The 109,111-nt window shown below is 66.3% G+C and carries 115 protein-coding genes, 1 other RNA gene and 7 pseudogenes (2 of these 123 only partly in view); 69 read left to right on the forward strand and 54 right to left on the reverse strand.

All coding sequences use genetic code 11. The features are described from left to right. The 3 genes in view from J2X45_RS00735 to J2X45_RS00745 are tightly spaced (at most 31 nt apart) and all read left to right on the forward strand, a layout consistent with a single transcriptional unit that may run on beyond the window. Positions 1-444: the 3' portion of a hypothetical protein gene (locus J2X45_RS00735; RefSeq protein ID WP_310209926.1), read on the forward strand. 195 nt of this gene lie to the left of the window's left edge; 444 of the gene's 639 nt are visible here — the last part of the coding sequence; the start codon falls outside the window, past its left edge; the stop codon is at positions 442-444. Next, on the forward strand, positions 438-593 hold the full coding sequence (locus tag J2X45_RS00740) for a hypothetical protein (RefSeq protein WP_310209929.1): 156 nt from the start codon (positions 438-440) through the stop codon (positions 591-593). The genes J2X45_RS00735 and J2X45_RS00740 overlap by 7 nt, the downstream gene beginning before the upstream one ends. A gap of 31 nt (positions 594-624) precedes the next feature. Next, on the forward strand, positions 625-1,062 hold the full coding sequence (locus J2X45_RS00745; protein WP_310209930.1) for a DUF4440 domain-containing protein: 438 nt from the start codon (positions 625-627) through the stop codon (positions 1,060-1,062). Between the two features lie 3 nt (positions 1,063-1,065). Here J2X45_RS00745 and J2X45_RS00750 read toward each other — a convergent pair whose 3' ends face one another. Further along, positions 1,066-2,652, reverse strand: a complete 1,587-nt coding sequence (locus J2X45_RS00750; protein ID WP_310209933.1) for an amidase — start codon at positions 2,650-2,652, stop codon at positions 1,066-1,068. A 12-nt stretch (positions 2,653-2,664) separates the two neighbouring features. Next, a complete protein-coding gene (locus tag J2X45_RS00755; RefSeq protein WP_310209936.1) occupies positions 2,665-3,453 on the reverse strand; it encodes a thioesterase family protein in 789 nt (262 codons plus the stop codon). A gap of 884 nt (positions 3,454-4,337) precedes the next feature. Here J2X45_RS00755 and J2X45_RS00765 point away from each other — a divergent pair. The 3 genes from J2X45_RS00765 to J2X45_RS00775 all read left to right on the forward strand — a co-directional run bounded on the left by J2X45_RS00765 (position 4,338) and on the right by J2X45_RS00775 (position 6,106). Further along, positions 4,338-5,327: a hypothetical protein gene (locus J2X45_RS00765; protein WP_310209939.1), complete on the forward strand. Its 990-nt coding sequence runs from the start codon at positions 4,338-4,340 to the stop codon at positions 5,325-5,327. Positions 5,328-5,544: 217 nt separating this feature from the next. Beyond that, positions 5,545-5,943, forward strand: coding sequence for a DUF1489 family protein (locus J2X45_RS00770; RefSeq protein WP_310209943.1), 399 nt, complete (start codon positions 5,545-5,547; stop codon positions 5,941-5,943). Positions 5,944-6,016: 73 nt separating this feature from the next. Beyond that, a complete protein-coding gene (locus tag J2X45_RS00775) occupies positions 6,017-6,106 on the forward strand; it encodes a hypothetical protein (protein ID WP_310209945.1) in 90 nt (29 codons plus the stop codon). A gap of 250 nt (positions 6,107-6,356) precedes the next feature. Here the strand turns inward: J2X45_RS00775 and panC are convergent, their stop codons facing one another. Then, positions 6,357-7,214, reverse strand: a complete 858-nt coding sequence (panC, locus tag J2X45_RS00780; RefSeq protein ID WP_310209947.1) for a pantoate--beta-alanine ligase — start codon at positions 7,212-7,214, stop codon at positions 6,357-6,359. Positions 7,215-7,411: 197 nt separating this feature from the next. Between panC and mipZ the strand changes: the two genes are divergently transcribed. The 4 genes from mipZ (at position 7,412) to J2X45_RS00800 (ending at position 10,155) form a co-directional block, all read left to right on the forward strand. Further along, positions 7,412-8,248: a division plane-positioning ATPase MipZ gene (gene mipZ / locus J2X45_RS00785; RefSeq protein WP_310209952.1), complete on the forward strand. Its 837-nt coding sequence runs from the start codon at positions 7,412-7,414 to the stop codon at positions 8,246-8,248. Positions 8,249-8,321: 73 nt separating this feature from the next. Further along, positions 8,322-8,756 (forward strand): DnaJ domain-containing protein, encoded by a 435-nt coding sequence (locus J2X45_RS00790; protein WP_310209955.1) that lies wholly within the window; start codon positions 8,322-8,324, stop codon positions 8,754-8,756. A 14-nt stretch (positions 8,757-8,770) separates the two neighbouring features. Then, positions 8,771-8,830, forward strand: coding sequence for a hypothetical protein (locus J2X45_RS00795; protein ID WP_310212050.1), 60 nt, complete (start codon positions 8,771-8,773; stop codon positions 8,828-8,830). 44 nt (positions 8,831-8,874) lie between these two features. Then, positions 8,875-10,155 carry a PLP-dependent aminotransferase family protein gene (locus J2X45_RS00800; RefSeq protein ID WP_310209958.1) on the forward strand — a complete coding sequence of 427 codons (1,281 nt, stop codon included), beginning with the start codon at positions 8,875-8,877 and terminating at the stop codon, positions 10,153-10,155. Positions 10,156-10,241: 86 nt separating this feature from the next. On the opposite strand, the gene J2X45_RS00805 is transcribed toward J2X45_RS00800, so the two are convergent. Then, positions 10,242-11,549: a D-alanyl-D-alanine carboxypeptidase gene (locus J2X45_RS00805; protein WP_310209961.1), complete on the reverse strand. Its 1,308-nt coding sequence runs from the start codon at positions 11,547-11,549 to the stop codon at positions 10,242-10,244. Between the two features lie 294 nt (positions 11,550-11,843). Here J2X45_RS00805 and J2X45_RS00810 point away from each other — a divergent pair, with 294 nt between their 5' ends. From J2X45_RS00810 to J2X45_RS00830, 5 genes and pseudogenes are all read left to right on the forward strand, one after another. Further along, the gene (locus tag J2X45_RS00810; protein WP_062095172.1) at positions 11,844-12,278 is read left to right on the forward strand and encodes a phasin family protein; all 435 of its coding nucleotides are present in this window, start codon (positions 11,844-11,846) and stop codon (positions 12,276-12,278) included. A gap of 179 nt (positions 12,279-12,457) precedes the next feature. After that, positions 12,458-12,919: a RidA family protein gene (locus J2X45_RS00815; RefSeq protein ID WP_310209966.1), complete on the forward strand. Its 462-nt coding sequence runs from the start codon at positions 12,458-12,460 to the stop codon at positions 12,917-12,919. Next, the gene (locus tag J2X45_RS00820; RefSeq protein WP_310209968.1) at positions 12,919-13,692 is read left to right on the forward strand and encodes a glycerophosphodiester phosphodiesterase; all 774 of its coding nucleotides are present in this window, start codon (positions 12,919-12,921) and stop codon (positions 13,690-13,692) included. Before J2X45_RS00815 ends, J2X45_RS00820 begins: the two co-directional genes overlap by 1 nt. Further along, positions 13,689-14,861, forward strand: coding sequence for a GNAT family N-acetyltransferase (locus J2X45_RS00825; protein WP_310209971.1), 1,173 nt, complete (start codon positions 13,689-13,691; stop codon positions 14,859-14,861). Before J2X45_RS00820 ends, J2X45_RS00825 begins: the two co-directional genes overlap by 4 nt. 94 nt (positions 14,862-14,955) lie before the next feature. Then, positions 14,956-15,060, forward strand: a pseudogene (locus J2X45_RS00830) (hypothetical protein); the annotation flags it as partial. A 43-nt stretch (positions 15,061-15,103) separates the two neighbouring features. Here the strand turns inward: J2X45_RS00830 and J2X45_RS00835 are convergent. The 4 genes and pseudogenes from J2X45_RS00835 to J2X45_RS00850 all read right to left on the reverse strand — a co-directional run bounded on the left by J2X45_RS00835 (position 15,104) and on the right by J2X45_RS00850 (position 20,010). Continuing rightward, positions 15,104-15,310: a hypothetical protein gene (locus J2X45_RS00835; RefSeq protein WP_310209974.1), complete on the reverse strand. Its 207-nt coding sequence runs from the start codon at positions 15,308-15,310 to the stop codon at positions 15,104-15,106. 141 nt (positions 15,311-15,451) lie between these two features. Then, entirely contained in the window at positions 15,452-17,668 is a 2,217-nt protein-coding gene (locus J2X45_RS00840) for a S9 family peptidase (RefSeq protein WP_310209977.1), read from the reverse strand. 74 nt (positions 17,669-17,742) lie between these two features. Further along, positions 17,743-18,648 carry a polysaccharide deacetylase family protein gene (locus tag J2X45_RS00845; RefSeq protein ID WP_310209979.1) on the reverse strand — a complete coding sequence of 302 codons (906 nt, stop codon included), beginning with the start codon at positions 18,646-18,648 and terminating at the stop codon, positions 17,743-17,745. Between the two features lie 3 nt (positions 18,649-18,651). Continuing rightward, positions 18,652-20,010, reverse strand: a pseudogene (locus J2X45_RS00850) (SGNH/GDSL hydrolase family protein). 181 nt (positions 20,011-20,191) lie between these two features. Here J2X45_RS00850 and J2X45_RS00855 point away from each other — a divergent pair. Next, positions 20,192-20,527, forward strand: coding sequence for an EF-hand domain-containing protein (locus tag J2X45_RS00855; RefSeq protein WP_310209982.1), 336 nt, complete (start codon positions 20,192-20,194; stop codon positions 20,525-20,527). 6 nt (positions 20,528-20,533) lie between these two features. On the opposite strand, the gene lepB is transcribed toward J2X45_RS00855, so the two are convergent. From lepB to J2X45_RS00870, 3 genes and pseudogenes are all read right to left on the reverse strand, one after another. Then, entirely contained in the window at positions 20,534-21,295 is a 762-nt protein-coding gene (lepB, locus tag J2X45_RS00860) for a signal peptidase I (RefSeq protein WP_310209984.1), read from the reverse strand. Between the two features lie 148 nt (positions 21,296-21,443). Then, positions 21,444-21,584: pseudogene (locus J2X45_RS20285) on the reverse strand (hypothetical protein); the annotation flags it as partial. Between the two features lie 85 nt (positions 21,585-21,669). Then, positions 21,670-23,982, reverse strand: coding sequence for a TonB-dependent receptor (locus tag J2X45_RS00870; RefSeq protein WP_310209987.1), 2,313 nt, complete (start codon positions 23,980-23,982; stop codon positions 21,670-21,672). 236 nt (positions 23,983-24,218) lie between these two features. On the opposite strand from J2X45_RS00870, the gene ettA reads away from it, so the two are divergent. From ettA to J2X45_RS00945, 15 genes and pseudogenes are all read left to right on the forward strand, one after another. Further along, positions 24,219-25,886, forward strand: a complete 1,668-nt coding sequence (ettA, locus tag J2X45_RS00875) for an energy-dependent translational throttle protein EttA (protein ID WP_062095192.1) — start codon at positions 24,219-24,221, stop codon at positions 25,884-25,886. Between the two features lie 145 nt (positions 25,887-26,031). Beyond that, positions 26,032-30,516, forward strand: a complete 4,485-nt coding sequence (locus tag J2X45_RS00880) for a hypothetical protein (protein ID WP_310209989.1) — start codon at positions 26,032-26,034, stop codon at positions 30,514-30,516. 129 nt (positions 30,517-30,645) lie between these two features. Beyond that, positions 30,646-31,197: a type 1 glutamine amidotransferase domain-containing protein gene (locus J2X45_RS00885; RefSeq protein WP_310209992.1), complete on the forward strand. Its 552-nt coding sequence runs from the start codon at positions 30,646-30,648 to the stop codon at positions 31,195-31,197. A gap of 145 nt (positions 31,198-31,342) precedes the next feature. Beyond that, positions 31,343-32,302 carry a 2-hydroxyacid dehydrogenase gene (locus tag J2X45_RS00890; RefSeq protein ID WP_310209996.1) on the forward strand — a complete coding sequence of 320 codons (960 nt, stop codon included), beginning with the start codon at positions 31,343-31,345 and terminating at the stop codon, positions 32,300-32,302. A gap of 96 nt (positions 32,303-32,398) precedes the next feature. Then, positions 32,399-32,773 (forward strand): annotated as a pseudogene (locus J2X45_RS00895) (VOC family protein); the annotation flags it as partial. A gap of 46 nt (positions 32,774-32,819) precedes the next feature. Further along, positions 32,820-33,797 (forward strand): metalloregulator ArsR/SmtB family transcription factor, encoded by a 978-nt coding sequence (locus J2X45_RS00900; RefSeq protein ID WP_310210000.1) that lies wholly within the window; start codon positions 32,820-32,822, stop codon positions 33,795-33,797. Beyond that, positions 33,794-34,738, forward strand: coding sequence for a methylenetetrahydrofolate reductase [NAD(P)H] (gene metF / locus J2X45_RS00905; protein WP_310210003.1), 945 nt, complete (start codon positions 33,794-33,796; stop codon positions 34,736-34,738). The genes J2X45_RS00900 and metF overlap by 4 nt, the downstream gene beginning before the upstream one ends. After that, positions 34,735-35,604 carry a CAU/MBL1b family subclass B3 metallo-beta-lactamase gene (blaCAU, locus tag J2X45_RS00910; protein WP_310210006.1) on the forward strand — a complete coding sequence of 290 codons (870 nt, stop codon included), beginning with the start codon at positions 34,735-34,737 and terminating at the stop codon, positions 35,602-35,604. The genes metF and blaCAU overlap by 4 nt, the downstream gene beginning before the upstream one ends. Beyond that, entirely contained in the window at positions 35,601-36,677 is a 1,077-nt protein-coding gene (locus J2X45_RS00915) for a homocysteine S-methyltransferase family protein (RefSeq protein ID WP_310210009.1), read from the forward strand. The genes blaCAU and J2X45_RS00915 overlap by 4 nt, the downstream gene beginning before the upstream one ends. Continuing rightward, complete coding sequence (locus J2X45_RS00920) at positions 36,677-36,865, forward strand: hypothetical protein (protein ID WP_096033527.1); 189 nt, start codon at positions 36,677-36,679, stop codon at positions 36,863-36,865. The genes J2X45_RS00915 and J2X45_RS00920 overlap by 1 nt, the downstream gene beginning before the upstream one ends. Continuing rightward, complete coding sequence (gene metH, locus J2X45_RS00925; protein WP_310210016.1) at positions 36,855-39,554, forward strand: methionine synthase; 2,700 nt, start codon at positions 36,855-36,857, stop codon at positions 39,552-39,554. Before J2X45_RS00920 ends, metH begins: the two co-directional genes overlap by 11 nt. Positions 39,555-39,666: 112 nt before the next feature. Further along, the gene (locus J2X45_RS00930) at positions 39,667-40,740 is read left to right on the forward strand and encodes a DUF898 family protein (protein WP_310210019.1); all 1,074 of its coding nucleotides are present in this window, start codon (positions 39,667-39,669) and stop codon (positions 40,738-40,740) included. Positions 40,741-40,748: 8 nt separating this feature from the next. Further along, the gene (locus J2X45_RS00935) at positions 40,749-41,807 is read left to right on the forward strand and encodes a M48 family metallopeptidase (protein ID WP_310210023.1); all 1,059 of its coding nucleotides are present in this window, start codon (positions 40,749-40,751) and stop codon (positions 41,805-41,807) included. Positions 41,808-41,916: 109 nt separating this feature from the next. After that, on the forward strand, positions 41,917-44,082 hold the full coding sequence (locus J2X45_RS00940; RefSeq protein WP_310210028.1) for an EAL domain-containing protein: 2,166 nt from the start codon (positions 41,917-41,919) through the stop codon (positions 44,080-44,082). Between the two features lie 87 nt (positions 44,083-44,169). Then, positions 44,170-45,618, forward strand: coding sequence for a GH1 family beta-glucosidase (locus J2X45_RS00945; protein WP_310210031.1), 1,449 nt, complete (start codon positions 44,170-44,172; stop codon positions 45,616-45,618). A gap of 8 nt (positions 45,619-45,626) precedes the next feature. Here the strand turns inward: J2X45_RS00945 and J2X45_RS00950 are convergent, their stop codons facing one another. Beyond that, positions 45,627-46,427, reverse strand: coding sequence for a hypothetical protein (locus tag J2X45_RS00950; protein ID WP_310210034.1), 801 nt, complete (start codon positions 46,425-46,427; stop codon positions 45,627-45,629). A gap of 275 nt (positions 46,428-46,702) precedes the next feature. Between J2X45_RS00950 and J2X45_RS00955 the strand changes: the two genes are divergently transcribed. From J2X45_RS00955 to J2X45_RS00970, 4 genes are all read left to right on the forward strand, one after another. After that, the gene (locus tag J2X45_RS00955; RefSeq protein WP_310210036.1) at positions 46,703-47,398 is read left to right on the forward strand and encodes a DnaJ family molecular chaperone; all 696 of its coding nucleotides are present in this window, start codon (positions 46,703-46,705) and stop codon (positions 47,396-47,398) included. A 96-nt stretch (positions 47,399-47,494) separates the two neighbouring features. Further along, on the forward strand, positions 47,495-47,797 hold the full coding sequence (locus tag J2X45_RS00960) for a hypothetical protein (RefSeq protein ID WP_310210038.1): 303 nt from the start codon (positions 47,495-47,497) through the stop codon (positions 47,795-47,797). Positions 47,798-47,918: 121 nt separating this feature from the next. Further along, on the forward strand, positions 47,919-48,209 hold the full coding sequence (locus J2X45_RS00965) for a putative quinol monooxygenase (protein WP_010919993.1): 291 nt from the start codon (positions 47,919-47,921) through the stop codon (positions 48,207-48,209). A gap of 6 nt (positions 48,210-48,215) precedes the next feature. Further along, positions 48,216-49,427 (forward strand): acyl-CoA dehydrogenase family protein, encoded by a 1,212-nt coding sequence (locus tag J2X45_RS00970; protein WP_310210043.1) that lies wholly within the window; start codon positions 48,216-48,218, stop codon positions 49,425-49,427. A 15-nt stretch (positions 49,428-49,442) separates the two neighbouring features. On the opposite strand, the gene J2X45_RS00975 is transcribed toward J2X45_RS00970, so the two are convergent. Further along, on the reverse strand, positions 49,443-49,883 hold the full coding sequence (locus J2X45_RS00975) for a hypothetical protein (protein ID WP_310212052.1): 441 nt from the start codon (positions 49,881-49,883) through the stop codon (positions 49,443-49,445). Between the two features lie 146 nt (positions 49,884-50,029). Here J2X45_RS00975 and J2X45_RS00980 point away from each other — a divergent pair, with 146 nt between their 5' ends. Further along, the gene (locus J2X45_RS00980; protein WP_310210047.1) at positions 50,030-51,121 is read left to right on the forward strand and encodes an NADH:flavin oxidoreductase; all 1,092 of its coding nucleotides are present in this window, start codon (positions 50,030-50,032) and stop codon (positions 51,119-51,121) included. A 164-nt stretch (positions 51,122-51,285) separates the two neighbouring features. On the opposite strand, the gene J2X45_RS00985 is transcribed toward J2X45_RS00980, so the two are convergent. After that, entirely contained in the window at positions 51,286-52,197 is a 912-nt protein-coding gene (locus J2X45_RS00985) for an SMP-30/gluconolactonase/LRE family protein (protein ID WP_310210050.1), read from the reverse strand. Positions 52,198-52,332: 135 nt separating this feature from the next. Here J2X45_RS00985 and J2X45_RS00990 point away from each other — a divergent pair, with 135 nt between their 5' ends. Then, entirely contained in the window at positions 52,333-52,806 is a 474-nt protein-coding gene (locus J2X45_RS00990) for a hypothetical protein (RefSeq protein WP_310210053.1), read from the forward strand. 41 nt (positions 52,807-52,847) lie between these two features. Here the strand turns inward: J2X45_RS00990 and J2X45_RS00995 are convergent, their stop codons facing one another. Continuing rightward, entirely contained in the window at positions 52,848-53,363 is a 516-nt protein-coding gene (locus J2X45_RS00995) for a dihydrofolate reductase (RefSeq protein WP_310210056.1), read from the reverse strand. A 102-nt stretch (positions 53,364-53,465) separates the two neighbouring features. Between J2X45_RS00995 and J2X45_RS01000 the strand changes: the two genes are divergently transcribed. Then, positions 53,466-54,488, forward strand: coding sequence for a medium chain dehydrogenase/reductase family protein (locus J2X45_RS01000; protein ID WP_310210059.1), 1,023 nt, complete (start codon positions 53,466-53,468; stop codon positions 54,486-54,488). Positions 54,489-54,490: 2 nt separating this feature from the next. On the opposite strand, the gene J2X45_RS01005 is transcribed toward J2X45_RS01000, so the two are convergent. The 4 genes from J2X45_RS01005 to J2X45_RS01020 form a co-directional block, all read right to left on the reverse strand. Continuing rightward, the gene (locus J2X45_RS01005; protein WP_310210062.1) at positions 54,491-55,105 is read right to left on the reverse strand and encodes a hypothetical protein; all 615 of its coding nucleotides are present in this window, start codon (positions 55,103-55,105) and stop codon (positions 54,491-54,493) included. Between the two features lie 8 nt (positions 55,106-55,113). Continuing rightward, positions 55,114-55,338 (reverse strand): DUF2188 domain-containing protein, encoded by a 225-nt coding sequence (locus J2X45_RS01010; RefSeq protein WP_310210065.1) that lies wholly within the window; start codon positions 55,336-55,338, stop codon positions 55,114-55,116. Positions 55,339-55,377: 39 nt separating this feature from the next. Continuing rightward, complete coding sequence (locus J2X45_RS01015; RefSeq protein WP_310210068.1) at positions 55,378-56,220, reverse strand: thymidylate synthase; 843 nt, start codon at positions 56,218-56,220, stop codon at positions 55,378-55,380. 142 nt (positions 56,221-56,362) lie between these two features. Next, positions 56,363-56,923 (reverse strand): DUF924 family protein, encoded by a 561-nt coding sequence (locus tag J2X45_RS01020; RefSeq protein WP_310210071.1) that lies wholly within the window; start codon positions 56,921-56,923, stop codon positions 56,363-56,365. 94 nt (positions 56,924-57,017) lie between these two features. Here J2X45_RS01020 and J2X45_RS01025 point away from each other — a divergent pair, with 94 nt between their 5' ends. The 5 genes from J2X45_RS01025 (at position 57,018) to J2X45_RS01045 (ending at position 60,885) form a co-directional block, all read left to right on the forward strand. Beyond that, positions 57,018-57,983, forward strand: a complete 966-nt coding sequence (locus J2X45_RS01025) for an RcnB family protein (RefSeq protein WP_310210074.1) — start codon at positions 57,018-57,020, stop codon at positions 57,981-57,983. Between the two features lie 239 nt (positions 57,984-58,222). Further along, positions 58,223-59,284, forward strand: coding sequence for a ketol-acid reductoisomerase (gene ilvC / locus J2X45_RS01030; RefSeq protein WP_310210077.1), 1,062 nt, complete (start codon positions 58,223-58,225; stop codon positions 59,282-59,284). A gap of 101 nt (positions 59,285-59,385) precedes the next feature. Then, a complete protein-coding gene (locus tag J2X45_RS01035; RefSeq protein ID WP_310210080.1) occupies positions 59,386-59,745 on the forward strand; it encodes a metalloregulator ArsR/SmtB family transcription factor in 360 nt (119 codons plus the stop codon). Continuing rightward, positions 59,729-60,205 carry an SRPBCC family protein gene (locus J2X45_RS01040; protein WP_310210083.1) on the forward strand — a complete coding sequence of 159 codons (477 nt, stop codon included), beginning with the start codon at positions 59,729-59,731 and terminating at the stop codon, positions 60,203-60,205. The genes J2X45_RS01035 and J2X45_RS01040 overlap by 17 nt, the downstream gene beginning before the upstream one ends. 101 nt (positions 60,206-60,306) lie before the next feature. Next, complete coding sequence (locus tag J2X45_RS01045) at positions 60,307-60,885, forward strand: YceI family protein (protein WP_310210086.1); 579 nt, start codon at positions 60,307-60,309, stop codon at positions 60,883-60,885. Between the two features lie 2 nt (positions 60,886-60,887). Here J2X45_RS01045 and J2X45_RS01050 read toward each other — a convergent pair whose 3' ends face one another. Next, on the reverse strand, positions 60,888-61,685 hold the full coding sequence (locus J2X45_RS01050) for a CAP domain-containing protein (protein ID WP_310210089.1): 798 nt from the start codon (positions 61,683-61,685) through the stop codon (positions 60,888-60,890). Positions 61,686-61,753: 68 nt separating this feature from the next. On the opposite strand from J2X45_RS01050, the gene J2X45_RS01055 reads away from it, so the two are divergent. Beyond that, positions 61,754-62,314 (forward strand): nucleoside 2-deoxyribosyltransferase, encoded by a 561-nt coding sequence (locus J2X45_RS01055; RefSeq protein ID WP_310210093.1) that lies wholly within the window; start codon positions 61,754-61,756, stop codon positions 62,312-62,314. 76 nt (positions 62,315-62,390) lie between these two features. After that, positions 62,391-62,768: a cytochrome c gene (locus J2X45_RS01060; RefSeq protein WP_310210096.1), complete on the forward strand. Its 378-nt coding sequence runs from the start codon at positions 62,391-62,393 to the stop codon at positions 62,766-62,768. Here the strand turns inward: J2X45_RS01060 and J2X45_RS01065 are convergent, their stop codons facing one another. Then, the gene (locus tag J2X45_RS01065; RefSeq protein WP_310210100.1) at positions 62,769-63,512 is read right to left on the reverse strand and encodes a tRNA1(Val) (adenine(37)-N6)-methyltransferase; all 744 of its coding nucleotides are present in this window, start codon (positions 63,510-63,512) and stop codon (positions 62,769-62,771) included. Positions 63,513-63,610: 98 nt separating this feature from the next. Between J2X45_RS01065 and J2X45_RS01070 the strand changes: the two genes are divergently transcribed. The 3 genes from J2X45_RS01070 to J2X45_RS01080 all read left to right on the forward strand — a co-directional run bounded on the left by J2X45_RS01070 (position 63,611) and on the right by J2X45_RS01080 (position 65,699). Then, positions 63,611-64,621 carry a polyprenyl synthetase family protein gene (locus J2X45_RS01070; protein ID WP_310212055.1) on the forward strand — a complete coding sequence of 337 codons (1,011 nt, stop codon included), beginning with the start codon at positions 63,611-63,613 and terminating at the stop codon, positions 64,619-64,621. Next, the gene (locus tag J2X45_RS01075) at positions 64,622-65,212 is read left to right on the forward strand and encodes a hypothetical protein (RefSeq protein ID WP_310210104.1); all 591 of its coding nucleotides are present in this window, start codon (positions 64,622-64,624) and stop codon (positions 65,210-65,212) included. Positions 65,213-65,300: 88 nt separating this feature from the next. Then, positions 65,301-65,699 carry a YccF domain-containing protein gene (locus J2X45_RS01080; protein WP_310210108.1) on the forward strand — a complete coding sequence of 133 codons (399 nt, stop codon included), beginning with the start codon at positions 65,301-65,303 and terminating at the stop codon, positions 65,697-65,699. On the opposite strand, the gene J2X45_RS01085 is transcribed toward J2X45_RS01080, so the two are convergent. The 4 genes from J2X45_RS01085 to fumC form a co-directional block, all read right to left on the reverse strand. Next, on the reverse strand, positions 65,700-66,008 hold the full coding sequence (locus J2X45_RS01085; RefSeq protein WP_310210111.1) for a CcdB family protein: 309 nt from the start codon (positions 66,006-66,008) through the stop codon (positions 65,700-65,702). Beyond that, entirely contained in the window at positions 66,009-66,251 is a 243-nt protein-coding gene (locus J2X45_RS01090) for a type II toxin-antitoxin system CcdA family antitoxin (RefSeq protein WP_310210114.1), read from the reverse strand. A gap of 93 nt (positions 66,252-66,344) precedes the next feature. After that, positions 66,345-66,782, reverse strand: coding sequence for a GNAT family N-acetyltransferase (locus J2X45_RS01095; RefSeq protein WP_310210117.1), 438 nt, complete (start codon positions 66,780-66,782; stop codon positions 66,345-66,347). A gap of 7 nt (positions 66,783-66,789) precedes the next feature. Further along, complete coding sequence (fumC, locus tag J2X45_RS01100; protein ID WP_062095259.1) at positions 66,790-68,181, reverse strand: class II fumarate hydratase; 1,392 nt, start codon at positions 68,179-68,181, stop codon at positions 66,790-66,792. Positions 68,182-68,305: 124 nt separating this feature from the next. Between fumC and J2X45_RS01105 the strand changes: the two genes are divergently transcribed. Beyond that, on the forward strand, positions 68,306-68,839 hold the full coding sequence (locus J2X45_RS01105) for a DUF1697 domain-containing protein (RefSeq protein WP_310210123.1): 534 nt from the start codon (positions 68,306-68,308) through the stop codon (positions 68,837-68,839). Then, on the forward strand, positions 68,797-69,237 hold the full coding sequence (locus tag J2X45_RS01110) for a RusA family crossover junction endodeoxyribonuclease (RefSeq protein ID WP_310212058.1): 441 nt from the start codon (positions 68,797-68,799) through the stop codon (positions 69,235-69,237). The genes J2X45_RS01105 and J2X45_RS01110 overlap by 43 nt, the downstream gene beginning before the upstream one ends. Here the strand turns inward: J2X45_RS01110 and J2X45_RS01115 are convergent. The 8 genes from J2X45_RS01115 to J2X45_RS01150 form a co-directional block, all read right to left on the reverse strand. Further along, positions 69,205-69,591: a hypothetical protein gene (locus J2X45_RS01115; RefSeq protein WP_310210126.1), complete on the reverse strand. Its 387-nt coding sequence runs from the start codon at positions 69,589-69,591 to the stop codon at positions 69,205-69,207. The genes J2X45_RS01110 and J2X45_RS01115 overlap by 33 nt on opposite strands. Before the next feature lie 76 nt (positions 69,592-69,667). Beyond that, on the reverse strand, positions 69,668-71,824 hold the full coding sequence (locus J2X45_RS01120; protein ID WP_310210129.1) for a serine hydrolase domain-containing protein: 2,157 nt from the start codon (positions 71,822-71,824) through the stop codon (positions 69,668-69,670). Between the two features lie 79 nt (positions 71,825-71,903). Continuing rightward, a complete protein-coding gene (locus J2X45_RS01125; RefSeq protein ID WP_310210132.1) occupies positions 71,904-72,677 on the reverse strand; it encodes a C13 family peptidase in 774 nt (257 codons plus the stop codon). Positions 72,678-72,684: 7 nt separating this feature from the next. Further along, positions 72,685-73,158: a PaaI family thioesterase gene (locus tag J2X45_RS01130; RefSeq protein ID WP_310210135.1), complete on the reverse strand. Its 474-nt coding sequence runs from the start codon at positions 73,156-73,158 to the stop codon at positions 72,685-72,687. Then, positions 73,155-73,640 (reverse strand): ClpXP protease specificity-enhancing factor SspB, encoded by a 486-nt coding sequence (locus J2X45_RS01135; RefSeq protein WP_310210138.1) that lies wholly within the window; start codon positions 73,638-73,640, stop codon positions 73,155-73,157. Before J2X45_RS01135 ends, J2X45_RS01130 begins: the two co-directional genes overlap by 4 nt. 255 nt (positions 73,641-73,895) lie before the next feature. Continuing rightward, positions 73,896-74,260: a transfer-messenger RNA gene (gene ssrA, locus J2X45_RS01140) on the reverse strand. Positions 74,261-74,265: 5 nt separating this feature from the next. After that, a complete protein-coding gene (locus J2X45_RS01145; RefSeq protein ID WP_310210141.1) occupies positions 74,266-74,505 on the reverse strand; it encodes an Atu4866 domain-containing protein in 240 nt (79 codons plus the stop codon). Beyond that, positions 74,502-74,654, reverse strand: a complete 153-nt coding sequence (locus J2X45_RS01150; protein ID WP_310210144.1) for a hypothetical protein — start codon at positions 74,652-74,654, stop codon at positions 74,502-74,504. The genes J2X45_RS01145 and J2X45_RS01150 overlap by 4 nt, the downstream gene beginning before the upstream one ends. Positions 74,655-74,838: 184 nt before the next feature. Here J2X45_RS01150 and J2X45_RS01155 point away from each other — a divergent pair, with 184 nt between their 5' ends. Continuing rightward, a complete protein-coding gene (locus tag J2X45_RS01155; RefSeq protein ID WP_310210147.1) occupies positions 74,839-75,750 on the forward strand; it encodes an AraC family transcriptional regulator in 912 nt (303 codons plus the stop codon). 127 nt (positions 75,751-75,877) lie between these two features. On the opposite strand, the gene ilvN is transcribed toward J2X45_RS01155, so the two are convergent. The 6 genes from ilvN to miaA all read right to left on the reverse strand — a co-directional run bounded on the left by ilvN (position 75,878) and on the right by miaA (position 80,439). Further along, positions 75,878-76,435, reverse strand: a complete 558-nt coding sequence (gene ilvN, locus J2X45_RS01160) for an acetolactate synthase small subunit (RefSeq protein WP_010919962.1) — start codon at positions 76,433-76,435, stop codon at positions 75,878-75,880. Then, positions 76,432-76,776, reverse strand: coding sequence for a GIY-YIG nuclease family protein (locus J2X45_RS01165; RefSeq protein WP_310210155.1), 345 nt, complete (start codon positions 76,774-76,776; stop codon positions 76,432-76,434). Before J2X45_RS01165 ends, ilvN begins: the two co-directional genes overlap by 4 nt. A 145-nt stretch (positions 76,777-76,921) precedes the next feature. Then, positions 76,922-78,727 carry an acetolactate synthase 3 large subunit gene (locus tag J2X45_RS01170; RefSeq protein ID WP_310210157.1) on the reverse strand — a complete coding sequence of 602 codons (1,806 nt, stop codon included), beginning with the start codon at positions 78,725-78,727 and terminating at the stop codon, positions 76,922-76,924. 100 nt (positions 78,728-78,827) lie between these two features. Next, the gene (locus J2X45_RS01175; protein WP_024265762.1) at positions 78,828-78,875 is read right to left on the reverse strand and encodes a hypothetical protein; all 48 of its coding nucleotides are present in this window, start codon (positions 78,873-78,875) and stop codon (positions 78,828-78,830) included. A gap of 197 nt (positions 78,876-79,072) precedes the next feature. Then, positions 79,073-79,552, reverse strand: a complete 480-nt coding sequence (locus J2X45_RS01180) for a CinA family protein (protein WP_310210160.1) — start codon at positions 79,550-79,552, stop codon at positions 79,073-79,075. Next, positions 79,549-80,439 (reverse strand): tRNA (adenosine(37)-N6)-dimethylallyltransferase MiaA, encoded by an 891-nt coding sequence (miaA, locus tag J2X45_RS01185; protein ID WP_310210163.1) that lies wholly within the window; start codon positions 80,437-80,439, stop codon positions 79,549-79,551. The genes J2X45_RS01180 and miaA overlap by 4 nt, the downstream gene beginning before the upstream one ends. On the opposite strand from miaA, the gene serB reads away from it, so the two are divergent. Together serB and J2X45_RS01195 are read left to right on the forward strand one after the other, a co-directional pair. Further along, positions 80,420-81,298: a phosphoserine phosphatase SerB gene (gene serB, locus J2X45_RS01190; protein ID WP_310210166.1), complete on the forward strand. Its 879-nt coding sequence runs from the start codon at positions 80,420-80,422 to the stop codon at positions 81,296-81,298. The genes miaA and serB overlap by 20 nt on opposite strands. Continuing rightward, on the forward strand, positions 81,295-81,960 hold the full coding sequence (locus J2X45_RS01195) for an HAD family phosphatase (protein WP_310210169.1): 666 nt from the start codon (positions 81,295-81,297) through the stop codon (positions 81,958-81,960). Before serB ends, J2X45_RS01195 begins: the two co-directional genes overlap by 4 nt. Before the next feature lie 6 nt (positions 81,961-81,966). On the opposite strand, the gene J2X45_RS01200 is transcribed toward J2X45_RS01195, so the two are convergent. Continuing rightward, complete coding sequence (locus tag J2X45_RS01200) at positions 81,967-84,303, reverse strand: EAL domain-containing protein (RefSeq protein WP_310210173.1); 2,337 nt, start codon at positions 84,301-84,303, stop codon at positions 81,967-81,969. Between the two features lie 7 nt (positions 84,304-84,310). Further along, entirely contained in the window at positions 84,311-84,931 is a 621-nt protein-coding gene (locus J2X45_RS01205) for a methylamine utilization protein (RefSeq protein ID WP_310210176.1), read from the reverse strand. A gap of 184 nt (positions 84,932-85,115) precedes the next feature. Between J2X45_RS01205 and J2X45_RS01210 the strand changes: the two genes are divergently transcribed. The 3 genes from J2X45_RS01210 (at position 85,116) to J2X45_RS01220 (ending at position 87,668) form a co-directional block, all read left to right on the forward strand. Further along, positions 85,116-85,982, forward strand: coding sequence for a DUF3034 family protein (locus tag J2X45_RS01210; RefSeq protein ID WP_310210179.1), 867 nt, complete (start codon positions 85,116-85,118; stop codon positions 85,980-85,982). Between the two features lie 12 nt (positions 85,983-85,994). Then, positions 85,995-86,501, forward strand: a complete 507-nt coding sequence (locus J2X45_RS01215) for a group 1 truncated hemoglobin (protein WP_310210183.1) — start codon at positions 85,995-85,997, stop codon at positions 86,499-86,501. A 69-nt stretch (positions 86,502-86,570) separates the two neighbouring features. Further along, entirely contained in the window at positions 86,571-87,668 is a 1,098-nt protein-coding gene (locus tag J2X45_RS01220) for an Mrp/NBP35 family ATP-binding protein (protein WP_310210186.1), read from the forward strand. Between the two features lie 58 nt (positions 87,669-87,726). On the opposite strand, the gene J2X45_RS01225 is transcribed toward J2X45_RS01220, so the two are convergent. From J2X45_RS01225 to J2X45_RS01235, 3 genes and pseudogenes are all read right to left on the reverse strand, one after another. Continuing rightward, the gene (locus J2X45_RS01225) at positions 87,727-89,025 is read right to left on the reverse strand and encodes an outer membrane protein transport protein (RefSeq protein WP_310210190.1); all 1,299 of its coding nucleotides are present in this window, start codon (positions 89,023-89,025) and stop codon (positions 87,727-87,729) included. Between the two features lie 229 nt (positions 89,026-89,254). Then, positions 89,255-90,160, reverse strand: a complete 906-nt coding sequence (locus tag J2X45_RS01230) for an SDR family NAD(P)-dependent oxidoreductase (protein ID WP_310210193.1) — start codon at positions 90,158-90,160, stop codon at positions 89,255-89,257. A gap of 133 nt (positions 90,161-90,293) precedes the next feature. Beyond that, positions 90,294-90,409, reverse strand: a pseudogene (locus tag J2X45_RS01235) (peptidase); the annotation flags it as partial. 66 nt (positions 90,410-90,475) lie between these two features. Between J2X45_RS01235 and J2X45_RS01240 the strand changes: the two are divergent. After that, a pseudogene (locus J2X45_RS01240) lies at positions 90,476-90,592 on the forward strand (hypothetical protein); the annotation flags it as partial. A gap of 115 nt (positions 90,593-90,707) precedes the next feature. Here the strand turns inward: J2X45_RS01240 and J2X45_RS01245 are convergent. The 3 genes from J2X45_RS01245 to J2X45_RS01255 are packed head-to-tail and all read right to left on the reverse strand — an operon-like array spanning position 90,708 to position 93,684. Next, entirely contained in the window at positions 90,708-91,712 is a 1,005-nt protein-coding gene (locus J2X45_RS01245; RefSeq protein ID WP_310210196.1) for an HlyD family efflux transporter periplasmic adaptor subunit, read from the reverse strand. A 20-nt stretch (positions 91,713-91,732) separates the two neighbouring features. Next, a complete protein-coding gene (locus tag J2X45_RS01250; protein ID WP_310210198.1) occupies positions 91,733-92,482 on the reverse strand; it encodes an ABC transporter ATP-binding protein in 750 nt (249 codons plus the stop codon). Then, a complete protein-coding gene (locus tag J2X45_RS01255; RefSeq protein ID WP_310210201.1) occupies positions 92,479-93,684 on the reverse strand; it encodes an ABC transporter permease in 1,206 nt (401 codons plus the stop codon). The genes J2X45_RS01250 and J2X45_RS01255 overlap by 4 nt, the downstream gene beginning before the upstream one ends. Positions 93,685-93,992: 308 nt before the next feature. Between J2X45_RS01255 and J2X45_RS01260 the strand changes: the two genes are divergently transcribed. Together J2X45_RS01260 and J2X45_RS01265 are read left to right on the forward strand one after the other, a co-directional pair. After that, positions 93,993-95,273 (forward strand): NupC/NupG family nucleoside CNT transporter, encoded by a 1,281-nt coding sequence (locus J2X45_RS01260; RefSeq protein WP_310210204.1) that lies wholly within the window; start codon positions 93,993-93,995, stop codon positions 95,271-95,273. A 62-nt stretch (positions 95,274-95,335) separates the two neighbouring features. Then, entirely contained in the window at positions 95,336-95,959 is a 624-nt protein-coding gene (locus J2X45_RS01265) for a glutathione S-transferase (RefSeq protein ID WP_310210207.1), read from the forward strand. Positions 95,960-96,076: 117 nt separating this feature from the next. Here the strand turns inward: J2X45_RS01265 and J2X45_RS01270 are convergent, their stop codons facing one another. Beyond that, positions 96,077-96,529, reverse strand: a complete 453-nt coding sequence (locus J2X45_RS01270) for a PaaI family thioesterase (protein ID WP_310210210.1) — start codon at positions 96,527-96,529, stop codon at positions 96,077-96,079. Between the two features lie 101 nt (positions 96,530-96,630). On the opposite strand from J2X45_RS01270, the gene J2X45_RS01275 reads away from it, so the two are divergent. The 5 genes from J2X45_RS01275 to J2X45_RS01295 all read left to right on the forward strand — a co-directional run bounded on the left by J2X45_RS01275 (position 96,631) and on the right by J2X45_RS01295 (position 100,431). Further along, positions 96,631-96,918: a DUF3253 domain-containing protein gene (locus J2X45_RS01275; protein WP_310210213.1), complete on the forward strand. Its 288-nt coding sequence runs from the start codon at positions 96,631-96,633 to the stop codon at positions 96,916-96,918. A 73-nt stretch (positions 96,919-96,991) separates the two neighbouring features. Then, positions 96,992-97,624, forward strand: a complete 633-nt coding sequence (locus tag J2X45_RS01280) for a glutathione S-transferase family protein (RefSeq protein ID WP_310210216.1) — start codon at positions 96,992-96,994, stop codon at positions 97,622-97,624. 43 nt (positions 97,625-97,667) lie between these two features. After that, positions 97,668-98,252 (forward strand): uracil-DNA glycosylase family protein, encoded by a 585-nt coding sequence (locus J2X45_RS01285; protein WP_310210220.1) that lies wholly within the window; start codon positions 97,668-97,670, stop codon positions 98,250-98,252. Continuing rightward, complete coding sequence (locus J2X45_RS01290; protein WP_310210223.1) at positions 98,249-99,307, forward strand: alpha/beta hydrolase; 1,059 nt, start codon at positions 98,249-98,251, stop codon at positions 99,305-99,307. The genes J2X45_RS01285 and J2X45_RS01290 overlap by 4 nt, the downstream gene beginning before the upstream one ends. Before the next feature lie 62 nt (positions 99,308-99,369). Beyond that, the gene (locus J2X45_RS01295; RefSeq protein WP_310210226.1) at positions 99,370-100,431 is read left to right on the forward strand and encodes a Glu/Leu/Phe/Val dehydrogenase; all 1,062 of its coding nucleotides are present in this window, start codon (positions 99,370-99,372) and stop codon (positions 100,429-100,431) included. A 116-nt stretch (positions 100,432-100,547) separates the two neighbouring features. On the opposite strand, the gene J2X45_RS01300 is transcribed toward J2X45_RS01295, so the two are convergent. From J2X45_RS01300 to J2X45_RS01310, 3 genes are all read right to left on the reverse strand, one after another. Then, positions 100,548-101,393, reverse strand: coding sequence for a hypothetical protein (locus tag J2X45_RS01300; RefSeq protein ID WP_310210229.1), 846 nt, complete (start codon positions 101,391-101,393; stop codon positions 100,548-100,550). Positions 101,394-101,685: 292 nt separating this feature from the next. Then, positions 101,686-102,564, reverse strand: a complete 879-nt coding sequence (locus J2X45_RS01305; RefSeq protein ID WP_310210232.1) for a transglutaminase family protein — start codon at positions 102,562-102,564, stop codon at positions 101,686-101,688. 49 nt (positions 102,565-102,613) lie between these two features. Next, positions 102,614-103,282, reverse strand: a complete 669-nt coding sequence (locus J2X45_RS01310) for a TetR/AcrR family transcriptional regulator (protein ID WP_310210235.1) — start codon at positions 103,280-103,282, stop codon at positions 102,614-102,616. A 131-nt stretch (positions 103,283-103,413) separates the two neighbouring features. Between J2X45_RS01310 and J2X45_RS01315 the strand changes: the two genes are divergently transcribed. Then, a complete protein-coding gene (locus tag J2X45_RS01315) occupies positions 103,414-103,923 on the forward strand; it encodes a surface-adhesin E family protein (RefSeq protein WP_310210237.1) in 510 nt (169 codons plus the stop codon). Here the strand turns inward: J2X45_RS01315 and J2X45_RS01320 are convergent. Together J2X45_RS01320 and J2X45_RS01325 are read right to left on the reverse strand one after the other, a co-directional pair. Continuing rightward, a pseudogene (locus tag J2X45_RS01320) lies at positions 103,920-104,372 on the reverse strand (hypothetical protein); the annotation flags it as partial. The gene J2X45_RS01315 and the pseudogene J2X45_RS01320 sit on opposite strands and share 4 nt — an antisense overlap. A 115-nt stretch (positions 104,373-104,487) precedes the next feature. After that, complete coding sequence (locus J2X45_RS01325) at positions 104,488-105,444, reverse strand: glycosyltransferase family 2 protein (protein WP_310210241.1); 957 nt, start codon at positions 105,442-105,444, stop codon at positions 104,488-104,490. Between the two features lie 156 nt (positions 105,445-105,600). On the opposite strand from J2X45_RS01325, the gene J2X45_RS01330 reads away from it, so the two are divergent. From J2X45_RS01330 to J2X45_RS01345, 4 genes are all read left to right on the forward strand, one after another. Then, positions 105,601-105,966: a helix-turn-helix transcriptional regulator gene (locus J2X45_RS01330; RefSeq protein ID WP_310210244.1), complete on the forward strand. Its 366-nt coding sequence runs from the start codon at positions 105,601-105,603 to the stop codon at positions 105,964-105,966. Between the two features lie 11 nt (positions 105,967-105,977). Next, complete coding sequence (locus J2X45_RS01335; RefSeq protein ID WP_310210247.1) at positions 105,978-107,390, forward strand: calcium-binding protein; 1,413 nt, start codon at positions 105,978-105,980, stop codon at positions 107,388-107,390. Between the two features lie 468 nt (positions 107,391-107,858). After that, positions 107,859-108,023: a hypothetical protein gene (locus J2X45_RS01340; RefSeq protein WP_310210249.1), complete on the forward strand. Its 165-nt coding sequence runs from the start codon at positions 107,859-107,861 to the stop codon at positions 108,021-108,023. Between the two features lie 51 nt (positions 108,024-108,074). After that, complete coding sequence (locus J2X45_RS01345) at positions 108,075-108,479, forward strand: hypothetical protein (protein ID WP_310210253.1); 405 nt, start codon at positions 108,075-108,077, stop codon at positions 108,477-108,479. 152 nt (positions 108,480-108,631) lie between these two features. On the opposite strand, the gene J2X45_RS01350 is transcribed toward J2X45_RS01345, so the two are convergent. Beyond that, positions 108,632-109,111, reverse strand: partial view of a VWA domain-containing protein gene (locus J2X45_RS01350; RefSeq protein WP_310210256.1) — the 3' end only. Its footprint extends 699 nt past the window's final position; the window shows 480 of its 1,179 coding nt (coding positions 700-1,179); its start codon lies off the right edge, out of view; its stop codon occupies positions 108,632-108,634.

The following is a 109,111-nucleotide window of genomic DNA, read 5'->3' on the forward strand; positions in this document are numbered from 1 at the left end:
ACCCAGGTCTTCGTCAACAGCGGCCGGGGAACCGGGACCGACGTCTCGGCCTACAACGCCCAGAGTGGATCGGCCGCCCAGTTCGCCGGCGATCTGAGCCGTCCGGGCTTGGTGTCTTCTTGCTCGGTCGACGGTTTCAGCCGCCAGGCCTACGGCGTCGACGCTACGCGTCCCGGGCAGCTGGTCGTGTCGGGCCGTGACGAGCGCGGCGAGCGCTGGGCGTTCACGCGCGCCGATGGCAAGGTCGAGGTCTGGGACCCGCGCGGCGACAACCGCTGCTTCAAGTCGGGTCTGGGCATCTTCACGCCGGCCGGTGGCTATGGGGTGGCCCTGGCAACCCCGCCGGGCGCGATCGGCGTTGGCATCGCGGCCGGTCAGCACTTCGGCGGCGTCGGTGTGGGCGCCAACCGCAACTTCGTCGGCGCGGGCCTCGTCGGATGCTGAGGATGATGCTGGTCGGCGGTGTTCTGGCGATGGGCCTGACGGCCTGCGCGTCGCCGCGACCGCATGGCCCGCCCGCGCCATCGCCTCCCAACCGCGCCAAGGTGACGCCGCCGCCGCCGCCGATCGAAGCGATCCGCCCGCGTTACTGAGGGCGGCGCCTGGATCCTTGCCGAGGTCCCGATGCTGAAATTTCTGTCGATCCTGGCGCTGCTTCTCGCGCCGTCTCTCGCATTGGCCGAGGTCTCGCCGCAACAGCGGGCGGTCGAGGCGGTGATCGCCGACAGCGCCGCCGGCTGGAACGCCGGCGATGTCGCGCGCTTCATGGCCAGCTATTCCGACGCGCCGGAAACCAGCTTCGTCACCGAGGAAGGTCTCGTGCGCGGCAAGGCCGCCATGCTGGCCCGCTATAAGGCCAAGTACGATTTCGGCGACCCGGCCAAGCGCGGCGTCCTGACCTTCGAGTCGGTCGACTTCCGCCTGCTGGATCCGACCCACGCGCTGTACGTGGGCCGGTGGGCGCTGGCCTATCCCAACGGGACCTCGGCCAAGGGGTACACCAGCCTGATCATGGCCCTGGAACCCGGCGGCTGGCGGATCATCGCCGATCACAGCAGCTGACGATCAGGGCGCGATCGTCGTCTTGAAGGTCGGCGGCTTGCGATGCTTGGTCGCCTGCTCGTAGGCGTAGCCCAGGTTCAGCAGCAGTTTCTCGCTCCACGCCGGTCCGATGAACGACAGGCCGACCGGCAGGCCTGACACGTCGCCCATCGGCACGGTCAGGTGCGGATAGCCGGCCACGGCGGGCAGGGTGGTCGAGGAGCCGCCGTAGTTGTCGCCGTTCAGCGGATCGATGGTCCAGGCCGGACCGGTGGTGGGGGCGATGATGGCCACCGCGCCGGTGTCCTTCAGGATCTTGTCGATGCCTTCGGGACCGGCCATGCGCTTGGAGTCGGCCAGCGCCTTCAGATAGTCCGGATCCTCGAGGCCCTTGGTTTTTTCGGCGCGCTCAAAGCTCTCCTGGCCGAACCATTCGAACTCCTTCGGGGTCGCCTTGTTGAAGGCGATCACGTCGGCCAGGGTGCGGGTCGGCACCTTCTTCGGATCGGTCGAGGCGAGGTAGGCGGCGAGGTCGGCCTTCAGCTCGGTGTAGAGCACCACGCCCTCGGCCCGGCCGATCGGGCCTTCGTCGAAGTCCTTGACGTCGACCAGGGTCGCGCCCTGGGCTTCCAGGTCCTTCAGCGCCCGTTCGAACACCGCGTCGGTCTTGGGCGAGTAGCCGGTGTAGAAGCGGGCCACGGCCAGTTTGACGCCCTTCAGGGCCGTCTTGGAAAGGCCGGCGGCATAGTCGGTCTTGCGGGCGTCGGCTTCCTTGGTCGCCGGGTCGGCCGGGTCAGAGCCGGCGATGATGGTCAGCACCTTGGCGGCGTCCTCGACCGTCAAGGTCATGGGGCCGGCGGTGTCCTGACTGTGGCTGATCGGCACGATGTGGGTGCGCGGGACCAGACCCACCGTCGGCTTCAGGCCCACCAGCCCATTGATCGCCGAAGGGCAGGTGATCGAGCCGTCGGTCTCGGTGCCGATGGCCAGCGGCGCCAGGCCCGCCGCCACCGCCGCGCCGGAACCGCTGGACGAGCCGCAGGCGCTGCGGTCCAGGGCGTAGGGATTGCGCACCGTGCCGCCCACCGCGCTCCAGCCGCTGATCGAGTGGTTGGAGCGGATATTGGCCCATTCCGACAGGTTGGCCTTGCCCAGGATGACGAGACCCGCGTCGCGCAGGCGCTTGGCGACCGGCGCGTCACGGCCGGTGATGTTGTCCTTCAGCGCCAGCGAGCCGGCGGTGGTGGGCAGGGGATCGGCGCTCTCGATATTGTCCTTCAGGAGGATCGGAACGCCGTGCAGGGCCGAGCGGATCTTGCCGGCCTTGCGTTCGGCGTCGAGGGCCTTGGCGTCGGTCAGGGCGTTCGGGTTGGTGGCGATCACCGCGCGCAGAACCGGGTTACGCTGCTGGATCGTGGCCAGGGCCGCCTTGGTGGCGTCTTGGGCGGTCTGGGCCGTGGCGTTTCCAGCGAGCAAGGCGATGGCGGCCGCGCCGGCCAGAATGGCGATCTTGGTCATGAAGCGTTTCCCCGAACGCGGCCGCGACTCCGGCGACCGAATGGCGCGGAGCATGGGGTCAAAAATCGCGGCTCGCCAAGCGCCAACCGCCACAGTCGTGCGTGATCAGACGAAGATCGCCACATTCTGTCTTGCCAGGACCAGAGGGCGGCCCTTGGCGTCCCACAGGTGCATTTCCTGGGTCGAGTAACCGTCGCCGATGGTTTCAGCGCGCGTGCGCAGCAGGCGCCAGCCGTCGTCGTCGGCTTCAGGCAGCCCAACGATATCCAGCGACCAGGTCATGGTCGAGATCGGTCCAAACTGCGGGAACAGGGCCATGGCTGGGGGCGGCGGCATGTCGGCCAGCGCCACCAGGGCGGAGATCGAGGTCGCAGCCGCGTCGCGATGCCGGATCCACAGCAGGTATTCAGGTTCCCCGCCCGCCAGGGGGCGCGTGCCGCCGGCCTTGCGCACCTCGAACTGCGCCGAGAAGTGCGGCGCGCCCTGACGGCTTTCCGGGAAGAACAGTTCGCAGGCGTTGGCCGGCGCCACAGGCGGGCAGAGCACTTCCTCATAGGACAGGGCCGAGGTCCGCGCCGCGCCGAACGTCAGCACGCCATGGGTGGCCACGCCCTGTTCGCCGATCAGGTCGACGGCGACGAACAGGGTCGACTTGCCCTGACGCAGCGGTCGCACCGAAATCGCCAGTTCACCCGAGGCGGGCCCGACGAACGCGAACTGCGCCGAGCGAATGGGAGGGGTCTCGGGAAAGGCCCGCAAGGCGGCCTCGACGCACAGGGCGCCGCTCAAGCCGCCATAGGTGGTGCGACCCTGCTTCCAGTCGTCTGAGACGTGAGCGGTAAAGCCGGTTTCGGTAGGGGCGATGGCCGCGACGAGGTCGGTGTAGAGCGTCATGGGGACAGTGTTCGTTTTCTTTCGCTACGGAAGTCAAGGGAGGGGCGGGGGGAATCCTTCCCCGCGATGGGGAAGGGCCGCTGAAAAATCCTCCCCCCAGCGGGGGAGGTGTCCGCGCAGCGGACGGAGGGGGAAGTGCTGCTGAACCGGCCTCTTCCCCTTCCGTCGTCCCTTCGGGCCGACACTTCCCCCGCTGGGGGGGAGGATTTAGAAGGCGTGCGTCCGCCGCTTCACGCGGCGTGACCGCTGAAGACTCATGGGGAGGCGACGGAGCGGCCGGGCGAACCCGGAGACCGTGAGTTTGTGTTTGCGTTTCGGCTCGACTGTCCGCTCCGCCAGGTTGTTCTTGCCCGTGAGGATGGGGGGCGTGAGCGTCTTTCAGCTCGGGACCCCAGGAGCCCCCGGACGGGCGCGGACCAACTGGAGCGGCGACATCCGTGTCCAGCCCGACGATCCACGATAGGCGGCTTGTACGATCACCGCCCTGTCGCTCCGCGCTCGCCTCTCTGCGGCCTCTTCCGGAATCCCGGATCTATCCAACGAACAGACCCCGGTCGAAACCGCTTCGAGACCACGCGGCCCCGCTCAACCTAGCCCCGCCGCCGTATTGGGCCGGATCCATACGCCCTCCCCCGCAACGGGGATGCATTGAGTATGGAGCGGGTTTTGACGCCGGGGATAAGTTGGCGCGTAAAAGTGAGAAGGCGTTGATTTCGTTGGGGTCGTCTTCGCTAATTCCGAGCGTTTACGCCCGCCGATCCCCTTAAACCATGGGAGATGGCGCCGGGCCGATCCCCCATCTTGCTGAGGGGGCATCCGCAACGGGGGGGGCTGACCGCGAGTTCATTTGCATCGTAAGGGCGGGCGGATCATCAATCACCGCCATGATCGCCCTGCTCTCAGCACTGCTGCTCACTGCATCGGTTCCGCCCAAATGCGCCTTTGAAGGCGAGCCTCGGCGGTGGACGCAACAGGCGCTGCAGGCATGGGATCGGCTTGATCACGACCGCATCCGCATGCGGGCGCCGACGACGCCGGCCTTGATCCTGTTCGACGAAGTCTGCGTCTACAGGTTCACGCCCGCGACGGCCGGCCCGTTTCAGGTTGGTCAGCGAACCTATTCTGTGCGGGCGGAAAGTCATTCGGGTGCGGTCGATCTGCCGGGAGGCGGTCAGGTTCCCGCCCGCAAGCTCTCCTTCGCCGCGCCCCTGGATGGCGGAGGGATGTTCTTCGTCATGAGCCTGCCGGCCGTGTGGAGGGCGGACAAGGCCGAGGCGCGCGATCCTGAGCGACTGGCCATGGTCGTGTTCATGCACGAGTTCGCGCACACCCAGCAGGGCGCGGGTCTTGGGCGTCGGATCGACGATCTGATCCGGCGAGGCCTGCCTGAAGACGCCGACGACGACAGCCTCCAGAAGACCTGGAGCGCTGTTCCGGACTACGTGAAGGCTTACGAGCATGAGCGTGATCTTCTGTACGCGTCGGCTGGCGCCGAAACGTACGAGGCCCGGCGCGTGAAGCTGGATGAAGCCGCCGTCGCCATGGAAGGCCGGCGCGCCACCTATCTCGCGGACAAGCCGCTCTGGCGCGAGGCCGACGACGTGTTCCTGACCTTCGAAGGAACCGGGAACTGGGCGGCTTGGGCCTGGCTCACCGATCCGGCCGGCGGGGCCATGGCGCGCGAGGATGCAACGGTGTTCATCCGCGGCGGACGGCGCTGGTGGAGCCAGGACGCCGGACTTGGCGCCATGTTGGCCTTGGACGGCCTGATGCCCGAGTGGCCAAGCCTGGCTTTCGGCGACCAAGGCGCAACCGTCCAAGACCTCATCGCCCTGTCTCGACAGGCCAAGGGTCAGGCCGGGGACCAGGATTGAGGCTTTAGCGCCGCGCCGCCCAAAAACGAGACCGCCGCTGCGAACGTCTCCCACAAGACGTCCGTAACGGCGGCATGGGGTCTCTTGGACCCTCCCGCGCCCCCACATGAACGCGATTGAGTATAAGGGATAACGCTGTCATGCGGGCGTCGACACGTTTCTCCCGTGGGGCGAACCGAAATGTTGCCTTGCCCCGATCGCGCGCTATCTACGCCCCATGGCGCTGCACATCATCAAGCTGGTTGTCGGGTGCGACACGATCGACGACCTTCTGGCCTGGCACAAGACCGGCGAACCCTGGGTCATGCATACGCGCATGACCCCCAAGCGCATCGATGAGGTGCTGGACGGCGGCTCGCTCTATCGGGTGTTCAAGGGACAGGTGCTGTGCCGACAGAAGATCCTGGCCATCGACACGATCGGCTCGGGCGCCGCTTCGCGTTGCGAGGTGACGGTGGACCCGCCGATCATCCGCGTGGCGCCTCAGCCTCGGCGGGCGTTTCAGGGCTGGCGCTATCTGAAACCTGAGGACGCGCCGCCTGATCTGACCGAGACTGAATCTGCGGATTTGCCCACTGACTTGGCGCGCCAGTTGCGAGAGCTCGGCGCCTGGTAACTTGAGCGGGCGCGTTAGGGGAATGGCAACCGCTGCGAGTGTTTTCTCATTGGCGGGGACTGGAGGGACGACGATGAAGTCCGGTTATGCCGCCTTGGGCGTGGGGATGCTGTTCTTAGGCTTGGTCGGCGGGCTTCTGCTGGCGCTGCGCCCGATCGGCTAGAGCATTTTTCGAGCGAAGTGGTTCCGGTTCGCGTGAAGAAAAATGCGCCAAAACAAAAGATTAGAGCTCACGGCCTGACGCAGTCAGGTCGTGAAATGCTCTAGAGCCTCGCGCGTCAAAACGTAATCGTTTTGACGCGATAACGAGGCTCTAAATCAAACACTTAGAGCGTGACTGAGGCCCAAACCGGTTCCCACTTTCGGCGTCACGCTCTAGCGAGTCTGGTTCTGCGTTCGCGGCGGACTCCAGGTCAGCCGACCGCCATGTTGTCGATCAGTCGAGTCTTGCCCAGCCAGGCGGCCACCAGGATGCGGCCGGACGCGTCGCCGATCGGGCCCGGGCCTAGCCGCGAGAGATCGCCAGCCTCGCGGACTTCGACATAGTCGACCTGACCAAAACCGGCCGATTTCAACGCCGCGACCGCCGCCTGCTCGGCGTCCTCGATACGGCCTCCTTGGGCGACCGCTGCGGCCGCCGCCTTCATGGCTGTGGGCAAGGCCACCGCCGCCATACGCTCTTCCGGCGACAGGTAGGCGTTGCGCGAGGAGAGGGCGAGGCCGTCGTCGGCCCGCGCCGTCGGCGCGCCTATGATCTCGACGGGGATGTCGAGATCACGCGCCATCCGTCGCACGACCTGTAACTGCTGGTAGTCCTTCTCGCCGAACACCGCGATGTCGGCCTGCGACTGGATGAACAGCTTGGCGACGACGGTGGCCACGCCGCCGAAGAACTGCGGGCGGGCTGCGCCTTCCAGTGGTTCGGAGACTCCTGACACGCTGACCAGGGTCGAGAAGCCGGGCGCATACATCTCGGTCGCGTTTGGCGCGAACAGCAGGTCACAACCGACCAGGGCCAGTTTCTCGGCGTCGGCGGCCTCGCCACGCGGATAGGCGTCGAAGTCCTCGTGCGGGGCGAACTGCTTGGGATTGACGAAGACTGTGGCGATCACGCGCTCTGCGCGCTGTTGGGCCAGGCGCACCAGGGACAGGTGGCCCTCGTGCAAGGCGCCCATGGTCGGAACGACCGCCACGCGCTGCCCGGCCGCCTTCCAGTCGCGGACATGCTGACGCATCTCGGCGACGGTGCGGACGATGATCGGGCGGGTCATGAGGGCCTCCACGCAAACTGGCGAGCGCTTATGGCCTTAGAGATGGGGAAGGTCCACCATCCCCCAACGGGAACACGTCCACAGGCCTGCGACAATAAGGTCTGTGGATTGAGGCCCTTAGCCCCCTCGGGGGTGGGAAACATCGTGTTAACCTTCGATTAAGAGTCGCTGAGTCGCGACGCAGAAGGACCCAAGCCATGGCCGAAACGCGCGTTATCGTCGTCGGCAACGAGAAGGGCGGCGCTGGCAAGTCGACCATCGCCGTGCACCTCGTCACCGCGTTGCTGTATGGCGGGGCCAAGGTCGCCGTCATCGACCTGGACCTGCGCCAGCGCACCTCCGCCCGGTTCTTCGAGAACCGCCGCGCGTGGCTGGACAACAAGAAGATCGAGCTGCCCGAGCCGCTGGCCCTGAACCTGAGCGACAACGACGTCGCCTTGGCCGAAAGGCCGGAGGAGGAGCAGGTGGCCGGGTTTGAGGCCGCCTTCGCCAAGGCCCAGGCCGAATGCGACTTCATCCTGATCGACACCCCTGGCGGCGACAGCGCCATCACCCGCATGGCCCACGGCCGCGCGGACCTGGTGGTGACGCCTATGAACGACAGCTTCGTCGACTTCGACATGCTGGGCACGGTGGACCCGGTGAGCCTGGAGCTGACCAAGCCGAGCCTCTATTCGCTGACCGTCTGGGAGGGGCGCAAGCAGCGCGCTTTGTCGGGCCAGCGCCAGGCCATGGACTGGGTGGTGCTGCGCAACCGTCTGGCCACCACCGAGGCGCGGAACCGCAAGCGTCTGGAAGACCGCCTCAACGCGCTGGCCAAGCGCGTCGGCTTCCGGATCGGACCGGGCCTGCGCGACCGGGTCATCTATCGCGAGCTGTTCCCATTCGGTCTGACCATCGCTGACCTGTCGCCGCAGGTGCGTCCGGTGCCGGTGTCGCTGCAACACCTGGCCGCGCGGCAGGAACTGCGCGCCTTGATGCACAGCCTGGGCCTGTCGGCCTATTCCGGCGAGACGATGCTGGCGGCGCAGTAGCCCGCCGGTTAAGTATCTAGGGGAGCGGGCGGCCGGGGCGACCTCGCCGCCCGTTTTCGTGTTTGGAGCGCCGATGATCTATCTGCTGCTGGGCGCGGTGATTATTACCTTCCTGCTCTGGCCGCGTGGCCGGACGCTGCTGAAGGGCGATGGCTGGCGGGTCGGCGCCGGTGCGGCGGCGATGGTCGCCTTCGCGGTGGCGGCCTACGCCACGATCCGCGGCGCGTGGGGCACGGGCATCGTTCTGGGCGTTGTCGGTCTGTGGAGCGTGACCGAGGCGCGACGTCGCCCCATTGTGCGCCGCGAGGTGGTCCACCCGCCCAGGCCCGAACTCAGCCTTGCCGAGGCGCGCGCGATCCTGGGGGTGGGGCCTGACGCCAGCCTAGCGGAGGTCAAGGCGGCCTACACCCGCCTCATCCAGATGGCGCATCCGGACAAGGGCGGCACCGAGGGTCTGGCGGCGCAGCTAAACGCGGCGCGGGATCGTTTGATCAAGCCGCGCGGCTAAGCTAGGGTCCGAACATGATCAACCGCGAACGCTTCTGGCGCCGCCGCTCGTCGGGCCAAACCTGCTCGATATGACGCCCTGAACCCGGTTCAGGACGAGCCATGACCCATGGCTCCCGATGTCATCTTCAGTTCGGACTTTGATCACTCCCATGACGACCCAGACCCCGGAGCGCGCCCAAGACTGGGCCGGCCGCTTCAGCGAGCGCATGAGCCGCGTCCGCGCCAGCGAGATCCGCGAACTTCTCAAGCTGCTTGACCAGCCCGATATCCTGTCGTTCGCCGGCGGCATTCCGGATCCGGGACTGTTCCCGGCGCAGGAGATCCAGAGAGGCTATGACGCCGTTTTGGCGGATCCCGTGCTGTCGCGCCAAGCGTTGCAGTACTCGGTGAGCGAGGGCTACCTGCCGCTGCGCCAGTGGATCGCCGAGCGCATGACCCGCGACGGCATGCCCTGCGGTCCGGATAACATCATGCTCACGGCCGGCTCGCAGCAGGCGCTGGACCTGATTGGCAAGCTGTTCCTGACCAAGGGCGATACGGTGATGGTCGCCCGTCCGACCTATCTGGGCGCGCTACAGGCCTTCAACGGCTATGAGCCCGCCTATCTGGACCTGCCGGAAACCGCGCTGAGCCAGGGCGTCGACGAGGTTGCCCTGATGGCGGACCGTGCGCCGCAGCCTCTGGGCTACTTCGTGCCCGACTTCGCCAATCCCACCGGCGTCAGCCTCACCCTCGCAGAGCGCGAGGCGCTGCTGGTCCTGGCGGACAAGTTGGATATGACGCTGGTCGAAGACGCGGCCTATCGCGAGCTTCGCTTCGCCGGCGAGGCGACGCCGACGGTTCTGGCGCTGGACATTGCTCGCTCGGGCGGGATCGACAACGCGCGGACGCTGTTCCTGGGCACCCTGTCCAAGACCCTGTCGCCGGCCCTGCGGATCGGCTGGGTCTGCGGGCCCAAGCCCGTGATAGAGAAGCTGGTGCTGCTCAAGCAGGGCGCGGACCTGCACGTCTCGACCATCAACCAGATGGTCGCCCACCGTGCGGTGTCCGAGGGCTACGATCAACACCTGCACCACCTGCGCGGCGCCTATGGCGCCAAGGCCCGGGTGATGCTGGCGGCGCTGGAGCGCACCATGCCCAAGGGCGTGACTTGGTCGCACCCGGAAGGCGGCATGTTCGTCTGGATCGATCTGCCCGAGGGGATCGACGGCGCGGCTCTTTTGGCGCGGGCCATCGCGGAAGAACGCGTCGCCTTTGTGCCCGGCGCGCCGTTCTTCGCCGAGAAGCAGACCCCCAACGCCATCCGCCTCAGCTACTCGTTGCCGACAGACGAGCAGATCGAGGAGGGCGTCCAGCGCCTGGCGCGGCTGATCGGCAAGGTGATCGCGGGCGACTGAGGCTGGTTTGACGAGCCTAAGAAAAGGGCGCTGAGCTTGACCGCTCAGCGCCCTTCTTTGGTTTCGGAAGCCCGATCAGGGTCGGGTTAAGGCTTCAGCACGATGCAAGGCATGCGCTTGGCTTTCAGGGCCGAGCAGGCCTCGCGGGCGGCCTCGCTGGTCATGCCCTGGAACTGCGCCCGGAACATGCCGCCAGCGCCTTCCACGGCGCCCTCGGCGTCGCTGACGATCTTGCTGATCCGCCCACGGACGAGCTTGAGCTGTTCGTTGGCGAGCGACTTGGAGCGGAAGGCGCCGACCTGCACGCCCCATTCGCCCTTGGGCTTCTTGACGGCCTTAGCCGGAGCCGCCGCCTGGGCGCCGCGCAAGGTGGGGGAGACCTTCACGGGCGCGGAACGGGGGGTCTCGGTCAGGACGATGCGGAGGCCGGCCTGGTCGCCGTCGCCTTGCTCTGCCGACGGACGCTCGATCGGACCCGACGGCTCGTCCTCATAGATGTTGGCGGCGATCGTGGTGCGCTCGCCGCGCGAGCGGCGCTTGATCACGTCGAAGCCCGTCAGCAGCAGGTCTTCCATGTTGTTGTCGCGCCAGGCGGTCGAGGGGCCGCCAAGGACCACCGCGATCAGGCGGCGGCCGTCGCGCACAGCCGAGCCGGCGAGGTTGAAGCCCGAGGCGTTGGTGTAGCCGGTCTTGAGGCCGTCGAACCCTTCCATGCTGTCCAGCAGGCGGTTGTGGCCCTTGATGTAGTTGCCCCGGAAGTAGAAGCCCTTCACCGAGAAGTAGCTGTAGTACTGCGGGAAGTCGCGCATCGTGGCGCGCGACAGAATGGCCAGGTCGCGGGCGGTCGAGATCTGGCGGCTGTCAGGCAGGCCGGACGCGTTGACGAAGCGCGTGTTGCGCATCCCCAACTCCTGGCCGCGCAGGGTCATCAGCGCGGCGAAGCGCGACTCGCTGCCGGCCAGGCGTTCGGCGACGGCGGTGGCGACGTCGTTCGCCGACTTGACCGTCATGGCCTTGATGGCTTCGTCCACGGTCATGCTGTCGCCGGCGGGCAGGCCGATCTTGGTCGGCGCCTGGGCCGCTGCTCGGGGCGACATGGTGATCCGGTCGGTCAGCTTCAGGCGACCTTCACTCAGGGCCTCGAAGGTGAGGTACAGCGTCATGACCTTGGTGACCGACGCCGGATAGCGCGGGCTGTCGCCGCGCTTGTCGTAGAGCACTTCGCCCGAATTGGCGTCGATGACGATGGCCGCGTACTTGGGCTCCGACGCGTTCAACTGCAGATAGGGGACCGCGGCCGAGGCGGTCGTGGGCGCCAGCGCGCCGGCGAGGCACGTCAAGGCCAGACCGGCGACGGCGATCAGGGAGCGGGCGGAGGTAAGCCTGGCGAACATGAAGCGACGTCCGTCATTTGAACTGGAAGCGGTTCCGCACCGCCACACGCGTAGAGCCTACCATGATGGATGCGGTGTTTCGCCAAAGTAAACAACTGGTGAGCGATCTTGCCGCAGCGGCCTAAAAATGCGGCGCACATATTCCAGCGACAGCTTGACCCTAGGTTATGGTGCGCTGCACAAAATTGTTGACTGCTGCACTGCAGCATGGCAAACCAGCGTTGTTCCAAGCGCAGAGGGGCGAGTTGCAGCTCGACCTTCCGCCCCGCCTCCTTTCCTCCCCAGGAGACTCCCATGGCCGCCGCCGAAACCATGAAGACCACCGTCGAGCAGTTCACCACCGCCTCGAACCAAGCGTTCAAGGACGGCGTCGAGAAGTCGCTGGCCGCGCTGGCCGAAGCCAACACCCATTCGAAGAAGAACCTGGAAGCCGTGGTCGCCTCGGTGACCGCAGCCACCAAGGGCGCGGAAGCCCTGGGCGCCCAGACCTTCGCCTACTCGAAGAAGGCCGCCGAAGACCAAGTCGCCGCCGCCAAGTCGCTGGCCGCCGCCAAGAGCGTCCAGGAAGCCGTCGAACTGCAAACTGCCTGGGCCAAGTCGGCCCTGGAAGCCTACATCGCCCAGGTCAGCAAGGCCTCGGAGATCGTTTCGGCTTCGATCAAGGACTCGGTGAAGCCGCTGAACGAACGCGTCAGCGCCGCGGTCGAGAAGTTCCAGGCCGCCCGTTAAGGCCTGTTTGGAAGGCGTCCCCCGACACCTTCCTGCGTTGAAGAAGAAGGCTCGGATCGCAAGATCCGGGCCTTTTTTCTTGGGCGCGCCCATGCTGCGAGACCCTTCGCGCCTTAGCTCTTTTGCGCCGACGATCGCCGCGTTAAGCATGCCTCCCAAAACCTGAGTGGAGCGCGTGCATGTCGACCGTCGAGGAACGCCTGAAGGCCATGGGCGTGGAGCTGCCGCAGCCGGTGGCGCCGGTGGCCAACTATGTGCCGTTCGTGCGTTCCGGAAACCTGGTCCACATCTCGGGCCAGATCTCGATCGCCGCCGACGGCGGCATCAAGGGGACGGTCGGCGTCGACGTCGATCTGGAGACGGCCCAGAAGGCGGCGCGACTGTGCGGGATCAATCTGTTGGCCCAGATGAAGGCCGCCTGCGACGGCGACCTCGAGCGCGTCGTCCGGGTGGTCAAGCTGGGCGGCTTTGTCCAGGCCGGTCCTGATTTCATCGATATCCCCAAGGTCATCAACGGCTGCTCTGACCTGATGGTCGAGGCTCTGGGCGACAAGGGCCGTCACGCACGCTCGGCGGTGGGCGTCTACAAGCTGCCTCTCGGCTTCGCGGTTGAGGTCGACGCTGTGGTGGAGATCGCCTGATGCCCCGGCGCGGACGTCCTCCGATCGAGACCTTCGGAGCGGCGTGGGACGCGCTGTTTGAGCGTCCGATCGCGCATCGCGGCCTTTGGACCCGCGATGGCGCGCCGGAGAACTCGCTGGGCGCCTTCCAGGCCGCCTGCGCGCACGACTACGGGATCGAGTTGGACGTCCAACTGACGGCGGATGGCGACGCCGTTGTTTTCCATGATGAGCGACTGGAGCGGATGACCGGCGTCGAAGGACGCGTACGCGACCATACTGCGGCCGAGCTTGGCGCGCTCGCCCTCAGGGGGACGGACGAGACGATCCCGACCCTGGCCGAGGCCCTGACCGTGATTGGCCATCGCGCCATGGTCCATATCGAACTCAAGACACCGTTTGGCGAAGTTGGCGCGCTGGAAAAGCGGGTGTCCGAAATCCTGATCGACCACAATGGGCCGACCGCCATCATCGGGTTCAATCCCTATTCGCACGCGTGGTTCGCTGACCACCATCCGCAAATCCTGCGGGGCCTGGACAGCTACAGCTGGAACGACGAAGGCGCGCGCCACGTCGCGCCGGAGATCCGCAAGGCGATGGCCGCCCTTGAGCATGTCGAGATCGCGCGGCCCGACTTTCTCGCCTTGGGTCTGGACATGCTGCCCAGTCCAAAGGCCGACCTCTATCGCGCCAAGGGCATGCCCGTGATCGCCTGGACGGTGCGAACGCCTGCTCAGTGGGACGCGGTGAAGGACCACTGCGATAACCTGATCTTCGAGGGCTTCCACGCGTGACATCGTGTCCCGTGGGGGTTCAGGCGTCGGTTCGCGTCCATCGGACGATCAGCGAGATCGGCCGGGACGCCTGGGACGCTTGCGCCGCGCCCACCGGTGACCCGTTTGTCTCCTACGATTTTCTGTCGATCCTGGAGGAGGCCGGCTGCGTCGCCGCGCGCACCGGCTGGGCGCCGCAGCATCTTTCGGTGCTGGATGAGGCCGATCAGGTCGCCGGCGTCATGCCGCTGTACCTGAAATCTCATAGCCAGGGCGAGTACGTCTTCGATCATTCCTGGGCCGACGCCTATGAGCGGGCGGGCGGGCGCTATTATCCCAAGCTCCAGTGCTCGTCGCCGTTCTCGCCGGTGACCGGCTCGCGGCTGATCGTTCGGCCGGACATCGACACCGATGATGGACGCTCGGCGCTGCTGGGCGGCGCGTTGACCCTGTGTGAACGCATGGACGCCTCGTCGCTGCACGTCACTTTCCCGGTCGAGGATCAGTGGCGCTGGATGGGCGAGCGGGGAATGCTGCTACGCCAGGACCAGCAGTATCACTGGGAGAACCGGGGCTACGGCGACTTCGACGACTTCTTGGCCGCGCTATCGGCCAATCGGCGCAAGACCATCCGCCGCGAGCGGCGTGACGCCCAGGACGGGCTGGAGATCGTTGCGCTGACGGGGGCGGAACTGACCGAGGAGCACTGGGACGCGTTCTTCGCCTTCTACATGGACACCGGCGGGCGCAAGTGGGGGCGGCCCTACCTGAACCGGCCGTTCTTTACGTTGCTGGGTCAGCGCATGGCCGACAAGGTGCTGCTGATCCTGGCGCGCCGACCGGGCGGTCCCTGGATTGCGGGGGCGCTGAACCTCATCGGGCGTGACTGCCTGTACGGCCGTCACTGGGGCTGTGTCGAGGACGTGCCGTTCCTGCATTTCGAGCTTTGCTACTACCAGGCGATCGAGCATGCGATCCGCCTTGGCCTGCCGCGCGTCGAGGCCGGCGCGCAAGGGCAGCACAAGATCGCTCGGGGCTATCTGCCAAGCCCTGTCTATTCCGCGCACTGGATCGCCGATCCGATGCTGCGTGAGCCTGTGGCGCGCTATCTGGAACGTGAACGCGCGGCGGTGGAGAGCGATATGGAAATGCTGGCGGAGGAATACTCGCCCTTCCGCGAGGAGCGTTAAAGCGCAGAGACGCGGCGCATCATGCGCGGGAGCGTGATTTGCGAACGCTTGGCTCGATCAACCAAGGCTGTCCTTGCGTTGCGAGAGGGCGCCCATGCGGAGGGAAATCCTCGTCCTTCGACAAGCTCAGGATGAGGATTTTGTGCAAGCTTCAGCTAACAGTCGTCCTCACCCTGGGCTTGTCGAAGGACGAGGGCGAGGGCGACCGCCACGACGCGTCCATATCCCAAGTGAATTCGATCCTAGTGAAGCGTCGTGGATCCGCTCAGCCAGGTGTCGAACGCGCGAGATTCTTGGCGATCCTGCTCCTCGTCCAAGGTCATCTCTTCCAGCAGGATGGCCGCCAGCAGCCACTCTTCGAGGTCTTCGACCGTAGCGCGGCCGTCCTCGATCGCTTCTTTGACGGTGTCGAGCAGCCATTCAACGGCGGCGTCGGGAGACTTGGTCATGGCGCGGTTCCCTGCGTAAGCGCCCTTAACCATACGCCCCGCGCCGGAGCCTTGCCCTGCGACATAAGGTCGAGCCGTGAGGGCGCGATGTCGCAGGGAAGGAGACCCGCGCCCTGAGAGTCGCGCGGGTCAGTCTGGGGTCTACTGGCCCTTCAGCTTGCGATCAAAGAAGTCCAGGTGGGTCTTCAGGACGCTGAGGCCCTTGGTCTTGCTGCCCGGGGCGCTGTGACGCTCGCCGGGATACATGGCCATCTCGAACAGGATCGCCTTGCGCTGCAGCGCCGCCATCAGGCGCGTGCTGTTCTCGAAAATGACGTTGTCGTCGGCCATGCCGTGCAGCAGCAGCAGGCTGCCCGGCGCCAGTTTGTCGAGCCGGTTGTTGATGTCCGAATAGGCGTAGCCGGCCTTGTTCTCGTCAGGCTTGCCCATGTAGCGCTCGGTATAGGCCGTATCGTACAGGCTCCATTCGGTCGGCGGAGCGCCCGCAGCGCCGGCCTTGAACGGGGTGTTCTCGGCGGTCAGCAGCATCAGGGTCATGAAGCCGCCGTAGGACCAGCCCATGACGCCCAGCTTGTCGGCGTCGACATAGGGCTGGCTGGCCAGGAACTTGGCGCCCAGCAGCTGGTCATCGACCTCGACGGTGCCAAGCTTGCGGTCCAAGGCGCGCATGAACTTGGCCGAGCGGTTGCCGCTGCCGCGGTTGTCCAGCTTGAAGATCACATAGCCGGCCTCGAGATAGGTGCGCTCCGAGGGGCTGTGCCAGCTCTTCATGACGCGCTGGGCGTGCGGCCCGCCATAGACCGAGACGATCGCCGGGTACTTCTTGGCTGGGTCAAAGCCGATCGGCTTGAGAATCTCGTAGTGCAGCGTTTCGCCGTCCGCCGCCTTCAGCGAGCCGAACTCCGGCTGCGGCAGGCTGGCGGCGTAGGGCCAGTAGGGGTGACCCTCGGCCAGCTTGTTCTCCTCGATCCAGCGCACGCGTTTGCCGTCGGCCGAGTAGAGCGCGGTCTGCGGCGGGGTCTTCGGGTCGCTGTAGGTGCCGGTGAAGGCGCCGCCGTTGTCGGCCACTTTCGCGGCCCACCAGCCGCCGGCTGAGGTCAGGGCCTTGGGCTTGCCGGGCTTGGCGTAGCTCACCTCGTAGAGACGACGCTCGATCGGCGTATCGATCGAGGCCGAGAAGATCGCGACCTTGCGCGCCTCGTCCACGCCTTCCAGGCCGATCACCGGCCAGTCGCCCTTGGTGACCTGGGCGATCAGCTTGCCGTCGGCGGCGTAGCGATAGAGATGCTGGTTGCCGTCCTTCTCCGAGCCCCAAAGGAAGGTGCCGTCCTGGAGGGGGCGGAAGTCGTTGCTGACTTCAATGAAGTGCGGATCGGTATCGGTGAGGATCGTCTTGCCCGCGCCCGTGGCCGCGTCGAAGGCCAGCAGGTCCAGCGTCTTCTGGTCGCGCGACAGGCGTTGGACATAGACCGTCTTGCCGTCGGCCGACCAGGCGACGCGCGCGACATAGATGTCCTTGTTGGCGCCGAGGTCGAGCGCCGTGATCTTGCCCGAAGCGAGGTCGCGGACGAACAGATCAACGACGGCGTTCGGGCGACCCGCGCGCGGATAGCGCTGGTTGACGACGGTGGCCCCGCCCGGACCGATGTCGGCGCGCGGCACGATGTCGACGCCGCTCTCGTCGACGCGGGTGTAGACGATGCGGCTTTCGTCCGGGCTCCACCAGTAGCCGGTGAAACGGTCGAGCTCCTCCTGGACGATGAATTCGGCCACGCCGAACGACAGGGCGTCCTTGCCCTCGGTGGTCAGCGCCGTCTCTGCGCCGCCGGCGACCGGCTTGATATAAAGGTTCTGGTCGCGGACGTACGAGACGTAGCCGCCCTTGGGCGAAACCTTGGCGTCGACCTCGTCGCCAGGCGTCTGCGTCAGGCGGGTGATCTTTCCATCGGCGACGGTGTCCAGATAGAGGTCGCCGTCCAGGGGCACCAGGATGAAGCGACCCTGGCGGTCCCAGCTGTACTCGACAATGCCGCGGGCCGAGACGCGGGCGCGTTCGCGGCGGGCCTTTTCGGCTTCCGAGAGTTCCTTGTCGCCGGAAGACAGCGCGGCGCTGTCGATCAGGCGATAGGGCTCGCCGCCCTTCACGTCGGCCGCCCAGAGGTCCTGGATGTTCGCGGCCTCGGGCTTGCTCTTCAGATAGGTGACGCGCTTGCCGTCGGGCGACAGCGCGACGCCCTTCGCCGTTGGCCCGCTGAGGCTGGGATCGGCGAAGATGCGTTCCGGGGTCAGCTTCTCCGCGAAGGCGGGCGTGGAGAGGGCGAGAACGGCCGCGAGCGCGGTCAAACAGGGCTTTTTCATGGCGCGGGACGCTAAGCGGGCGCGCCGTGCTTGTCAGCTATGAAGTTGTTTCCGACTTGCAACGCAGGTCGCGCTCAGCGGCACATCGCGTCGAGCGGCGAGAGATCCACAGGATTGGCCGGAACCGGCAGGCCCTTGGCGCGCAAAGCGGCGTCCAGCGTGGTCGGTTCGGGTGGCAGGCCAGGGTCGGTGTCCGTCCGGTAGAACGGGTGCTTCTGGGCTTCTGTCAGGGGCGTGAATTCAAAGCCCTTGTCCTGGTAGAGCTTGAACAGGCGACGGGCCATGCGCGCGTCGAAGGCTCCGCCATGCATCAGCAGCACATAGGGTATGTCCTGACCGTAGAGCGCCTGGCTCATGGCCCGCGCACGGTCAGCGTCAGCGGCTGCGCCGTCTAGAAAACGTCGCTCAAGTTCGGCGATCGCGGCCTGGTCGCCCTTGGCCACGCAGCGGGCGTAGGGCTCGTTATAGGCGTAGTCGCCAAAGCCCAAGGTGACGCTGGCGATCTTGTAGTGATTGGCGGCCAGCCAGGACCGGACGGCCAATCGCTTTTCCGCCGTGTCGCCTTCGGACAGGAAGGGATAGCGCAGCCAGCGCCAGTCTTCCTCGCCCATCAGGGCTTTCAACGCCGGCTCGTTACGTTCGATCTCGGCGATGAACGCCTCGGGCGTCAGGCTGGCGAGGTTCTGGTGCGACCAGGTATGGTTGCCCAGCGGCTGGCCCGCGTCGCGCCACATCTTGAGGACTGGCGCGGAGTCGGGCTCGCGTTCGTTCTGCACCGCGTTGATGAAGCCGAAGGCTGGCGCCTTGGCTTCCGCCGAGGCTTTCAGAAGATCGGCGGCGACTTGCACGCGGGTGACGCCCGGCGGCAGGGCGCTGTGGGCGGGAAGGTCGTCCCACGTGACGGCGATGACCGGCTTGTCCGCCGCTTGTGCTGCGCCCCCCAGCGTCAGGGCCAGGACGGCGGAGATCACGATGCGCATGGGTTAGCGGCTTTCGAACAGGCTCAGCGGAATGGCCTCGGCCATCGCCTTGTAGCCGGCCATGTTGGGATGGAGCCCGTCATTGTCATAGGCCGCAAGCAGATAGGTCGGGCGCGCAGGGTCGCGCAGCACGGCGTCCCAGTCGATCACCGCGTCGAAATTGCCGGGCGCGCGGATCCAGGCGTTGATCGTCTGACGCGCAGCCTCGGCCTCGGCCGGCGGGTGGTAGTAGGCCGATCCTGAGTAGGGGAGGATCGTCGCGCCGATGGCCTTGATCCCCTTGGCGCGAGCCTTGGCGACCATGCCGGCGTAGGCGTTGATCAGGTCCTGCGCCATGCGGGCGTTGGCGGCGGCGTCCTGGCTTTGATCTCGGTTCAGCACGCCCAGATCGTTGACGCCCTCCAGGATGACGAAGTGGGTGACACCCGACTGCGAGAGGACGTCCCGATCAAAGCGCGACACGCCGCTGGGGCCCAGGCCGTCAGCAAGCACGCGATTGCCGCCGATGCCGAGGTTGAGGACGGCGATGTTCCTGCCCTTGAGGCGTTCGATCAGCCCGTCCGTCCAGCGCAGGTTGGTGTTCGGCTGAACGCCGTAGCCGTCGGTGATGCTGTCGCCGAACGCGACGATGGCGGAGGCCTTCTCGGAGCCGACATCGACGCCGGCGATCTGGAACCAGCGGTCAGCGGTCTTGGCGCCGGGGAGGTCGGTCGCCGCAGTATGATCGCCGGTTAGGACATAGGACGTCGCTCGTGAGCCCGGATGCCCCGTCTGGACAGTGGGGGCGGCGGGGTAGTGCAGGCTGATGGCGAGGTGAGCCAGGGCCTCCACCTTCAGCTTGACCGGATCCGACCAGGTCTCGCCGCCGGCGGGGATGATCACGCGGGCGCTCGCCGAGAAAGTGAGCGGGCGGTCGGTCGCAGGGTCGATGCGGGCGGTGGCCGGCGCCGCCGACACCGCGATGCGCGCGGCGTCGATGGTCAGCGGCTGGGTTCCAAAGAGGTTGGAAAGCTTGACCCGCAGCGTGTCGCCGCCGATCGACACGCGCACGACCTGCCGCAGGGTGGCGTTGGGATAGTCCTCAGGCGCGAGGCTGTTCTTGGCGTCGGGCGCCAGTTGCGCGCTGGACCAGGCGCCGACCCAGCGTTGGCTTTCGGCCTGCGCGGGCAGGGCCAGCGCCAAGGCGAGGCCAGCGGCGACCCAGGCTGATCGCTTGAACATCTTCATGACCGTCTTCTCCCGCCCCGAGGCATCCTTCGTCGGTAGCGGTAACATTCGTAAGTCGTCCGTTCTGGCCCGTAAAGCGCCGATCCGAGGGGGCTGAGGCGACGAGCGACTGCGGCCGCTGGTCGCATTTCTCAAGAATCGCTTGCAACTGGGAGGATGTTAGCGCTATCAGTTGCGTGTGAGGCGCCGAGCGCCTCTGCCCTTCCTGGGCGTTTCCTCCCTATGACTTTTCAGCCCGGTCTCCATGGCCGGGCTTTCTTTTTGCGTATCGGGCGATCCGGGGCTTAAAGTGGGCGGACACGTCTGGAGTCCCGCCATGCCCGCCGGCAAGCCGTCCAAGAAGACCGAAACCCTGGAAATCCGCCTGTCGCCGGAGACCAAGGCCGCCTTCATGGCCCGTTGCCAGCGTTCGCGCCGGACCGCCAGCGAGGCGCTTCGCGGCTTCATTGAGCAAGACCTCGCGGCGCCGAAGTCCGCGCCGCGCCGCCGCAGTCTGGCGTGGCACGCTTTGGCGGCGGCCGTCGCGGGCCTGGCGGTGGGCGCGGTCGCCGCGCCGTCGCTGGCGCGCACGGCGACCTCGGATGCGGCCTTCGAACGTCTGGACGTCAATCACGATGGCGTTCTGAGCGTCGAGGAGTTCCGCGCGCGCTGAGGCGGGTCAGCGGATCGGCCGGGCGAACCGGTCCCACTGAAGATTGAGCCACGTCCAGGGCTTGTAGAGCGCCGCGCCGGGCTTCCATGACGCCAACACAAATCCGGCCTTGCCCAGGATGTTGTCGGCCGGCAGGAAGCCCACGCCGACTTCGCCCGGCCAGCGGCTGTCGAGCGAATTGTCGCGATTGTCGCCCATCATGAAGTACTGACCGGCTGGCACGACATAGGTCTCGGTGTCGTCGCCCGGCTGACCCGCGCCGCCGTCATAGGTCACATAGTGGCGGCCGTCGGCCTGCCGCTCGCCGACCTGCAGCACGGTGCGCTCAGGGGCGTCATGATCCTGTGTCACGCCCAGAGGCGTCTGGGGCAGCGGAACCTCATTGATAAACACCCGCCCGCCGGAGACGCGGACCCGGTCGCCCGGCAGGCCGATCACCCGCTTGATCCAGACCTGGCTGGGATCGCGGGGAAGTCGAAACACGACGACGTCGCCGCGCTTGGGACCCTTGCCCAGCAGCCGGCCAGCGGGAAGCGGCGGATGGAGCGGAACGGACGCCCGGCTCCAGCCGTAGGCGAACTTGGAGACGATGATGTAGTCGCCCGTCACCAGTCCCGGCTCCATCGAGGAGGAAGGGATGGTGAAGGGCTGAAAGACCACGACGCGCAGGGCCAGGGCGATGGCGAGGCCGGCTCCCACGATGCGGAGTATTTCGAGGATTTCCCGGCGGAGCGTGGTCGGCGCGGAGGGGGGGACGATGTTGGTCATGCGCTGAGCTGAGCCGCAACGGCCGGGCATTCGCCAGCAAGACCGTGTCGGGACGGTCTGGTTTCGTGTCCGGACAAGCGTCCGCGTTGCTCGCGAACCGCAAGAACGGGCCAGGTTCACGCTGAAAAAGAGGGCGCTGACGCGGATGGAAATCCTCGTCCTTCGACAAGCTCAGGATGAGGATTTTGTGCGAGCCGAGGTCAGCAGTCGTCCTCACCCTGAGCCTGTCCCCCGGGACCGACCAAAGGTCGGCCCGAGGATAAACTCCGGGCGAGGGCGGCCGCCAAGACCTCATCAACACTCAACGCCAAACAGCTAAAAAGAAAGGGCCGGACCACGCGCGTCCGGCCCAAGGTCGAGGGGAAAAGAAAGGGTTAGAAGGACTTCTTGATCGACAGGTAGACCTGACGCGGCGGGGCGGTCAGGACGGTCTGGGCCGTACCGGTCGGATCGCTGTTGACGAAGCCGCCCGAACCGATGGTCGAGATGTAGTCCTCGTCCGTCACGTTGGTGACGTTCAGCTGGATCTGCGTGCCCTTGGTCCAGCCCTCGCCTTCGAAGCGGTAACCCACGGTCAGATCGGCCACCGTCGTGGACGGCGCCTGGCCGCCGATGTTCTCGTAGGTGTAGTAGCGCTTGTCCGTATAGGCGACGCCCAGCTTGGCGAAGAAGCCGGCCTGGTCGAACGCGATCTCGCCCTTGAAGATGTTCTTGGGCGTGTTGACCACGGTCTTGCCCTTGGTGCGGGCGCGGACCGTGCCGTCTTGGGCGACGACGTCGTTCTCGTACTTGGAGTCGTTGTAGGTATAGGCGCCGTAGAGGCTCCAGGCGTCCGACAGACGGTACGTGCCGGCCAGTTCCACGCCCTTGGTCTCCACCGAGCCCACGTTCGAGAGCACCGGGGCGTTGCCTTGGATCGCCGAGCCCTGCGCCACCGCCAGCAGGCGGTTGTCGAAGGTCACGTGATACAGCGCCGCCACGCCCTGGAAGCGCTCGGTGCGATAGCGACCGCCCAGCTCAAAAGTCTTGGAGCTTTCCGGCTCAAGCGTCTGGGCGATGTAGTCGACGCGCGCCTGGTTCTGCGAGGCGAACGGGCCCGAGGTGGCCGCCGAGACATAGGCGCCCATGTTCTCGGTGTAGCCGCCGAACACTTCAAAGTCGGGCGAGGCTTTGAAGACGAAGCCGACTTGCGGCAGGAAGTTGTCCTTGCTCTCGATCGTGCCGGCCAGGGCGTTACCGACCACCGTCTTGACGGTGTTCTCGACCTTGATCGCCTTGAAGCCGAAGTTGACCTTCAGCGCGTCGCTGATCGTCCACTCGTCTTCGACGTGGCCCGTCGTCGTCTTGGTTTCGAACGCATACTGCCACTGGGTGAAGAACGGGTTCGACTGGAAGTCCAGCGGGTCGCGCGACGGCGCAGCGGCCGTCTCGGCGTAGAAGCGGCGGGCTTGGTTGAAGTTGTTCACTTCGTGCCAGAAACCACCGCCCAGGCGGTGCGCGCCGATATCGACGGTCAGACCAGCGGTCAGGCCGCCGCGGTCGATGTCATACTCGGTGGTGCGGATCGACAGCGGGGCGGCCGTCGAACCGGCCGTGCCGAAGCCCGGGCTGGCGAGATAGGGCGTGTACCAAAGGCCCTGGCCCTTGTTCTTGTGCTGGTAGGCGGTGGCGTCCAGCGTCACACGGTCAGTGAGTTCGTAGTTCAGCTTCGCGCCATAGAGGTCGTCGTCACGCACGCCAGCGCCGGCGTAGTAGGCGTCGTCGACGGTGGCGAACGGCGCAGGGAGGGTTGTTCCGGTCTGGTAGGCGCGGGCGGCGGCGACCGCGAGACCCCAGTTGGGCTGGGTGTTGTCCCAGTCGCGGCCAAGGCGCTTGATCATGTCAAACGACAGGTCCTGGTAGTCCTGCTCGCGGCGCTCCGAGCGGTGGTAGAAGCCCGACAGCTCGCCGCGGTCGGCCAGCGGCAGCACCAGCTTGGCGTCGTACTGGCGCTGCTTCTGTTCGCCGCCGCCCTTCCACTTGTCGCTCTTCTGGTCGGCGACGGAAACGTAGGCGCGCAGGCCGCCGATCTGCTCGATGGCGCCGGTCTCGAACCGGCCGTAGAGGCGCTGCATGTTGTCCGAACCGCCGGTCAGCGCGATTTCGCCGCCCATCGCTTCGGAGGGATCGCGCGAGAAAAACTGCAGCGTGCCGCCCAGGTTCGAGGTCGAGGCCGTGCCAAGGGCGCCGGCGCCTTGGGCCAGCTCAACGCGGCCGATGTTTTCAGACGCGATGGCGCGGCTGATGTGCAGGCCGTTGTGGTTGCCGTAGCTCATGTCGCCCAGCGGCACGCCGTCGAGCGTGAAGCCCAGCTGGTTCTGGTTGAAGCCGCGGATCGAGATGCGGGTCGACCACTCGTAGGCGCCGAAGGCGTCGGCGGATTGGAACGTGACGCCCGGCAGCTTGTCGATCGCCTTCAGGGCGCTCGTGCCGGCGGCCTGAAGGCCGATGGCTTCGCTGTTCAGGGTCTGGACCTGGCGGCTCTGGCCCTGGCCGATGACGATGACAGCGTCGACTTCCGACGTCTCGGGCGGCGTGGCGTTGGTCGCGATGGGCGCGGTGTCGGCGGGTGTGTCGGCGGCGAAAGCCGGGGCGGCGACGATTAGGAGCGCGCCCGCGGCGGCGCTCAGCAACAGGTGGTTCTTCATGAAGGCATCCCCTTTGTTCCAGCGCTGGCGGCGCTGGCTGGGGGTCCGGCTAGCAGCGCTTGGCGACGCCAAGGCGAAGCTTCCGTGTCGGGTTTCCGACGGTATCGCGAATGAACGATGACAGCTGGGGGCGAGCCGATGCTTCGCGCCGCTGCGGCGACGATTGCGCGAAGGGCTCCGGACCGCTATTTCAGCGCCCAATCCCCGAAACATCGTCCAGCGAGATCGCGAGCCTCATGGCGCAGCAATACATTTTCCAGATGCAGGGCCTGACCAAGGCCTATCCCGGCGGCAAGAAGGTCTTCGAGAACATCTGGCTGTCGTTCTATTCCGACGCCAAGATCGGCGTCGTCGGCGTCAACGGCTCGGGTAAGTCTACCCTGCTGAAGGTCATGGCCGGTCTCGACAAGGAATTCTCGGGCGAGGCCAAGGCCGCCGACGGCATCAAGCGCGGCTATCTCCCGCAGGAGCCGGTGCTGGATCCGACTCTGGACGTCTGGGGCAACGTCATCGCCGACTGCGAAGACAAGAAGATCTTCGACAAGTACAACGAACTGGCGGCCAAGCTCGGCGAGGACTACTCCGACGAGCTGATGGAGGAGATGACCAAGCTCCAGGAGATCATTGACGCCAAGGATCTTTGGGACATCGACTCCAAGGTCGAGATGGCGATTGACGCCCTGCGCTGCCCGCCGAACGACGCCAATATCGAGACGCTGTCGGGCGGTGAGAAGCGCCGCATCGCGCTGGCTCGCCTGCTGCTCAGCAAGCCCGACATGCTGCTGCTCGACGAACCGACCAACCACCTGGACGCCGAGTCGGTGGCCTGGCTGCAGCATCACCTAGAAGAGTTCCCGGGCTGCGTCATCCTGGTGACCCACGACCGCTACTTCCTGGATCAGGTCACCAAGTGGACGCTGGAGCTGGATCGCGGCAAGGGCATCCCCTACGAGGGCAACTATTCGGGCTGGCTGGAGCAGAAGCAAAAGCGCGTCGTCCAGGAGCAGTCGGAATCGGAAGCCCGTCAGCGCGCGCTCACCCGCGAACTGGAATGGGTCCGCAGCTCGCCCAAGGCCCGTCAGTCCAAGTCGAAGGCGCGTCTGGCCTCGTACGAGGAAATGGTCGCCGCGCAGGAGAACGCCCGCGCCGCCCAGACCCAGGCTCACATCCAGATCCCGCCCGGCCCGCGCCTCGGCAACGTCGTGCTCGAGGTCAACGGCCTGGAGAAGGAGTACGGCGACAAGGTGCTGTTCAAGGACCTGTCGTTCCGCCTGCCGCCGAACGGCATCGTCGGCGTCATCGGCCCGAACGGCGCCGGTAAGTCCACCCTGTTCAAGCTGATCACCGGCCGCGAGCAGCCGGACCAGGGCACGATCAAGGTCGGCGAGACCGTCAAGCTGGCCTATGTCGACCAGTCGCGCGACGCGCTCGACCCGAACAAGACCATCTGGGAAGAGATCAGCGGCGGCACCGACGTGATGATCGTCGGCAAGCGCGAGATCAATTCCCGCGCCTACGTCGGCAGCTTCAACTTCAAGGGCGGCGACCAGCAGAAGAAGGTCGGCCTGCTGTCGGGCGGTGAGCGCAACCGCGTACACCTGGCCAAGACCCTGGCCACCGGCGGCAACCTGATCCTGCTCGACGAACCGACCAACGACCTGGACATCGAAACCCTGCAGGCCCTGGAAGAGGCGCTGGAAGAGTTCGCCGGCTGCGCCGTGGTCATCAGCCACGACCGCTGGTTCCTGGACCGTCTGGCGACCCACATCCTGGCCTTCGAGGGCGACAGCCACGTCGAATGGTTCGAGGGCAACTTCGAGATGTACGAGGAAGACAAGAAGCGCCGCCTGGGCGCCGACAGCCTCATTCCGAAGCGGATCAAGTTCCAGAAGTTCGCGCGGTAGGGCGCGGCGGATCGCGTGAACTTGAAAGGCGATGGCTTTGGCCGTCGCCTTTTTCGTATCGGGCGCCTGAGATAGAGGGTTGTACAGCTCAACTTGAAATAGTGTACTGACGCGTGCGTTGCAGTTCGAAGTTGGGCGGGGTTTCGTGAGTACTTTTCAGACGATCGCTTCGGGCGATCTGAAGGGCGTCGTCATCAGCGGTGACGGCAAGACCGCCTACGTTTCGAACGGGGAGGGTGTGGTAAACGCCTTCACCATCGCGACTGGCGACTTCGTCGGGCGATGGACTGTCGGCAAGACCCTTGGTGGCATGGATGTGTCGCAAGATGGCCGTTTCTTGGTTGCGACCGAGCGCACCTACACGACTACTGAAACGGGCTACGTCAATGCGACCATTCACGTCCTGGACCTGCTGACCGGGCAGGTTCGCGACTACACCACCGTGGTTCAGAGAAACGGCGACGGCCCCTTCTACGACGCGGTGTTTACGGCCGACGGCAACATCGTGTTGTCCCAGAGCTATCAGGGGTCGGGTTGGGAGCCGCTGACGATCCTGAATCCAGTCTCCGGGACGTTCACCTTCGGCTCGCAAGGTTACTACCAGGACGGCATCCTCACCGCCTCGGGCGACGGGACCCTGGTCGTCCATGCCCAGAATGGCATCTCGTCCCTGCCGCTCCAGATCTACAAATCCGGGGTTGGGGTCACCGCGTCACGCGACGCTTCCGATGATGGTCTTAGCGGTTATGGCGCACAAGCCGTCTCGCAGAATGGCAATCTGATCTACCGGAGCGGCGCTCTTTATGACGGCGACCTGAACCTCAAGGGCTCCTTGTCCACGCTCCAGAAGGAGCCCATCACGGCAGTCGGAGCCGTCTTCAGCGCCGATGGCGCTAGCCTATACCTCCTGAACAACGACGATGGCCTGATCCTGCAGGTTTCAACCACGGACTGGTCGATCCTGCGGGCCTTTGCTTCAGGCCTGACCAAGAGCGACCGCTACAGCCAGTTGTTCTCGGGGTACGCCTATGGCGATCGCCTCAGCCTGTCGTCCGACGGCAAGTACTTGCTCGTCCTCACCGACAAGCTGCTGAACGCCATCAACCTGTCGACCGCGAGCCCCATGGGCGGTTCGGACGGCGCGAACACCCTGATCGGCGACGCTTCGGTCAACCTGCTGAAGGGCTATGGCGGCGCCGACGTGCTAGACGGTGGCGCGGGCGATGACAGCCTGTACGGCGGCAATGGCGACGATCGGCTGATCGGCGGCGCGGGCGATGATGTCCTGGACGGCGGGCCTGGCGTCGACACCGCCGACTACAGTACGGCGGCGGGCGCGATCACGGTCGCTCTGACCACGACCTACATGCAGGATACCGGCGGCGCGGGGCGCGACACCCTGACCGGAATCGAGAATGTTGTCGGCGGCAGCTTCGCCGACACCCTAGGCGGCGACGCCAACGCCAACCGCCTGGATGGTGGCGCGGGCGACGATCTCCTCAAAGGGCAGGCTGGCGGCGACACGCTCAACGGCGGGGTGGGCAATGATGTCCTCAACGGCGGGATCGGCGACGACGCCCTCAACGGCGACGCCGGTATCGACATCGCCTCCTACGACGACGCTGCCGCCGGTGTCCGGATCGACCTGACCAAGGCCGGCGTCCTACAGAACACGCGCGGCGCCGGCTTTGATCGCCTCACCGGGATCGAGGGCTTGAAGGGGTCGGCCTTCGCCGATGTCTTCCAGGGCTCGGCGGACGACGAGCGCTTCGAAGGGCGCGGCGGCGACGACGTTATCGACGGTGGCGGCGGCGAGGACACGGCGATCTACGGCGCTGCGTCGACCAACTATAGCTGGACGCGCAACGTCAACGGGACCTGGACGGTGCGAGACTTGCGGCTCTCGGGGCCGGAGGGCGGCGACATGCTGCTCAACGTCGAGAAGCTGCAGTTCTCCGACAAGACCGTGGCCCTGACCTCGGGGGACGCAGGGGTCACGCTCAAGGACGTTCTGCCGGCGATCTCGGCCGAGACCGTCGTCACCGGCCAGCTCGTCGACGCGCTGCTGTCGTCCGACGGACGTACGGCCTATGTCTCGAACAGCGAAGGCTATATCTCGGCGCTGAACACGGCGACCGGCGAGGTCTCGGCGCGGTGGAAGGTCGGCGTTCAGCTGGGCGGCATGGATCTGTCGACGGACGGCCGCTACATCGTGGTGGCCGAGCGTGCGCTGGAAAACGGCAAGGGCAGCCAGTGGAGCTATACCGCGACGGCCAAGATCCATGTCCTGGATACGCTCACCGGCCAGGTGAAGGACTACGCCACCCAGGTCAACGGTTACGAGGGTAGCTTCTACGACGTCGCCTTCACCAGCGACAACAAGGTGATCTTCACGCAGTCCGGCTATGGTTCGGGGGCGCCGCTGGCGTCGCTCGACCTGGCGACTGGCGTTTTCACACGGTCGAGCCAGTCATACTCGCAGACCGACACGATCACGACGACCGTCGATCGCAGCAAGGCGCTGTTCACCGATACGGGGGTTTCTGACGCCCCCCTCTATCTCTACACGGCGGGCGTCGGCCAGACCGCCTATCACGGCATGTATGCCGATGGGGTCTCTGGCTACAACGGCGCCACCGCCATCTCGGCCAACGGAGCCTTGATCGCGCAGGCTTCCGGCGGGGGCCTCTACATTTATGACAGTGCGCTCAAGTTCATCGGCGACGTGTCCAAGACCCACCCTGAACTGGTGGGCGCCAGCATCTTCGGCATGAGCTTCAGCCCCGACGCCTCGCGTCTCTATGTGGTCGATGCGACGACGGACCGTGTCTTCCAGTACATCACCGGTTTCACCATGGGGCCCTGGACCCTGGAGAAGGTCTATTCGCTGGGCGTCGACGTGGGGCTGAGTCCGTCGGGGTACTACTCGGGGAATTTCGGAAACCGTGTGCTGGTCAGCGCTGACGGAACCCGAATGCTGATCAGCGGCGACGCCAATGCCGTCTCGGTCAACCTGTCCACGCTGAAGGCCGACGGCGGCACGGACTCTGCCGACACCATCGTGGGGACCAGCGGGGCTGATCGTCTCCAGGGCTTCACCGGCGACGACGTGCTGTCGGGCGGAGCGGGCGACGACACCCTTATCGGTGACGGTGAGAACGATGTCCTTTCAGGCGGCGCCGGCAATGACCGTCTGGACGGCGGGACCGGAAACGACTGGGCCGACTATCGCGACGGCTTCACCGGAGTCACTGTCAATCTGAGCCTGACCTACGCGCAGGACACCAAGGGCGCGGGCGTAGACACGCTGACAACCATCGAGAACCTGTTTGGCTCGGCGTTCAGCGACACGCTGACGGGCGACGCCAACGCCAACCTGATCTTTGCCGGCGCGGGCAACGACCTCGTCCGCGGCGGCGGCGGCGCGGACACCCTGATGGGCGAGGGCGGCAACGATATTCTGCATGGGGACGACGGCGACGACAGACTCTACGGCAATCAGGGCGTCGACATCGCGTCCTATGAATTCGCCAGCAGCGGCGTCACCGTCGACCTGACCAAGGCTGGCGCCCTGCAGAACACGCGTGGGGCGGGCGTCGACTTCTTGGACGGGATCGAAGGCCTGAGGGGCTCGGCCCACGCCGACACGCTGACGGGCGACGCCATCGCCAACAGCCTCGACGGCGGCGCCGGCGACGACATCCTGTACGGCGGCGACGGCGCCGATGATCTGATCGGCGGCGCGGGCAACGACCAGATCGACGGCGGCGTCGGCGACGACACGGTCTTCTACACCAGCTGGAAGTCTAACTATTCGGTGGTGAAGGCGGCCGACGGCACGATCACGGTCACCGATTTGCGCGCCGGGTCGCCGGACGGCGTCGACCGCCTGATGAATGTCGAGAACATCGTCTTCGCCCAGGAGCCGTCGGCGGCCGAGGTCGCGCGCGAGATGGACTTGATCCTGCGGCAGGTCTTCACTGGCAATTCGGCGCTGACCGCGATGCTGGAAGATCTGTTCAAGCGTTGGGGGGCTGGCCAGCTGACGTCTAGCCAGGTGACCGCCGAGATCGTCAAGGCGGCCGGCGCCACGACCTCGGTTGCGACCCTCGCCTACGAGTTCTTCACGGGGAAGATTCCTGGGGAGGCGGGCCTGAACTATCTGGTTGCGCCCACGGGCCCGAACCCAAACAACCTGAACAGCGCCTACTACCAGACCTTCAATCTCGAGAACCGCTACATCAATTTCGCGGTCAACCTGGGCAAGCTGGGCGAGGGCAAGGAGGCGTTCGCGGCCAAGTACGGGGCGCTGTCGATGGTCGACGCCACGCGCGAGGCCTACAAGACCATCTTCGGCGCGGCGCCGACGGACGCCAAGATCCACGCGATGATCGACACCCGCGTCGACTATTTCGCGGCCTACGGCGGCGATGGGCCCAACGGGGTCGGAACCAAGGCGGCGATGGTGGGCTGGCTTCTTGCGGAGGCGCAGAAGGCCGACCTTGGCGTCATGGTGAGATCCAACGACGCTTGGCTCACCGATCTCGCCGACGGCTCGGCCCCCTTCGCCGTCAGCCTGCTGGACCCCTCGAACGGCTACTACAAGGCCGACTTTGTCTTCGGCGGATGATAGCGATCTGAGCGCGTCCGCCGGCTCAGAGGCGGGCGCCGCGGCTGGCGAAGGCGATCGGTCAAAGGGAACTCGTCGGTGCGGCGCGGGGTTGTTGGCGGGCCACGCTCGGCCCGACAGGAGACCCCCATGACCGATCAAACCCTCGCTGGCCGCAAGGTCGCCGTGCTCGCCACCGACGGCTTCGAGCAGTCCGAACTGGAAAAGCCCGTCGAGGCGCTGAAGGCCGCCGGGGCCATCGTGGAGGTGGTCTCGCCGAAATCGGGCGAGATTCAGGGCTGGGAGCATCACGACAAGGGACGCGCCGTGCCGGTCGACCGCGAACTCTCGGCGGCCCGTCCGGAAGACTACCAGGCGATCATGCTTCCAGGCGGTGTGATCAATCCGGACGCCCTGCGGCTTGAGCCCAAGGCGATCGATTTCATCCGCCACTTCGTGACCGCAAAGAAGCCAATCGCGGCCATCTGCCATGGTCCCTGGACCCTGATCAACGCAGGCGCGGTGGAGGGACGCGAAGTGACCTCGTGGCCGTCGTTGGAGGCTGATCTGACGAACGCCGGCGCCCGCTGGGTGGATCGCGAGGTCGTCGTGGACGATGGCCTCGTCACGTCGCGCAAGCCCGATGACCTGCCGGCTTTCTGCGCCAAGATGATCGAGGAGTTCGCCGAAGGGCGGCGCTAACGGTCGTAGAGCCTTCGGGCGCGGCGGCGCGGATGGCGACAAGCCGCCACGCCGCTTTGGTCTGTGCAAACGCCGCAGGTGGAGTAGCTTGAACGAAAGACGCGTTTGACGCTGGCGCTTTCGACCGGCGCTTCGGAGGAAACGGATGCCGCACACCGCCGCCGACAAGCCCCACGTCCTGCTTTCGCACGAAATGCTGATGCCGTTGCAGCCGCTCCTCGAGAGCGCCTACGTCGTGCATCGGCTGTGGGACTTTCCGGACCGGATGGCCTTCCTTGAGGGGCCGGGGCAGAGCATCCGAGCGGTCGTCCATGCGGGCGAAATGGCCCTGAGCCGCGACATGCTGGCCGAGATGCCTCGCCTGGGCCTGATCGCCTGCGTCAGTGTCGGCTACGATGGCGTCGACGTGCCGTGGTGCAAATCGCACGGGATCGCGGTGACGCATTCCACCGGCCTTAACGCCGGGGATGTCGCCGACCACGCGGTGGGCTTGGTGTTGGCCGCTTGGCGCGGGATCGTCGAAGGCGACCAGCGCCTGCGCGACGGGCGCTGGTCGCACGCCGAGCGGATGGCGCCGCGCCACGGGCTTCGGGGTCGGAAGGCGGGGATTGTTGGTTTGGGGCACATCGGCGAAGCAGTGGCCCATCGCCTGAGCGCCTTCGACATGAAGGTCGCCTGGTGGGCGCCGCGCGCCAAGGAGTCGGCCTATCCGCGCGCCGAGAGCCTGATGGCCCTGGCGCGCGAGAGTGACGTGCTCATCGTCTGCGCCCGTCCCGACGCATCCAATCGGCATTTGATCAACAAGGCGGTGATCGAGGCCCTCGGACCGCAGGGGCTGATCGTCAATGTCGCGCGCGGGTCGCTGATCGACGAGGACGCATTGATCGAGGCCCTGAAGTCCGGGACCCTTGGCATGGCCGCCCTCGATGTGTTCGAGACCGAGCCGACGCCGGCGGCGCGGTGGGCGGATGTGCCCCGCACCGTACTGACGCCGCACACGGCCGGCGCGACCCTGGACAGCATTCCGGCCATGGTCAGCCTGACGCTGGAGAACCTGCGCCGGTACTTCCATGGAGAGCCGCTGGCGACGCCTGTCGCGGCCTAACCTGAGAAGGGAACGTGCGCGGCGCGGACTTGATCGTCGCGCTGTGGCCCCTGCTAAGGTGGTCCGAGGATTGGGCGAGCGCGCTGGAGACCTGACATGGCCAAGGTGCTGGGACTGGGCGGGGTCTTCTACAAGGCCGAGGACCCCAAGGCTGTGCGCGATTGGTACGCGCGGGTTCTGGGTTTTGAGATCCATGACTGGGGCGGGGCAGTGTTCGAGCATCCCCGGTCGACCTCGACGACCTGGTCCCCGTTCGCGGCGGACACCCAGTACTTCGCGCCGTCGACCGCGCCGTTCATGATCAATTTCATTGTCGATGATATGGATGGGGTGCTGGCCAAGGCGGCCGCCGAGGGCGTCGAGCCTGTGGGCCGCCAGGACGAGGACGGCATGGGGCGCTTCGCCTGGCTCATAGACCCCGCCGGGGTGAAGATTGAGCTCTGGGAGCCCGTCAAAGGCGACTCCGAGGCACAAGTTTCTCTTGCCAAATCGGATATAAAGATATCTTTATATCCCTATGAAGCTTACCGCCGAACAGGTTGTCGAGGTGCTGCGCGCCGCCGGCGAGTCCACGCGCCTGCGGCTGTTGGCCTTGCTGGCGGCCGAGGAGTTGTCGGTTCTGGAGCTGTGCCGGATCCTCGATCAAAGCCAGCCGCGCGTGTCGCGTCACCTGAAGCTCCTGGCCGAGGCGGGCCTTGTGGAGCGGTTCCCGGACGGCGCCTGGGTGTTCTATCGCTTGGCCGCCAAGTCGCCAGGCCGGTTGCTGGTCGAGCAGGCTCTGGACCTGATCGATGAGGGCGACGAGACCATCCAAGCGGACGCTGACAAGCTGGCCGCCGTTCGGGCCGAGCGCTCGACCGACGCCCAGGCCTATTTCGCTCGCAACGCCGCGCGCTGGAACGAGATCCGATCGCTTTATGTCGACGAGGCCGAGGTCGAGGCTGCGATCCTGCGCGCCACCGGCGAAGGCCCGTTCGACGAGATGGTCGACCTGGGCGCCGGCGCGGGACGCATGCTGACCCTGTTGGGCAAGCGAGCCAGCAATGCGCTGGGCCTGGATCTCTCGCAACAGATGCTGAACATCGCCCGCGACCAGGTTTCCAAGGCGGGTCTGACCGCCTGTGAACTGCGCCACGGCGACATCTTCCGCACCGGCCTGCCGGGGGGCTGCGCTGATCTCGTCACCGTCCACCAGGTGCTGCACTACCTGACCGATCCCGCGACCGCCGTCGCCGAGGCCGCCCGCCTCGTGACGCCTGGCGGCCTGCTGCTGATCGCCGATTTCGCCCCGCACGATCACGAATTCCTTCGCGAGGTTCACCAGCACCGCCGCCTCGGTTTCGACGACGCCGAGATCGTCGCCTGGATCGAGGCTGCTGGGCTTGCCCTGGAAAGCAATATCGCCCTGCCGCCCGCTACGGCTGAGGGGCTGACCGTCAAGATCTGGACGGCGCGCCGTCCCAGCAAGGCATCCCTCGAAAGGAGCGCCGCATGACCCTTCCGCCCACCCGCCGCGTCATCGGCCCCGTGGCTCGCGCCGGCGAGCGGACCGGCCGTCCGCGCGTGTCGTTCGAGTTCTTTCCGCCCAAGACCCCGCAGATGGAAGAGAGCCTGTGGGCGGCGATCACGCGCCTGGCTCCGCTGGACCCGGCGTTCGTGTCCGTGACCTATGGAGCGGGCGGTTCCACGCGCGAGCGCACGCACCGCACGGTCAAGCGCATCCTGGACGAGACCAGCCTGAAGCCCGCCGCGCACCTGACCTGTGTCGGCGCGTCTCGCGAGGAAGTCGATGAGGTCATCCGCGAGTATTGGGAGACGGGCGTTCGCCACATCGTCTCGCTGCGCGGCGATCCGCCTCCGGGCGAGGGCGGCATCGGCGGTGTCTATGTGCCGCGCGCTGACGGTTACGCCAACGCCACAGAGCTGACCAAGGCCGTGCGCGGGATCGCGCCGTTCGAGGTGCTGGTCGGAGTCTATCCGGAGAAGCACCCCGAGAGCCCCTCGCTGGATCACGATGTCGACGTCCTGAAGCTGAAGGTCGACGCCGGCGCGACGCTGGGTATCAGCCAGTTCTTCTTCGATCTGGATGCGTTCCTGCGCTTCGTTGACAAGGTGCGCGCCGCCGGGATCACCATCCCGATCGTGCCGGGGATCATGCCGGTCACCAATTTCGTGGGCCTGAAGAAGATGGCCGCCGCCTGCCAGACGGCGATCCCCGCCTGGCTGGGCAATCTGTTCGACGGTCTGGAGCACGACGCCGAGACCCGTCGCCTGATCGCCTGCTCGGTCGCCGCCGAAATGTGCGCCAAGCTGCAGGAACAGGGCTTCGAGGACTTCCATTTCTACACCCTGAACCGGGCGGATCTGGTGTACGCCATCTGCCGGGTGCTGGGCGTGCGCGAGGTGTCGCCGGCCGCGTCGGAGGTCGCCGCATGAAGCGCCTGATCCTGATCGCCGCCGCCTCGCTGCTGGCCCTCGCTCCCGCAGCCCAAGCCGACGACATGCCGGCCAACTGGACCAAGCCGACCAAGCCCTACCGGGTGGTCGGCAACATCTACTATGTCGGCGCCGAGGGCATCTCGTCCTGGCTGATCACCTCGTCCGAGGGGCACGTCGTGCTGGACGGCGGCCCCAACGCCGAGACGGGCAAGCTGGTCGAGCGCAACATCACGGCGCTGGGCTTCCAGCTCACCGACGTGAAGATCCTGATCAACAGCCACGCCCACTACGACCATGCGGGCGGTCTGGCGCAGCTGAAGGCCGATACGGGCGCCAAGCTGTGGATCTCACGTGGCGACGCGCCGGCCATGACGGCGGGCCATCATATAGGCGACAACATCTACGGCGCGACGCCGATGCCCGCCGCCAGGCCTGACCGGACCTTCGGCGACCAGACCAAGTTGAAGCTGGGTGAGATCGCCATGGTGGCCCACCTGACGCCCGGCCACACCATCGGCTGCACGAGCTGGACGACGGCGGTGGTCGAGAAGGGGCGGCCGCTGAACGTGACCTTCCCGTGCTCGCTGTCGGTCGCCGGCAACGTGCTGGTCGGCAACAAGACCCACCGAACCATCGTCGCCGACTATCGCGCCAGCTTCGCCAAGCTGCGCGCCATTCCCACCGACGTCATGCTGCCCGCCCACGAGGAGCAGGGGAACCTGCTGGCCAAGCGCCAGAAGCAGCTGCGCGGCGACGCCAACGCCTTCGTCGACCCGACCGAGCTCGCCCGGTTCGTCGACGCCTCCGAAGCCGCTTTCAACAAGGAGCTCGCGCGCCAGCAGGCGGCGGGGCCCAGCCGATGACCGATCTGTCCATCCGCGCCAACCGCGTGGCCGCGCTCAAGGCCGCCGCGAAAGAGAAGATCCTGATCCTCGACGGCTCCTGGGGCGTGATGTTCCAGAAGAAGGGGCTGACCGAGGCCGATTACCGCGCCGAGCGGTTCGCCGCCTACAACGGCCAGATGAAGGGCAACAACGACATCCTGTGTCTGACCCGGCCCGATCTCGTGGCCGAGCTGCACGACGCCTATTTCTCGGCCGGCGCCGACATCTCCGAGACCAACACCTTCTCGGGGACCACGATCGCCCAGGCCGACTATCACCTGTCGGAACAGGACGTCTGGGACATCAATATCGAAGGCGCGAAGATCGGCCGTTCGGTCGCCGACCGGTGGAACGCTGAGAACCCGGCAAGTCCGAAGTTCATCGCTGGCTCCATGGGGCCGCTGAACGTCATGCTGTCGATGTCTTCGGACGTGAACGATCCGGGCGCGCGCAAGGTCACCTTCGACCAGGTCTATGAGGCCTATCGCCAGCAGGTGGACGCGCTCTACCAGGGCGGGGTCGACCTCTTCCTGATCGAGACGATCACCGACACGCTGAACTGCAAGGCCGCGATCAAGGCGATCCTGGACTGGCGCGACGAGGGTCACGAGGAGCTGCCGATCTGGATCAGCGGCACCATCACCGACCGCTCAGGCCGCACCCTGTCGGGCCAAACGGCCGAAGCCTTCTGGAACAGCGTTAAGCACGCCAAGCCGTTCGCGGTGGGCTTCAACTGCGCCCTAGGCGCGGATCTGATGCGCCCGCACATCGCCGAGATGGCCCGCATCGCCGACACCCTGGTCGCCGCCTACCCGAACGCCGGCCTGCCCAACGCCATGGGCCAGTACGACGAGGAGCCGCACGAGACCGGCCACGCCCTGCACGAATGGGCCAAGGACGGTCTGGTCAACATCCTGGGCGGCTGCTGCGGCACGACGCCGGACCACATCCGCCACGTCGCCGACGAAGTGCGCGGCGTGAAGCCCCGCCAGATCCCCGAGCGCCCCAAGGCCATGCGTCTGGCGGGGCTCGAACCGTTCGAGTTGGCTTAGTGGCTATGGCTGCAAATTCCCTTCTCCCCTTGCGGGAGAAGGTGTCGCCGAAGGCGACGGATGAGGGGTCTCGCCGGCCCTTCAACCGCTGTCTCGCGGCAGCGACGTTTTTCAACCCCTCATCCGACCCGCTTCGCGGGCCACCTTCTCCCGCAAGGGGAGAAGGGATGACTGCTATTGGATCCTGAAATGCGCCCCGTCTTCGTCAACATCGGTGAGCGCACCAACGTCACCGGCTCGGCCAAGTTCAAGAAGCTGATCGTCGAGGGGAACTATCCCGAGGCGCTGTCGGTCGCGCGCCAGCAGGTCGAGGCCGGCGCCCAGGTCATCGACGTCAACATGGACGAGGGTCTGCTGGACAGCCAGCAGGCCATGGTCACCTTCCTGAACCTGATGGCGGCCGAGCCCGACATCGCCCGGGTGCCGGTGATGATCGACAGCTCCAAGTGGGAGGTGATCGAGGCCGGTCTCAAGTGCGTGCAGGGCAAGGCGATCGTCAACTCGATCAGCCTGAAGGAAGGCGAGGCGAAGTTCCTCGAACAGGCCAAGCTGTGCCTGCGCTACGGCGCGGCGGTGGTGGTCATGGCCTTCGACGAGGTCGGCCAGGCCGACACCGAGGCGCGCAAGGTCGAGATCTGCGAGCGGGCCTACAACACGCTGGTCGACAAGGTTGGCTTTCCGCCCGAGGACATCATCTTCGACCCCAACATCTTCGCCGTGGCGACCGGGATCGAGGAGCACGACAACTACGCCGTCGACTTCATCGAGGCCACGCGCCGCATCAAGCAGATGCTGCCCAATGCGCGGGTGTCGGGCGGGGTGTCGAACGTCTCGTTCAGCTTCCGCGGCAACGAGCCGGTGCGCCGGGCGATCCACTCGGTGTTCCTGTACCACGCCATCAACGCCGGCATGGACATGGGCATCGTCAACGCCGGCGATCTGCCGGTCTATGACGACATCGACCCGGTCCTGCGCGAGGCCGTCGAGGACGTGATCCTCAACCGCCCGCAACGCGATCCGAACCAGACCAACACCGAGCGCCTGGTCGAGATGGCGCCCCGCTACAAGGGCGAGAAGGGTCAGCAGCAGGTCGCCAACCTGGAATGGCGCAAGGGCACGGTGAACGAGCGCCTGACCCACGCCCTGGTCCACGGCATCACCGAGTTCATCGAAGCCGACACCGAAGAGGCGCGTCTGGCCGCCGAGCGTCCGCTGCACGTGATCGAAGGCCCGCTGATGGACGGCATGAACGTCGTCGGCGACCTGTTCGGCGCGGGTAAGATGTTCCTGCCCCAGGTCGTGAAGTCCGCCCGCGTCATGAAGCAGGCTGTTGCCTGGCTGATGCCGTTCATGGAGGCCGAGAAGGAAGGCCAGGAGCGCCAGGCCGCTGGCAAGGTGCTGATGGCGACCGTCAAGGGCGACGTCCACGACATCGGTAAGAACATCGTCGGCGTCGTGCTGCAGTGTAACAACTACGAGGTCGTGGACCTGGGCGTCATGGTGCCGGCCGATCGCATCCTCGACGAGGCGAAGAAGCACAAGGTCGACATGATCGGCCTGTCGGGCCTGATTACGCCGTCGCTGGACGAGATGGTGTTCGTGGCCGCCGAGATGGAGCGCCAGGGCTTCGACATCCCGCTGCTGATCGGCGGCGCCACCACCAGCCGCACCCACACGGCGGTCAAGATCGAGCCGGCCTATCGCCGGGGCCCCACGACCTATGTCGTCGACGCCAGCCGCGCCGTCGGCGTGGTCTCGGGCCTGCTATCGCCGGGCGAGCGCGATCGGATTATCGCCGAGACCCGCGCCGAGTATGTGAAGGTCCGCGAGCAGTACGCGCGCGGCCAGACCACCAAGGCCCGCACCTCGATCCAGGAAGCCCGCAAGCGCGCCTTCGCCATCGACTGGAAGGGCTACACGCCGCCCAAGCCGGCCTTCATCGGCACGCGGGTGTTCGAGCCGTCGCTGGCCGAACTGGTCCCCTTCATCGACTGGTCGCCGTTCTTCGCCAGCTGGGAGCTGATCGGCCGCTTCCCGCAGATCCTGGAGGACGACGTGGTCGGCCAGGCCGCCACGGACCTCTATCGCGACGCCCGCGCCATGCTGGACAAGGTGGTCGCCGAGAAATGGTTCGGGGCCAAGGGCGTGATCGGCTTCTGGCCGGCCCAGGCCCAGGGCGACGACATCGTGCTCTACACCGATGAGACCCGCGTGGCCGAGTTCTCGCGCCTGCACACCCTGCGCCAGCAGATGGACAAGGGCGCCGACAAGAGCGGCGAGGCCAAGGCCAATGTCGCCCTGTCGGACTTCGTCGCGCCGATCGGGCAGGGGGCCGACTATGTCGGCGGCTTCGCCGTCACCGCCGGCCACGGCGAGGACGAGATCGTCAAGCGCTTCAAGGACGCCGGCGACGACTACAGCGCCATCATGGCCTCGGCCCTGGCCGACCGCCTGGCCGAAGCCTTCGCCGAGTGGCTGCACCACAAGGCCCGCGTCGAGCTGTGGGGCTATGCGCCTGACGAGGACGCCGACGTCGAGCGCCTGATCGCCGAGAAGTACCAGGGCATCCGCCCCGCGCCCGGCTATCCGGCCCAGCCCGACCACACCGAGAAGGGCACGCTGTTCAGGCTGCTCGACGCCGAGGCGGCCACCGGTCTGCAACTGACCGAGAGCTACGCGATGACCCCGGGCGCGGCGGTCTCAGGCCTGTTCTTCAGCCACCCCAAGGCGCACTATTTCGGCGTCGGCAAGATCGACGCCGACCAGGTCGAGGACTACGCCCGCCGGAAGGGCTGGGATGTCGCCACGGCCGAGCGCTGGCTCTCGCCGATCCTCAACTACGATCCGGCGGCGCGCGCCCAGGGCGCTGCGGCGTGATCGCCTTTTGGGCGTGATCGGGCCTCGTGTGATCTGGAGTTGACCGCGTAGGAAAATCCCTCGAGGGTCCCTCGGGCGCTATGCGCGCTGACGGGGGCATTCGGGGGACTTCATGGACAACGGTGGGACGCCGGCGTCGGGCGAGACGCTGACTTTTGGCCATACGATCAGGCCAGCGGCTTTCGTCGGCCTGAGCTTGAAGAACGGCCTCCTCAACATCATCACGCTCACGCTCTACCGCTTCTGGGGCAAGACAGAGGTTCGGCGACGGGTCTGGTCCCACGTCACGCTCAACGAGGAGCCGTTCGAGTACACCGGCCGCGGCAAGGAGCTTTTCCTGGGCTTTCTGCTGGCGATGTTGGCGGTCGGGGCGCCGTACCTCGCCTTGATCCTGGCCATCCAGTTCGTCAGCCCGCTGTTCACGCTGCTGCTGATCCCGGTGTACATCGGGCTCATCGTGCTGATCGGCATGGCGATCTTCATGACGTATCGCTACCAGGCCAGCCGGACCCGTTGGCGGGGCGTTCGGTTCCACCTGAGCGGCGAGCCCAGCCGGTATGGCTGGAGTTATCTGGGCTACGCTCTGCTAAGCGGGATCACGTTCGGCTGGTACTCGCCGGCCATGACCATGAAGCTGGCGGAAAAGATCTGGAGCGGCATGCAGTACGGCGACCAGCGCTTGAGCTGGGCGCGCGCCTACAAGCACAATCTCTACGGCCCGTTCGCCATCGCGTGGATCGCCGGGATCTTCGGCTACGGCGCGCTCATCGCCGCGATTATCCCCAGTGCGGCCGCCAGCGCGAGCGCCGGAACCGAGCCCAGCGTTCTGCTGTTCTTGCGCTTCTATGCCTACGGGTTCGCCTATGTCCTGTTCCTGATCATCGCTACGGCCGCCTACCATGCCGCGGTGATGCGAGAGATCGCCGCGTCCATCCGCATGGCCGACGCGCGCTTCACGCTGGACGTCAAGGCCGGGGCGCTCATGGGTCTTACGCTCAGCAACATCGCCCTCATCGTCCTGAGCTTGGGGTTCCTGCAGCCGGTGGCGATGGCGCGGACCGTCAAGTTTCTGATCGACCGACTCTCATCGGCGGGAACGGCGCCGCTGATGTCGGCGCACCAGGCGCCGCGCGGGCCCAAGACGGGTGAGGGGCTTGCCGACGCGTTCGACGTCTCCCCGTTCTGACCGCGCGCATGAAGGGTCTGCTGCACGACGGTCTGGTCGCCCGTCCCTGGGCCGTCGAGGTCTCCATTGAGGCGGTGCGTCTGCGCGCGCGTGCGCCTGACGACGCCTCGATCGACCTGGACTGGCCGTTACCCGACGTGCAGGAAACGTTGCGCAGCGACGGTCGCTACAGCCTTTCTCGAAACGAAGAGGATGCGCGGATCATCGTTGAGGCCGACGATTGGCGCGCTCTGTCAGGACGCTCCGGAGCCGCCATCAGGCGGAGCGGCCGCCGGCGGGAGGCGAGGCTGATCAGCAGTCTCACCGTCGCCGGTCTAGGCGTCGCGGCCCTGGTTTTCGTCGGCATCCCCATGGCGGCGCGTCCGCTCGCGCTGAACACGCCCCCGGCGCTTGAGTCGAGGTTCGGCGCCAATATGGAGCGCCAGCTGAGCGTGCCGTTCCGGGCCTGCTCGTCCTCGCCGCGCGGCGCCGCCCTATTGAGCGGTCTCGGCGCGCGGTTGGGGGCGGCGTCGGATACGCCGTTCCCCATCAGGGTGCGCGCGGTCCAGGCCCCCTTCGTCAACGCCTTCGCCTTGCCCGGGGGCACGATCCTGGTCACCGGAGAGCTGATCGCGCGCGCCGAAGGGCCGGACGAGTTGGCGGCGGTGCTGGCCCACGAGATCGCGCATATCGAACGGCGTCACGCAATGCAGGCGGCGTGGCGGGCCATGGGGGCTGGCCTGCTGCTGGACGCGGTCGTCGGCGGCGGCAGCGGAGCAGGGCAGCAACTGATCGTTCTCGCGGGCGGGTTCGCTGATCACCGTTTCAGCCGGGCGCTCGAGGCCGAGGCGGACCAACGCGCGATTGAGCTGCTCCGTGCGGAAGAGATCTCAACCCGCGGCATGGCCGACTTTTTTGGCCGCCTGGCCAATCGTGAAGACACGCTGAAGCTGCGTGCGGCCGCCGAGTGGTTCCAGACCCATCCCGATACGGCGAACAGGGCCGAAGCGGCCCGCCGCGCCATTCGGCCTGGTCGCCCCGCCCTCTCGCAGCAGGAGTGGATCGTGCTGCGTAAGGTCTGTCGGTAGCTGCGAACCCATTTTGTGTAACGGCGTGCGATAAAATGTCTCGCGTCGGGACAGGGTAAGGATTTCCGCAACCGTTGGTATGAACCATGCGCCATCTCGGGGGAGAGAGATGGATCGCAGAAACATCGAGTTGAAGATCTTTGGCCTGATCGCCGGCATGGCGGCGGGCATGATCTTGCTCGCCGGTTTCGCCCTGACCGTCGCGACGCGCCAAGCTGATGTTCGTGAGCGTCAGTATGAGCAAAAGCTCGTGGAAAACGGGCTGAGGCAGCGTGGCCAGGAAATCCAGACGGCCATCAACCCCTATGTCATCTGGGACGAAGCGGTCATCAAGCTCGACAACGCGTTCGATCGGGCTTGGGCGGTCCAGAATGTCGGTGTTTCGGTCGGCGACGTGCTGGGCAACGACGTTGTCTTCGTGCTCGACGCTGGCGACCAGCCGATCTACGGCCGCATCGCGGGTAAGGATGTGCCTCTGAAGCAGTATGCGGCCTACCAGGCTCAGCTTGAGGACCTCGTGGGTCGGGTCCGTGCGATCGAAGCAGACCCCAAAAAGCTCGCCAAGCTGCGCACGGTCCATAAGAGCCGTGTCATCCTGGTCGGAGAGACGCCGATCCTGGCGACTGTTTCGCTTGTCCGCCCGGACCTCAAGGCCAAGACCAGGGGGCCGAGAGCGCCGCTGCTGGTGTCGGGGATTTCCGTCGCCGACAGCGTGGTTCAGGCCTTTTCAGATCGCTTTCTCCTGCACGACGCCCATATCCAGATCATCGCCGCAGGGCGCCCCGACACGGGCCAGGCCCAGCGGGTGATCGGCAAGGCGAGGGACGGGCGCCGGATCGTCATGCGATGGACGCCGCGTCGACCGGGGCAGGATCTCCTGAAATCCGCGACGCCGATCCTCGGCGGCGCGGTGCTGGCGGCGGCCTTCGGCTCGTTCCTGCTGTTCCGCGTAACCCGTCGCGCCGCCAAGAAGCTTCTGCTCTCTGAGGCTGAGGCCAAGCATCTGGCTCTGCACGATCCGCTCACGGGCTTGGCCAACCGCACCTTGTTCACCGACCGGCTGATCCACGCCCACAGCTTGTTGCGCCGCAAGCCAGGACACCTGGGGGTTTTGTGCATCGACCTCGACCGGTTCAAGGAAGTGAACGACAGCTATGGCCATGACGCAGGCGATCAGCTGATCCGCGAGGTCGCTCGACGCCTGAAGACGATCTGCCGCGAGACCGACACCATCTGCCGCCTGGGGGGCGACGAGTTCGCGATCATCCAGCCTGACACCGATCCCGCTGGCGCTGCGGCGTTGGCGCAGCGCGTGGTCGAGGGTCTTTCGGGCGAGGTCGACCTGTCGATCGGTCGTGCGGAGCTGTCTTGCTCCGTCGGCGTCGCGGTGGTGTCAGACGCTGAGCAAGGTCAGGCCGAACTGCTAAGGCAGGCCGACGTCGCGCTCTATCGCGCCAAGGAGGCCGGTCGCGGCCGTTTCGCCTTCTTCGAGCCTGAGATGGACGCAGCCCTGCGCCTTCGGAAGGGACTCGAGCGCGATCTGCGTGCGGCGCTGGAGCGTGAAGCGCTTACCGTCGCCTACCAGCCGCTCACCGACGCCAAGGGCGTCGTGGTCGGGGTCGAGGCTCTGGCGCGCTGGCGTCATGCCGACCGGGGCGAGATTTCGCCCGCGATCTTCATACCGCTCGCAGAGTCCTGCGGCTTGATCTGCCAGGTTGGAGCGGCCGTGTTCCGCCGCGCCTGCTACGACAGCCTGCGCTGGTCCGACCTTGAAGTCTCGGTCAATGTCTCGGCGATCCAGCTTTCCAATCCAGGCTTCGTCGACGAGATCGAGGCGACCCTTGCCGAGACGGGAGCGCGCGCTGATTCCTTCATGCTCGAGATCACCGAGACGGCCCTGCTGAAGGACAGCGACGGCGTCCACGGCGCCTTGCGCCGCCTGAAGCGAATGGGTTTCCGTCTGGCGCTGGACGATTTTGGCACCGGTTACGCCAGCTTGGCCTATCTGCGCCGACACCCGATCGACAAGCTGAAGATCGATCGCTCATTTGTGTCCAGCCTGCCGAACAACGAGGAGTCGATGGCCGTCGCCAGCGCGATCGTCAGCCTGGCCAGATCGCTCGGCTTGAAGACGACCGCCGAAGGCGTGGAGACCAAAGGGCAGTTGGACGCTCTGGTGAAGCTCGGGTGTTCGGAGTTCCAGGGATACCTGCTGGGACGCCCCATGCCGGCCGAAGCAATCTCCGAGGCGCGCGCGTCGTTCAAGGTGCGATAAGCCTCCACGCCCCGCTGCCCATGCGGAAGCTGGTCAAAGGCCCGCATCATCCGCATCCTGTCGCTCACGAAGCACCGGGAGGGGACCATGACAGGATCGGGCTTGAACCGCCGCGCCTTGGGCGCGCTGGCCCTGGGTGGCGCGGCGGCTGGATTGTCGGGTTGCGCGCCGCGTCATGAAACCGACCTCACGCCCAAGGTGCGGCAGTTTCCAAAGGACTTCGTGTGGGGCGTGGCTACGGCGGCATTCCAGACCGAAGGCTCGCAAACGGCCGACGGACGCGGACCCAGCATCTGGGACGTGTTCGAGAGGATACCGGGCCGTATCAAGAACGGCGACACCGCTGCGGACGCCACCGATAGCTATCGGCGCTACCAGGACGATGTCGACCTGATCGCCGGCGCTAGCCTCAACGCCTATCGTTTCTCGATGAGCTGGTCGCGGATTCTGCCGAGCGGGCAGGGACAGGTGAACGCGGCTGGGCTGGATCACTATTCCAGACTGGTCGACGCCCTGCTGGCCAAGGGGATCACCCCCTACGCAACCCTGTTCCACTGGGATCTTCCGCAAGGTTTGCAGGACAAAGGCGGCTGGGCCAACCGCGACACCGCCTTGCGTCTGGCGGACTACGCCCGCGCCGTGGTCGACAAGATCGGCGACCGGCTGAAGAACTACATCATCCTGAACGAGGCGGCGGTGCACACCGTGTTCGGCCATGTGCTGGGCGAGCATGCGCCAGGCCTCAAGGATGCCGCCCTGCTTGGGCCCGTCACGCACCACATGAACCTGGGTCAAGGTCTGGCGATCCAGGCCCTGCGCGCGACGCGGAGCGACCTCGCGGTCGGCACCACCATGGCGCTGCAGCCGTGCCGTCCTGCGGGCGGGCCGCTGGCGTTCTGGAACCGTCTGGCGTCCGACGGCCTCGATGAGATCTGGAATCTCGCCTGGCTGGATCCGCTGTTCAAGGGAACCTATCCGAAAGCGATGGACGAGCCGCTCAAGGGCGTCGTCCGGGACGGCGACATGAAGATCACGCGTCAGCTCGTCGATTTTCTGGGCGTGAACTACTACGCACCAGCCTACGTGCGGCTGGACCTGGCGGCGCCGAGCAAGATCGCCGCCGCCCCCGCGCCCTCTGACGCGGAGCAGGACGCGTTCGGCAGGCACATCGATCCATCCGGCCTGTTTGAGGTGCTGAACCGCGTCCGGCGGGAGTACGGTGCGCCCAAGATGTTGGTCACCGAGAACGGGTGCTCGGACCCGTTCAGCAGCGGGCCCGCGCTCCTGGATGACACCTTCCGCATCAAGTATCTGCGGCGGCATCTTGAGGCGGTGCTGGCCGCGCGCGAGGCAGGCTGCGACATCCGCGGCTATTTCGAGTGGACCCTGATCGACAACTTCGAATGGGACCTCGGCTACACCTCGAAGTTTGGCCTGACCACGATGGAGGCCGCCAGCGGACGCAGGATCCCGAAGGCCTCCTACGGCTGGTACAAGGCCCTGGCGCAGAGCGGGATCTTGCCGTCCTCCCCGTGAGGAGAGGCCTAATCCGCCTTACAGATCAGGACGTCCTTGCCCCCGCGCTTGGCCGGCAGCAGGCTGCCTGCGCAGGGGGCCGGGTTGGCGGGGTCGACGATGATCTCTTTGGACGTTGCGGCCGCAGGCTTCGCGGGGGCGGGCTTGGTCTTCGCCTTCGCCGGCGTGACCGTCGACGCCTCTGCGACGGCAGGCGTTGAGGCCGGCGTGGCGACCGGAGCCTCGGCCGGTGGGGCAGCTGGGGTCGGACGTTCAGGCGGCGCAGCGACGGGATCCGGCGTCGCAGGCGTCGGCGCCGGGGTCGTCGCAGAGGCCGCGTTGAAGTTCAGGGCGCGACCCAGGATCGAGGACTTCATCTCCAGCGTCTTGGCGCGTTTCTCACAATCGCCTGGAGGGCTCCAGCTCATCCACATCTGGGCCAGACGCGCCTTGTCCACCGAACTGGCGCCTTGCCAGATCGCCGCTCCGCGCTTCACCTGAGCGCCGCCATACTCAGAGATCGGACGCGGGCTCGCCTTCTCAGCGGCCGTAATCGCCGAGGCGAAGATCTTGAGGTCCTTCTGGGCTTGCGCGCGCAGTTCCGGATAGGTCTTCAGCGACGCCTCCACGCCATCAGGACCTGGGAAGGCCTTCTCGATGCGGGTCACCTCCGGCATCACCTGGTCATAGAGCGAGGCGTAGCCGCCCAGGGCGCCGTAGCACCAGGCGACATAACCGTACTCGTCGGCCGGCGGCGCATTCGGGCTTTGAGCGCCTGTCTGGCCGTCTTGGGCCAGCAGGGCCAGGGCGAGGAGGAGGGCGTTCGCCATGCGGGCGGAGGTCCTTTCAATCTAAGGGGTCTTGTCACTAAAGCATTTCGGTCCGGATTGGGACCGTAGCGTGGCGATGCGGCTTCATCGTCAAGCGGAGCCTCAACGGGCAAGGCGGCGTTCGGCTCCCGGGGCGCCGACCAGGCGCGCTTTCGCCGCATTGCACTAAAGTCATGTGAACGATCATTCTCATTGTGCTAGAAGCACCAAATGAGGTGATCCGGTCGCTTCGTCGTGCGTATCTCTCTTATCCGTTGCTGGTTTCGAGGCGACCCATGTCCTTCTGGCGCAATATCGCGAGCATCGCCGCCCGGCGCCTGGACCTGGCCGACTGCACCGAATGTCCCGGCGGCCTTCCGGGCGAGGATCCCGCGTTCTCGACGGCCGTGACGGCGCTCGGCGCCAAGCTGGCCAAGGTGGACGGCCGCGCCGACGGTGGTGAGTTCGCCGCTTTCACCGAGGTTTTCCAGCCGGATCCGGCGTCCGAACCCAATATTCATCGCCTGTACGACCTGGCGCGCCAGACGACGCACGGCTTCGAAAGCTACGCCAAGCGGCTGGCCAAACGCTACTCAAGCTGCCCGCAACTGCTGGAAGACGTCGTCGACGGCCTGTTCCATATCGCCAAGTCCGACGGAATGGTCTCTCAGGACGAGCTCGACTACCTCGAGCGCGTGTCAAATCTGTTTGGCATGTCGCCGCTGGCGTTCCGGCGATTGCGCGCGACTCACCTGGGCGTCGACGCCAACGACCCTTACGCCATCTTGGAAGTGCCCCCCGACGCCGACGACGCCACGGTGCGTTCGGCCTGGAAAACAGCCTTGTCCAGCGCGCACCCGGATCGCGCGCGCGCACGCGGGCTTCCGAGCGAGTTCATCGAAGTGGCCGAAGCCAAGGCGGCCGCGATCAATGCGGCGTTTTCCACCGTCATGCGCGAGCGGCGTGAGCTTGGTCTCGCCGTAGCGGGCTAGCCGAGACAATCCGTCTCGCAGCGGGCGTCGAAAAAGGCTTTTCATCCCTCGCGTGGGGGTGTTCAGTTGACGTTCAGCGCTTGTGAACCAACCTGATTGACCATGAGCGTCGATGAAAGGACCCCGATGAGCACTATCGCCTCGCCCTTGCGAAACCTGGCTTGGCTGGCCGGCGCCCTGGCGACGTCGGTCGCGGTGGTCGTGGGCGCGGTGCTGGCGGTCATCTTCGCGGCCACGGTTGTGGTTGTTGGTTTCATCGGCAGCGCCTTGTTCGGCCTCGCCGCTTTTGCGTTCCGGGGCCGCAAGGTCGCCAAGGCTCCCGCCGACGATGGTCTGATCGAAGCGCGTAATGTGGGCGGCCACTCCTGGGTCGCTTACGGCTGGAACGAGCGCTCCTAAGGCTGAGCGCGCCTGATCGGCTCGCCACTGAGCCGAGATCCGTCAACTTACCTCACGTCGCCCTTGCCGCCCGCCGCCGGCTCGCTCATCCTGCCATTCAAACAATTGTTGGGAGGAAGACATGATCGGCGTTGTCGCGACCTTGAAGGTGCAGCCGGCCAAGGCTGCGGAATTCGAAAAGGTGTTCCTGGATCTTGCGGCCAAGGTGAAGGCGAATGAGCCGGGCTGCCTCGTATACCAACTCACGCGCTCCAAGACCGAAGAGGGCGTCTACAAGGTGCTTGAGCTCTATGCCTCGATGGATGCGCTGAAGCATCACGGTGGCACGGACTACTTCAAGGCCGCTGGCGCGGCCATGGGGCCGACCATGGCGGGCGCGCCGGTCATCGAATATCTCGACGCGGTGGAGTAGGGCGCGATGGATCTGGCGTTCTCGGCCGAGGATCTGGCTTTCCAGCAGGAGGTGCGCGACTGGATCGCCACCGCCTATGACGATGATCTTCGTCGTCAGATGAGCCAGTCCAAGAACGGCTATCTGGACAAGGCTGGCCAGGTGAAGTGGCAGAAGAAGCTGGCCGAGCGCGGCTGGGCGGCGCCGGACTGGCCGGTGGAGCTGGGTGGCGCGGGCTTTACGCCCTCGCAGCGCTACATCTTCAACATGGAGATGAGCCTGGCCGGCGTGCCGACCTCCTCGCCGATGGGCCTGAAGATGGTCGCCCCGGTGATTATGGCCTTCGGCTCCGACGCGCAGAAGGCTCAGCATCTGCCGCCGATCCTCAACTCCGACATCTGGTGGTGCCAGGGCTACTCGGAGCCGGGTTCCGGCTCGGATCTGGCCAGCCTGCAGATGCGGGCGGTGCGCGACGGCGACGACTATGTCCTCAACGGCTCGAAAATCTGGACCACCCACGCTCAGTGGGCTGACTGGATGTTCTGCCTTGTCCGCACCTCGACCGAGGGCAAGCCGCAGGAGGGCATCTCTTTCCTGCTGCTGCGGATGGATACGCCCGGCATCCAGATCAAGCCGCTGCCCACGCTGGACGGTCCGCCGGACAACGAGCAGGAGATCAATCAGGTCTTCTTCGACAATGTCCGCGTGCCGGTCGCCAACCGCATCGGCGAGGAGAACAAGGGCTGGACCTACGCCAAGTACCTGCTCGAGTTCGAGCGCGGCAACGCCTATGCGCCCGGCCTGATGAACATGCTCAAGAAGGTCAAGCGCATCGCCGCTCTGGAGCGGGCTGACGATGGCGGCCGTCTGATCGACGACCCGGATTTCCGCAACAAGATCGCCAATCTTGAGATCCAGGTAGAGGCGCTCAACGCCACTGAGCTGCGCATCTTCTCCGGGCGCGGCGCGGGCAAGAACATCGGCCCCGCCTCGTCGATGCTGAAGTGCGTCGGTTCGGAACATCAGCAGGCGATCACCGAACTCACTCTGGAAGCGGTCGGCAATTACGCTGCGCCGTTCGTGCGGGACACTTGGTCGGCTGCAAATGACGGTCGCGCAGGCCCGGACTACGCCGGTCCCGCCGCTCCAGCCTATTTCAACTATCGTAAGGCCTCGATCTACGCCGGCTCGAATGAGATCCAGCGCAACATCATGGCCAAGATGGTGCTGGGTCTTTAGTGGCTCCCGAGGGGCTCAGGCTTGCGCCTGGGCCCCCTTGGATTTGCCAAGCCAACGGATCAGCAGGGGCGGCGCAGCGACTCCGACGACCACGAGCAGCGCGAACCAGATCTTGTTGAAGTCCGTGGCCGGCTGTCCGCTGCCGAACCACGCCAGGGCGTTCAGCGCCGCGCCGACCAGCATCAAGGGGTACGAAGCCTTGAGGTTCGCGACCAGGCGCTCGGCGGGCCAGATTGTCCGCATCAGGGCGGTCATGAACAGGATCACCCCGATCAGCGCCTCGCCAACCTTGTGGTGAATGGTGGGGGAGGTCAGCAGCCCCTTGTAACCCGCGTGCGCCAGGATCGCATGGCCGTGGTCCATGAAGTCCTTCAGCAGGAATACGGCGGCGAAGATCCCCGCCGCCAGCATGATCCACCAGTTCGCCGGCTTGCGAGCCATGGCCGTCCCTCCCATTTCCACCGCGCCGGTTCTCGCGTCGCCGACGCGCCGGCGCAAGACTTCTCACGCGGAACCGTAGCCGTTGCAGTTTTTCTGCCTTGGCTTAGCTCTCGAACGCGTGTTTGAATTTTGGTTAAAGTTTTCTCGCTTCTGGAGCCCCCATGTCGCTCGACGCTCTTTTCCAGCCCTTCGAGTTCAAGTCGCTGAAGCTGCCCAACCGGGTGGTGATGGCGCCGATGACCCGATCCTTCTCGCCGGGCGGCGTGCCGACCGACGAGGTCGCCGCCTACTACCGTCGCCGCGCCGAGAACCAGGTTGGCCTGATCGTGACCGAGGGAACGGGCGTCGCGCGTCCGGCCTCGCTGAACGACGCCAACGTGCCGCGCTTCCACGGCGAGAAGGAGCTGGCGGCCTGGAAGAAGGTGGTCGACGAGGTTCACGCCGCCGGCGGCAAGATCGCGCCGCAGCTTTGGCACGTGGGCGCCGCCAAGGGTAAGGACGTGCTGGGCAAGGTCGACAGCCCCTCGGGCCTGTCCAAGGCCGGCGGCAACCCCTTCACCGAGCCGATGACCGACGCCGAGATCGCCGACACCATCCAGGCCTTCGCCACGGCTGCGGCGGACGCCAAGCGCCTGGGTTTTGACGCCATCGAACTGCACGGCGCCCACGGCTATCTGATCGACCAGTTCTTCTGGTCGGGCACCAACGTGCGTAGCGACGCCTGGGGTGGTCCGACGATCGGCGAGCGGGGCCGCTTCGCCGCCGAAATCCTCAAGGCTGTGCGCGCGGCGGTCGGGCCGGACTATCCGGTCATCATCCGCCTGTCGCAGTGGAAGCAGCAGGAATACACCGCCCGTCTGGCGCAGACGCCGCAGGAGATGGAGGCCTGGCTGCAGCCGCTGGCTGACGCCGGCGCCGATATCTTCCACTGCAGCCAGCGTCGCTTCTGGGAGCCGGAGTTCGAGGGCAGCGACCTGAACTTCGCCGGCTGGGCCAAGAAGCTGACCGGCGCCCCGACCATCACGGTCGGTTCGGTCGGCCTGTCGGGCGAGTTCATCGCCGCGTTCGGCGGGGAGGGCAGCCAGCCGACCTCGATCGACAACGTCATCGGCGGCCTGGAGCGCGGCGAGTACGACATGGTCGGTGTCGGCCGCGCCCTGTTGCAGGACCCGGAGTGGGTCACGAAGATCCGCGAAGGCCGCTCGAACGAGTTGAAAGCGTTCGAACGCGCCGCGCTCGGCACGCTGTACTAACCCCCTTGTTCCGGGGCTGTCCGCAGGGACAGCCCCGGCGCATCGTCACCGCCGCTCTTGGGAGGTGAACGATGTCCTGGCTGCCCTATATCGCAGGCCTTCTGGCCGTGCTGGCCGTGGCCCTGCTGATCGCCGGATCATTCCTGCGCGAAGAATAGCCAGCTTCAGGCGTTGAAGTTCAGCTTCAGGCCTGGGCGCGGCCACCGCGCCTTATAGAGTTTGCCGGTGCCTGACGCGGTGATCCACGCATCGCGCATGTCGGCCCCGCCAAAGCAGATGTTTGTCACGATCACATCCGGGAACGCGTAGTGCTCGGTTGAGCCGTCCGGGCTGAAGGCGGTGATCCCGCCGTTGATGATCGTCGCCACGCAGACCTTGCCGTCCGCCTCGACGGCCAGACTGTCCAGCAGCTGATAGCCCGGCAGGTTGCAAACCACATTGCCCGGAAGCAGCGGGACAGCGTCGGCCAGAACGCCCGGCGAGGCGACATCGAACGACCACAGCCGTCCCAGCATAGTGTCAGCCATATAGACGGTCTTCTCGTCGGGCGAGAGGCCCACACCGTTGGGCGAGACGAAGTGATCGCGCCAGCGGGTGATCTTGGAGCCGTCGGGCAGGGCGTAGTACAGCGCGCCATACTTGCGGCCGTCGGGCGTCGAACAGCCATGGTCGGTGAACCAGAAGCCGCCCTGCTTGTCGAAAACCAGGTCATTGGGGCCGACCAGCGGCTTGCCGTCGCATTCAGCGTAGAGCGTCGTGACCGCGCCCGTCTTCAGGTCCACGCGCTGGATGGAGCCGCCGACGTGGGTTGGCGGCGTGGGGCCGGGAATGTTCAGCCCGTTGGCCTCGAAGAACTGGAAGCTGCCACCATTGTTGGTCACGTAGATCGCGCCGTCCGGCCCGATCGCCGCCCCGTTGGGGCCGCCGCCGGTCTCGGCCACGGTCTCCTTGCGGCCGTCCGGCCAGACGCGGGTCAGGCGCTGTTCCTGGATCTCCGTCAGGATCACCGAGCCGTCGGCCATGGCGATCGGGCCCTCGGGGAACTGCAGGCCTTCGGCCACCAGCTGGATATCCATGTCACATCTCCCTGCGCGCCTCTGACGGGCGATGGCTGAGACTATAAACGCGCGTTTGAATCTGGCCAGGGTGACTTGCGCCGCGTGCTTATTCGCGGTGAGTCGGGGTCAGACTTGCGTGTAAGGGATTCTGGGATGCGCTCTTCCGTTTTGGCCGCGGCGGCGATGGGTCTTGTGGTGGCCGGGTGTGGAATGAAGGTTCCGTTCCTGCCGCACAAGCCCGCCATGATCTCGGCTCCCAAGCCGCCGAAGCCGGCCCGGAAGGCGGTGGCGATGCCGACGCGCCCCAGTTGCCCGGCCATGAAGGACGCCGAGTGGAAGCCAGTGCTCGACGCGGCCATCCACAAGGCGTTCGATCGCACCCTGCGCAAGCGCTACCGGGACACCGCCGTTCAGTTCCGCACCGGATGGAGCCGGGATGACCGCGACAATGTGGTCGTCACCGCGCACCGCATCGGGCCGGCCGGCTACACCTTGCCTGAGCCTGGTAAGGGCGGCGAGGTCGAGGTTGTCTTCCGTCCGTGCACCGGCGAGGTTCTCAAGAGCCGCAAACTGGCCAACCTCGAGCGCAAGCCGCGCCCGCTCGCGTTGGCTCCCGCGTCGAACTAGAGCGTGACGCCGAAACGGGGACGGTTTCGGCGCGCGAGGCTCTAGCGCCGCTCCAGCACCCTGAAGACGAAGGCGTAGTCATCGCCTTCGCCGGCGGGATGCTCCTCGCGCCGGACTTCGGTCCAGTGGCTCTCGTCAAACGCGGGGAAGCGTACGTCGCCCTCGACCTCGGCGGCCACCTCGGTGAGGTAGAGGCGCTTGGCCTTGGGCAGCGCCAGTTCGAACAGGGCGCTGCCGCCGATCACGCAGACCTCGTCAGCGCCGTCGTCGGCGGCCTGTTCGCGCGCGATCTCGACCGCCTCCATCCAGGTCTCGCAGGCCACCGCGCCCGCGGGCTCGAAGCTCTGGTCGCGGGAGAGAACGATGTTGGTGCGACCGGGCAGCGGCTTGCGGGGCAGGCTGTCCCAGGTCTTGCGGCCCATGATGATGGGCTTGAACAGGGTGTTGGCCTTGAACAGGGCCAGGTCCGACTTCAGGCGCCAGGGCAGGTCGCCGTCGCGACCGATCACCCCATTGGCGGCGCGGGCGACGACAATGGCGAGGGTGGGCATGCTCATGCCTCCTGATTAGCGAGCGTTGCTTCTGTACGCCATGCCTTGATCCCAAACTGAACGTCGATAACTCTGCGCGTCTAAGAGCAAGGATCGGGGAGAGGCGCGATGTCTGGAACGGCGTTCGAGATGCACATGGCCCGGACGGGCGGCGTCGAGGTGCTGAAGGGGCGCGAGGTCGCCCTGCCGCCACCCGGTCCCGGCGAAGCGCGGGTAGCGATCGAGGCCGCCGGGGTCGCCTTCGCCGATATCGTCATGCGCACGGGTCTCTATCCGGGCGTGAAGGCCCCGGTTACGCCGGGCTATGACTTCGTCGGCCGGATTGAGGCGCTGGGCCCCGATGTTCAGGGCTTCGAGGTTGGCCAGCGCGTCGCCGCCTTGACGGTGACGGGCTCCTACGCCACGCGCCGCAATATCGAGGCGCGCTACCTGGTGGCCGCGCCCGAGGCGGCGCCGGCTGAGGCCTTGGTCGCGGGCGTGCTGAACGGGCTGACGGCCTGGCAGATGTTTCACCGCGTCGCTCCCCCCGCGCCTGGCGAGTGGGTCCTGGTCCACGGCGCGGCCGGGGGCGTGGGTGGCCTCCTTCTGGAACTCGCCCGCCTGTCAGGCGTCCGGGCTATCGGAACGGCCTCAGCGGGCAAGAAGGCCGAGGTCGAGGCCAAGGGGGGCGTCCACGTCGACTACCGCACCGAAGCCGTCGCTGAGCGAACGCTGGCCATCTCGGGCGGCGGCGTGGTCGCGGCGTTTGACCATGTGGGCGGTCCGCACCTGAAGGCCGCCTCGATGGCCGCGTTGCGCGATGGCGGCACGGCGGTCCTCTACGGCGGCTATGACGCCACCAAGGGCGGCAAGGCGCGTCCCGCAGCCATGATCAAGATGCTGCTGGCCGATCGGCTCTCGGCGCTGAAGCTGTTCAGCGGCAGCCGGGGCGTTGTCGGCTACAACGTCACGTCGTGGCGCAATGCGCGGCCCGGGCCCTATCGCGAGGATCTGGCCAAGGTGTTGGGCTTGATCGCCGACGGCGCGATCCAGCCAAAGATCGCCAAGGTCTTTCCGCTCAGCGAGACCGGCGAGGCTCAGGCCCTGCTGCAGTCGGCCAAGCTGGCGGGGAAGATCGTGTTGAAGCCTTAGGGCTATTTCCCCATGCCATCCCAAACGGACATCCGCGTCATCCACTCGACCATTGGTAGCCGGTCGATATCGCGCCTTGAGTAGCCGCGAGCTACAAGCACGTCGTCAGTTTCGGCAATGAAATCGGTGAAACGCCCCCATATGTATGAGGGGCCCTCAGCATCCAGCTTACACTCTGTGTTTAGCCAGTTTCGAACGACGGTTAGAGCTTCCGCTGGGTCGTCGGCGTGGGCCTCGATGTCCGAATTAGATAGGTCCGAAATCGCCGCCTGATAGCGGTAGCGTTCCGTCTCCAAGATCAAGCAGCGCTTATCTGACCACGGCGGCCCCCTGAACCGCTTGCAGCCGATATCCAGGCCCAGCTCAAGGGGCATGTTCAGTCTGAATAGTTCTCCAGCACGTTCGGCGCGAATTCGCGACAAGTCGTGGATGGCGAACTTCGAAGCTTCGATCAGCTCTATGATTTTTTCGATGCGTGGCTCGGACCCATCCAGCCGCTCGACGGCGATGCGAGGCTCGAGGCCCAGATAATAAATGCAGAACAGAATGGCCCTGAGCAGCGGCTTGTAGGCGTCATCAAAAGGGCAATTTATGAAGACGCTACGCTCAAAGGCCATAGAGCGGCTCAACCCTTTGGCGGAAAGGGATCGTTGCCGTAACTGTTTCGTGACCGAATAGTACCGTCAGTCCGATGGATATAAAGCTCCGCGCCTTCCTTCTGGGCGAGCGCCTTCCCATGCTTAATTGCCGCCTCTTGGGTGGGAAAGGTCTTGGAGGCGCGCGCCGCCCCGGTGGCTCTTACGCTCCAGCCACCCCGGATCGCCGGTACAACATGCTGCCCTTTGGACATTGGCCTCTCCTTGGACAACCTAATATAGCGCTACCCAAGTCAAACCGAAACCTCGGCCTTGATGTGCGGGTGGGCCTGGTAGCCCTCCAGCGTGAAGTCCTCGTACGCGAAGCCGAAGAGATCGCGCTTGTCGGCGATCTTCATCGTGGGGAAGTCGAACGGCTCGCGGGTGAGCTGCTCGCGGGCCTGGTCGAGGTGGTTCAGATAGAGGTGGGCGTCGCCGAAGGTATGGACGAACTCACCGGGCTGCAGACCCACCACCTTGGCGACCATCAGGGTCAGCAGAGCGTAGCTGGCGATGTTGAACGGCACGCCCAGGAAGACATCGGCGCTGCGCTGATAGAGCTGGCAGCTCAGTTTTCCATCCGCGACGAAGAACTGGAACAGACAGTGGCAGGGCGGCAGGGCCATGTCGTCGACATCGGCCGGATTCCAGGCGGTCACGATATGGCGGCGGCTGTTCGGATTGGTCTTGAGGTTCTCGACCAGGGCCGAGATCTGGTCGATCACCCGGCCGTCGGGCGTGGCCCAGGAGCGCCACTGCTTTCCGTAGACGGGCCCGAGGTCGCCGTTCTCGTCGGCCCACTCGTCCCAGATGCGCACGCCGTTGTCCTTGAGATAGGCGATGTTGGTGTCGCCCTTCAGGAACCACAGCAGCTCGATGATGATCGAGCGCAGATGCAGCTTCTTGGTCGTCAGGACCGGAAAGCCCTTGGCCAGATCAAAGCGGATCTGGCGGCCGAACACGCCCAGCGTTCCCGTGCCCGTGCGATCGCCGCGCTGGACGCCGTTGTCCAGGATGTCGGCTAGCAGGTTCAGGTACTGCCGCTCAGGGTGGTCAGCGTCAGCTTTGGGGGCTTGGATCGGGAGGATGGCGTTCATCGAGACACCAGTAGAAGGGGGTGTCTCGGTTTGCCCTGAAAGCGTCGCGCGCGCGATCTGCGCCTCGGCATCATACATTGCTGACCCCCACGCTGCCGCGATCGTTCCACAGTGATTGTTGATTCGTTAACAGCTGGTGTGGCTAACCCGCGAAGCCGCCTTCGTCGAGGAATGCCTGCTCGGCCTCGGTGGTCTCGCGGCCCAGGCTGGGGTTCCGGTGTGGGAAGCGACCGAAGCGGGCGATGATGTCGCGATGGATAAGCGCATACTTCATCGACTCTTCGTCGCCTGTGTCTGCCTGTAACGTGGCGAACAGCTGGACGCTGAACTCCTGGTCGACCAGCGACTCCGAGTGCTCAAACGGCAGGTAGAAGAATCGCCGGAGCTCCAGGGGCAGGACGGGATCCTGGTCATGGCCGGCGGCGATGGCCTCGCGAGCGAACATCCGCGCCAGCGGGTCGGTGGCGAAGGCGTGCGGCGTGCCGCGGTACATGTTGCGCGGGAACTGATCGAGGAGGATCAGCAAGGCCAGGGCGCCTTCCGGCGTCTGGTTCCAAGCGTCGTACTTGCGCATCGAGGCGCGATAGTGGGTCTGCTCGAATTTCAGAGCGATCGCGGCGTCGAACGCCGGGTCCTTGGCGAACCACTTGTTGGGGCCGGCGTTGCGCCAGAAGCCGACGATATCGTTGGGGTGCGCGCTCATCCTGGCTCCGTTCAAGCTCGGTTCATCCGGCGAGTCCGATGCTGCTATCAAGGGACAAGCCCGGGCCGCGCTTCAAGGCCCTTCGGAGCAGGAAATGAAACGTCTGATCACGACCGCGATGATGCTCTCGCTGATCGGAGGTGCGGCCGCCGAGGCCGGCGCCGCCGGGGCGGTGGTCGCCCAACAGCAGCAAGCCCAGCGCGAGCAGCGCGACGGCGGTCCGCGCGGCGATCGAGGTGATCGCGGCGGTCGGCCCGGTGGAGAGCGTGGGGGCGAACGCGGGGGGCAGGGCGGCTGGAACCGGGGTGGCGACCGCCCGCAGCCGCAAGTCCAGCAGCAGGACCAGGGCGGCGGCGGTTGGAATCGTGGTGATCGCGTTGATCGTGGAGAGCGCGGCGATCGCGGCGGTCGGCCGGACGGAAGCGGCGGCTGGAACCGTGGCGGTGATCGTCCTCAACCCCAACCTCAACCCCAACCTCAACCCCAACCTCAACCCCAACCGCAGGCGCCCGTCGGCAATGGCGGGAGCAGCGGCTGGAACCGTGGCGACGACAACACTCGCGGCGGCAGCGGCTGGAACCGCGACAACAATGGTCGCGGAGAGTATCGCGGAGACCGGAACGAAAACCGCGGTCAGGATCGCGGCCGTGACCGTGACGACCATCGGGGGCGTGACAACAACCGCTGGGACAATCGCGGCGGGTGGGATCGCGGCGGTTGGGACCGCGACGACCGTCGCCCAGGCTATGGCCAGTATCGTGACCGCGATCGGGGGCGTCAGCACTATGATCGTGGCTACTATCGTCCGAGCTTCCGGTCGGTTCAGCGCTACCGCGCCCCGGCCTATCGCTATCCCAGCGGCTGGTACGCCCGAGCCTGGTCGTTTGGCGACTACCTGCCGTACGGCTGGTACACGCCGTCCTACTATCTGGACTCCTGGCGTTACGACCTGCCGCGGCCGCCGATCGGGTGCGAATGGATCCGGGTCGGCGACAACGCTCTGCTGGTCGACGTTTGGAGCGGTCAGATCCTCAGCGTCTACTACGACCTGTTCTGGTGATAGCGGATCACTGGTGACTTGGGGCGGAGGCGAGAGCTTCCGCCCCTTTTCATTTGGCCGGTCTCGCGGCCGCAATTTTCGCGTTTGCGAAAGAGCGCTGCGTGCGGCGCCGCATAGCGCGGGTCTTCGGGAGCGCGTAAAAGGGGTCTCGAAGGCTCTCGCATTTCTGCGTTATGTCGGCTTCGCCTTGACGAAACGGCAAAAAAACGCTCAAACGCCCGGCCTTTGTCGCTTTGCTGTTGCGCCGAGCGGCCTCGATTGACCAGTCTTGGAGAAAAAACATGCGCGTCTACTACGACCGCGACGCTGATCTGGCCCGCATCCTGGACCGGAAGATCGCCATCGTAGGCTATGGCAGCCAGGGCCATGCCCACGCGCTCAACCTTCGGGACTCGGGCATCAAGAACGTAGCCGTCGCGCTGCGCGCCGGTTCGCCGACCGCCAAGAAGGCCGAAGGCGAAGGCCTGAAGGTCATGACCGTGGCCGAAGCCGCCGCCTGGGCCGACCTGATCATGATCCTGGCGCCCGACGAGCATCAGGCCGCGATCTACAAGAACGAGATCGCCCCCAACATCCGTGACGGCGCGGCCCTGCTGTTCGCCCACGGCCTGAACGTCCACTTCGGCCTGATCGAGCCCAAGGACACCATCGACGTGCTGATGGTCGCGCCGAAGGGCCCGGGGCACACCGTGCGCGGCGAGTACCAGAAGGGCGGCGGCGTGCCCTGCCTGATCGCGGTGCACCACAACGCCACGGGCAACGCCCTGGATCTGGGCCTGGCCTACGCCTCGGCCATCGGTGGCGGCCGCTCGGGCATCATCGAGACCAACTTCCGCGAAGAGTGCGAAACCGACCTGTTCGGCGAGCAGGCCGTCCTCTGCGGCGGCACGGTCGAACTGGTGCGCGCCGGCTTCGAAACCCTGGTTGAAGCCGGCTACGCGCCGGAAATGGCCTATTTCGAGTGCCTGCACGAGCTGAAGCTGATCGTGGACCTCATGTACGAAGGCGGCATCGCCAACATGAACTACTCGATCTCAAACACGGCCGAGTACGGCGAGTACGTGACGGGTCCGCGCATCATCACGCCGGAAACCAAGGCCGAGATGAAGCGCGTGCTGGAAGACATCCAGTCGGGCAAGTTCGTCCGCGACTTCATGCTGGAGAACGCCGTGGGCCAGCCCAGCTTCAAGGCCACGCGTCGTCGCTCGGCCGAGCACCAGATCGAAGAGGTCGGCGCTCGCCTGCGCGGCATGATGCCCTGGATCGCCAAGAACAAGCTGGTCGACCAGGCCAAGAACTAAGCTTCTTTCCCAGAAGATCCCACGAAGCCCCCGGTCCTCCCAGGCCGGGGGCTTTTTGTTTGTGGGTTGCACAGGATCCGTCCGCGTGCATACTGAACTAAATGGTTCAGCAATTTACCGCCCGTCTCGATGTTTCCTTCGCCGCCCTGTCGGATCCGACGCGGCGGGGCGTGCTGGAGCATCTGGGGCGCGGAGAGGCCTCGATCACGGATCTGGCCGAGCGGTTCGGCATGACCCTCACGGGCATGAAGAAGCACGTCACGCTCCTCGAGGAAGCGGGCTTGGTGACCACCCGAAAGGTTGGGCGCGTCAGGCTCTGCCGTCTGCAGGACGGCGGGCTGGAAGCAGAAGCGGCGTGGATCGAACGATATCGCCAGCGCTGGGCGCTGCGGTTCGACGCGCTGGACGAGATCGTCGAGGATTTGAAGCAGAAGGGCGACTTGAATGGCCGGCAAGAATAAAACCGTGGTCGAGCGCAGGTCGGAATGCGAACTGGTGGTGACCCGCCTGTTCGAGGCCCCGGTTGAGATCGTCTTCGAGGCCTGGTCCAAGGCCGAGCTCTTTCAGCGTTGGTGGGTTCCCAAGGCGTTGGGCGTGCCTCTGCGAGCCTGCGAGATGGATGTCCGCACCGGTGGCGGCTATCGCCTGGAGTTTGGGCTCGACGCGGCCAACGCCATGGCGTTCTACGGCAAGTACACGGACGTGACGCCGCCCTCGCGGATCGTCTGGACCAATGAAGAGAGCGGCGAGATCACCGTGACGACGGTGACGTTCGAGGATCGGGCCGGCAAGACGTTGCTGACGCTCAGCGAACTCTATCCCAGCAAGGAGGCCTGCGATGAGGCCCTCCAGGGTTCCGCCGCAGGTCTGCCGGTCCAGTTCGAGCAACTGGATGAGCTTCTGCCGGAACTGGTGGCCTGAGATCGACAGGGGAGAGGGCGGGCGTTTGTGGGTTGCGCGGTTCCGCGTCGCACGGGAAGGTCCCGGCCTGTCCCGCTCGGGAATGACGAAGGAGACGCTCCATGAAACGCCTGCTCGCCGCCATGATCGCCGGCGCCGTCCTGTCGGTCGCCGCCGTCCCGGCCTTCGCCGAAGAAGTCGCCTACAAGCTGGACTCGTCGCACACCGAGACCTTCTTCTCGATCGACCGGATGGGCTTCACGTCTATCCTGGGCCTGTTCGCCCAGTCAGAAGGGACGATCTGGCTGGACGAGGCCGCGCCCGAGAAGTCGCGTGTCGAGGCGACCGTTGCGGTCGGCAGCATTCTCACCGCCAACACCGCGCGTGATGAACATCTGAAGGCCGAGCGCTGGCTGAACGCCGCCAAGAACCCGACCATGACCTTCAAGTCGACCAAGGTTGAGAAGACGGGCGACACGACCGCCAAGGTCACCGGCGACATGACCGTGATGGGCGTGACCCAGCCCGTCACCCTGGACGTAAAGCTGAACAAGATGGGCGTCGGCAACAATCAGAAGAAGCAGGCCGGCTTCACCATCACCGGCCAGATCAGCCGAAAGGCCTTTGGCCACACGATCGGCGCCGGCGCGATCGGCGATGCGGTGAATATCCGTATCGAGGCCTTGGCGGTGGCCCAGTAGGGCTAGCCCAGGACAAACACAGGGCCCCAGGCGACCTGGTAGCGGCGCTCGCCGGTCGACAGATGCGGGCGCAGCTGCCAGGCCCCAGGTTTGAGGGCTGCGGCCGCGCGGTCTTCCAGATAGGTCGCGGTCAGCACTTCGCCGCCGGGCTCCGATACCGAGAACTGGCGGATCGCCGGCGTCGCAAAGGACAAAGCGCGGGCGATCTCGTCGGTTGACCGCACGCGCAGCGGCGCGGGGCCGGCCAGGCGCGCGCTGACCTCTGCGTAAGCGCCGACGGCGATGACGCGGGGGCCCTGGCGAAAGACGCCATAGCCGACATGGGTGAAGCCCGGCGCCAGGAGATTGGCGCGGTGGCCGGGGCTGGTCTTCCACTGGTTCATGATCTGATCGTAGGTGACGGCGCTGGCGGCGTTGCGGCGCATGGCGATGTTCTCGCCCGGCGCGCCGACCAGATCGCGCGCGAACAGGCCGACGCGACCTGCCGGCGAGAATCCTTCGCGGGTGACGTGCTCGAACACGCCCGTCATCGCGATGTCGGCCGCGTGCGCGCGGGCGGCCAGACGCAGCCCCTCGTCCCAGGCCAAGGCCGCAGGGCCCTGGCGGCGGCGATAGAGGTTGTTGAGGTCGAGCAGGGTCTCTTCAAACGCGGGATCGAAGTCACCGCCGGGGGGATCCGACAACAATGTGCGCAAGCGGCGCTCGTAGGCTATCCAGGGCGCGGCCGGCGCCGCGAGGGCCGGGAAGGCGGCCAAGGTCAGGCCGGCGGTCAGCAAGCTTCTACGCGCGATCGTCCGCATTCGATCTCCAACGGCCTAACGTCAGGCCCAGCATTGACACCCGCCCCTCGCGACCAGACCTAAGGGCCATGAAACCTGTTCGTTCCCTGTGGCTGGCTGGTCCCGACGCCTGGCTCCCCGATTTCGACATCCAGGCCTCGCGCCAGCGGGCGCTTTGCCTGGAGGCCGGGCTCGAGGCCCTGGTCCCCGCCCGCATGCCTGTCGGCGATACCGGCGACGAACTGGAGGCTAGACAGTTCTACGCCGAGCGCATGGCGCAATTGCGCCAAGCCGACGCCGGGGTGATCAATCTCACCCCATTCCGGGGGCCTACGGCGGACACTGCGACGGTGTTCGAGGCCGGCGTGCTGGCGGGACTTGGCAAGCCGACGTTCGCCTACATGAACGTGACCAGCGAGTTGCGCGCGGAGTACATCGCTCGTGTCGATGCGGACCTTGGCGCGACCTTGGATGAGAATCGGGTCTGGCGGGACGCTGAGGGATGCATGATCGAGGATCATGGCCTGCCGGAGACCGTGATGCTTTGGGGCGAGGCGAGGCGTCTGTTCGTGATCGTCACCGACGATCCGTTGCGAGACCTCACGGGCCTGGAGCTGTGCCTGGAGGCGCTGGCCCTCTACGCGGAATAGCGCGTTTGACTTGAGTTGGGTCAAGGTGAGCCTGTTTAGGGGCCGCATCTTGGCCGCACGGGCTGGAGGGACGACCATGACAATCGGGAAGCTGCGCAGCGCCTTGGTTTTGGGTGCCATGCTGGCCATGGCGACCGCCAGCGCCGCCGCGCCGGATCAGGATCCGGTGGCCCGAGGCAAGACGATCGTGACGCGAAACTGCGCCGCCTGTCATGCGGTGGAGACAAGCGGCGACAGCCCGAACCCGACGGCGCCCCGCTTTCGCCAACTACAGGAGCGATACGACGTCGAGGCCCTGGCGGAAGGGCTGGCCGAGGGTTTGACCGTGGGGCATGGCCCGATGCCCGAGTGGACCTTTCCGCCCGAAGACGTGACGGCGATCGTGGCCTATCTGAAATCGATCCAGACGCGGGCTGGGGCGGTCACAACCCCGCCCAGCGAGCCGCGTCCCTAACTACCAGGGCAGGTTCGTCTCGCCGCGTAGAATGGCTTCGGCCTCGACGGTGTGCTTTCCCCCGTCGCGATCGTGCATGACGAGCGGCGGCAGAAGCACTAACGGCGCCCTGCCGGTCTTGATCGCGCGCACGATCACGCGCTTGGCCGGCGCATCGACGAACGGGGCTACGGGACGGATCCGGAAGGAGCCCGCCTTCGGCGCCAGCAAGGCCAGAATGTCGGCTAGCCGATCGGCGCGATGGATCATGGTGATGCTCCCGCCCTCGCGCACCGCCTTCAAGCAGAACCCCGTCCAGGCCGCCAAACCGCCGTCCGCCATCCAGGCTCCGCTCTTAGCGGGCGAGGGCGCACGCAGGGCGTTGGGGTCGTCGAAATAGGGCGGATTGGCCATCACGGCGTCGAAGACCGGCAGATTCAGAGCGCGGAAGCCCGCCTCGACGTCGCCCTTCATCACGCGCACGCGCGCCGCCAAGCCGTTCAGGGAAACGTTCTCGCCGGCCAGCAAGGCGGCGGCGTCGTCGCGTTCGACGCCCTGGAACAGCGCGTCCGGTCGGCGAGTCGCCGCCGCCAACAGGGCGCCTCCGACTCCGCAGCCGGGCTCGAGCACCCGTTGGCCCGGCATCGCGTCGCAGGTCGCCGCCAGCAGCGCGGCGTCCATGCCGGGCCGGTATCCATCCGGCGCCTGACGGAGCCGTACCCGGCCGCCCAGAACCCGATCCTCGGTCACACCTAAGTCGTTCAATGCTCGTCAGGCCTTGTGCTCGCCTTGACCCTGACCTATCCCGCCACCATTGTCCCTCGCAATGGTTCGTGGGGGGCCGCTTTAAGGAGAGCATGGTTTTGGACGCAGCCGCAGCGACCCTGCCCCGGAAGTCGGGATCGGTGGATCGTCTCGTGCGCCTCGCCGAGGCCGACATGGCGGGCGTCAACCGTCTGATCACCGATCGCATGCAGAGCGATGTGGCGATCATCCCCGCCTTGGCCGAGCATCTGATCGCCGCTGGCGGCAAACGCCTGCGTCCGCTGATGACCGTCGCCGCCGCCCGGCTGGCCGGCGCCGACAACGACCATTTCCAGAAGCTCGCCGCCGCCGTCGAGTTCATCCACACCGCCACCCTGCTGCATGACGACGTCGTCGACGGCAGCCAGCTGCGTCGCGGCAAGGTCGCCGCACACCTGATCTGGGGCGGCGCCCAGAGCGTGCTGGTCGGCGACTTCCTGTTCGCGCGCGCCTTTGAGCTGATGGTCGAGACCAACTCGATGAAGGCGCTGGAGATCCTGGCCCGCGCCAGCCGCGTCATCGCCGAGGGCGAGGTCCTGCAGCTGATGCGCAGCCACGACCTGAACCTGTCGCAGGCTGTTTATCTCGAGATCATCCAGGCCAAGACGGCTGAGCTGTTCGCCGCCGCTTCGGAGGCTGGCGCGGTTTCGGCGGGCGTCGACGCTGCGAAGTCCCAGGCGTTGCGAGACTACGGTCTCAACCTCGGCTTGGCGTTCCAGCTGGCCGACGACGCCCTGGACTATGGCGGCGCGACCGAGACTCTGGGCAAGAACGCCGGCGACGACTTCCGGGAAGGCAAGGCCACGCTGCCGCTGCTACTGGCCATCGCCCGTTCGGGCCCGCGCGAGGCCGAGTTCTGGGAACGCGCCATCGGTCGTCGCGAACAGACCGAGGCCGACTTCCGCCGCGCGCGTGAGCTGATCATCGGCTCGGGCGCGCTGGATGCGACCCTGGACCTGGCCGCCGACTACGCCGATAAGGCCAAGGCCTCGCTGGCGATGTTCCCGGCCAACGACTGGCGCGAGGCGCTGGAGGAGCTGGCCGACTTTGCGGTCAGCCGCCGCGCCTAGATGTCCAGCCGGAAGTCCATGCTGGGCGGACTTCCGCCGCTGAAGCCAGGTGAGAAGGCGCCACGCCTGCAAACCGTCATCGCGACCTCGCCCGAGAACCCGGCCGGGGATCCCAACATCCGCCCGCATGAGGCGGGGGAAGCAGCCGGCAAGGTGATCGGCGGCGGGCTTGGGGTCTTGCTGGTGACGCTCTGCGGGCTGCTGCTGCTGGGCCCTGTGCTTTGGGCGCCGGGCTGGGCGGGCCTGCGGGTCGCCCGCTTCCTGAGCGGGCCCTGGCAACCCTGGCTTGGCGGCGTCGCCGCGTTTGTCGCGATGGCCCTGATCCAGACCTTCCTGCTGATCCAGCGCCATCCGGCGCTGCGCTATCCTGTGGTGACCCTGTTCTCCGTGCTCTGGGTGGGCGGGCTGTGGCTGGAGTTCAACTCGCCGCGGCACGACTGGGTGACGACCGCGCCGACCCTCCAGATGCCGGGACCCTGGTCATGGGCGCTGATCATCGCCGGATCGGTCGTCTATGCGGGAATTTACCTGCTGGCCCTGGCTCCCGTGGGCCGGAGCCGTTGGGCGCGCCGCTGGCAGCTTCTGAAGTAGGCCGGTGAATTCGGCGTAATCCGCACGGAAAGCCCTTCACAGAAGGGTCGTGTGCGGCCACCTCTAGGATCTCTCCTTGGGGCAGCACATGATCCGCTTCATCCTGAATGTTCTCTGGCTCATCTTCGGCGGCTTGCTGACGGGTCTTGGCTGGCTGCTGGCCGGCGTCATCCTGGCGATCACCATCGTGGGTCTGCCCTACGCTGGCGCTGCCTGGCGCATCGCCGGCTTCGCCTTCTGGCCGTTCGGCAAGGAGATCGTCAGTCGCCAGATCGTGACGGGTCAGGAGGACATCGGCACCGGCCCGATCGGGGCGCTGCTGAACGTGATCTGGTTCTTGCTCGCCGGCTGGTGGCTGGCGCTGAGCCACCTGCTGGTGGCGGTGGCCGAGGCGATCACCATCATCGGCATCCCCTTCGCCATCAAGGACCTGCAGTTGGCCCGCATCGCCCTGGCCCCGATCGGCGTTGCGGTGGTCAAGCGGTAGCTAGAAGCCGGTGAACAGTCTCTCCAGCGCGCGGCGGATTGCGTCTTCGTGCTGAGCGAGGCTGCAGGCGCGGCGACGCAAGGTGGTCGCTGTCAGGCTAAAGAGCTCGCTGATAAGCAGAGCCAGCGGCTCCCCTTGGATCTCGACCTCAATCTCCAGTTCGCAGACCAAACGGGTCGCGTTCTTCACGGCGGGCGCGACAATGACTTCGGATAGCCCTCGCAGGTGATGCGAGGAGATAACAACGAGGTAGGGGGCTAGGCTGCGAGCTTCAGCGGATGGGTTCTGATAGGCATCGAACTGGCGCAATTACCAACGCCTGAAATGGTCCGAAATCAGACCACGTTGTGCGATACGCTCGTTATGCTCCCTGATCGCTTCCGCGTTTTCTTCCGCCCAGCGCCGCGCGCGTTCCTCGCCGCCCGCGGGATCGACCTTCTGGAGATGCAGGCGCAGTCGTGTCTCGCTCATACCGACGACCGAGATCCCGAGCCGCTCAGCCTGGGCTAGCAGTTCTGGGTCAATGCCTTGGTCGAGGTCCGGGACGTCCATAGGACGGGAAACTAACATCGCGCGCCTTGATCTCACAGTATGCGATCACCTTGGCAAGTTGGGGAGGAAAATCAATCTAAAATAGAAATTGCACTACTGGCGCCGCAGGGCGTGCGTCCAAGGCCAACCTGTATCGCTTTGAAACCCCTGCGCCTCCCAGAACGAGGCGGCGGCGTCCGAGGCGCGGGCGTTGACGGTCAGAAGCCTGACGCTGTCGAAGCCTTCGTGGATCAGCGCTGAGGCGAGGGCGGTGGCGACGCCGCGCCGGCGCAGGGCGGGGCGAACGTAGAAGCGGCGCAGGCGCCGCGCGGGCTCGGCCGCGGCGGGTTCGGGCGTCATGGCGCCGATCCCCGCCAAGGCCCCAGCCAAGAAAGCGGCGAGCAAGGCCTCGCCGTCGTCCTCAAAGCGCACGCCGGCCTGCCAGCCTTCGGCCAGCAGGGCCATGTTGCGCGCGCCTTCGCCGGAGGCTTCGGCGACCAGATCGCCAAAGCCTTCCGGCAGCTCGTCGAAGATGCGGACGAGCTGGAGCATCGCTGGATCAGCCCGGCGAGATCATCTTCTCCGGACGGACATACTGGTCGAACTCTTCGTTCGTCAGATAGCCGCCGCCGACAGCCTCTTCGCGCAGGGTGGTGCCGTTCTTGTGCGCGGTCTTGGCGATCTTGGCGCAGGCGTCGTAGCCCAGCTTGCCGTTGAGGGCCGTGACCAGCATCAGGCTGTTCTCGACGCCCTTCTTGATGTTGTCGACGCGCGGCTCGATGCCGACCACGCAGTTGTCGGTAAAGCTGATCGCGGCGTCGGCGACGAGACGAACCGACTGCAGGAAGTTGTAGGCCATGACCGGGTTGAAGACATTCAGCTCGAAGTGGCCCTGGCTGCCGGCGAAGGTCAGGGTCGAGTGGTTGCCGAACACCTGGGCGCAGACCTGGGTCAGGGCTTCGGACTGGGTCGGGTTGACCTTGCCCGGCATGATCGACGAGCCCGGCTCGTTCTCCGGCAGGGCCAGTTCGCCCAGGCCGGCGCGGGGGCCAGAACCCAGGAAGCGGATGTCGTTGGCGATCTTGAACAGCGACGCGGCGACCGTGTTGATCGCGCCGTGGGTGAAGACCATCGCGTCGTGGGCGGCCAGGGCCTCGAACTTGTTCGGGGCGGTGGTGAAGCCAAGGCCGGTGATGCCGGCGATCTTTTCGGCCACCAGCTCGGCGAAGCCCACCGGGGCGTTCAGGCCGGTGCCGACGGCGGTGCCGCCCTGGGCCAGTTGCATCAGCATCGGCAGGGTGCTCTCGATCCGGGCGATGCCGTTCTCGATCTGCTGGGCGTAGCCGCCGAACTCCTGGCCCAGCGTCAGCGGGGTGGCGTCCTGGGTGTGGGTGCGGCCGATCTTGATGATGTCCTTCCACTCGGCGGCCTTGGCGGCCAGGGCCTTATGGAGGTGCTTCAGGGCGGGGATCAGGTCGTGAACCACCTGCTCGGCGCAGGCGATGTGCATGGCCGTCGGGAAGGTGTCGTTCGACGACTGGCTCATATTCACGTGGTCGTTCGGGTGGACGGGCTTCTTGCTGCCCATCTCGCCGCCCAGCATCTCGATGGCGCGGTTCGAGATCACCTCGTTGGCGTTCATGTTCGACTGGGTGCCCGAGCCGGTCTGCCAGACCACCAGCGGGAAGTGGTCGTTCAGTTTGCCTTCGATCACTTCATTGGCGGCGGCGATGATCGTCTCGGCGATCTTCGGATCCAGCTTGCCCAGCGCCAGGTTGGCCTCCGCAGCGGCGCGCTTGACGATGCCCAGGGCGCGAACGACGGGGAGCGGCTGCTTTTCCCAGCCGATCTTGAAGTTGCCCAGGCTGCGCTGAGCTTGTGCGCCCCAGTAGCGGTCGGCGGCGACTTCGATCGGGCCAAAGGTGTCGGTCTCGATACGCGTGGCGGTCATGCGGCGTGTCTCCCAAAAACGGTCGAGCGCGGTCTAGACCTTGCGCGGCGGGAGGGCAATGTTCGCGGTTGCGATAAGCGCCGGGCGAGCCTACGCCAAGGCCATCGTCCGGCCGGAGCCCTGAATGAGTCCGCACATCGCCCTGCTGCGAGCCGTCAATGTAGGCGGGCGCAAGGTTCTCAAGGATGACCTGCTGGGCCTGGCGCGGGACCTTGGGTTCGAGAGCGCCAAAACCCTACTCGCTAGCGGCAACCTGGTGCTCTGGGGCGAAGCAGGCGGCGATCTTGAGGGGCGTTTGGAGGAGGGGCTGGAAAAGCGCATGGGGCTTCGGACGGACTTCATGGTCCGCACGCCCGCCGAGCTCCGGGCGGTGATAGCCGCAAACCCTTTCCGGGATCAGGCGGCCACGCGACCCAATCACCTGCTGGTCAGTTTCCTGAAGACGCCGATCGACAGCGACACGGTTGAGGTCCTGCGCGCGGCGATCACGGGGCGCGAGGAGATCCACGCTGATGGGCGGGCGCTTTATATCGACTTCAAGGACGGCATCGGCGAGTCCACGCTGGATCGCGACTGGAAGAAGACCAAGCGAGAGCCGCTCGGCACCACGCGCAACTGGAACACGGTTCTGAAGCTGGCCGAGATGGTAGCGGCGTGAGCCAGTCCTTCGACGGAGCGGACTGGACCCACCACGGCAAGGTCCGCGCCCGCGAGGCGGGCGGCGAGCTGACCCTTGTGGTCGATGGCCTCACCACCCAGGGCAAGTACTATAAGCCGCTGATCTATGAGTTTTTCCGCAAGTCCTGGCGCGGTTCGCGGCCGGCCTGGGGCGAGTTCAGCGTCGAGATCGGCATGGAATATGTCGGCGAGCCGCCGTGGATGGACCTCGACAACCTGGCCAAGGCGCTGCTGGACGCGATCAAGGGCTACGCCTTCCACGACGACGCCCAGGTCGCCCGATTGCTGGTCGAGCGACGGCCGGGCGATCGCGAACGGATCGTCATCCAGGTGCGGAAGCTCAGCTCAAGCCTTATGCGGCGAACGCTCGAAGATTGACGCGGCCACGGCCACGTAGAGCACGACCAGGAAGGCGCCGTAGCGACCGACGCTGACCGGGTCGGTGGTCGGCATGACCTCGGCGTAGCGCGACACTACCAGGGCGCCCGCCACCAGGCCCGGGGTCGAGAACATCAGCATTGGAAACAAGCGGCGGCGGCGCGGCGTGTGCGTCAGCCGCGCCACCGCCTGAAAGGCGAACGTTACGGCCGCCGCGGCCGCGAACGCGTTCAGTGCGTAGAACCAGAAGGCGCTTTCGAGAACTCCCCCGCCGAAAGCTGCGTAAAACAGGGTGGCCGCCGACCAGGCCGCTAGCCCTGTTCCCCCAAACGCCAGACCGTCCAGTTTTGACACGTCGCGTCTCCTTTCTCGTCTCCCCGAACACCGATCTGCAAGGTCGGCGCCGGGGACGAAGGAGACGTGGGCGATGTCAGCTCATCCAGGGCAGCAGGTAGCCCCAAAGGGCCAGCAGCAGGCTAAGGAAGGCGAGCAGCAAGGCGGTGAAGGTGAAGGCGACCTTGCGGGCCTCGTTCCAGCTGTCGACCCGACGGCCGCCGCGCCAAACCATCGGCAGAAGGCCCAGCGTCAGGACCCCCAGCGCGGCAGCCACGAGCGCGCAGGCCGAGCCGCTGAGCAGCCAGCCGCTGGGCCAGCCGAAGAAGACGGTGGTCTGGTCTGCGGCCTTGACCGCGAACACGCCCATGCAGCAGGCCGAGATGAGCCAAAGCACGGCCTGCATGACCTGCATCTGGCCCGCTCGAGCCTGGATCGGCGTCTGCCGAGCCTCGCGTCGATTGCGGAACAGCGCTCCAAGGATCGTCACCACGCAGGCGAGGCCTGCGATCGTCGCCGTCCAGGACAGCAGCGACGCCGATCGCAGGAAACCGATCCGCTCATAGGTCGCGAAGCCTCGGGCGGCGTAGAAGCGTGACGGACGGTCGCCGTTCGTATCGAAGACCAGGGTCAGCGGGCCGTCCACGGCCTTGAACACGCCGGGGCGGGTGGTGCCGTTGAACAGCGTCGTGAAACCGCCGTCGGTCACCGAAAGCCTGCCGTCCGACGTGGCGCGAACCTGGGCGCGGCCGATCAGCCGGTTGGTGAAACCTTCCAGTCCGCCGTAGGCGCGCCGGGTGGTCAGATAGTCGCCTTCGAACGCCTTGGCCTGCTGATAGCTCAAAGCGCTGCCGGCGGGTACGGGCGAGGCCGGTGCGTAGAAGTGCTCGACGATGGTCGAGGGCAGGGTGGCCGGCAGATTGGCGCCGCTGTCGGTGTTGACCGACACGAAGATCCCAAGACCAAGCTCGGGCACGATCACGAGGTTTGAGTGGAAGTACAGCGTTGCGCCCTGATGGCCGAAACCTCGACGGCCGCCGGGTAGCGGTACGTCTTGGAACCCGGCGTTCCAGCCTGCGGCGTCAGGCGAAGGGCGATACATCGGCGTCCGGAACGCTTGGGCGGTCCTCGGCGAGAAGATGGTCCGGCCATCGATAGCGCCGCCATTCAGCAGCAGCGTCATGTATCGCGCCATATCGCCGGCGGTGCTGGAAGCGGAGGCCGCCGGGGCGACCTGGCCCATGAACTCGCGCGGCTGGGTCTTCCAGCCCATCGCGGTCCAGGAGAAAGCGTCGGAGAGGTCTGCGGCCAGGGTTTCGGCCATGGGGGCCGGCAGGTCGTCGCGCCAGGGACGGGCCTCCCGGAAGGTGGTGCGCGTGAGGCCGGCGGGGATGATGATCTCCTCGCTCACCAGTTGCTCGAACGGCTTGCCTGTGACGTTCGAGACCGCCGCCCCGGCCAGGGCGGCGCCATAGTTGGAATAGCTCGGGAGAAGGCCGGGCTCTCGGACGCGGCGAGGCCTTTCCTGGCGAAGATAGTCGGCGAGCGGCCGTACGCGGTTCGGATCACGCTCGAACAGCTGACCCAAGGCGCGATCCTCGAAGCCGGATGTGTGGGTCATCAGGTCTCGCAACCGCACCTGGGTCTTCTTGCCCTGATCCTTCACCTGCAGCGCTTCGGGCAGATAGAGATTGACCGGACCGTCGAGGCGCATGCGGCCGGCCTCTATCTCGTTCATCAGGGTGATCCAGGTGAACGTCTTCGAGATCGAGGCGACCCGAAAAAGGGTCCTGTCGGGATCAACCCGCTTGCGCTGACCAAGATTGGCGAAGCCGTAGCCCTTCTTGAGTACGACTTGACCATTCTGAACCACAGACAGGGTCACGCCGGCGATGTGGTCGCGGGTCATGGCGCGTTGCACGACCCCGTCCACGAAGGCCTCCAGTTCGGGACGGGGCAGGGGGGCGATCCCTGGCGGGGTCGGCGTCGTGACGGGCGTCGCGGGCGGAGAGGTCGTGGCGGCGATCGGAGTCGGGCGCGACGCGGTCGCCGAAGTGACCGCAACTGGGCGCTGCGGGCGCGCGCGTCTCTGGCGCAGGCTGGAATAGGGGCGGACCGTGGTCTCCTGCTGCGCCGTCGCTGGCGCGGGGGCGCTCACCGCGGTGTCCTGGGCCCACGCCTCCGATCCGGTGATGGACCAAAGTGCGAGCATGGCCGCCATGAAGGCGGCTGCGGGCGAAACGCGCGACGTCAACGATGTCCCCTGGGTGAAGCGGAAAACTTCTAGGGTTTGTGTAGCGCGCTCCTCGCCGCGGTCAAACCCGAACGCCCCATCACGGCGCCTTTGTTGACGGTCGTTCGAAGGCGTAGAGCGGCAGCAGGGGGCGTAGCGCCGGACCAACCCAGATCTGAGGTTCGGAGGCGGGTTCTGCGCCGGTCTCCTTTTCCTTGCGCGCCACGCAGGCCTTGAGGTCCGCGCCGAGGGCGGCGAAGTCCCGGGCGTCCAGCGCGACGGACAGAAAGCAGTCGTCGAAGAATGGATACTTGTCGCTCTCGCCACAGCCGAACGACGCGCGATCCGGGCGCGCGGCGGTCAGGATCAGTCGGTCGGGCTTCTGTAGAGGCGGAATGAAGACACCCGAAAAACAGGCTGAAATCACCACGACGCTGGGGCGCGCGGGACAGGCGTCGTTCAACATCGCCGCCAGCAGGTGAGGGCGCAGCAACTGCTTGCCGAGAATCACGCCCTCGGGGCTGCCGTGCGTGCTGATGTAGAAGAGGCAGCCGGCCTTGGCGGTCTCCGCCTTGGTCCGGAGCGCGTCATAGATCGTCCGCGCCTCGGATCGGCTGGGCGCCTCGGATGGATAGCGCTCCGGGCGGACAGAAAACTGCTGGATCGCCGCGCTGTCGAAGCCCATGGCGACCAGCGTCTTGGTCACGTCGCGACGCGCATTGTCGAAGGCTTCGGTAGGCCCGCCCGAATGGGCTTGAAAGTCGCCCGCGATGACGACTGCGCTCCAGTTCGAGAACGGGCCGCCGGCGGGCGCCGCCGTCGCCGGCGAGAAGAGCAAAACCAGAAGTCCTATGACCGCCGCCGCTCTCCGCATCGCGCGCCTACGTTTTCTTGAAGTTCGCGAAGGGGGTTGGGATCGCCGTACCGGTGGACTTGGCCAGGAGTCGCCCTTCGCCGTCGTAGAGTTCGCCTTCCATGAAGCAGATGGTGCGCCCCCACTTCACCACCCGGCCGACCCCCCGCAGCGGTCCGGGCATGGCGGGGCGCAGGAAGCTGGTCTTCATCTCGAGGGTCGGAACCACATGGGTCATGCCGGACGTGACCATGCCGGCCACCGACATGCACTCGTCCAGCATGGCGCAGACATAGCCGCCTTGAATCTGGCCCATCGGGTTGCAGAGCAGCTCGGCGCGTGCGGTGAAGCCGACCTCGACCTCACGCTCGGCCTGGCGGACGGCGAGCATCTCGAAGCCCAGGGTCTGGGAGCCCGTTGGTTGTCGCTTGGACGCACGGAAGCGGGCGAGGATCGCCTCATCCGTCAGGGTTTCCGGCGCGTCCGAGGCGATGTCGCTCATTTTTTGCGGAACTGGTCCAGCGAAACGATCTTGGGACCATCTTCGCTTGAAGCGCTGGTGGCCTTGTCCTCGGGCTCCGGATCCGGCTCCGGCTCGTCCTCGACCACTTCCGGCGCAGAGAACTGCAGGGCGAACTGAACCGAAGGGTCATAGAAGCGGGTCAGCGCCGCGTAGGGCACCGAAAGGCGCTTGGGCTGACCGCCGAACTTCAGGGTGACCGAGAAGAAGGTCTCGCCCGGCGCCAGATCCCAATACTGGTGCTGCAGGACGATCGTCATCTCGTCGGGGTACTTGGACAGCAGGTCCTGCGGACCCGACACCCCCGGGGCCTTGGTCTTGAAGGTGATGTAGAGGTGGTGAGGCTCGGGCAGGCCACCCGGCGCGGCAGCCTTCTTGAGCGCCGCCTTGACCACGCCGCGGAGGGCGTCTTGGGCCATGGCCTCGTATTGCATGAGGTCTTCGGGCGGTTCGGTCTGGGACATGCTCGGCGTGAAACTTCGAACTGAAAACGAGATTCCGAACCTAGCGCGTCGTGGGCCACGCGCAAAGCGGGCGCTTACGGAATCCCATCGGCGATGTCGGAGTAAGGTGGAGGGATTCTGTTGGCAGGCTCCCCCATGCCCTCGAGGAAGAGAGGAGGGAGCCTCGATGATGTCGTGGAAAGTGGAGGGATTCTGTTGGCAGGCTCCCCCATGCCCTCGAAGAAGAGAGGAGGGAGCCTCGATGATGTCGTTGAAAGTGGAGGGATTCTGTTGGCAGGCTCCCTCCGGGCCCCGCCTAGGGATCTGAACCCCTAGGACTTAAGAGGCGAATTCACCGGCGCCGCATTACGCAGCGACAGCGAACTCTTCAGCGAAGTTATCGTTCGCATTTAGATAAAGGCCCGAAACGGTGGGCCAAGCCGAGAGAAAGCAGACACCTTTACACGTCTGTCGATGCTGATCGGCCCCATACAGTCCCATGATAACTTGGGAGAGTTTTGGTGGAGCCGCCGGGAATCGCACCCGGGTCCAGTCCGCTTATTACGTGCGCGTTTATCCCCATAGTTCGGCCGAAGCCGGACACCTCATATATAGGGAGGCGAGGGCGGCGAGGGAAGGGCCTGTCCTAAGGTGTCCCCAGGCTGAGGCGTCCGTCGACCAGCTTGCCACTGACGACCGCGCCGTGGTCCTCGAACAGTTTCAGGGTCTCGCCGACCAGGACGTAGACGCCGGTGAACGCATCGGCCAGGTCCGAGCGGGTCTCGATGAAGCGGCCGTCGGCGCGGAGTTCCAGCGAGACACGACCGTCCGACGAGGTCCAGACACCGGCGACGGGTCTGTGGGGAATGATGGCGGCGGTCATCATCGGGCGGCCCTCCAGGCTGTGGCCCGTTGGGTCGGCGGGGTGTCGGGGAGCAGGGCGGTCGCGGCGGTCAGCGCGGCGGTCCCGCCCAGCAGGGCGGCGACGAACCAGCGCGGAGCCGTCACGCCACGGCGGGGCGTGTGTCGTCTCATCACCAAACTCTGATTGTGGGGCTCACCGCGTCGAGGCGGAACGTGACGACTATGCCTCGCCAGACTTCTCCGACCTAGATCGATGCTCCGGCTTGATTGCACGATCCTCCGGAACAGCGGGTGGCCGCGTGACGGCCGCAGCACCAAGGTCTACAGAAGTTCTCGTCAAGCTAGGGAAATTCTGATGAGCACGCGCGAGACGCTTGCGGCATTGATTGAACGATTCACGCCGGAGGAGGGCCCTGTCGACACGTGTTGCCCCAGGGTCAATCTGTATCGCCTCAGCCGCCCCAGTGAGCCTTCACATGGGCTGCATGATCCCTCGTTCTGCGTTCTGGCGCAGGGACGCAAGCGCGTGGCTGTTGGCGACACGGTGCACGAGTATGACGAGCGCAACTTCTTCCTGTCGTCGATCGACGTGCCGGTGGTCGGTCATGTCGTGGAGGCCTCTCCAGACAAGCCGTATCTGAGCTTCCGCATCGTTCTCGACGCCAACCTGATCAGCGAGATGATGATGGAGGCGGGCTTGGCTGCACGCCTGGACGCCGCCGCGCCTCTGGTGGGCGGCATGTCGGCGGGCGCAATGACACCCGCCCTGTTCGACGCGGTGGTCCGCATGGTGCGACTTCTGGAAACGCCTGAGGACGTCGCGGTGATGGCGCCGCTGATCGAACGCGAAATCCTCTACCGGTTGCTGACGGGACCCGAGGGGCCGCGCCTGGCCCAGATCGCCCGCCGCGACAGCCGCCTGCGCCAGATCAACCGCGCCATTGGCTGGATCAGGCGCAACTTCGACCAGCCGTTCAGTATCGATGTCGTCGCCGAAGAGGCGCGGATGAGCGCATCGGCGTTGCACCAGCACTTCAAGGCGGTGACCTCGCTCTCACCGCTGCAGTATCAAAAACAGATCCGCCTGCAGGAGGCGCGACGGCTGATCCTTGTCCAGCGTCTGGACGCGGCGAGCGCCGGCCATGCGGTGGGCTACGACAGCCCATCGCAGTTCAGTCGGGAATATGCGCGTCTCTTCGGCGCGCCGCCGCTCAGAGACGTGGCGCGGCTGCGCGAGCAGCCGGAGCCGATGGCGGCGGGCGCCTAGACGTGAGGCCGAAAGTGGGAACCGGTTTCGGCTATTCTCACGCTCTAAGTGTTTGACTTAGAGCCTTTTTTTGCGCCTGAAATCGATTCCGATTTCAGGCTAAAGGCTCTAGATCGGCGCATCCGCGCTACATGCCTTCGAAGCCACGCTCGATGGACAGGACGCCGGTGCGGGACAGCTCCACCAGGCCCAGGGGCCGCATCAGGTCGAGGAACTTGTCGATCTTGGACGGCGCGCCGGAGATCTCGAACACGAAGCTCTCCAGGGTGGTGTCGACCGGCTTGGCGCGGAAGATCTCGGCGATCCGCAGCGCTTCGAGTCGATCGACGCCCGAGCCGCGCACCTTCACGAGGGCCAGCTCGCGCTCGACGCCGTTGGGGTCGCGGGTGACGTCATGCACGCGGCGGACGTTCACCACCTTGTTCAACTGAGCCTCGATCTGGTCCAGCACATGGCGGGTGCCGCGGGTCACCACCGTGATACGGCTGGTGTGAGCCTTGCGGTCCGTCTCGGCGACGGTGAGGCTCTCGATGTTGTAGCCCCGCGCGGCGAACAGGCCGACTACGCGATGCAGGACGCCGGGCTCGTTGTCGACGAGGAGGGCGAAGGTGGCGGACTGTTCGGCCTGGTCCTTGGGGCTAAGGTCGTAGGCTGAGGCGGGAGCGGGTTGCACGTTGGCGGTCATTCGTGAGCTCTGACTTCTGTTTCGTTCAATGGTTTAGGCTTTCCGCCTCGGCGACGGGACAATGACGGGAGTTTGTCCCACTCACCACGCATCATCGCTTCCTTCTTGGCGCGAGACCAACCTTTGATACGGCGTTCCGCCGCGATCGCGTCAGTGATGAACTGGAACGCTTCGCACCAGACCAACTCCACCGGTAATCGGTCGGCCGTATATGCGCCTCCATGGCCTTCCTGATGCTGCGAGACGCGGGTTTCGACCTCAGCCCCTCGGTGGGAGCCCACGTAGTAGGAGCCATCACGGCACCTCAGTACGTAAACCCATGCGCTTTGGAGATCGTACATCGGCCCTGCGTCCTTCGAGGCCCGCTGCGCGGGCGCCTCAGGATGAGGAAGACTTTGCGAGGTGAAAGCGGAAAAACGGGGCTTCTACTGAATACCTCATCCTGAGGCGCCCTCCGCAGGAGGGCCTCGAAGGACGCAGGACCGATCAGACCAGCCCCGCGCCGTCCTCGCCGATGACGTTGCCGATGTCCTCGACCTCGCCCATGATCATCTCGTTGTGCGCCTTGCCCGACGGGATCATCGGCAGGCAGTTCTCGTGCTTCTCGACACGGCAGTCGAAGATCACCGGCTTGTCGCTGTTGATCATCTCCAGGATCTTGCCGTCCAGTTCGGCGGGATTTTCGCAACGGATGCCGACCGCGCCATAGGCTTCGGCCAGTTTCACGAAGTCGGGCAGGCTGTCCGAGTACGAATGGCTGTAGCGCTCGCCATGCAACAGCTGCTGCCACTGGCGCACCATGCCCATCCACTCGTTGTTCAGGATGAAGATCTTGACCGGCAGATCGAACTGGATCGCCGTCGACAGCTCCTGGATGCACATCTGGATCGAGGCCTCGCCAGCGATGTCGACGACCAGGCTGTTCGGATGCGCCAGTTGCACGCCCAGGGCTGCAGGCAGGCCATAGCCCATGGTGCCGAGGCCGCCGGAGGTCATCCAGCGGTTGGGCTGTTCAAAGCGGAAGAACTGCGCGGCCCACATCTGGTGCTGGCCGACCTCGGTGGTGATGTAGACGTCCTTGTCCTTGGTCAGTTCGTACAGTCGCTCGATGGCGTACTGCGGCTTGATGACCGAATCCGAGCGCTTGTAGGCCAGGCACTGGCGAGCGCGCCATTGGTCGATCTGCGCCCACCAGTCCGTCAGGGCGGTCTTGTTGGGCTGCAGGTTCGCGGCCTTCCAGGCGGCGATCAGGTCCTCAAGCACCGAGCCGGCGTCGCCGACGATCGGCAGGTCGACGCGGACGTTCTTGTTGATCGACGAGGGGTCGATGTCGATGTGGATCTTCTTGCTGCCCGGCGAGAAGGCGTCGAGGCGTCCCGTGACCCGGTCGTCGAAGCGCGCCCCGACGCAGATCATCACATCGCAGTCGTGCATCGCGTTGTTGGCCTCGAACGTGCCGTGCATGCCCAGCATGCCCAGCCAGGCCGGATCCGCCGCCGGGAAGGCGCCCAGGCCCATCAGCGTCGAGGTGACCGGCGCGCCGGTCAGGGCGGCGAACTCGCGCAGCGCCGCGCTGGCCTTCGGGCCCGCGTTGATGACGCCGCCGCCGGTGTAGAAGATCGGTCGGCGCGCCTGGGCGATCATCTTGGCGGCTTCGGCGATGCGGCCGGCGTCACCCTTGGTGCGCGGCGCATAGGCGTGGGTCGAGGCCACCTCGGTCGGGCCGTAGTATTCGCCCTTGGCGAACTGGACGTCCTTGGGGATGTCGATCAGCACCGGGCCGGGGCGTCCGGTCGTGGCGATCTTGAAGGCCTCGTGGATGATCTGGGGCAGGTCGCGGACGTCTTTGACCAGGTAATTGTGCTTGGTGCACGAACGGGTCATGCCGACCGTGTCGGCTTCCTGGAAGGCGTCGGTGCCGATCAGGTGCGTGGGGACCTGGCCGGTGATCACGACCATCGGGATCGAGTCCATCAGGGCGTCCATGATGCCGGTGATGGCGTTGGTCGCGCCGGGGCCCGAGGTGACCAGGACGACGCCGGGCTTGCCGGAGCTCCGGGCGTAGCCCTCGGCCGCGTGCGCCGCGCCCTGTTCGTGGCGGACCAGAATGTGCTGCAGGCGCGGCTCATGGAACAGCGCGTCGTAGATTGGCAGGACCGCGCCGCCCGGATAGCCGAACAGAACTTCCACCCCTTGGTCGACGAGGCCGCGAACCACGATCTCGGCGCCCGTCATGGCGCGATCGGTGGTGTCGTTCGGAGCTGGGCTCTCGATGGTCTGGTGGGCGGTCATGGGACGATCCGGGGGAGAGAGGCGAAGAGAGGGGGCGGAAAAGAAAAAAGGTCCCGAAGGACCTTTGCGCGCGCGACCGAGCTACGACGTGACTTCGAGGTCACCCCGCGAACGGCCGCTCCATAAGTACGATCATGGTTTTGCGCACGAGTCTTGCTCCAAAGCTACGGAACGGGTGATGACATGCGCGTGTAAACGCGTCAAGGCGCGTTTCGCCGCAAGGTTCTGCCTTTTGGGGCGGTGTCGCCTTACCGGTGTCGCCGGTCTGAGGGGCAAGTTTCACCCGCCAGGGCCGCTGTTGCGAAATACAGCGACGCGAGGCTCATCGCCGCCGCGATTTTCTCGCTAGCGGGGCGGGGTGGTCAGCGCTTGAAGCAGCAGCTTCAGGGCCGTGTCGCGGAAGGTTTCCATGTTCGCGACGCGATCGCCATGGCCCGTCTCGATCACCAGGCTCAGCGAAACGGGACCGGACACCGCTACGCAGCAGTGCCCGGCGGCGTCGCCATAGGCGTTGCCTGACGGACCGGTGGCGCCGGTTTCCGCAAGGCCCCAGGTCGAAGCCATGCGTTCGCGAACGGTGCGCGCCATGAACTGGGCGTAGGGCTCGCTGGCCGAACGCATGTCGCCCATCTCTTCCTTGCTCACGCCCATCAGAGCGGCGCGCGCCTTGGGCGTGTAGACGATCGCCCCGCCGCGATAATAGGCCGAGGCCCCCTCGACGCTCAGCAGGGCGGCGGAGACCAGGCCGCCGGTGGAGGACTCCGACACGGCGATGGTCTCGCCTCGCGTCTTCAGCAGGGCGGCGATCTCTTCGATCAGACTCACGGTACGACCCTCTCCCAATCCGGCGTCTGGTTGCGGAACCAGGTCAATTGCCGCTTGGCGTAGCGTCGGGTTTCCTGGCGCGCGGCGTCCAGGGCCTGGTCGAGCGTTGTTTCCCCGCGAAGGTGCGCGGCGAACTCGCGATAGCCGACCGCCTTCAGGGCGGGCAGCGCGGGATCCAGGTTCCGGGCTTCCACGGCGCGAACCTCGTCCAAGGCGCCTTGCTCGACCATGATCGCCAACCGCGCGTCGCAACGCGCATAGAGCTCGGCCCGTGGCGGGTCCAGGACGAGACCCTTCCAGGACCCAGGGGCGAGGGCGGGCTTGGTGTCGGTCTGCCAAGCGGTGAGAGACTTGCCCGTGGCGATGGCGACGGCGTGAGCCCGGACCAGACGCTGGCGGTCGCCCGTTTCGATCCGCGCTTCGGCCTCAGGGTCGAGCGGTTTCAGGATCTCGCGGAACTCGGCCTCACCCCGCGCCGCGTACAACAGGCTGGAAATCTCGCGTTGGGTCTCAGGCACCGGCGGCACGTCGGCGAGGCCGTGGGTCAGGGCGCGGAAATAGAGCCCGGTGCCGCCGACCACGATCGCCGGCTTGCCGCGGGCCTCGATCTCGGCGAGCGCCTGGGTCGCCGCCTCCAGCCAGCGTCCGACCGACCAGCCGATGGCCGGGTCGACGACCTGAAACAGGTGGTGCGGCGCCCGCGCGGTCTCCTCGGGTGACGGACCAGCCGTCAGGACACGAAGGCCCGCATAGATCTGCATGGAGTCGGCGTTGACGATCTCGCCGTCGATCCGCTCGGCCAAATCCAGGGCGTAGGCGGACTTGCCGCTTGCGGTCGGGCCCGCGATCAGCCAGATGCGGGGCGCGATGTCCGAACTCTCCACCATTCCGACCGTCCTCACCGTCGTGGGGGCAAACCCCGACGCCTACGCACAAGCCGTTTCGCGCGTCGAAGCGGCCGTGTCCAGCCGCCGCGAAGGCCTGGGGCCGCTGGCCGCAGACTTCTTTGTCGACGGCGGCCATGCGGAGGCCGTCAATACGGCGTTGGCGGATCTGGCCGTAGACTTCGCGATCCAGCCCGCCGCGAACCGCCGCAAGGGCCTGCTGATCGCGGACATGGACTCCACGATCATCAACGTCGAGTGCTTGGACGAACTGGCCGACTTCGCAGGCGTCAAGGCGCAGGTCTCGGAGATCACCGAGCGCGCCATGCGCGGCGAACTGGCCTTCGAGGGCGCGCTTCGCGAGCGTGTCGGCATGCTGAAGGGCCTGGGCGTCGCCGCACTGCAGGCCTGCTATGACGAGCGGGTGAAGCTCAATCCCGGCGCCGAGACGCTGGTCCGTACCATGGCCAAGCACGGCGCCCGCTGCGCGCTGGTCTCGGGTGGCTTCACCTTCTTCACCAGCCGCGTCGCCGAAGCGGCGGGCTTCCACCTGAACCGCGCCAACACCCTGATCGAACTGGATGGCGTCCTGACCGGCGCCGTTGGCGATCCGATCCTGGGCAAGGAGGCCAAGCTGGCCGCGTTGCGCGAAGAGACTGCAGTCCTTGGCCTGACGCCCGCCGACGCCCTGGCGGTCGGGGATGGGGCCAACGATCTGGCGATGATCGAGGCGGCCGGTCTGGGCGTGGCCTACCGGGCCAAACCGATCGTGGCGGCGCAGGCCGACGCCAAGGTCGATCACACCGACCTAACCACCTTGCTCTACTTCCAGGGCTACAAGGCCGAGGAGTTCCACGCGTGAGTTTTCCCCGCCGCGTCGAGGGCGTCGTCTTCGACATGGATGGTCTGCTGCTGGACACCGAAATCGTCTATCGCGCGGCCATGATTGAAGCCGGGCAGGTGTTCGGCGTCGGCTTCACCGGCGAGATCTACGCGGCGATGGTGGGCAAGACCACGCCCGAATGCGGCGTCATGCTGCGCGAGTTGTTCGGCGAGACCTTCCCGGTTCAAAGCTATTTCGAGCGGGTCTGGGCCGATGTCGAGGACCTGCTGGAGGCCGAGACCCGGCTCAAGGCCGGCGTGATCGAGATTCTCGACTTCCTGGATGACCTGGGCCTGCCGCGGGGCATCGCGACCTCAAACGGCAAGCCGGCGTTGGAACGTTATCTGGGGCGCTTTGAACTGTTGCCGCGCTTCAACGCCGTGGTCGCGCACCATGATGTGGTGCGCCACAAGCCCCATCCCGATCCGTATCTCGAGGCCGCCCGTCGCATCGGCGTCGATCCGGCCGCGTGCCTGGCGCTTGAGGACTCCCACCCTGGCGTCCGCGCCGCCCACGCGGCCGGCATGATGACGGTGATGGTGCCCGACATCCTCGATCCGAACGAGGAGATGCATGACAAGTGCGTCCACATCGCCGACAGCCTGCACCACGTGCTGGATCTGCTGAAGGCGTCGGCCTGACCGAGGTCAGGCGCTAAGCCGGCTCTCGGTCTCGACCGGCAGGTCGATCGCCCACGCGTCGAGGAACTCGATCAGCTTGTCGACGGCCAACGGTTTGGCGACATGGTAGCCTTGGGCGAGGTCGCAGCCCATCAACTGCAAGGCGGCGATCACTTCGCGGGTCTCGACGCCTTCGGCCGTGACCTTCATGCCCAGGCTATGCGCCAGGTCGACTGTGGATTTCACCAGCAGCGCGTCCGTGCCGCCGGACGCCAGAGCCGTCACGAACATCTTGTCGATCTTCAATTCGTCGGCGCGGATTTGCTTGAGATAGGCAAGGGACGAGAGGCCGGAGCCATAGTCGTCGATCGACACGCGGATATTGGCTTCGGCCAGACGCGCCAGCACCGCCAGCGCAATGTCGGGATTGCCGATGACGGCGGTCTCGGTGATCTCGAAGCAGATGTTCGCCCCGGTGGCCATGACCTGAGCGATGGCGTGCTCGGCGAAGCCTTGGTCGTCAATGAGGCGGCCCGAAACGTTGACCGACATCAGCACCTCATGACCGGCCGCGCGCAGACGCGCCTGATCCTCGATGGCCTGGGTCAGCACATAGTCTGTCAGGGCGCGAATATGGCCGGTTTCCTCGGCCATGCCGACGAAGAGGTCGGGGCGGAGGAAGCCGCGTGTCGGATGGTTCCAGCGGACCAGCGCTTCGACGCCCGTGATCTGGCCGGAGCGCAGATCCAGTTTGGGCTGGTGGGCCAGGAAGAGGTCGCCGTCGCGAACAGCGTCCAGCATCTCGCTCATCAGGGACAGATTCGACGCCGGGTCGCCGTAGGCGATGGGGTCGAAGGCCATCAGCTTGCGATGGGCTGCGCGCGCCTGATCCAGACCGATCAGGGCGTGTTCAATCAGGCGCGCCGCGTCGACATCGCCCTTCGCCGCAGACGCCAAGCCCAGGGTGATATGCACATCGACTGGCTCGCCGCCGATCCGCAGCGGCGCTTCGAGATCGGGAAGCAGGGCTTCAGCACGCGCGAGCGCATCCTCGATGTCGCTCGCGGTCGAGATGACGCAGAGGATCGAGGTCGTCAGGCGTCCGACGATCAGGCCCGGGACGGTATCTGCGATACGCTGGCCGAGCTTGGCGACCAGCTCGGTCGCCAGCTCGTAGCCAATCGCCGCCCGGACCTGGGGGAAGCGATCAAAGCCGATCGTTCCGATGACGACTTGCTCGTTGACCGATAGGCCGGTGAGGCGATCGTGGATGGCGCGTTCAAGCGCGCGCCGGTTCGGCAGGCCGGTCTCGGCGTCGTGAAGGGCCTGATGGATCATCTCCGCCTCGCGATCGCGGATCTCCTCGGCCATCAGGTTGAAGCTTTCGGCAAGCCGGCCAATCTCGTCGCGGGTCGTGACCTCGACGGAGACCTCTTCGCCGCGTTGAAGACGGCGGGCGGCCTCGTCCAGCGCGGTGATCGGTTTGGCCAGGCCCCGGGACAGCGCCCAGCTTGCGGCGACGACGAGGGCGGCGCCGATAAGGCCTGCGACGATCACGGCCGCCATCAGGGGGCGATAGGGCGCCAGGGCTTGCGCCATGGGGTAGCGCAGCACGAGCGCCGCCCCGCGCGTCTGATCAAGGGCGCGGATCGGCTGCACCAAGACCAGGCTATCGCCATCGGCCCGCAGCCTGACGGGCGCGCGGGATTTGTCCTGCATCGCCTTTGCGACGAAGGCGGCCAGGGCGCTAGCGGCCGGTGTTTGGTCGGCGGAAACCCAGGCTTGGTTGCGCTGCGTGAACACCTGAGCGTCCAGGCCGATCGCCGACAGCTTTTCCAGCGCCTTCATCTCGCGCTCATCCAGCTTGGCGGCGAAGACGACCCAGCCTGTCAGGGTCGGTGACAGGATCGGCGCGGAAATCAGTTGATGGGGCTGGCCGTCGATGGCGAACACGCCCTGTGCGCCATCCTCGGCGTCCAGCGCAGTCCACAGGGTCTCCAGATCCAGGCGGCCGGGATCGAGGCCCACAACTTCGCCATCCACGCCTATCGTGAAGGCGAGGTCCAGGCCGAGCCGCTGCCGCAGGTTGGTGACGGCCGACTCCACGGTGGCGCGATCATGCGTGGCGACGGCGGCGCGGAAGCCGAAGTCCCGAGATAGCAGTTCGGCCCCGTCTTGCAGGCGCTGCGTGCGCAGGGCCCAGATGCGGTCGAAGACCGTCCCGGTGGCCGCAAGCTCCTGGCGAACGGCGCGTTGGGCGTTGCTGGCGATCGCTACATAGACCGTCACCGCAACCACGCTCAGGGCCAGGGCGAAGAGTCCTGCGTAGAGGACGGTCAGCTTGGTCTGGAGGCGCTTGAACATCGCCGGTCTAGTGGTGGCCTGAGGGCTGGCGCAGTTCGACGGTCACGGCTTCGCGTGCGGCGCCTGCGCCGACGCTGGTGATCGCCAGGGCCTTCTCGTTCTTCATCCCGCGCAGATAGGGGTGCCAGACCTTGGCCGTAATCGCACCGGCCGGCACGTCGCGGACCGTCACCACCCCGTTTGCATCGGTCTTGGCGGCGTAGGCCGTGTCGACGACGCGGATGAAGCTGACCATCTTGTCGTGGATGTTGCAGCCGATGGCCACGACGCCCGGCGCGTTCATCTTCGCCGTGCGGTTCTCTTCGTGGCCGTACAGCTTGATCTCGAACTTGTTGCCCGGCGAGAATGAATAGACGTGGTGCCGGACCTTATCGAGGTTCGGAAACTGTACGTCCGCGCCGACGGGGACCACCAGCATGAGCGGGTTGAACTGGATATTCTGCTGCGCGACCCGATAGGCCCAGGGGAACTTGATTGGGCCCTTGGTGGGCTGGCCGTTCGGATAGACCATGACCACGGCGTCCTGGACAGGCTTTCCGTCGGCGCCGCGCACCGAGACCGTGAGGTCGCCGGCATGAGCGTACCCAGCGACGGACAGAGCGATGAGGAATGTCGCCAAGCGCTTCATGCGTGGAGCTATAGCGAAGCGCCCATGAAATCGCCGTTAACGCAGGCTTCCTCGAATGTTCAAGCCCGCCAGAAAGTTGATGCAGATCATCTTTTCGGAAACCATCTGTAAAAACTTTGGATAACAAGGTCTGAACGTCCGATGCGGGACGTGGGACTCGCGATCGGCTCTCTTGGAGGGGGCTATGAAGCGATTTCCAGCAGCGACTATTCTCTTGGCCACGGCTTTGGCGGGCGAGGCATCGGCCGGCGAGATTGAAACCGGCGGGAAGCTTCTTCTAACTCACGGCGTCAGCGCGCTGGAGGGCGGCGCGGGCGGTGGCCTTGCGACCTGGGCTGTGATTGCCGGCGGCGAGACCAATCGCGGCGTCGGCGGCGAGGTTCACTACACGCATGTCGGCGTCGACGACTACAAGCTGGGCGCTTACGGCGCAGCGGTGGGTTATCGTGATCGTGTGGAACTGTCGGCGACCCAGCAGGTGTTCGACACCGGCGCGACCGGCGCCAAGCTTGGTCTGGGGCGCGGCTTCAAGTTCAAGCAGACCGTCTTGGGCGCCAAGGTGCGGGTGATGGGCGATGCGGTCTATGACCAGGACCGCTGGCTGCCACAGATCGCGGTCGGCGCGCAGTACAAGGATAACAATCAGGACGCCCTCGTCCGGGCGCTCGGCGCCAAGAACGACAGCGGCGTCGACTACTATGTCGCCGCGACCAAGATCCTGCTCGACAAGTCCCTGGTGCTGAGTGGCGCGGTGCGGCTGACCAAGGCCAACCAGACGGGGCTGCTCGGGTTCGGCGGGACCGATGGCTACAAGCCGCAGTTCGAAGGCTCGGCAGGCTACCTCCTGAGCAAGCGTCTGGTGGTGGGGGCGGAGTATCGGACCAAGCCCAGCAACCTGGCGTTCGCCAAGGAGGACGACTGGATGGACCTGTTCGCCGCCTACGCCATCAATAAGAACCTGTCGGTGACCGCCGCTTATGTGGATCTCGGCGACATCGCCACCTTCAAGAACCAGCGCGGTGTCTATCTGTCGCTGCAGGCCGGCTTCTAAGGGAACATGACTATGAAGACCGTCAAAGCCCTCGTCCAAGCCGGTGTCGCCTGCATGCTCGTCGCCGGCGCCGCCTTCGCCCAGGACACGACGCCGGCCGGCGAAAAGCCGGTTGATCCCTATACGCAGTCGCCGGCCAACGCCGGGGCCGCGCCGCTGTCCGACCCGGCGACCTTTCAGGCCTTCCATGGCAAGGAAGGGCTGGCGCGGATCGCCTCTGACCTCGTCGACCGCAGCATCGCCGATCCGAGGATCAAGGAGATCTTCGCCACCACCGACGTCCCGCGTCTGAAGCGGACCCTGACCGAGCAGTTCTGCTACGTGCTGGGCGGCGGCTGCGTCTATACTGGCCGCGACATGGCGGCGGTTCACAAGGACATGGGCGTCACCAATAAGGACTTCAACGCCCTGGTCGAGAACCTGCAGTGGGCGATGGACAAGGAGGGCGTGCCCTTCGCCGTCCAGAACAAGCTGCTGGCCAAGCTGGCCCCCATGCAGCGCAAGGTGGTCGAGCGGTAGGGCCGCTCCGCACTTGAAATGCCTAGCGCTCGCGCGGATATGAGGTCCCCGGAACAGGAGGCCTCGCCCGTGACCGCAACCCTCGATGACGCCCGCACGGCGCTGGACCGTATCGCCGACCCGGCCAGCGGGCAGGGGCTGGTGGCGGCGGGACTGGTCCAGGGCCTCGTCGTCCGTAACGGCCGCGCCGGCTTCATGCTGGAGGTCCCCGCCAGCGTCGTCGCGTCCTACGCCCCGGTGCGCGAGGCTGCCGAGAAGGCTCTCGCCGCCCTGCCGGGCGTCGAGCAGGCCCAGGTGGTGCTGACCGCCCAGGCGGCCGAGGGCGCGACCCGCGTTCGCAAGGGCGCCAAGATCACCGAGGATCCCCAGGCCCGCATGGCCCCGCCGCCCGAGGCGGAAAAGCCCAAGCATGTGCGCCATGTCATCGCCGTGGCTTCGGGCAAGGGCGGGGTGGGCAAGTCGACCGTCTCGACCAATCTCGCGGTCGCCTTCGCCCGGATGGGACTGCGCGTGGGTCTGTTGGACGCCGACATCTATGGGCCCTCGGCCCCCAAGATGATGGGTGTCGACGGCGATCCGTTATTTGAGAATGAGAAGCTGCAGCCGCTGGAGGCGCATGGCGTCAAGCTGATGTCGATCGGCTTCATCGTCGATGAGGGCAAGGCGATGATCTGGCGCGGGCCGATGGCCTCGTCGGCCGTTCGCCAGATGATCCACGACGTGGCCTGGGGCTCTGAGGCGCAGCCGCTGGACGTGCTGGTCGTCGATCTGCCGCCGGGCACTGGCGACGTGCAGCTGACCCTGGTGCAGAAGCTCCGCATCGACGGCGCGGTGCTGGTGACCACGCCGCAGGAGATCGCCCTGATCGATGCGCGTCGGGCGGCCTCGATGTTCGAGAAAACCGCGACCCCGATCCTGGGTCTGATCGAGAATATGGCCTTCTTCGCTGATCCCTCGACCGGTGCGCCGATCCCGATCTTCGGCGAGGGCGGCGGCGTCGCCGAGGCGGCGCGGCTGAACGTGCCGCTGCTGGGCCGCGTGCCGATCGAGATCGCCGTCCGCCTGGGCGGCGATCAGGGCGTGCCGGCGGTCATCGGCGAGCCCAAGGGGCAGGCCGCGCAGGTGTTCGTCGGGGCCGCGCAGCAGCTCTGGGAAGCAATCGACTAGACGAAAAAGCCCGCCTGGATCGCTCCAGGCGGGCTGCTTGTTCCAGGGACGTTCAGCCTTAGAAGCTGAAGCGCGCGCCGGCGGCCAGCACCACGGCCGAGCCTTCGACATCGCCGCGCAGGCGGACGGTCGAGCTGGTCGCGGTGACGTCGGTGCGGTTGATCTGGCTCTTGTCGAAGGCGATGTAGCTGAGCGCGGCGTCGAGCTTCAGGTTCTCGGTCGCGGCCCAGGTGGCGCCGGTGGCGTACATCATGCGGTCGCCGTCCGGCACGCGGGCGGTGCGGCCCACGTCCGGCGTCGGGGTCGGGTCGTACTGGACGCCGGCCCGCAGAGTCAGGCGGGGCGAGGCCTGGTAGTCGACACCGGCCGCGTAAGTCGTGATGTCCTTGTAGTCCTGGGCGCTGGTCGACCCGCCGCCGGCGAAGGCCACGCGGATCGCGTCAAACTCGCTCCAGCCCACGCGGCTGATCGAGCCGTTCAGGGTCCACTGGTCGTTCACCGCCCAGCGTGCGCCGAGGTTGGCGATCCAGGGCAGGGTGATCTTGGCCTGGCCATCGACCGTGAAGTTGTTGGCGGCGGGGATCGGGGCCAGGAGGCCCGAGACCTTCACCGTGCCGTCCAGCTTGTGGTCGATCTTGCTGCGGTAGCTGGCGCCGATGGTCAGGCTCTTCGTCGGGTGCAGCTGAGCGCCGACCGTGTAGCCGTAGGCCCAGCCGTCGCCCTTCAGCGACTGCGCGCCGTCGGGCTGCAGCGGCGAGATGTTGGGCAGGGCGTTGGTCAGTTCGGCGTCGGCGTACATCGCCGTGACGCCCACGCCCAGGTCCAGCATGTCGTTGACGCGGTAGGCGACGACGCCGTCGACGTTCACCGTGCGCAGCTGCGACTTCAGCGCGTCGTAGCGGGTCCAGCTGTCGGGGTTGTACTCGGTGGTGAAGTTGTAGGGCGCGGCGACCGACAGGCCCAGCGAGAGCTTGTCGTTGAGCTTCCAGGCGCCGCCCAGGTTCGGGACGATCCCGTCGTTGATCGGATCAAAGGCGGTGTTGGCGCCGCCCACCGGGGTGGTCAGGCCGGCCGGCGGAACCGGGCGGGTGATGGTCGAGCCGGTGCTGGTGGCCTTCGAGTCCACCTGGATCGCGTTGAGGCCGAAATAGGCTTCGCTGCGGGCGATGCCGGCGATCGCGGCGGGGTTCCACCACAGGCTGCCGACGCCCTTGTCGGCGACTTCGCCGGAATAGGCGCGGCCCGCGCCGCGGACCGATTGTTCCTGCAGGTAGAAGGCCGAAGCGGAGGCCTGGGAGGCGGCGACGAGCGCCACGAAAGCCACGCCGACGGCGAGGCGGGTACGCGTAGAAGACATTTTGACTTGCGACCTTCTTGGGGAGGAGGAGGTCCGCCGGGCGCCGGCTGGCGCACGAGGAGCGCCGCCTGTAACCCATCTAGTAAAATATCGTTGTTATTATTTGAAGTGGGTGTGAATTTTGTACTGTCTGTAAAAGAAACGGGGGCAATCGCCCCCGTTTTAATCGCTGTTCTGTCAAATACTGATCGAACGATGCTTTTCGATCATTGTTTTATTTGGGGTGGTGTCAGCCGCCAGCCATCTTGCGGAAGAACTTCTGGCCCTGTTCGCCGCCATTGAAATAGGCCTTCTGACCGTCCTCAGCGGTGATCTGGCCCCAGCTGTCGCGGACTTCCTCGGCCGACAGGCCGCCTTCGCCCAGATAGACGCCTTCGGTCTCGTAGATGCGCGACAGGGCGAAGGCGCCGGCGCCGGCGGTCAGGATCGCGCCGGTCGGCGCCTCGTCCGAGCAGAGATAGACGACGCCCGGCGTCACATATTCGGGGGCAAGCTTGGCCAGCACTTCGGGCGGCATCAGGCCTTCGGTCATGCGGGTGGCCGCCACCGGGCTGATGGCGTTGATCTTGACGTCGTTCTTGGCGCCTTCAAGCTTGAGGGTGTTCATCAGGCCCAGCACCGCCATCTTGGCCGCGCCATAGTTGCTCTGGCCGAAGTTGCCGTACATGCCCGACGACGAGGTGGTCACGACGATGCGGCCGTAGTTCTGGGCCTTCATGATGTCCCACACGGCCTTGATCGGCTTGAAGGTGCCCCAGACGTGGACCTGCATGACCGCCTCGAAGTCGGCCAGCTCCATCTTGGTCAGGGTGCGGTCGCGCAGGATACCGGCGTTAGCGATCAGGATGTCGATACGGCCCCAGGTGTCCATGGCGGTCTGGACCATGTTGGCCACGCCCGCATCGTCGGTCACCGAAGCGCCGTGGGCGATGGCTTCGCCGCCAAACGCCTTGATCTCTTCCACGACCTTCTGAGCCGCCTCGGACGAGCCGCCCGAGCCGTCGACGCTGCCGCCCAGGTCGTTGACGACCACCTTGGCGCCGCGACGCGCCAGTTCCAGGGCGTGCTGTCGGCCAAGCCCGCCGCCGGCGCCCGTCACGATCGCCACCTTGCCGTCGAAGCGGATGTCCGCCATGCCGAAGTCTCCCTCAAACGTGTGTTTGGTTTGGCGCGTTTGTGCGGCGCGGGAGAGGGGAGGTCAAGGGGAGGGGGTTCCATCGTTCCGCAGTGCTTGGATCTCCCTTCCCCTTGATGGGGAAGGGCCGGGATAAATCCTCCCCCCAGCGGGGGAGGTGTCGGCGGAGCCGACGGAGGGGGAAGAAGCCGGCTTGGCAGCACTTCCCCCTCCGGCCTTCGGCCTCCTCCCCCTCTGGGGGGAGGATTTTCAGAACGTCCGACCAGGGTCGATAGCTGTCTGGCGCCTTCCACAAAAACCCGACCTTCCCGGCGAATGCCGGGACCCAGATCGAACCCACTGACACTGATCCATTCAGCGCTGCGTTACGTCGCATCATCCCCAGCCGCCCCGGATGAATCTGGGCCCCGGCATTCGCCGGGGAGGTCGGTTGTTGAAGTATCCGCCCAGGATCGAAGCCCGACCCGCACATTCTCCAGCGCAGCAAAATAAAAACGCCGCGCGGGGGCCGCGCGGCGTTTCAAGGCGTTGTGGGCTGAGGCGGGCCTTAGGCCTTCTTCTTGGCTCCGCCGGCCACCGGCGGGGTCGGCTTGTCGCGCTTCACGCCGGCCTTCTGGCCGGGCTTCATGAACTTCACCAGCACGCGCTGGCCGACCAGCAGCGGGGCGCCGTCGGCGCTGACCACCACCTCGACGACGCGCTCGTCGCTGCGCTGGCTGGGGTCGTCCGAGGCCAGCTTGCGGGCGCCGAAGACGGCGGCGCGGCGCAGGACCTTGCCGACATAGGTCTTGTCCGGATCACCTTCCGGCTGGATCTCGACCTCCTGGCCGATCGTCACGTTCGGGATGTCGGCTTCGACGATCTCGGCGCGGGCGATGCGCTGGGTGTTGGGCTCGAGGTCGAACATGGCGGTGACGTTCAGGGTCGAGGCGCCCGAGCCCGGATTGGCCTGGCGGCGGGCGATGCGGCCGTCGGCCGGCGCGCGGATCACCGTCAGTTCCTGATTGTAATTGGCCTGCGCCAGCTGGGCCGAGGCGACACTGATCTGCGCCTGCTGGGTGCCGATATTGGCCTGGGCCTGGGCGATCTGGTCGCGGGCGGCGTCCAGCTTCTGGGCCGCGACATAGTTCGCGCCAGCCAGGCCTTGCAGGCGGTTGAACTCACGCTGGGCCGTGCGCAGCTGCACTTGATAGAGCGCCAGCTGGGCCTTGGCCGAGGAAAGGTTCGCCGCCGCCGTCTGGGCGGCCAGGCGGACGTCGTCGTCCTCCTGCTTGGCCAGGGGCTGGCCCTTGGTGACGATGTCGCCTTCCTGCACGAAGACTTCGCGCACGATGCCCGGGCGGCGCGCGGCCACCTGGATCACGCCGCCTTCGACGTCGGCCTTGCCCTGGGCGATGGCCGCGTAGGGAGAGGGCTCTTCTTGGGCGGCGGCGGCCTCAAGCTTCTTCTTCTTTTCGGCCTGTTGGCCCTTGGCGTAGAAGAAGCCGCCGCCGAGCAGCAGCACGACGACCAGGACGATGTAGAAGGCGGGTCGGCGCAGGAAGCCGGGCATGTGGAAATTCCCCCAGAAAATCAGTGGCTGAGCGGCGCGGGATTGGCGTCGGGCGTTCTACGCACGTCGTCCAGGATCCGGCCGTCTTCGATGTGGATGACGCGGTCGGCATAGGCCTCAAGCCGCGGGTCGTGGGTCACGCAGATCACCGCCGCGCCGCGGACGGAGGCCGCCTCGCGCAGCAGTCGGATGACAACCTGGCCGTTCTCGCCGTCGAGGGCCGAGGTCGGCTCGTCGGCGAAGATCAGGTTTGGGTTCTTGGCGAGCGCGCGGGCGATGGCCACGCGCTGCTTTTCACCGCCCGACAGCTCCGACGGGCGCTGGTTGACGCGCGGACCAAGGCCCACCGACTCCAGCGCGGCCTGGGCGCGACGCGCCTGCTCGCCAGGGCTGGCGCCCTGGTACTTCAGCGCCGTCATCACCTGCTGCTTGGCCGTGAGGGCCGGGAACAGGTTGAAGCCCTGGAAGATGAAGCCGCAGTGGTCCAGGCGGAACTTGTCGATCTTCCCGCTGGACAGGGCCCATAGGTCCTTGGCCTCAAGGGCCGAAACCTTGCCTTCGTCCGGCTTCAACAAACCCGATAGCGCCGCCACCAGGGTCGACTTGCCCGAGCCCGACGGACCCATGACCATGGTCACGTCGCCGTGCTTGGCGTCGAAATCGATGCCCTTGAGCACTTCGATATACGAGCGGCCGGTCTTGAAGCGCTTGACTAAGCCCTTGGCTTGCAGGGCGGTTTCGCCGCGCTTGTGCGCGTTGTCACGGGTCATCGCAGCAGGTCCGCGGGTTGGCTGTTCTTGAGGACGCCGAGCGACAGGAAGCCCGACAGCATGGCGATGGCGACGAGGAAGCCGGCGACGATAGCGATGAGGGCCGGCGGGAAGTACATCGGCACCCCGCCCATGGCCGCCAGCAACGAGACGCCCCACGTCAGCAGGCCCGCAGCGAGAACGCCGACGATGCCGACCCAGAAGCTGAGCTCCATGACGATGTTGCGCAGGTCGCCCATCGACACGCCCAGGGCGCGCAAGCTGGCGAATTCCTTGATGTTGGCCATGATCGCGCCGCGCAGGGTCTGCCAGGTGATGGCCACGCCGATCAGCAGGCCCAGGAACGCCGAGAAGCCCAGCATGATGCCGATGATCTGGTCGTCGAGCATGGCGCTGGAATTGGCGTCGGCCAGCTCCTGACGCGTCCAGGCGCGGAACTTGCCGTCGGCCTTCTTGTTGAGCTGGGCTGCGACGATCTCGGCGCGGGACGGGTCGCTGATTTCGACCATCAGCGGGCCGACGCGCTGGCCCACATCGGCCTCGCCCAGCATCCGCAGCGTGTCGCGCGACATGACGAGCGTGGGCTGGATGATGTTGGGATAACCCGTTGTCACCACAGCGATATTGATGGTCTTGCCGTTGTAGAGCGCCTTGTCGCCCTTCTTGACGCCCAGGCGCTTGAGGGCGGTCTGGTCCACGGCGACCGCAAAGGGGCGGCGCAAGGCCTCGACCATTTCAGGCGTATAGTCGGTGGGCACGGTCACGTAGCCCGGGATGGCGTCGATGACGGTCACGTTGACGAACTCGGTCTTGCGACCGCCGCCCTGGGGCGGCGCCTTGCCGCCCTTGGCCGCCGCCTTGGTGCGCGCCTCGATCTTGGCCTGCTCCTCGGGAGACAGAATGTTCTGGAAGCGACCGCCAGAGCCGTCGAGCGGCGCGACCTGTGTCACTTCAGGGTGGCTGTAGACGAGGGGGATCATCCGGCGCGGCAGGCCCGAAGGACCGCCGAACAGCGCCTTGGCGCCCGGGCCCAGCACCATGATGTCGGCGCGCGCGCGATCGATCTGGGCGGTGAAACCCTTGCCGATACCGACGAACATGCCGACCTGCGCCAGCACCAGAAGGCCTGAAAAGGCCAGGGCGACGACAGCCGCCATGTAACGACGCCACTCGTATAGAAGTGTGGCCAAGGCCAACGACATTTGCGGACTCGTGCTCCCCCAATCGACGGTTGCAGCAATGAACGTCGATCGCCGAGCGGCCAAGTTAAATCGGGGTAAGGCGCGTTTCAGGGCTGAAATCGTCCGCGGCGACGGCGTCTTAGCGCGGACGGCGCTTGTCGCCAGGCGATGCGCGCCCCCTTCGGTAAGCGGCTTATGACTTAGGCGCCTTGCGGGCTGGTTAACCATTCCTTACGCAAGGCGCTTGCGTGCGACGCCGCAGTTGGTGTCAATCTCGCCCCTTGGTCGGCGTCGCGGGGGCGTCGCCTCATTGTAAGGTCTTCGTCTTGATGTTCCGTCCCGAGAACGTTCAGGCCCTGGCGGGTCTGGCGCTCACCCTGGGCCTCTGCTGGCTCGTTTCCGAGAATCGCAAGCGGTTCCCCTGGGGCCTGGCCATCGGCGCCGTCGTCATCCAGGTGATGCTGGTGCTGGTGCTGTTCGGCTTGCCGCAGGCCCAGCAGATGCTGCGCGGCGTCAATGGCGCCGTCGAGGGCCTCGGCGCCTCGACCCAGGCCGGCACGGCCTTTGTGTTCGGCTTCCTGGCCGGCGGCGACCAGCCCTATACGGTCAGCAATCCGGGCGCGGGCTTCATCTTCGCCTTCCGCGTCATGCCCGTGATCCTCGTGGTCTGCGCCCTGTCGGCGCTGCTGTGGCACTGGAAGATCCTCGAGTGGCTGGCCCAGGGCTTCGGCTTCGTGTTCCAGAAGACGCTGGGCCTGCGCGGCCCGCCGGCCCTGGCCACCGCCGCGACGATCTTCATGGGACAGGTCGAAGGCCCGATCTTCATTCGCGCCTATCTCGACAAGCTGTCGCGCTCGGAACTCTTCATGCTGATCGCGGTCGGCATGGCCTGCGTCTCGGGTTCGACCATGGTCGCCTACGCCACCATCCTGGCCGACGTGCTGCCCAACGCGGCCGCCCACGTGCTGACGGCCTCGATCATCTCGGCCCCGGCCGGCGTGCTGCTGGCCCGCATCATCGTGCCGTCCGACCCGATGGAGAAGGGCGCCGATCTCGACCTCGCGGCCGAGGACAAGACCTATGGCAGCTCGATCGACGCGGTCATGAAGGGCACAACCGACGGCCTGCAGATCGCCCTCAACGTGGGCGCCACCCTGATCGTCTTCGTGGCCCTGGCCACCATGGTCGACAAGATCCTGGGCGCCTTTCCTCCGGTGGGCGGCGAGCCGCTGAGCATCGCGCGCGGCCTGGGCGTGATCTTCGCCCCGCTCGCCTGGTCGATGGGCATCCCCTGGAAGGAAGCGGGCACGGCCGGCGGCCTCCTGGGCGTGAAGCTGATCCTGACCGAGTTCACCGCCTTCATCCAACTGTCCAAGGTGGGCGAGAGCTTGCTGGACGAGCGTACCCGCATGATCATGACCTATGCGCTGTGCGGCTTCGCCAACATCGGCTCGGTCGGCATGAACGTGGCCGGCTTCTCGGTCCTGGTGCCCCAGCGCCGACAGGAAGTGCTGGGCCTCGTTTGGAAGGCGATGATGGCCGGCTTCCTGGCTACCTGCCTGACCGCCTCGCTGGTCGGCCTGATGCCGCGGAGCCTGTTTGGGCTGTAAGCCGCTTTCCTTCCGTAGCGAAAGCCAAGCATCCTCCCGGTCAAAAGCCGGGAGGATTTCTTTTGAAACTCTACGATTGCCTGCGAGCGCCCAATCCCCGTCGCGTGCGGTGGTTCATGGCCGAGAAGGGAATCGACGATGTCGAGATCGTCACCCTGTCGATCATGGGCGGAGAGCACAGGTCGCCGGAGTATCGCGGCAAGGCCGGTCTAGCGCATGTGCCGGCGCTGGAGCTGGATGATGGGACGGTGATCACTGAGTCGGTCGCCATCTGCCGCTATCTGGAAAGCGTCTATCCAGAACCGAACATGTTCGGGCGTGATCCGAAGGAGGCCGCGATCATCGAGATGTGGCTGCGGCGCACCGAGATGATGGTCGCCACGCCGATGATGCAGGGCGTGCGGCACAGCCATCCCGGCATGGCGGCGCTGGAGGTGCAGGTCCCCGAGGTGGCCGCCTACAATCTCGAGAGCGTCCGAAAGAGCCTGAAGGTGCTCGATGATCGACTGGCCGAGAGCCCGTTCATCGCCGCCGACCGCATCACCATCGTCGATGTGGTGGCGGTCACGAGTCTGGATTTCGGCCGCATGATCAAGTGGCGGCCGGATCCGGCTCTGGTCCACGTCAACCGCTGGCTGGACGCCATGCTGGCCCGGCCCGCCGCAGCGGCGGGCATGACGGCCTAGATCGAATGAGTGGAGCCCTCCTCGCCCTTCGACAGGCTCAGGGTGAGGACGAACTTTGACGCGGTGTCAGCAGAAAACCTCATCCTGAGCTTGTCGAAAGACGAGGTTTTCGGTTCTTCAACGGCTTCGCAGCTTCTTGATCACGCCCGAGAAGTTCAGCATCGGGCTTGAGCCCGTCGAGATCAGGCCCCGCACGAACAGCAGCGAGCCGCCGGCGCGGACCACTTCGCCGGTGGCGGTGACCAGGTCGCCGGGGCGGGCGGGGCCGACGAACTCGCCGTTCAGGCTGACGGTGACGGCGTGGGCGCCGGCAAGGTCGCGCCAGGCGATCGCGAACAGGCAGAAGTCGGCGAAGGTCATCATGCAGCCGCCGTGCATGAAGCCGCCGCCGTTCATGTGCTTGGGCTCGGCGCGGAAGGCGCAGGTGACGCGGCCGGTTTCATCCTCGCGGAAATAGAAGGGGCCGGACTGGTCCTCGAACGGGTCCATGCCCTGCCACGTGCGCCAGCCGGCCCATTCGCCGGTCTCGACCAGTCGCGAGCTGCTGGAATTCTCGGCCCCGCCGTCCATGTCGTCCCCTCCGAAACTTATCGAGGTTCAGTTAGAGCGGTCGCCCATCGGGCGCAAGCCGCGCCTCGCGTTTGAGCGCGATCCGTGGCATGGCGAAGCGCATGACGACCCCGATCCAAGACACCATCCTCTCCCAGCTGGCGGCGCTGCCCGCCGGCAAGTCGATCGACCCGATGAACGTCGCCAAGGCGATCCAGCCCGAGCGCTGGCAGCAGCAGCTGGGCCACGTGCGCACCAACGCCATCGAACTGGCCCGCGAGGGCAAGGTCGTGATCCTGCGCCACAACAAGCCGACCAATCCCGAGAAGTTCCGGGGCGTCTATCGCATCCGCCTGCGCCTCGAAGGTGATCCGACCAGCTTCGAGGAGACGGCCGGCGACGAAGACTAGTCTCGACGCCGAGTTCGTCTTGAAAAGAAACTGAGTCCGTGGCCTATGGTCTCCCAAACTAGGGAGACCATCGATGCTCATCTACGGCTCGTCGCTTTCGCCGTTCGTTCGCAAGACCATGGTGTTCGCCACCGAAAAGGGGCTGGCGTACGATAACAAGGTGGTCCGGCTGGGCCAGCCCGACACTGAGTTCGACGCCTGCAGCCCGTTCGGCAAGATTCCGGGCTTCCAGGATGGCGACTTCAAGATCTCCGACTCCTCGGCGATCATCACCTATCTGGACGCGGCCCATCCCGAGCCGAACCTGATCCCGACCGAGCCGAAGGCCCGCGCCTGGACGGTCTGGTACGAGGAGTATGCGGACTCGATCTTCGTCGGCGCGGCGGGACCAATCTTTTTCAACCGGGTGGTGGGGCCGCGCTTCATGGGCGTCGAGCCTGACCTTGCGGCGATCGAAAAGGGGACCAACGTCGCCATGCCGCCGGTGCTCGACTATCTGGAGCGCACGATCCCGGCGAGCGGCTTCCTGGTCGAGGACCGTTTCACCCTGGCTGACATCGCCGTGGCCAGCCCCTTCGTGAACCTGGAACACGCTGGGTTCGACTTCGCCAAATGGCCGAAGGCGAAAGCCTATGCCGACGCCATCTTGGCCCGTCCGTCGTTTGCGGACATCATCAAGCGCGAGCGCCGGATGCTCGGCGCCTAAGGCACTGCTTGGGGCGGCGGACGGGATCGCCTAAATCCCGTCCATGGCTCTCGACGCGCTTCTTGAGGAAATCTCCGCCTGCCGGGCGTGTGCGCCATACCTGCCGCACACGCCGCGGCCGGTCACACGCGTCAGCACGGCGACGCGGCTGCTGATCGCCGGACAGGCGCCGGGGCGGCTCGTCCATGAAACCGGTCTTCCGTTCAACGATCCCTCGGGCGTCCGCCTGCGCCAGTGGATGGGGATCGACCGCGAGACCTTCTATGGCCGCTCCGAGATCGGTGTGGCGGCCATGGCCTTCTGCTTTCCGGGCACAAACCCCAAGGGCGGCGACTATCCTCCGCCGCCGCGCTGCGCGGCGCTGTGGCGATCGCAGCTGCTGGCGGCGCTGCCGAATGTCGAGCTGACCCTGCTGGTGGGCAGCTACGCCCAGGACTGGGCGCTGGATGGTCGAACCGGCAAGACCATGACCGAGACGGTCGCCCGCTGGCGTGAGTTCGGGCCCAACGTGCTTCCGCTGCCGCATCCATCCTGGCGCAACACCGCTTGGCTGAAGCGCAATCCCTGGTTCGAGGCGGAGGTGACGCCCTTCCTTCGCGAGCGTGTCGCGAACATTCTGGGGCGATGAACCGCCGCGCCCTGATCCTGACCGCTTCGGCCGCCGCGCTGTCGGCTTGCGCGCCGCTGCGCCAGAGACCGGAGCTGGCGGCGCTAGGTTTTCGCGGGCCGCGCCTGACGGACCAGGCCTTCGTCAGCTTTGACGGAGCCCAGTTGGGTCTGATGCGCTGGCTGCCGGCGAGCGAGCCCGACTGGGTGATTGTCGGCCTGCACGGCATGAACGACTACGCCAACGCCTATCACCTTGCCGCCGCCTGGTGGGCGGGGAGGGGGATCGCGACCTATGCGCTGGACGTGCGCGGGTTCGGACGTTCGCCCGAGCGTGGCGTCTGGGCTCCAGCCGACCTGGTGATCGAGGATGTCCGCCTGCTCGTCGAAGCCGTCCGTGAGCGACATCCGAACGCCAAGATCGCCCTGGCTGGGATCAGCATGGGCGGCGCGCTGGCGATCAGCGCCATGTCGACGCAGAGCCCGCCGCGCGTCGACAAGGTCCTGCTGTTCGCGCCGGCGGTCTGGGGCTGGTCGAACCAGCCGTTGCCGAACAAACTGAGCCTCTGGATCACCGCCCATACGAAGGGCGACTGGGTGGTCAAGCCGCCCGAATGGCTGGTCCGCAATGTCATGCCCTCCGACAATTTGGACGAGTTGCGTCGGATGGGGCGCGACCCGCTGATGATCTGGGGCGCGCGCTCTGACACCCTGTACGGCCTCGTCGGGCTGATGGAGCGGGCTTGGCGATCGCCCGATGCGATCGCGACCCGCGTTGCCTGGTTCTACGGGGCCAATGACCACATCATTCCCCGCGAGCCGACGGTCGAGGCTGTGAGCCGTTTGAGGCCGGGCGCGCGAACCGCGTACTACCCTAAGGGCTATCACCTCCTCCTGGTCGATCAGCAGGCCGAAGCCGTCTGGGCGGACGCCGTGGCGTTCCTGCGCGATGCGCCCGGGGCTTGGCCGCCCTCCGGTGTTCCGGCCATCCCCTCAAGCCTTGCAGCGATGACAGCGTTGGACCCGCCCAAGCCGGCCAAGCGCAAGGTGTCGCAAGGTCAGCCTTCGGGCTTGTGAGCCGGAGAAACCCAGCGTACACCGCCCGCCAACTTCATCCTGGCTGAGGCGAGACCGGCAGCATGACCTTGTTCGATTCCCCCGATTTCGAGGGACACGAAGGCGTACACGCTTTCTTCGACGAAAAAACTGGTCTGAAGTCGATCATCGCGGTCCACTCGACCGCGCGCGGCCCGGCTGCGGGCGGCTGCCGGATGTGGGACTATTCCAGCGCCGGGGCGGCCCTGACCGACGCCCTGCGGCTGTCGCGCGGCATGTCCTACAAGAACGCCATGGCCGATCTGGACTTCGGCGGCGGCAAGGCCGTGATCATCGGCGACAGCCGCAGCCAGAAGACGCCCGAGCTGTTCGAGGCGTTCGGTCGCGCGGTCGACAGCCTGGGTGGAAAGTACTGGACGGCCGAGGACGTCGGCGTCTCGCCGTCCGACCTGGAAAGCACGCGCAAGACCACCCGCTTCGTTGCGGGCCTGGAAGGTCACGCGGCGGCCTCGGGCGATCCGTCGCCGGTGACCGCCGAGGGCGTATTCCGGGGCGTACGCCTCTGCGTCGAACGCGCTCTGAACCGCGACCTGAAGGGCGTCCGCGTCGCCATCCAGGGTGTGGGCCACGTCGGGGCCTATCTGGCCGAGAAGCTGCACGCGGCCGGCGCGGAACTGATCATCGCCGATGTGAACCAAGTGGCCCTGTCCGAGGTCGCCGCCAAGACCGGCGCGACGATCGTGCCGACTGATGCGATCTTCGACGTCGAGGCCGATGTCTTCGCCCCTTGCGCCCTGGGCGGCGCAATATCGAACGCGACCCTGCCGCGCCTGAAGGTCAAGATCATCGCCGGCGGCGCCAACAACCAGCTGGCCGACGCCATGATCGGCCAGACCGTGTTCGATCGCGGTATTCTCTATGCGCCGGACTACGTCATCAATGGCGGCGGCATCATCAATGTGGCGGCCGAAATCCGAGCCCTGGAAGCCGGCGGCGCCTTCGATGGCGGCTGGGTGGCGGCCAAGCTGGATCGCCTGGCGCAGACCCTGGCCGAAGTGATCGATCAGTCGATCGCCGAGAAGCGTCCGGCCAACCTGGTGGCCGACGAGATCGCCCGCGCGCGCATCGCAGCGGCGCGCGGCTGAGTTACCGGGCCCTTTTTGTCCGATCTGATCGTCGTTGGTCAGATCGGATGGGCTCTAAATCAGATACTTAGAGCGTGAGAATAGCCGAAACCGGTTCCCACTTTCGGCCTCACGCTCTAGCGGCCGTGGATCGAGACCGTGACGCCGACGACCGTGTCCTTGTTGGAATAGTCGATCGAGTTCAGCTTGCGCCGCGTCGCCGATAGCGACACCTGATTGTTGTTCTTGCGATAGCCGATGCCGACCTGGCGGCTGCCGAACCGCGCCAGCTTGTCTTCGCTGAAGCCCGCGTTACGCCAGCCATTGAGGGCGTCGCGCACCATGTTCAGGCTGTAGGCCTTGCCGGAACTGGCGGCGAACAGCATCCAGCGCCCGCGACGCAGATCCTCTGCTGACGTCCCGGCCTTTGACACGATGTTCGAGGCGCTCAGAGTCAGCCGCTTCACCGCGCTGGACTGCATGCCCAGCGGCGTGAACGGCAGTGGGGCCCCGCCGACCTCGACCTTGATGGGCTTGGGATAGGGGCGGTAGGTCTTGACGTGGGTCAGGGCCAGAACAGGCCGTGGATGCGACGCGACGCTCTCGGTGAGAACCCGGGCCGCGGGACGAGCGGGCGGCGGCGTCGCCTGGGCATAGACCTTGCCCGGGGCGGGCGTTGGCGCGGCCTTGGCGGGGGCTGCGCCGGCGAGGCCCGTCTCAGACAGTCCGCCAGCCAGCGCCACGGTCGCGGCGGCCACTGGCGCGGTTCCTTCGGCGGCAGTCGCTGCGACGCGCTCGCCGCCGTAACGCGCCGTCGTGATGGGCGCGTCGGGATCATCAACGACGGCCCCGGCCTTGGGGCCACCGGCCAGCGTCAGGGTCTGATTGAATTCTTCAGGAACATGAGTCGACCACGCCGTCGCGGTCCCTACGACCGCGAGACCTGTCGCCACCAGCGCACATCCGAGCGCGACATGTCGCATGCTCGTCAGCTCTCCCCCAATCCCTGACGGGAAGGTTAAGGGCGTCTTAGGGCGCTGTACAGGCGCCTAGCGTGTCAGTTGAAAGCCTGCGCTGACGTGACGCGCCCGAATTGGGCGCCTCAATGACCGGGGCGTGGCTTGAAGCTGCGTTTTTCCTGCAATCGCACGCATTCTTGCGCCGGCTTCCCGCCATGCTGCGGCTTTGGCGCGGTCTTGGGTAGGCAGAGGCCCTTGTTCGGGTCTTGATTCTGAAAGCCGCTGGTCATGGCTTCTTCTCCCGTACGCTTACTCACTAACACATTTCGGGGGCGAATTCTTCCGCCAACCGTACTTCCACAGAGACGTGAAGGCGGGATTCGCCCGGGTCTCCGATGATCGCCCCCGAGACAGGAAGGCTCTCGGCCGGGGTCCGCGTCGCCGCGACGCGGATGAGGTCGGGGGACTCCGCGATCCCGTTCGTCGGATCAAACTCCAGCCAGCCAAGATCGGGCAGAAAGACTTCGCACCAGGCGTGCGTGGCCCCGGCCCCTCGGATCTGGGCGCCGGGACAATGGATATAGCCGGTCGCAAAGAGCGCCGCGTAGCCCAGGCGACGCAGGCCTTCGATCATCAGCCAGGCGAAGTCCCGGCAAGCGCCGCTCCGCTTCTGGAGCGTCTCAACGGGGCTTTGAACGCCTTCCGCCTCGCGGACGGCGTAGTCGAACTCCCGATGGATCAACTGGTTCATGCGCAGCAGAAAGGCCAGGGCGGTCTCATCGCGATCCGCCTGCAGGCTGCGAAGCCAGCGCAGCAGCACGCCATCGGGGTCGTCGGTCACCGGCGCGATAAACGGCTCCAGCGTGATGCGATCTTCGCGCGAATAGACAATCGGGGTCAGCGTGTCGGTGTTGGCGAGGCGCTGGGGCGCCAGCGGTGCGGGGTAGCGATCAATGACCAGTTCGCTGGCCACCCGCATGCTGTCTGAGCGCTGTGACGGCTGAAACAGGCAGACGCAGTTGCCGTTCGCATCATAGCTCCAACGCGTCGCGCCAGGCGGGTAGAGGACAAGCGAGGCTTCAACGATGCGCAGCGCATGGCTGTCGCGTGGCCGGATGATCAGCCGTTGCGGACCGAAATCGACCGGTCGCTCATAGGCGTACCGGGTCTCGTGAAGGATACGCAGTCGTCCCATGCGGGGCGACAACGTCCCGGCGCGCAGGACCGTTCCTGTCCAATGGTGTTCAGGCGCGGAAGCCCGCCTCGGCGAAGGCCAGCATGCGGTTCAGCAGCGCGGTCACGTCCGCCTCGCTGGTCTGGCCTTCGGACAGCACGTTCAGTCGGTCGAACTCGGCGAACCGGTTATTGTGCAGCATGCCCAGGGTGAAGTGCAGTCGCCAGTAGACCTCTTCCGGTGACAGGTCCGGGCGGGCGCGCAGCAGGGCGTCCGAGAAGCGGCGCAGATGCGAGACGTCGGTCTTCAGCACCTGCCGGATCTCGTCGGTGCCCTCGCTGCGGGCGCGGATCAGGAACTGCAGCGAGATGCGGCGCTCATGGTCGGGCGCCAGCCAGCGCAGGGGCGGGGTCAGCAGGGCCGCCAGGATTTCGCGCAGGGGCGGCGCGCCGGCGTTCCGGTCGTTGGCCTCATGCAACATCTTGGCGCGCTCGCGATTGAGCTCGGCCGTTCGCCGCTTGAAGATGTCGAACAGCAACGCGTCCTTGGAGCCGAAGTGATAGTTCACCGAGGCAAGGTTCACGCCGGCGGCGGCCGTGATGTCGCGCACCGAAACGTTCTGGAAGCCGTGCAGCGCGAACAGCCGTTCAGCGGCGACGAACACCAGGTTCTTGGTGGCGGCTTCGGTTTCGCCCGCGTCGACTTCGTGCGAAGCGGCGGCGTCGGTCGTCGGACTCACTACAGATTCCCCTTTACCCGCAGGGAAGTCTTACGGGCGTTCGAATTTGGCGCAAGCGTCAAGATCGTCCCTGTAGCGCGTAACGGCGTTCGCGTTTAGGCTTTTTCCGTAGACCTCGTGGGAGCGACCCGATGATCGGCATGCTGACGGCTGTTCTGCTGCTGACCGGGCACGCTGGCGCGCCGACGTCTTCGGCGCAGGATGATCCGGCCAAGGTGGACTCGGTCACGATCACCGCGACCGACAGAAAGCCGTCGCCCCTGCCGCCCTGGTCGCGGAAGATCGAAGGAATCGGCTGGCCGTTCCTGGGCGTCGGCGAGGACCGGTCCGTGTTGATGTTCGCCAAGACGGGCAAGGCGCCCTCCGGCGCGGACTATCAGCGGGTCTGGGTCCGGCACGAGTTCCGACTGCCGCAGACCGACGCCGGGCTGACGTTCCGCTCCGAACGGCTGGCCAAGGACGTGGATTGCAAGGCCCGCGCGTTCCGCAGCCTGGCGGTCTATCGCTATCCGGAAAACAACCTCGGCGGCGAACCGGTGGCCTTCAAGTTCGACGAGACCGGCTGGGCCAAGCCCGAGGCGGGCGCCTTCGACGAGACGGTGGTCGAAGCCGCCTGCATGCAGCCGGACAGCGGCGGTTAGCGCCGTCGATCCGGCTGGCCGTTCAGCGAGAGGTTCCAGAGATAGACCTGGCGCGCCCGCGATCCGGCGGGCAGGCGGTTGAGCTGCTCGATCTGGTTCTTCTCGAGGCGGAACGGATGATAGCCGCGGCCGCGCAGGCAGGTCTCGAGCGCCGGCTTGAGCTGCCGCGCGACCTCTCGCCAAGTCTTGTTCATGTGCAACTGCGCCCGCGCGGCGTAATCGACCAGCGCCGATACATCCATGTTCGGTTGGTTCAGGTTCGGTTGCGTCGGATCGAACGAGGGTTGCGCGTCCGGCTGGGCGGAGTCGGTCATGTAGGTCAGATCGACGGTCGGGATCGACACCGGCGCCTTTGTTTCCGCCTCGTAGGCGCACTCCACGGCGTCGGTCCGGTACTGGAGGAACGAGGTCCCCGGCTTGCCCCAGCTGTCCTTGGCGGCGGCGTTTGCGGCGGGCGCGGTCAGGGCCGCCATCAGGGCTGCGACTAGGATCTTAGGGCGAAGCATGGGCGCGTTCCGACGTTGCTCGCCTGTGATAGCGGTAACGAGGTTCGCCGAGAAGGGTTCAGCGCGTCACCGGCGCAAGGCGGGCAGGGACCCGCGTCGACCGCCGACGGGCCGATCTCAACAACGGGCGGGCAACGGCCGCCGCCAGGATCAGCGGCGACAGCAGCAACGCCAGCGCCTTCCGAGGCGCGCTGTCGGCGCGCTTGAGGAAGTAGCGCACGAGGCCCTTCCCCTTGTGCCATTCGATGATCAGCGGGCTCTCGCGGCTGGTCGAGCCGACATGGACCACACGGGCGTGCGGCTGGAACAGCACGCATCCGCCCTGGCGGCGGGCGCGCCAGCAAAGATCGATGTCCTCGACGTGCAGGAAGTAGCCCTCGTCGAAACCGCCGAGGCGCTGGAAGTCGCCGGCGGTCATGTAGAAGCACGCGCCCGAGATCGTAGGGGTGTCCACCGGGTAGGGCGGGGGGGGATCGCCCTCCCGGTGGATCTCGAAGCGGCGCAGCGGGGGCAGGGTGGCGCTAAGCTTCGAGAGACTGAGCAGGGTGGTCACGGGCGTGATTTCGCCGCGTCGGCCGCCCCGCTGTTCGGTGCCGTCGGTGTTGAACACGCGCGCCCCCACCACGCAGGGCGAGGGGCGGTCGCGCGCGGCGTCGCGGAGGGCGGGGATCGCGCCGGGCGTGAGGAAGGCGTCCGGGTTCAGGAACACCAGTTCTTCGCCCTTGGCCGAGGTCGCGCCGAGGTTGGCCGCGCGCGCAAAGCCGATATTGCCCAGGCCTTGCAGCAGACGCACGCGGGGCTCGCGGCGGGCGAGCGCTCGCAGCCACGCCGCGTCGGCCACGGATGAGCCGTTGTCGACAATGACCAGCTCCTCCGCGAGGGGCTCGGCCAGGGCGTGTCGGACACTTTCCATCAAGACGGGGCCGGTCATGTAGACGACCATCACGACCGAGAGACGGGGCCGAACCGCCAAGGCGGCCGCCCGGGAGTGCGCTGGATCGATGGTCAGGTACATGGCGACGCTTCGTTCAAAATAGTTGCGTTAAAACTGTATTCGGGGTGAGAGTCCGTTGCAAGGCCTGTTAAGGCGCGACGCAACGGGTTGTTGCGTTTTTATGCAATGTGTAACAACTAGGGAGCGCCCACAGTCGGGCGTGTGAGCGGCGTTGCGATGTCACGAACGGCGATGAATCCCGCCAAGGCGGCCTTGACCAAGAGCTTGCGACGCGAGGCCGGCCGCTGGCTGAAGACCGCACGCGAAGCCGCTGGCCTGACCCAGGCCGAGTTGGCGGAAAAAACCGGACTTCGCTACTACACCTTCGTCTCTCAGGTGGAGAATGGGCTGGGGCGTGTGCCGATCGAGGCGCAGGCCGTCTGGGCGCAGAGCCTGGGCCTGGACCCGACCCAATTCGCACGAACCCTGCTGCGCTACTACGAGCCTGAGCTCTATCGCCTGCTGTTCGACGGCGCCGTCGAGGAGAGCGAACCTGCAGAACCGGTCGAGCCTTTTGTCGCTGACCGGGCGGCGCAGGCCTGACGAGCGACGCCATGGGTGAGGTCCTAGCCTTCAGTCCCCGGCCGCCGGCCACCGACTGGTCCGCCAACGAGCGGGGCCTGCTGTTGCTGCTCACCCAGCAATTGACCGCCAGCTATGGCGAGGTCGATGGCGTGTTCGGCCAGACCGACTCCGGGGATCCCTGGTATGTCGTGACCGACGCCAACCAGGACGTGCTGGTCCATATCGCGCGGATCGACGGCCAGTTCGTCGTGCACGATGCGGCGGTCGACATGTTCCACCAGGTCGGCAGCCTGTGGGGCGCGCTGCGTCAGGTGCTGGCCGCCGGCGCGCCGCAGGAGCAGACCGGCGTCGTGGTGGCGTTCAACCCCGCCAGCCGCGAGGCCCAGTCGTTCCTGTCGCTGGTGGTCGCCTTCGGCCTCTACCTGGAGATCCGCGGCGTCGAGTTTGGCGGCGCGGGCCGTCTGGACTTCGACAGCGCGCCACGCACCGGTGACCTGTCGATGCAGGCGCTGGCCTCCAAGCTGATCGCCGCGCTCAACCTGGACGCGGGCAAGAGCGAGGTCGAAGCGGTGGTCGCCGCCGCCGCCGCGCGCGAGTCCGCCCCGCAGCCCGTGTTCAAAGCGGTTCAGGGGCAGGCCATCGCCATCCAGGCCGCCAACGCCGAGGCGTCCAGCCTGGGGAGCTTCAAGCCGCCGAGCGCGCTCGCCGCGCAGGCCGCCGCCGAACATCCCCGATCCGCGCAACCTGCCGCCGCGACCGAGTCGGGCGAGACCAAGGGAGGCGCGGAGCTGTCTGGAAACGGCTTTGCGACCAGCAAGGCGGTCCTGCAGGGCACGGCCGGTGATGATGTTCTGAGCGGCTCTCAAGGCGGCGACGTCATCCGCGCGGGCGATGGCGACGACTATGTCGACGGCCACGGCGCAGGCGCGGGCCAGGTGGATCGCCTCGAGGGCGGGGATGGAAACGACCAGATCGTCATGGGCGCGCGCGTCGTCGCCAGCGGCGGGGTCGGGGCCGACACCTTCCTGGTCTCCGCCCAGCCGCCGGCGGACAAGGCAGAGGGGCTGCTGGGCGTCGTGCTCGATTTCTCCGCGGCGCGCGGCGATCATCTGGAGGTTCAGGGCCAGGGGCAGATGACTGTCGTCAGCGCCGCCTGGGTGGCCGATGTGCTGGCGGCTCAGGGCGAGGCGCTCGGGGAGCCTAACGTCGCCGTCACTGCCGAGGTCGCCCAGCCGGTCGCGGGCGCCCGGGTGGGCTTCGACATCAATGGCGATGGCCGGGAAGACGTCTTCATCCTGCTGGGCGGCGCGACCCCCGCCAGCTTCCATCTCGGCATGACGATCGCCAACGACCATGCCGCCGCGCCGCTGGAGAAGGTCTCGCTGGTGGGTCAGCCGAGCCCCGATCTGGGCCCCGTCGGCGAGCCTGCGCCGCGCGGCTGATCCGTTCAGCGCTCTATGAGCGTCTGACTTCACGAATTGTCACCGCAATGTGAACCGAAATGGAGGCGAAGATCCCGCGCGCCGCTGGGGTCGAGTTTTCGCAATAGTTGTTTCTCCTCCGTATGCCACTTATGGCGATATAAACATCCATGGAGGCGGACAATGCCTAACTGGTTCCAGGTGACGGCGACGGGCCTGAATCTGCGCTCGCAGCCGGTTGTAAAACCCTCGACGCGTCTCGCCACGCTGAACCAGGGGCAGCTTGTTCGGCAGATTGGCGACTCGAGCGTCCCCGGATGGATCGAAGTCGAGGTCCAACTCGGCGCAACGCTCTTCCGTGGCTTTGTGAGCGCGCAGCACCTCGCTACAGCCCAGGCGCCTTCCGCTCCGCCGCCTGCGCCGGCAGCGGTGGTCCCCCCCGCTGTCCATTTGACCCCGCCCCGAGGCGTGCGAGCGACGAAGACCGCAATGGCCTCGGCCCTAGCCCCCGTCGCCGGCATGCCGGCTGTGCGCAGACCCGCTGACAGCGCGGCCCAGAAAATCGCAGCCCTGCACGCCGCCATCGCCTGGCTGGACAGCCCGACCGGCGGCCGCTGGGCTCCTGGCGCGGGCAAGACCTACTGCAACATCTAGGCCTATGATTACGCCAACCTAGCTGGAGTCTACCTGCCGCGCGTCTGGTGGATGGACAAGGCGCTCATGGCCATCGCCAAGGGGGAGACCCCCTCCGCAATCTATGGCGAGACCTTGCGAGAGATGAACGCCAACGGCCTGTTCGACTGGTTGGCCCATTGGAGCGACGATTATGGCTGGCGGCGGCTGACCACGCCGGACGAGGCCCAGGCGGCGGCCAACCTCGGCGAGGCGGTGATTATCTGCGCCAAGCGCAAGGATTTGACGCAGTCAGGCCACATCACCGCCGTGGCGCCTGAGCCGGGCGCGCCTGGCGGGCTCAGCGCCGTGCGCAAAGGCGGCAAAGTGACGAAGCCTCTGATCAGCCAGGCTGGCGCGACAAACTTTCAGTATCGGGCTGGCAACTTCTACCTTGGAAACCAGTTCCAGGCGTTCGGGTTCTGGGCGCACGTCTGATCGTCGCCGCGTCAGGTCAAGCGCGGCCTTGTCGGGCGATCGCGGCGGCTTGGTTCTGCGTCGCACACCGCTGACACCCGGAACTACGGAGATTCAGGGGCAGGGAGCTCCGGTGACAGCCACTGAGTGCCGGCCGGCTTCCGTCCGCGCCCTTATCCCCGCACCAGTTCCCGCATCGCCTTGTCCAGCCCCTCGATGGTCAGCGGGAACATCCGGTCGCCCATGATCTGGCGCATCACGCCGATTGACTGGGTGTAGTCCCAGTGGCGCTCGGGGGTCGGGTTCAGCCAGATGCAGCTCTGATAGATATCGGTGACCCGCTGCATCCAGATCGCGCCGGGCTCTTCGTTCCAGTGCTCGACGCTGCCGCCCGGATAGGTGATCTCGTAGGGGCTCATCGTCGCGTCGCCGACGAAGATCACCTTGTAGTCGGCCGGGAACTTGTGGAGCACGTCGAAGGTCGGGATCTTCTCGGTCTGGCGACGGCGGTTGTCCTTCCAGACGGCCTCATAGAGGCAGTTGTGGAAGTAGTAGAACTCCATGTTCTTGAACTCGGTCTTTGCCGCGCTGAACAGCTCCTCGCAGAGCTTGATGTGGCTGTCCATCGAGCCGCCGATGTCGAAGAACAGCAG

The organism is Caulobacter sp. BE264, from assembly GCF_031457805.1.
In the GTDB taxonomy this organism is placed as follows: domain Bacteria; phylum Pseudomonadota; class Alphaproteobacteria; order Caulobacterales; family Caulobacteraceae; genus Caulobacter.

Bases quoted from the DNA above. Each gene is read 5' to 3' on its own strand.
- J2X45_RS00740 (WP_310209929.1), top strand. From the start codon at position 438: ATGCTGAGGATGATGCTGGTCGGCGGTGTTCTGGCGATGGGCCTGACG.
- J2X45_RS00745 (WP_310209930.1), top strand. From the start codon at position 625: ATGCTGAAATTTCTGTCGATCCTGGCGCTGCTTCTCGCGCCGTCTCTC.
- J2X45_RS00755 (WP_310209936.1), bottom strand. From the start codon at position 3,453: ATGACGCTCTACACCGACCTCGTCGCGGCCATCGCCCCTACCGAAACC.
- J2X45_RS00765 (WP_310209939.1), top strand. From the start codon at position 4,338: ATGATCGCCCTGCTCTCAGCACTGCTGCTCACTGCATCGGTTCCGCCC.
- J2X45_RS00770 (WP_310209943.1), top strand. From the start codon at position 5,545: ATGGCGCTGCACATCATCAAGCTGGTTGTCGGGTGCGACACGATCGAC.
- J2X45_RS00775 (WP_310209945.1), top strand. From the start codon at position 6,017: ATGAAGTCCGGTTATGCCGCCTTGGGCGTGGGGATGCTGTTCTTAGGC.
- panC (WP_310209947.1), bottom strand. From the start codon at position 7,214: ATGACCCGCCCGATCATCGTCCGCACCGTCGCCGAGATGCGTCAGCAT.
- mipZ (WP_310209952.1), top strand. From the start codon at position 7,412: ATGGCCGAAACGCGCGTTATCGTCGTCGGCAACGAGAAGGGCGGCGCT.
- J2X45_RS00790 (WP_310209955.1), top strand. From the start codon at position 8,322: ATGATCTATCTGCTGCTGGGCGCGGTGATTATTACCTTCCTGCTCTGG.
- J2X45_RS00800 (WP_310209958.1), top strand. From the start codon at position 8,875: ATGTCATCTTCAGTTCGGACTTTGATCACTCCCATGACGACCCAGACC.
- J2X45_RS00805 (WP_310209961.1), bottom strand. From the start codon at position 11,549: ATGTTCGCCAGGCTTACCTCCGCCCGCTCCCTGATCGCCGTCGCCGGT.
- J2X45_RS00810 (WP_062095172.1), top strand. From the start codon at position 11,844: ATGGCCGCCGCCGAAACCATGAAGACCACCGTCGAGCAGTTCACCACC.
- J2X45_RS00815 (WP_310209966.1), top strand. From the start codon at position 12,458: ATGTCGACCGTCGAGGAACGCCTGAAGGCCATGGGCGTGGAGCTGCCG.
- J2X45_RS00820 (WP_310209968.1), top strand. From the start codon at position 12,919: ATGCCCCGGCGCGGACGTCCTCCGATCGAGACCTTCGGAGCGGCGTGG.
- J2X45_RS00835 (WP_310209974.1), bottom strand. From the start codon at position 15,310: ATGACCAAGTCTCCCGACGCCGCCGTTGAATGGCTGCTCGACACCGTC.
- J2X45_RS00840 (WP_310209977.1), bottom strand. From the start codon at position 17,668: ATGAAAAAGCCCTGTTTGACCGCGCTCGCGGCCGTTCTCGCCCTCTCC.
- J2X45_RS00845 (WP_310209979.1), bottom strand. From the start codon at position 18,648: ATGCGCATCGTGATCTCCGCCGTCCTGGCCCTGACGCTGGGGGGCGCA.
- J2X45_RS00855 (WP_310209982.1), top strand. From the start codon at position 20,192: ATGCCCGCCGGCAAGCCGTCCAAGAAGACCGAAACCCTGGAAATCCGC.
- lepB (WP_310209984.1), bottom strand. From the start codon at position 21,295: ATGACCAACATCGTCCCCCCCTCCGCGCCGACCACGCTCCGCCGGGAA.
- J2X45_RS00870 (WP_310209987.1), bottom strand. From the start codon at position 23,982: ATGAAGAACCACCTGTTGCTGAGCGCCGCCGCGGGCGCGCTCCTAATC.
- ettA (WP_062095192.1), top strand. From the start codon at position 24,219: ATGGCGCAGCAATACATTTTCCAGATGCAGGGCCTGACCAAGGCCTAT.
- J2X45_RS00885 (WP_310209992.1), top strand. From the start codon at position 30,646: ATGACCGATCAAACCCTCGCTGGCCGCAAGGTCGCCGTGCTCGCCACC.
- J2X45_RS00890 (WP_310209996.1), top strand. From the start codon at position 31,343: ATGCCGCACACCGCCGCCGACAAGCCCCACGTCCTGCTTTCGCACGAA.
- J2X45_RS00900 (WP_310210000.1), top strand. From the start codon at position 32,820: ATGAAGCTTACCGCCGAACAGGTTGTCGAGGTGCTGCGCGCCGCCGGC.
- metF (WP_310210003.1), top strand. From the start codon at position 33,794: ATGACCCTTCCGCCCACCCGCCGCGTCATCGGCCCCGTGGCTCGCGCC.
- blaCAU (WP_310210006.1), top strand. From the start codon at position 34,735: ATGAAGCGCCTGATCCTGATCGCCGCCGCCTCGCTGCTGGCCCTCGCT.
- J2X45_RS00915 (WP_310210009.1), top strand. From the start codon at position 35,601: ATGACCGATCTGTCCATCCGCGCCAACCGCGTGGCCGCGCTCAAGGCC.
- J2X45_RS00930 (WP_310210019.1), top strand. From the start codon at position 39,667: ATGGACAACGGTGGGACGCCGGCGTCGGGCGAGACGCTGACTTTTGGC.
- J2X45_RS00935 (WP_310210023.1), top strand. From the start codon at position 40,749: ATGAAGGGTCTGCTGCACGACGGTCTGGTCGCCCGTCCCTGGGCCGTC.
- J2X45_RS00940 (WP_310210028.1), top strand. From the start codon at position 41,917: ATGGATCGCAGAAACATCGAGTTGAAGATCTTTGGCCTGATCGCCGGC.
- J2X45_RS00945 (WP_310210031.1), top strand. From the start codon at position 44,170: ATGACAGGATCGGGCTTGAACCGCCGCGCCTTGGGCGCGCTGGCCCTG.
- J2X45_RS00950 (WP_310210034.1), bottom strand. From the start codon at position 46,427: ATGGCGAACGCCCTCCTCCTCGCCCTGGCCCTGCTGGCCCAAGACGGC.
- J2X45_RS00955 (WP_310210036.1), top strand. From the start codon at position 46,703: ATGTCCTTCTGGCGCAATATCGCGAGCATCGCCGCCCGGCGCCTGGAC.
- J2X45_RS00965 (WP_010919993.1), top strand. From the start codon at position 47,919: ATGATCGGCGTTGTCGCGACCTTGAAGGTGCAGCCGGCCAAGGCTGCG.
- J2X45_RS00970 (WP_310210043.1), top strand. From the start codon at position 48,216: ATGGATCTGGCGTTCTCGGCCGAGGATCTGGCTTTCCAGCAGGAGGTG.
- J2X45_RS00975 (WP_310212052.1), bottom strand. From the start codon at position 49,883: ATGGGAGGGACGGCCATGGCTCGCAAGCCGGCGAACTGGTGGATCATG.
- J2X45_RS00980 (WP_310210047.1), top strand. From the start codon at position 50,030: ATGTCGCTCGACGCTCTTTTCCAGCCCTTCGAGTTCAAGTCGCTGAAG.
- J2X45_RS00985 (WP_310210050.1), bottom strand. From the start codon at position 52,197: ATGGATATCCAGCTGGTGGCCGAAGGCCTGCAGTTCCCCGAGGGCCCG.
- J2X45_RS00990 (WP_310210053.1), top strand. From the start codon at position 52,333: ATGCGCTCTTCCGTTTTGGCCGCGGCGGCGATGGGTCTTGTGGTGGCC.
- J2X45_RS00995 (WP_310210056.1), bottom strand. From the start codon at position 53,363: ATGAGCATGCCCACCCTCGCCATTGTCGTCGCCCGCGCCGCCAATGGG.
- J2X45_RS01000 (WP_310210059.1), top strand. From the start codon at position 53,466: ATGTCTGGAACGGCGTTCGAGATGCACATGGCCCGGACGGGCGGCGTC.
- J2X45_RS01005 (WP_310210062.1), bottom strand. From the start codon at position 55,105: ATGGCCTTTGAGCGTAGCGTCTTCATAAATTGCCCTTTTGATGACGCC.
- J2X45_RS01010 (WP_310210065.1), bottom strand. From the start codon at position 55,338: ATGTCCAAAGGGCAGCATGTTGTACCGGCGATCCGGGGTGGCTGGAGC.
- J2X45_RS01015 (WP_310210068.1), bottom strand. From the start codon at position 56,220: ATGAACGCCATCCTCCCGATCCAAGCCCCCAAAGCTGACGCTGACCAC.
- J2X45_RS01020 (WP_310210071.1), bottom strand. From the start codon at position 56,923: ATGAGCGCGCACCCCAACGATATCGTCGGCTTCTGGCGCAACGCCGGC.
- J2X45_RS01025 (WP_310210074.1), top strand. From the start codon at position 57,018: ATGAAACGTCTGATCACGACCGCGATGATGCTCTCGCTGATCGGAGGT.
- J2X45_RS01035 (WP_310210080.1), top strand. From the start codon at position 59,386: ATGGTTCAGCAATTTACCGCCCGTCTCGATGTTTCCTTCGCCGCCCTG.
- J2X45_RS01040 (WP_310210083.1), top strand. From the start codon at position 59,729: ATGGCCGGCAAGAATAAAACCGTGGTCGAGCGCAGGTCGGAATGCGAA.
- J2X45_RS01045 (WP_310210086.1), top strand. From the start codon at position 60,307: ATGAAACGCCTGCTCGCCGCCATGATCGCCGGCGCCGTCCTGTCGGTC.
- J2X45_RS01050 (WP_310210089.1), bottom strand. From the start codon at position 61,685: ATGCGGACGATCGCGCGTAGAAGCTTGCTGACCGCCGGCCTGACCTTG.
- J2X45_RS01055 (WP_310210093.1), top strand. From the start codon at position 61,754: ATGAAACCTGTTCGTTCCCTGTGGCTGGCTGGTCCCGACGCCTGGCTC.
- J2X45_RS01060 (WP_310210096.1), top strand. From the start codon at position 62,391: ATGACAATCGGGAAGCTGCGCAGCGCCTTGGTTTTGGGTGCCATGCTG.
- J2X45_RS01075 (WP_310210104.1), top strand. From the start codon at position 64,622: ATGTCCAGCCGGAAGTCCATGCTGGGCGGACTTCCGCCGCTGAAGCCA.
- J2X45_RS01080 (WP_310210108.1), top strand. From the start codon at position 65,301: ATGATCCGCTTCATCCTGAATGTTCTCTGGCTCATCTTCGGCGGCTTG.
- J2X45_RS01090 (WP_310210114.1), bottom strand. From the start codon at position 66,251: ATGGACGTCCCGGACCTCGACCAAGGCATTGACCCAGAACTGCTAGCC.
- J2X45_RS01095 (WP_310210117.1), bottom strand. From the start codon at position 66,782: ATGCTCCAGCTCGTCCGCATCTTCGACGAGCTGCCGGAAGGCTTTGGC.
- fumC (WP_062095259.1), bottom strand. From the start codon at position 68,181: ATGACCGCCACGCGTATCGAGACCGACACCTTTGGCCCGATCGAAGTC.
- J2X45_RS01105 (WP_310210123.1), top strand. From the start codon at position 68,306: ATGAGTCCGCACATCGCCCTGCTGCGAGCCGTCAATGTAGGCGGGCGC.
- J2X45_RS01125 (WP_310210132.1), bottom strand. From the start codon at position 72,677: ATGCGGAGAGCGGCGGCGGTCATAGGACTTCTGGTTTTGCTCTTCTCG.
- J2X45_RS01130 (WP_310210135.1), bottom strand. From the start codon at position 73,158: ATGAGCGACATCGCCTCGGACGCGCCGGAAACCCTGACGGATGAGGCG.
- J2X45_RS01135 (WP_310210138.1), bottom strand. From the start codon at position 73,640: ATGTCCCAGACCGAACCGCCCGAAGACCTCATGCAATACGAGGCCATG.
- J2X45_RS01145 (WP_310210141.1), bottom strand. From the start codon at position 74,505: ATGATGACCGCCGCCATCATTCCCCACAGACCCGTCGCCGGTGTCTGG.
- J2X45_RS01150 (WP_310210144.1), bottom strand. From the start codon at position 74,654: ATGAGACGACACACGCCCCGCCGTGGCGTGACGGCTCCGCGCTGGTTC.
- J2X45_RS01155 (WP_310210147.1), top strand. From the start codon at position 74,839: ATGAGCACGCGCGAGACGCTTGCGGCATTGATTGAACGATTCACGCCG.
- ilvN (WP_010919962.1), bottom strand. From the start codon at position 76,435: ATGACCGCCAACGTGCAACCCGCTCCCGCCTCAGCCTACGACCTTAGC.
- J2X45_RS01165 (WP_310210155.1), bottom strand. From the start codon at position 76,776: ATGTACGATCTCCAAAGCGCATGGGTTTACGTACTGAGGTGCCGTGAT.
- J2X45_RS01170 (WP_310210157.1), bottom strand. From the start codon at position 78,727: ATGACCGCCCACCAGACCATCGAGAGCCCAGCTCCGAACGACACCACC.
- serB (WP_310210166.1), top strand. From the start codon at position 80,420: ATGTCCGAACTCTCCACCATTCCGACCGTCCTCACCGTCGTGGGGGCA.
- miaA (WP_310210163.1), bottom strand. From the start codon at position 80,439: ATGGTGGAGAGTTCGGACATCGCGCCCCGCATCTGGCTGATCGCGGGC.
- J2X45_RS01200 (WP_310210173.1), bottom strand. From the start codon at position 84,303: ATGTTCAAGCGCCTCCAGACCAAGCTGACCGTCCTCTACGCAGGACTC.
- J2X45_RS01205 (WP_310210176.1), bottom strand. From the start codon at position 84,931: ATGAAGCGCTTGGCGACATTCCTCATCGCTCTGTCCGTCGCTGGGTAC.
- J2X45_RS01210 (WP_310210179.1), top strand. From the start codon at position 85,116: ATGAAGCGATTTCCAGCAGCGACTATTCTCTTGGCCACGGCTTTGGCG.
- J2X45_RS01215 (WP_310210183.1), top strand. From the start codon at position 85,995: ATGAAGACCGTCAAAGCCCTCGTCCAAGCCGGTGTCGCCTGCATGCTC.
- J2X45_RS01225 (WP_310210190.1), bottom strand. From the start codon at position 89,025: ATGTCTTCTACGCGTACCCGCCTCGCCGTCGGCGTGGCTTTCGTGGCG.
- J2X45_RS01230 (WP_310210193.1), bottom strand. From the start codon at position 90,160: ATGGCGGACATCCGCTTCGACGGCAAGGTGGCGATCGTGACGGGCGCC.
- J2X45_RS01245 (WP_310210196.1), bottom strand. From the start codon at position 91,712: ATGCCCGGCTTCCTGCGCCGACCCGCCTTCTACATCGTCCTGGTCGTC.
- J2X45_RS01250 (WP_310210198.1), bottom strand. From the start codon at position 92,482: ATGACCCGTGACAACGCGCACAAGCGCGGCGAAACCGCCCTGCAAGCC.
- J2X45_RS01255 (WP_310210201.1), bottom strand. From the start codon at position 93,684: ATGTCGTTGGCCTTGGCCACACTTCTATACGAGTGGCGTCGTTACATG.
- J2X45_RS01260 (WP_310210204.1), top strand. From the start codon at position 93,993: ATGTTCCGTCCCGAGAACGTTCAGGCCCTGGCGGGTCTGGCGCTCACC.
- J2X45_RS01270 (WP_310210210.1), bottom strand. From the start codon at position 96,529: ATGGACGGCGGGGCCGAGAATTCCAGCAGCTCGCGACTGGTCGAGACC.
- J2X45_RS01275 (WP_310210213.1), top strand. From the start codon at position 96,631: ATGACGACCCCGATCCAAGACACCATCCTCTCCCAGCTGGCGGCGCTG.
- J2X45_RS01280 (WP_310210216.1), top strand. From the start codon at position 96,992: ATGCTCATCTACGGCTCGTCGCTTTCGCCGTTCGTTCGCAAGACCATG.
- J2X45_RS01285 (WP_310210220.1), top strand. From the start codon at position 97,668: ATGGCTCTCGACGCGCTTCTTGAGGAAATCTCCGCCTGCCGGGCGTGT.
- J2X45_RS01290 (WP_310210223.1), top strand. From the start codon at position 98,249: ATGAACCGCCGCGCCCTGATCCTGACCGCTTCGGCCGCCGCGCTGTCG.
- J2X45_RS01295 (WP_310210226.1), top strand. From the start codon at position 99,370: ATGACCTTGTTCGATTCCCCCGATTTCGAGGGACACGAAGGCGTACAC.
- J2X45_RS01300 (WP_310210229.1), bottom strand. From the start codon at position 101,393: ATGCGACATGTCGCGCTCGGATGTGCGCTGGTGGCGACAGGTCTCGCG.
- J2X45_RS01305 (WP_310210232.1), bottom strand. From the start codon at position 102,564: ATGGGACGACTGCGTATCCTTCACGAGACCCGGTACGCCTATGAGCGA.
- J2X45_RS01315 (WP_310210237.1), top strand. From the start codon at position 103,414: ATGATCGGCATGCTGACGGCTGTTCTGCTGCTGACCGGGCACGCTGGC.
- J2X45_RS01325 (WP_310210241.1), bottom strand. From the start codon at position 105,444: ATGTACCTGACCATCGATCCAGCGCACTCCCGGGCGGCCGCCTTGGCG.
- J2X45_RS01330 (WP_310210244.1), top strand. From the start codon at position 105,601: ATGTCACGAACGGCGATGAATCCCGCCAAGGCGGCCTTGACCAAGAGC.
- J2X45_RS01335 (WP_310210247.1), top strand. From the start codon at position 105,978: ATGGGTGAGGTCCTAGCCTTCAGTCCCCGGCCGCCGGCCACCGACTGG.
- J2X45_RS01340 (WP_310210249.1), top strand. From the start codon at position 107,859: ATGGCCTCGGCCCTAGCCCCCGTCGCCGGCATGCCGGCTGTGCGCAGA.
- J2X45_RS01345 (WP_310210253.1), top strand. From the start codon at position 108,075: ATGGACAAGGCGCTCATGGCCATCGCCAAGGGGGAGACCCCCTCCGCA.